At 64.9% G+C, this 113,490-nt stretch carries 119 protein-coding genes, 4 tRNA genes and 3 pseudogenes (1 of these 126 only partly in view); 96 read left to right on the top strand and 30 right to left on the bottom strand.

Annotation, left to right across the window (positions count from 1 at the left end):
• The 10 genes from MTX34_RS03890 to MTX34_RS03845 all read left to right on the top strand — a co-directional run.
• Positions 1 to 531 carry the 3' portion of a lipase family protein gene (locus MTX34_RS03890; RefSeq protein WP_243608526.1) on the top strand. The gene continues 678 nt to the left of window position 1, outside the view, so only the last 531 of its 1,209 coding nucleotides appear in the window; the start codon falls outside the window, past its left edge; its stop codon occupies positions 529 to 531.
• Positions 528 to 2,279, top strand: a complete 1,752-nt coding sequence (locus MTX34_RS03885; RefSeq protein WP_243608525.1) for a CocE/NonD family hydrolase — start codon at positions 528 to 530, stop codon at positions 2,277 to 2,279. Before MTX34_RS03890 ends, MTX34_RS03885 begins: the two co-directional genes overlap by 4 nt.
• A 62-nt stretch (positions 2,280 to 2,341) precedes the next feature.
• The gene (locus MTX34_RS03880) at positions 2,342 to 3,514 is read left to right on the top strand and encodes a lipase family protein (protein WP_374638882.1); all 1,173 of its coding nucleotides are present in this window, start codon (positions 2,342 to 2,344) and stop codon (positions 3,512 to 3,514) included.
• A gap of 139 nt (positions 3,515 to 3,653) precedes the next feature.
• The gene (locus tag MTX34_RS03875) at positions 3,654 to 4,220 is read left to right on the top strand and encodes a DUF3558 domain-containing protein (RefSeq protein ID WP_243608523.1); all 567 of its coding nucleotides are present in this window, start codon (positions 3,654 to 3,656) and stop codon (positions 4,218 to 4,220) included.
• Between the two features lie 15 nt (positions 4,221 to 4,235).
• On the top strand, positions 4,236 to 4,637 hold the full coding sequence (locus tag MTX34_RS03870; protein ID WP_243608522.1) for a hypothetical protein: 402 nt from the start codon (positions 4,236 to 4,238) through the stop codon (positions 4,635 to 4,637).
• A gap of 228 nt (positions 4,638 to 4,865) precedes the next feature.
• Complete coding sequence (locus MTX34_RS03865; RefSeq protein ID WP_243608713.1) at positions 4,866 to 6,008, top strand: low temperature requirement protein A; 1,143 nt, start codon at positions 4,866 to 4,868, stop codon at positions 6,006 to 6,008.
• Positions 6,005 to 6,760: a phosphoglyceromutase gene (locus tag MTX34_RS03860; protein ID WP_243596451.1), complete on the top strand. Its 756-nt coding sequence runs from the start codon at positions 6,005 to 6,007 to the stop codon at positions 6,758 to 6,760. Before MTX34_RS03865 ends, MTX34_RS03860 begins: the two co-directional genes overlap by 4 nt.
• Before the next feature lie 137 nt (positions 6,761 to 6,897).
• Positions 6,898 to 8,070 carry a cell wall metabolism sensor histidine kinase WalK gene (locus tag MTX34_RS03855; protein WP_243596450.1) on the top strand — a complete coding sequence of 391 codons (1,173 nt, stop codon included), beginning with the start codon at positions 6,898 to 6,900 and terminating at the stop codon, positions 8,068 to 8,070.
• Positions 8,067 to 8,756, top strand: a complete 690-nt coding sequence (locus tag MTX34_RS03850) for a response regulator transcription factor (RefSeq protein ID WP_243596449.1) — start codon at positions 8,067 to 8,069, stop codon at positions 8,754 to 8,756. Before MTX34_RS03855 ends, MTX34_RS03850 begins: the two co-directional genes overlap by 4 nt.
• Positions 8,757 to 8,830: 74 nt before the next feature.
• Positions 8,831 to 9,856, top strand: a complete 1,026-nt coding sequence (locus MTX34_RS03845) for an NAD(P)-dependent alcohol dehydrogenase (protein ID WP_243608521.1) — start codon at positions 8,831 to 8,833, stop codon at positions 9,854 to 9,856.
• A 69-nt stretch (positions 9,857 to 9,925) separates the two neighbouring features.
• Here MTX34_RS03845 and MTX34_RS03840 read toward each other — a convergent pair whose 3' ends face one another.
• On the bottom strand, positions 9,926 to 10,678 hold the full coding sequence (locus tag MTX34_RS03840) for a hypothetical protein (RefSeq protein WP_243596526.1): 753 nt from the start codon (positions 10,676 to 10,678) through the stop codon (positions 9,926 to 9,928).
• A gap of 111 nt (positions 10,679 to 10,789) precedes the next feature.
• Here MTX34_RS03840 and MTX34_RS03835 point away from each other — a divergent pair.
• From MTX34_RS03835 to MTX34_RS03790, 10 genes and pseudogenes are all read left to right on the top strand, one after another.
• Positions 10,790 to 11,131: pseudogene (locus tag MTX34_RS03835) on the top strand (hypothetical protein); the annotation flags it as partial.
• Positions 11,128 to 12,276, top strand: coding sequence for a hypothetical protein (locus MTX34_RS03830; RefSeq protein WP_243608520.1), 1,149 nt, complete (start codon positions 11,128 to 11,130; stop codon positions 12,274 to 12,276). The pseudogene MTX34_RS03835 and the gene MTX34_RS03830, both read left to right, overlap by 4 nt.
• A gap of 12 nt (positions 12,277 to 12,288) precedes the next feature.
• A complete protein-coding gene (locus MTX34_RS03825) occupies positions 12,289 to 13,131 on the top strand; it encodes a sugar phosphate isomerase/epimerase (protein WP_243608519.1) in 843 nt (280 codons plus the stop codon).
• Between the two features lie 22 nt (positions 13,132 to 13,153).
• The gene (locus tag MTX34_RS03820; protein WP_243608518.1) at positions 13,154 to 14,011 is read left to right on the top strand and encodes a thioesterase family protein; all 858 of its coding nucleotides are present in this window, start codon (positions 13,154 to 13,156) and stop codon (positions 14,009 to 14,011) included.
• Between the two features lie 18 nt (positions 14,012 to 14,029).
• Positions 14,030 to 14,845, top strand: a complete 816-nt coding sequence (gene proC / locus MTX34_RS03815; RefSeq protein WP_243596444.1) for a pyrroline-5-carboxylate reductase — start codon at positions 14,030 to 14,032, stop codon at positions 14,843 to 14,845.
• Between the two features lie 127 nt (positions 14,846 to 14,972).
• A complete protein-coding gene (locus tag MTX34_RS03810) occupies positions 14,973 to 15,209 on the top strand; it encodes a helix-turn-helix domain-containing protein (protein WP_008713658.1) in 237 nt (78 codons plus the stop codon).
• 204 nt (positions 15,210 to 15,413) lie between these two features.
• Positions 15,414 to 15,515 (top strand): 30S ribosomal protein bS22, encoded by a 102-nt coding sequence (locus tag MTX34_RS03805; RefSeq protein WP_003402602.1) that lies wholly within the window; start codon positions 15,414 to 15,416, stop codon positions 15,513 to 15,515.
• Between the two features lie 142 nt (positions 15,516 to 15,657).
• Positions 15,658 to 16,785 (top strand): NAD-dependent epimerase/dehydratase family protein, encoded by a 1,128-nt coding sequence (locus MTX34_RS03800; protein ID WP_243608517.1) that lies wholly within the window; start codon positions 15,658 to 15,660, stop codon positions 16,783 to 16,785.
• On the top strand, positions 16,782 to 17,831 hold the full coding sequence (locus MTX34_RS03795; RefSeq protein WP_243608516.1) for a lysophospholipid acyltransferase family protein: 1,050 nt from the start codon (positions 16,782 to 16,784) through the stop codon (positions 17,829 to 17,831). Before MTX34_RS03800 ends, MTX34_RS03795 begins: the two co-directional genes overlap by 4 nt.
• Before the next feature lie 26 nt (positions 17,832 to 17,857).
• Complete coding sequence (locus MTX34_RS03790; RefSeq protein ID WP_308198469.1) at positions 17,858 to 18,346, top strand: N-acetyltransferase family protein; 489 nt, start codon at positions 17,858 to 17,860, stop codon at positions 18,344 to 18,346.
• A 19-nt stretch (positions 18,347 to 18,365) separates the two neighbouring features.
• On the opposite strand, the gene MTX34_RS03785 is transcribed toward MTX34_RS03790, so the two are convergent.
• The gene (locus MTX34_RS03785) at positions 18,366 to 19,352 is read right to left on the bottom strand and encodes an HAD family hydrolase (protein ID WP_374638806.1); all 987 of its coding nucleotides are present in this window, start codon (positions 19,350 to 19,352) and stop codon (positions 18,366 to 18,368) included.
• 144 nt (positions 19,353 to 19,496) lie between these two features.
• Between MTX34_RS03785 and MTX34_RS03780 the strand changes: the two genes are divergently transcribed.
• From MTX34_RS03780 to MTX34_RS03700, 17 genes are all read left to right on the top strand, one after another.
• A complete protein-coding gene (locus MTX34_RS03780; RefSeq protein ID WP_243596440.1) occupies positions 19,497 to 19,778 on the top strand; it encodes a glutaredoxin family protein in 282 nt (93 codons plus the stop codon).
• 157 nt (positions 19,779 to 19,935) lie between these two features.
• Complete coding sequence (locus MTX34_RS03775; protein ID WP_243608514.1) at positions 19,936 to 20,775, top strand: redox-sensing transcriptional repressor Rex; 840 nt, start codon at positions 19,936 to 19,938, stop codon at positions 20,773 to 20,775.
• Positions 20,772 to 22,184, top strand: coding sequence for a glutamyl-tRNA reductase (locus MTX34_RS03770; protein ID WP_243596438.1), 1,413 nt, complete (start codon positions 20,772 to 20,774; stop codon positions 22,182 to 22,184). Before MTX34_RS03775 ends, MTX34_RS03770 begins: the two co-directional genes overlap by 4 nt.
• 5 nt (positions 22,185 to 22,189) lie before the next feature.
• The gene (gene hemC, locus MTX34_RS03765) at positions 22,190 to 23,158 is read left to right on the top strand and encodes a hydroxymethylbilane synthase (protein ID WP_243596524.1); all 969 of its coding nucleotides are present in this window, start codon (positions 22,190 to 22,192) and stop codon (positions 23,156 to 23,158) included.
• Entirely contained in the window at positions 23,151 to 23,321 is a 171-nt protein-coding gene (locus MTX34_RS03760; protein WP_155289207.1) for a hypothetical protein, read from the top strand. Before hemC ends, MTX34_RS03760 begins: the two co-directional genes overlap by 8 nt.
• On the top strand, positions 23,318 to 24,880 hold the full coding sequence (locus MTX34_RS03755) for a bifunctional uroporphyrinogen-III C-methyltransferase/uroporphyrinogen-III synthase (protein ID WP_243596437.1): 1,563 nt from the start codon (positions 23,318 to 23,320) through the stop codon (positions 24,878 to 24,880). Before MTX34_RS03760 ends, MTX34_RS03755 begins: the two co-directional genes overlap by 4 nt.
• Positions 24,881 to 24,929: 49 nt before the next feature.
• Entirely contained in the window at positions 24,930 to 25,904 is a 975-nt protein-coding gene (hemB, locus tag MTX34_RS03750; RefSeq protein WP_243608513.1) for a porphobilinogen synthase, read from the top strand.
• Entirely contained in the window at positions 25,901 to 26,539 is a 639-nt protein-coding gene (locus MTX34_RS03745) for a hypothetical protein (RefSeq protein ID WP_243608512.1), read from the top strand. The genes hemB and MTX34_RS03745 overlap by 4 nt, the downstream gene beginning before the upstream one ends.
• A 79-nt stretch (positions 26,540 to 26,618) precedes the next feature.
• The gene (locus MTX34_RS03740; protein WP_243596434.1) at positions 26,619 to 26,792 is read left to right on the top strand and encodes a hypothetical protein; all 174 of its coding nucleotides are present in this window, start codon (positions 26,619 to 26,621) and stop codon (positions 26,790 to 26,792) included.
• Between the two features lie 35 nt (positions 26,793 to 26,827).
• Positions 26,828 to 27,268, top strand: a complete 441-nt coding sequence (locus tag MTX34_RS03735) for a hypothetical protein (protein WP_243608511.1) — start codon at positions 26,828 to 26,830, stop codon at positions 27,266 to 27,268.
• A 52-nt stretch (positions 27,269 to 27,320) separates the two neighbouring features.
• Positions 27,321 to 27,746 (top strand): hypothetical protein, encoded by a 426-nt coding sequence (locus tag MTX34_RS03730; RefSeq protein ID WP_243596523.1) that lies wholly within the window; start codon positions 27,321 to 27,323, stop codon positions 27,744 to 27,746.
• Complete coding sequence (locus MTX34_RS03725; protein WP_243608510.1) at positions 27,743 to 27,994, top strand: hypothetical protein; 252 nt, start codon at positions 27,743 to 27,745, stop codon at positions 27,992 to 27,994. The genes MTX34_RS03730 and MTX34_RS03725 overlap by 4 nt, the downstream gene beginning before the upstream one ends.
• A gap of 16 nt (positions 27,995 to 28,010) precedes the next feature.
• Positions 28,011 to 28,292 (top strand): metal-sensitive transcriptional regulator, encoded by a 282-nt coding sequence (locus MTX34_RS03720; RefSeq protein ID WP_243608509.1) that lies wholly within the window; start codon positions 28,011 to 28,013, stop codon positions 28,290 to 28,292.
• A gap of 19 nt (positions 28,293 to 28,311) precedes the next feature.
• Complete coding sequence (locus MTX34_RS03715; RefSeq protein WP_243596430.1) at positions 28,312 to 28,515, top strand: heavy-metal-associated domain-containing protein; 204 nt, start codon at positions 28,312 to 28,314, stop codon at positions 28,513 to 28,515.
• A gap of 89 nt (positions 28,516 to 28,604) precedes the next feature.
• Positions 28,605 to 29,822 (top strand): sorbosone dehydrogenase family protein, encoded by a 1,218-nt coding sequence (locus MTX34_RS03710; RefSeq protein WP_243608508.1) that lies wholly within the window; start codon positions 28,605 to 28,607, stop codon positions 29,820 to 29,822.
• 121 nt (positions 29,823 to 29,943) lie between these two features.
• Positions 29,944 to 31,119: a sorbosone dehydrogenase family protein gene (locus MTX34_RS03705; RefSeq protein ID WP_243608507.1), complete on the top strand. Its 1,176-nt coding sequence runs from the start codon at positions 29,944 to 29,946 to the stop codon at positions 31,117 to 31,119.
• The gene (locus tag MTX34_RS03700) at positions 31,119 to 31,916 is read left to right on the top strand and encodes a cyclase family protein (protein ID WP_243608506.1); all 798 of its coding nucleotides are present in this window, start codon (positions 31,119 to 31,121) and stop codon (positions 31,914 to 31,916) included. The genes MTX34_RS03705 and MTX34_RS03700 overlap by 1 nt, the downstream gene beginning before the upstream one ends.
• Positions 31,917 to 31,929: 13 nt before the next feature.
• Here MTX34_RS03700 and MTX34_RS03695 read toward each other — a convergent pair whose 3' ends face one another.
• Genes MTX34_RS03695 through MTX34_RS03685 form a run of 3 tightly spaced genes read right to left on the bottom strand, consistent with a single transcriptional unit; the run spans position 31,930 to position 35,537 of the window.
• The gene (locus tag MTX34_RS03695) at positions 31,930 to 33,897 is read right to left on the bottom strand and encodes an acyl-CoA dehydrogenase (protein WP_243596426.1); all 1,968 of its coding nucleotides are present in this window, start codon (positions 33,895 to 33,897) and stop codon (positions 31,930 to 31,932) included.
• 43 nt (positions 33,898 to 33,940) lie between these two features.
• Positions 33,941 to 34,147 (bottom strand): inositol 2-dehydrogenase, encoded by a 207-nt coding sequence (locus tag MTX34_RS03690; protein WP_243596425.1) that lies wholly within the window; start codon positions 34,145 to 34,147, stop codon positions 33,941 to 33,943.
• 46 nt (positions 34,148 to 34,193) lie between these two features.
• Complete coding sequence (locus MTX34_RS03685) at positions 34,194 to 35,537, bottom strand: serine hydrolase (protein ID WP_243608505.1); 1,344 nt, start codon at positions 35,535 to 35,537, stop codon at positions 34,194 to 34,196.
• Between the two features lie 87 nt (positions 35,538 to 35,624).
• Here MTX34_RS03685 and MTX34_RS03680 point away from each other — a divergent pair, with 87 nt between their 5' ends.
• Genes MTX34_RS03680 through MTX34_RS03665 form a run of 4 tightly spaced genes read left to right on the top strand, consistent with a single transcriptional unit; the run spans position 35,625 to position 39,362 of the window.
• Complete coding sequence (locus MTX34_RS03680; RefSeq protein WP_279392878.1) at positions 35,625 to 36,896, top strand: adenosylmethionine--8-amino-7-oxononanoate transaminase; 1,272 nt, start codon at positions 35,625 to 35,627, stop codon at positions 36,894 to 36,896.
• 25 nt (positions 36,897 to 36,921) lie between these two features.
• Positions 36,922 to 38,040, top strand: coding sequence for an 8-amino-7-oxononanoate synthase (locus MTX34_RS03675; RefSeq protein WP_243608503.1), 1,119 nt, complete (start codon positions 36,922 to 36,924; stop codon positions 38,038 to 38,040).
• A complete protein-coding gene (gene bioD / locus MTX34_RS03670; RefSeq protein WP_243608502.1) occupies positions 38,037 to 38,735 on the top strand; it encodes a dethiobiotin synthase in 699 nt (232 codons plus the stop codon). Before MTX34_RS03675 ends, bioD begins: the two co-directional genes overlap by 4 nt.
• A gap of 42 nt (positions 38,736 to 38,777) precedes the next feature.
• Complete coding sequence (locus tag MTX34_RS03665; protein ID WP_243608501.1) at positions 38,778 to 39,362, top strand: hypothetical protein; 585 nt, start codon at positions 38,778 to 38,780, stop codon at positions 39,360 to 39,362.
• A gap of 123 nt (positions 39,363 to 39,485) precedes the next feature.
• Here MTX34_RS03665 and MTX34_RS03660 read toward each other — a convergent pair whose 3' ends face one another.
• Positions 39,486 to 40,004: a pyridoxamine 5'-phosphate oxidase family protein gene (locus tag MTX34_RS03660; RefSeq protein WP_243608500.1), complete on the bottom strand. Its 519-nt coding sequence runs from the start codon at positions 40,002 to 40,004 to the stop codon at positions 39,486 to 39,488.
• A gap of 76 nt (positions 40,005 to 40,080) precedes the next feature.
• Here MTX34_RS03660 and MTX34_RS03655 point away from each other — a divergent pair, with 76 nt between their 5' ends.
• The 8 genes from MTX34_RS03655 (at position 40,081) to MTX34_RS26120 (ending at position 48,397) form a co-directional block, all read left to right on the top strand.
• Positions 40,081 to 40,515: a DUF1707 domain-containing protein gene (locus MTX34_RS03655; RefSeq protein ID WP_243596418.1), complete on the top strand. Its 435-nt coding sequence runs from the start codon at positions 40,081 to 40,083 to the stop codon at positions 40,513 to 40,515.
• Positions 40,516 to 40,584: 69 nt separating this feature from the next.
• Entirely contained in the window at positions 40,585 to 41,904 is a 1,320-nt protein-coding gene (hemL, locus tag MTX34_RS03650) for a glutamate-1-semialdehyde 2,1-aminomutase (protein WP_243596417.1), read from the top strand.
• 52 nt (positions 41,905 to 41,956) lie between these two features.
• Positions 41,957 to 42,619, top strand: a complete 663-nt coding sequence (locus tag MTX34_RS03645) for a histidine phosphatase family protein (protein ID WP_243596416.1) — start codon at positions 41,957 to 41,959, stop codon at positions 42,617 to 42,619.
• Positions 42,612 to 43,199, top strand: a complete 588-nt coding sequence (locus MTX34_RS03640; RefSeq protein ID WP_243596415.1) for a TlpA disulfide reductase family protein — start codon at positions 42,612 to 42,614, stop codon at positions 43,197 to 43,199. Before MTX34_RS03645 ends, MTX34_RS03640 begins: the two co-directional genes overlap by 8 nt.
• Before the next feature lie 5 nt (positions 43,200 to 43,204).
• The gene (locus MTX34_RS03635; RefSeq protein ID WP_243608712.1) at positions 43,205 to 44,014 is read left to right on the top strand and encodes a cytochrome c biogenesis CcdA family protein; all 810 of its coding nucleotides are present in this window, start codon (positions 43,205 to 43,207) and stop codon (positions 44,012 to 44,014) included.
• Entirely contained in the window at positions 44,011 to 45,624 is a 1,614-nt protein-coding gene (locus MTX34_RS03630) for a cytochrome c biogenesis protein ResB (RefSeq protein ID WP_243608499.1), read from the top strand. Before MTX34_RS03635 ends, MTX34_RS03630 begins: the two co-directional genes overlap by 4 nt.
• A gap of 3 nt (positions 45,625 to 45,627) precedes the next feature.
• Entirely contained in the window at positions 45,628 to 46,593 is a 966-nt protein-coding gene (gene ccsB, locus MTX34_RS03625) for a c-type cytochrome biogenesis protein CcsB (protein WP_243596413.1), read from the top strand.
• Positions 46,594 to 47,338: 745 nt separating this feature from the next.
• On the top strand, positions 47,339 to 48,397 hold the full coding sequence (locus MTX34_RS26120; RefSeq protein WP_374638877.1) for a MinD/ParA family protein: 1,059 nt from the start codon (positions 47,339 to 47,341) through the stop codon (positions 48,395 to 48,397).
• A gap of 13 nt (positions 48,398 to 48,410) precedes the next feature.
• On the opposite strand, the gene MTX34_RS03615 is transcribed toward MTX34_RS26120, so the two are convergent.
• Positions 48,411 to 48,608: a hypothetical protein gene (locus MTX34_RS03615; RefSeq protein WP_243596412.1), complete on the bottom strand. Its 198-nt coding sequence runs from the start codon at positions 48,606 to 48,608 to the stop codon at positions 48,411 to 48,413.
• 137 nt (positions 48,609 to 48,745) lie between these two features.
• On the bottom strand, positions 48,746 to 48,961 hold the full coding sequence (locus MTX34_RS03610) for a BldC family transcriptional regulator (RefSeq protein ID WP_037187021.1): 216 nt from the start codon (positions 48,959 to 48,961) through the stop codon (positions 48,746 to 48,748).
• Positions 48,962 to 49,158: 197 nt separating this feature from the next.
• Between MTX34_RS03610 and MTX34_RS03605 the strand changes: the two genes are divergently transcribed.
• On the top strand, positions 49,159 to 49,512 hold the full coding sequence (locus MTX34_RS03605; RefSeq protein WP_243596411.1) for a DUF4229 domain-containing protein: 354 nt from the start codon (positions 49,159 to 49,161) through the stop codon (positions 49,510 to 49,512).
• Positions 49,509 to 50,591: a PLP-dependent cysteine synthase family protein gene (locus MTX34_RS03600; protein ID WP_243596410.1), complete on the top strand. Its 1,083-nt coding sequence runs from the start codon at positions 49,509 to 49,511 to the stop codon at positions 50,589 to 50,591. The genes MTX34_RS03605 and MTX34_RS03600 overlap by 4 nt, the downstream gene beginning before the upstream one ends.
• A gap of 3 nt (positions 50,592 to 50,594) precedes the next feature.
• Here MTX34_RS03600 and MTX34_RS03595 read toward each other — a convergent pair whose 3' ends face one another.
• The 3 genes from MTX34_RS03595 to MTX34_RS03585 are packed head-to-tail and all read right to left on the bottom strand — an operon-like array spanning position 50,595 to position 54,747.
• Complete coding sequence (locus MTX34_RS03595) at positions 50,595 to 50,906, bottom strand: hypothetical protein (RefSeq protein WP_243596409.1); 312 nt, start codon at positions 50,904 to 50,906, stop codon at positions 50,595 to 50,597.
• Positions 50,907 to 50,911: 5 nt separating this feature from the next.
• Positions 50,912 to 53,371, bottom strand: a complete 2,460-nt coding sequence (pepN, locus tag MTX34_RS03590; protein ID WP_243608497.1) for an aminopeptidase N — start codon at positions 53,369 to 53,371, stop codon at positions 50,912 to 50,914.
• A gap of 26 nt (positions 53,372 to 53,397) precedes the next feature.
• Positions 53,398 to 54,747, bottom strand: a complete 1,350-nt coding sequence (locus MTX34_RS03585; protein ID WP_243608496.1) for an HNH endonuclease signature motif containing protein — start codon at positions 54,745 to 54,747, stop codon at positions 53,398 to 53,400.
• Positions 54,748 to 55,082: 335 nt separating this feature from the next.
• On the opposite strand from MTX34_RS03585, the gene MTX34_RS03580 reads away from it, so the two are divergent.
• The 3 genes from MTX34_RS03580 to MTX34_RS03570 are packed head-to-tail and all read left to right on the top strand — an operon-like array spanning position 55,083 to position 56,188.
• Positions 55,083 to 55,424 carry a nitroreductase/quinone reductase family protein gene (locus tag MTX34_RS03580; RefSeq protein WP_243608495.1) on the top strand — a complete coding sequence of 114 codons (342 nt, stop codon included), beginning with the start codon at positions 55,083 to 55,085 and terminating at the stop codon, positions 55,422 to 55,424.
• A gap of 9 nt (positions 55,425 to 55,433) precedes the next feature.
• Positions 55,434 to 55,775, top strand: a complete 342-nt coding sequence (locus tag MTX34_RS03575) for a Clp protease N-terminal domain-containing protein (RefSeq protein ID WP_243608494.1) — start codon at positions 55,434 to 55,436, stop codon at positions 55,773 to 55,775.
• A gap of 32 nt (positions 55,776 to 55,807) precedes the next feature.
• A complete protein-coding gene (locus MTX34_RS03570; protein ID WP_032380413.1) occupies positions 55,808 to 56,188 on the top strand; it encodes a phage holin family protein in 381 nt (126 codons plus the stop codon).
• Here MTX34_RS03570 and MTX34_RS03565 read toward each other — a convergent pair.
• The 3 genes from MTX34_RS03565 to MTX34_RS03555 form a co-directional block, all read right to left on the bottom strand.
• The gene (locus MTX34_RS03565) at positions 56,185 to 57,054 is read right to left on the bottom strand and encodes a 1,4-dihydroxy-2-naphthoate polyprenyltransferase (protein WP_243608493.1); all 870 of its coding nucleotides are present in this window, start codon (positions 57,052 to 57,054) and stop codon (positions 56,185 to 56,187) included. The two genes, MTX34_RS03570 and MTX34_RS03565, sit on opposite strands and share 4 nt — an antisense overlap.
• Before the next feature lie 47 nt (positions 57,055 to 57,101).
• Positions 57,102 to 58,361: an Hsp70 family protein gene (locus tag MTX34_RS03560; RefSeq protein WP_243608492.1), complete on the bottom strand. Its 1,260-nt coding sequence runs from the start codon at positions 58,359 to 58,361 to the stop codon at positions 57,102 to 57,104.
• Positions 58,362 to 58,561: 200 nt separating this feature from the next.
• A complete protein-coding gene (locus MTX34_RS03555; protein WP_243608491.1) occupies positions 58,562 to 59,341 on the bottom strand; it encodes a PIG-L family deacetylase in 780 nt (259 codons plus the stop codon).
• A gap of 62 nt (positions 59,342 to 59,403) precedes the next feature.
• Between MTX34_RS03555 and MTX34_RS03550 the strand changes: the two genes are divergently transcribed.
• The gene (locus tag MTX34_RS03550; protein ID WP_243608490.1) at positions 59,404 to 61,080 is read left to right on the top strand and encodes an alpha/beta-hydrolase family protein; all 1,677 of its coding nucleotides are present in this window, start codon (positions 59,404 to 59,406) and stop codon (positions 61,078 to 61,080) included.
• Positions 61,081 to 61,194: 114 nt separating this feature from the next.
• Positions 61,195 to 61,572, top strand: coding sequence for a DUF4440 domain-containing protein (locus MTX34_RS03545; RefSeq protein WP_243596399.1), 378 nt, complete (start codon positions 61,195 to 61,197; stop codon positions 61,570 to 61,572).
• 167 nt (positions 61,573 to 61,739) lie between these two features.
• Here MTX34_RS03545 and menE read toward each other — a convergent pair whose 3' ends face one another.
• Positions 61,740 to 62,828 (bottom strand): o-succinylbenzoate--CoA ligase, encoded by a 1,089-nt coding sequence (gene menE, locus MTX34_RS03540; RefSeq protein WP_243608711.1) that lies wholly within the window; start codon positions 62,826 to 62,828, stop codon positions 61,740 to 61,742.
• Between the two features lie 147 nt (positions 62,829 to 62,975).
• Between menE and MTX34_RS03535 the strand changes: the two genes are divergently transcribed.
• Both MTX34_RS03535 and MTX34_RS03530 read left to right on the top strand, forming a co-directional pair.
• Positions 62,976 to 64,322 carry a hypothetical protein gene (locus MTX34_RS03535; RefSeq protein WP_243608489.1) on the top strand — a complete coding sequence of 449 codons (1,347 nt, stop codon included), beginning with the start codon at positions 62,976 to 62,978 and terminating at the stop codon, positions 64,320 to 64,322.
• A 105-nt stretch (positions 64,323 to 64,427) separates the two neighbouring features.
• Positions 64,428 to 65,699 carry an EAL domain-containing protein gene (locus MTX34_RS03530; protein ID WP_243608488.1) on the top strand — a complete coding sequence of 424 codons (1,272 nt, stop codon included), beginning with the start codon at positions 64,428 to 64,430 and terminating at the stop codon, positions 65,697 to 65,699.
• Here MTX34_RS03530 and MTX34_RS03525 read toward each other — a convergent pair.
• The 3 genes from MTX34_RS03525 to MTX34_RS03515 form a co-directional block, all read right to left on the bottom strand.
• Positions 65,696 to 66,076 (bottom strand): VOC family protein, encoded by a 381-nt coding sequence (locus MTX34_RS03525; protein WP_243596396.1) that lies wholly within the window; start codon positions 66,074 to 66,076, stop codon positions 65,696 to 65,698. The genes MTX34_RS03530 and MTX34_RS03525 overlap by 4 nt on opposite strands.
• A gap of 117 nt (positions 66,077 to 66,193) precedes the next feature.
• Positions 66,194 to 67,315 carry a diguanylate cyclase gene (locus tag MTX34_RS03520; protein WP_243608487.1) on the bottom strand — a complete coding sequence of 374 codons (1,122 nt, stop codon included), beginning with the start codon at positions 67,313 to 67,315 and terminating at the stop codon, positions 66,194 to 66,196.
• A gap of 7 nt (positions 67,316 to 67,322) precedes the next feature.
• Entirely contained in the window at positions 67,323 to 68,216 is an 894-nt protein-coding gene (locus tag MTX34_RS03515; RefSeq protein ID WP_243608486.1) for a 1,4-dihydroxy-2-naphthoyl-CoA synthase, read from the bottom strand.
• Between the two features lie 68 nt (positions 68,217 to 68,284).
• Here MTX34_RS03515 and MTX34_RS03510 point away from each other — a divergent pair, with 68 nt between their 5' ends.
• Genes MTX34_RS03510 through MTX34_RS03500 form a run of 3 tightly spaced genes read left to right on the top strand, consistent with a single transcriptional unit; the run spans position 68,285 to position 70,393 of the window.
• Complete coding sequence (locus MTX34_RS03510; protein WP_051047915.1) at positions 68,285 to 68,929, top strand: PaaI family thioesterase; 645 nt, start codon at positions 68,285 to 68,287, stop codon at positions 68,927 to 68,929.
• On the top strand, positions 68,926 to 69,897 hold the full coding sequence (locus tag MTX34_RS03505) for an o-succinylbenzoate synthase (protein WP_243608485.1): 972 nt from the start codon (positions 68,926 to 68,928) through the stop codon (positions 69,895 to 69,897). Before MTX34_RS03510 ends, MTX34_RS03505 begins: the two co-directional genes overlap by 4 nt.
• A gap of 52 nt (positions 69,898 to 69,949) precedes the next feature.
• The gene (locus MTX34_RS03500) at positions 69,950 to 70,393 is read left to right on the top strand and encodes a hypothetical protein (RefSeq protein WP_008713795.1); all 444 of its coding nucleotides are present in this window, start codon (positions 69,950 to 69,952) and stop codon (positions 70,391 to 70,393) included.
• A gap of 51 nt (positions 70,394 to 70,444) precedes the next feature.
• Here the strand turns inward: MTX34_RS03500 and MTX34_RS03495 are convergent, their stop codons facing one another.
• From MTX34_RS03495 to MTX34_RS03480, 4 genes are all read right to left on the bottom strand, one after another.
• Entirely contained in the window at positions 70,445 to 71,842 is a 1,398-nt protein-coding gene (locus MTX34_RS03495) for a DUF2252 domain-containing protein (RefSeq protein ID WP_243608484.1), read from the bottom strand.
• Positions 71,843 to 71,935: 93 nt separating this feature from the next.
• Positions 71,936 to 72,289 (bottom strand): siderophore-interacting protein, encoded by a 354-nt coding sequence (locus MTX34_RS03490; protein ID WP_243608483.1) that lies wholly within the window; start codon positions 72,287 to 72,289, stop codon positions 71,936 to 71,938.
• Between the two features lie 66 nt (positions 72,290 to 72,355).
• Positions 72,356 to 73,420, bottom strand: coding sequence for an AbrB family transcriptional regulator (locus tag MTX34_RS03485; RefSeq protein ID WP_243608482.1), 1,065 nt, complete (start codon positions 73,418 to 73,420; stop codon positions 72,356 to 72,358).
• Positions 73,417 to 74,004, bottom strand: coding sequence for a flavin reductase family protein (locus MTX34_RS03480; RefSeq protein ID WP_057475208.1), 588 nt, complete (start codon positions 74,002 to 74,004; stop codon positions 73,417 to 73,419). Before MTX34_RS03480 ends, MTX34_RS03485 begins: the two co-directional genes overlap by 4 nt.
• 62 nt (positions 74,005 to 74,066) lie before the next feature.
• Here MTX34_RS03480 and menD point away from each other — a divergent pair, with 62 nt between their 5' ends.
• Positions 74,067 to 75,677, top strand: a complete 1,611-nt coding sequence (menD, locus tag MTX34_RS03475) for a 2-succinyl-5-enolpyruvyl-6-hydroxy-3-cyclohexene-1-carboxylic-acid synthase (RefSeq protein WP_243608481.1) — start codon at positions 74,067 to 74,069, stop codon at positions 75,675 to 75,677.
• Here menD and MTX34_RS03470 read toward each other — a convergent pair.
• A complete protein-coding gene (locus MTX34_RS03470; RefSeq protein WP_057475210.1) occupies positions 75,674 to 76,177 on the bottom strand; it encodes a DUF2505 domain-containing protein in 504 nt (167 codons plus the stop codon). The genes menD and MTX34_RS03470 overlap by 4 nt on opposite strands.
• 54 nt (positions 76,178 to 76,231) lie before the next feature.
• Between MTX34_RS03470 and MTX34_RS03465 the strand changes: the two genes are divergently transcribed.
• The 4 genes from MTX34_RS03465 (at position 76,232) to MTX34_RS03450 (ending at position 79,024) form a co-directional block, all read left to right on the top strand.
• Positions 76,232 to 76,693 (top strand): DUF3592 domain-containing protein, encoded by a 462-nt coding sequence (locus MTX34_RS03465; RefSeq protein WP_243608480.1) that lies wholly within the window; start codon positions 76,232 to 76,234, stop codon positions 76,691 to 76,693.
• The gene (locus MTX34_RS03460; protein WP_243608479.1) at positions 76,686 to 77,111 is read left to right on the top strand and encodes a glutaredoxin domain-containing protein; all 426 of its coding nucleotides are present in this window, start codon (positions 76,686 to 76,688) and stop codon (positions 77,109 to 77,111) included. Before MTX34_RS03465 ends, MTX34_RS03460 begins: the two co-directional genes overlap by 8 nt.
• Before the next feature lie 63 nt (positions 77,112 to 77,174).
• Positions 77,175 to 78,314 (top strand): glycosyltransferase family 1 protein, encoded by a 1,140-nt coding sequence (locus MTX34_RS03455; RefSeq protein WP_200936474.1) that lies wholly within the window; start codon positions 77,175 to 77,177, stop codon positions 78,312 to 78,314.
• Positions 78,315 to 78,328: 14 nt separating this feature from the next.
• Positions 78,329 to 79,024 carry a demethylmenaquinone methyltransferase gene (locus MTX34_RS03450; RefSeq protein ID WP_243608478.1) on the top strand — a complete coding sequence of 232 codons (696 nt, stop codon included), beginning with the start codon at positions 78,329 to 78,331 and terminating at the stop codon, positions 79,022 to 79,024.
• Positions 79,025 to 79,069: 45 nt separating this feature from the next.
• Here the strand turns inward: MTX34_RS03450 and MTX34_RS03445 are convergent, their stop codons facing one another.
• Positions 79,070 to 80,317 carry a geranylgeranyl reductase family protein gene (locus MTX34_RS03445; RefSeq protein WP_243608477.1) on the bottom strand — a complete coding sequence of 416 codons (1,248 nt, stop codon included), beginning with the start codon at positions 80,315 to 80,317 and terminating at the stop codon, positions 79,070 to 79,072.
• 126 nt (positions 80,318 to 80,443) lie between these two features.
• Here MTX34_RS03445 and MTX34_RS03440 point away from each other — a divergent pair, with 126 nt between their 5' ends.
• From MTX34_RS03440 to htpX, 8 genes are all read left to right on the top strand, one after another.
• Positions 80,444 to 81,130: an HAD family hydrolase gene (locus MTX34_RS03440; protein ID WP_243608476.1), complete on the top strand. Its 687-nt coding sequence runs from the start codon at positions 80,444 to 80,446 to the stop codon at positions 81,128 to 81,130.
• Positions 81,127 to 82,140: a phosphate/phosphite/phosphonate ABC transporter substrate-binding protein gene (gene phnD / locus MTX34_RS03435; protein ID WP_243608475.1), complete on the top strand. Its 1,014-nt coding sequence runs from the start codon at positions 81,127 to 81,129 to the stop codon at positions 82,138 to 82,140. The genes MTX34_RS03440 and phnD overlap by 4 nt, the downstream gene beginning before the upstream one ends.
• A 5-nt stretch (positions 82,141 to 82,145) precedes the next feature.
• Positions 82,146 to 82,934, top strand: a complete 789-nt coding sequence (gene phnC, locus MTX34_RS03430; RefSeq protein ID WP_243608474.1) for a phosphonate ABC transporter ATP-binding protein — start codon at positions 82,146 to 82,148, stop codon at positions 82,932 to 82,934.
• Entirely contained in the window at positions 82,931 to 83,725 is a 795-nt protein-coding gene (gene phnE / locus MTX34_RS03425; protein WP_243608473.1) for a phosphonate ABC transporter, permease protein PhnE, read from the top strand. Before phnC ends, phnE (MTX34_RS03425) begins: the two co-directional genes overlap by 4 nt.
• Positions 83,722 to 84,558, top strand: coding sequence for a phosphonate ABC transporter, permease protein PhnE (phnE, locus tag MTX34_RS03420; protein ID WP_243608472.1), 837 nt, complete (start codon positions 83,722 to 83,724; stop codon positions 84,556 to 84,558). The genes phnE (MTX34_RS03425) and phnE (MTX34_RS03420) overlap by 4 nt, the downstream gene beginning before the upstream one ends.
• Before the next feature lie 7 nt (positions 84,559 to 84,565).
• Entirely contained in the window at positions 84,566 to 85,423 is an 858-nt protein-coding gene (locus MTX34_RS03415; protein WP_243608471.1) for a MurR/RpiR family transcriptional regulator, read from the top strand.
• Positions 85,424 to 85,549: 126 nt separating this feature from the next.
• Positions 85,550 to 86,569, top strand: a complete 1,020-nt coding sequence (locus MTX34_RS03410) for a polyprenyl synthetase family protein (protein ID WP_243608470.1) — start codon at positions 85,550 to 85,552, stop codon at positions 86,567 to 86,569.
• Positions 86,570 to 86,652: 83 nt separating this feature from the next.
• Positions 86,653 to 87,522, top strand: a complete 870-nt coding sequence (gene htpX, locus MTX34_RS03405) for a zinc metalloprotease HtpX (RefSeq protein ID WP_082520718.1) — start codon at positions 86,653 to 86,655, stop codon at positions 87,520 to 87,522.
• A 104-nt stretch (positions 87,523 to 87,626) separates the two neighbouring features.
• Here htpX and MTX34_RS03400 read toward each other — a convergent pair whose 3' ends face one another.
• Positions 87,627 to 88,127, bottom strand: a complete 501-nt coding sequence (locus MTX34_RS03400; protein ID WP_057475221.1) for a YajQ family cyclic di-GMP-binding protein — start codon at positions 88,125 to 88,127, stop codon at positions 87,627 to 87,629.
• Between the two features lie 176 nt (positions 88,128 to 88,303).
• Here MTX34_RS03400 and MTX34_RS03395 point away from each other — a divergent pair.
• From MTX34_RS03395 to rplA, 11 genes are all read left to right on the top strand, one after another.
• A tRNA-Tyr gene (locus MTX34_RS03395) sits at positions 88,304 to 88,386 on the top strand.
• Between the two features lie 148 nt (positions 88,387 to 88,534).
• Positions 88,535 to 88,607 (top strand) — tRNA-Thr (locus tag MTX34_RS03390).
• Positions 88,608 to 88,669: 62 nt separating this feature from the next.
• Positions 88,670 to 88,742: transfer RNA gene (locus MTX34_RS03385), tRNA-Met, on the top strand.
• A gap of 81 nt (positions 88,743 to 88,823) precedes the next feature.
• The gene (gene rpmG, locus MTX34_RS03380; protein ID WP_027498281.1) at positions 88,824 to 88,991 is read left to right on the top strand and encodes a 50S ribosomal protein L33; all 168 of its coding nucleotides are present in this window, start codon (positions 88,824 to 88,826) and stop codon (positions 88,989 to 88,991) included.
• 137 nt (positions 88,992 to 89,128) lie between these two features.
• Positions 89,129 to 89,641: a (3R)-hydroxyacyl-ACP dehydratase subunit HadA gene (gene hadA, locus MTX34_RS03375; RefSeq protein ID WP_057475222.1), complete on the top strand. Its 513-nt coding sequence runs from the start codon at positions 89,129 to 89,131 to the stop codon at positions 89,639 to 89,641.
• On the top strand, positions 89,628 to 90,053 hold the full coding sequence (gene hadB / locus MTX34_RS03370) for a (3R)-hydroxyacyl-ACP dehydratase subunit HadB (protein WP_057475223.1): 426 nt from the start codon (positions 89,628 to 89,630) through the stop codon (positions 90,051 to 90,053). The genes hadA and hadB overlap by 14 nt, the downstream gene beginning before the upstream one ends.
• Positions 90,054 to 90,242: 189 nt before the next feature.
• Positions 90,243 to 90,315 (top strand) — tRNA-Trp (locus MTX34_RS03365).
• A 30-nt stretch (positions 90,316 to 90,345) separates the two neighbouring features.
• Complete coding sequence (gene secE, locus MTX34_RS03360) at positions 90,346 to 90,816, top strand: preprotein translocase subunit SecE (RefSeq protein WP_243608469.1); 471 nt, start codon at positions 90,346 to 90,348, stop codon at positions 90,814 to 90,816.
• A 60-nt stretch (positions 90,817 to 90,876) separates the two neighbouring features.
• Positions 90,877 to 91,701: a transcription termination/antitermination protein NusG gene (gene nusG, locus MTX34_RS03355; protein WP_027498277.1), complete on the top strand. Its 825-nt coding sequence runs from the start codon at positions 90,877 to 90,879 to the stop codon at positions 91,699 to 91,701.
• A gap of 64 nt (positions 91,702 to 91,765) precedes the next feature.
• Entirely contained in the window at positions 91,766 to 92,200 is a 435-nt protein-coding gene (gene rplK, locus MTX34_RS03350; protein WP_008713829.1) for a 50S ribosomal protein L11, read from the top strand.
• An 89-nt stretch (positions 92,201 to 92,289) separates the two neighbouring features.
• Positions 92,290 to 93,009, top strand: coding sequence for a 50S ribosomal protein L1 (rplA, locus tag MTX34_RS03345; RefSeq protein ID WP_027498276.1), 720 nt, complete (start codon positions 92,290 to 92,292; stop codon positions 93,007 to 93,009).
• 70 nt (positions 93,010 to 93,079) lie between these two features.
• Here the strand turns inward: rplA and MTX34_RS03340 are convergent, their stop codons facing one another.
• Together MTX34_RS03340 and MTX34_RS03335 are read right to left on the bottom strand one after the other, a co-directional pair.
• Complete coding sequence (locus tag MTX34_RS03340; protein ID WP_057475224.1) at positions 93,080 to 93,991, bottom strand: alpha/beta fold hydrolase; 912 nt, start codon at positions 93,989 to 93,991, stop codon at positions 93,080 to 93,082.
• Positions 93,992 to 94,001: 10 nt separating this feature from the next.
• On the bottom strand, positions 94,002 to 95,948 hold the full coding sequence (locus tag MTX34_RS03335) for a CocE/NonD family hydrolase (protein ID WP_094665462.1): 1,947 nt from the start codon (positions 95,946 to 95,948) through the stop codon (positions 94,002 to 94,004).
• 173 nt (positions 95,949 to 96,121) lie between these two features.
• On the opposite strand from MTX34_RS03335, the pseudogene MTX34_RS03325 reads away from it, so the two are divergent.
• A pseudogene (locus MTX34_RS03325) lies at positions 96,122 to 97,804 on the top strand (Mu transposase C-terminal domain-containing protein).
• A 73-nt stretch (positions 97,805 to 97,877) separates the two neighbouring features.
• Positions 97,878 to 98,522 (top strand): hypothetical protein, encoded by a 645-nt coding sequence (locus MTX34_RS03320; RefSeq protein WP_243608468.1) that lies wholly within the window; start codon positions 97,878 to 97,880, stop codon positions 98,520 to 98,522.
• Positions 98,523 to 98,655: 133 nt separating this feature from the next.
• Here the strand turns inward: MTX34_RS03320 and MTX34_RS03315 are convergent, their stop codons facing one another.
• Both MTX34_RS03315 and MTX34_RS03310 read right to left on the bottom strand, forming a co-directional pair.
• Entirely contained in the window at positions 98,656 to 99,684 is a 1,029-nt protein-coding gene (locus MTX34_RS03315) for an AraC family transcriptional regulator (RefSeq protein WP_068046087.1), read from the bottom strand.
• A 199-nt stretch (positions 99,685 to 99,883) separates the two neighbouring features.
• The gene (locus MTX34_RS03310) at positions 99,884 to 100,546 is read right to left on the bottom strand and encodes a TetR family transcriptional regulator (RefSeq protein ID WP_045840684.1); all 663 of its coding nucleotides are present in this window, start codon (positions 100,544 to 100,546) and stop codon (positions 99,884 to 99,886) included.
• 654 nt (positions 100,547 to 101,200) lie between these two features.
• On the opposite strand from MTX34_RS03310, the gene MTX34_RS03305 reads away from it, so the two are divergent.
• Positions 101,201 to 101,605, top strand: a complete 405-nt coding sequence (locus tag MTX34_RS03305) for a hypothetical protein (RefSeq protein ID WP_147458399.1) — start codon at positions 101,201 to 101,203, stop codon at positions 101,603 to 101,605.
• A gap of 53 nt (positions 101,606 to 101,658) precedes the next feature.
• On the opposite strand, the gene MTX34_RS03300 is transcribed toward MTX34_RS03305, so the two are convergent.
• Complete coding sequence (locus tag MTX34_RS03300) at positions 101,659 to 102,912, bottom strand: CdaR family transcriptional regulator (protein ID WP_183130532.1); 1,254 nt, start codon at positions 102,910 to 102,912, stop codon at positions 101,659 to 101,661.
• 429 nt (positions 102,913 to 103,341) lie between these two features.
• Here MTX34_RS03300 and MTX34_RS03295 point away from each other — a divergent pair, with 429 nt between their 5' ends.
• From MTX34_RS03295 to MTX34_RS03260, 8 genes and pseudogenes are all read left to right on the top strand, one after another.
• Positions 103,342 to 105,093 (top strand): FAD-dependent oxidoreductase, encoded by a 1,752-nt coding sequence (locus MTX34_RS03295; protein ID WP_068046078.1) that lies wholly within the window; start codon positions 103,342 to 103,344, stop codon positions 105,091 to 105,093.
• A 225-nt stretch (positions 105,094 to 105,318) separates the two neighbouring features.
• Positions 105,319 to 105,639 (top strand): 2Fe-2S iron-sulfur cluster-binding protein, encoded by a 321-nt coding sequence (locus MTX34_RS03290; RefSeq protein WP_068046075.1) that lies wholly within the window; start codon positions 105,319 to 105,321, stop codon positions 105,637 to 105,639.
• Between the two features lie 24 nt (positions 105,640 to 105,663).
• Complete coding sequence (locus MTX34_RS03285) at positions 105,664 to 107,052, top strand: cytochrome P450 (protein WP_027498265.1); 1,389 nt, start codon at positions 105,664 to 105,666, stop codon at positions 107,050 to 107,052.
• On the top strand, positions 107,049 to 108,257 hold the full coding sequence (locus MTX34_RS03280) for an NAD(P)/FAD-dependent oxidoreductase (RefSeq protein ID WP_068046072.1): 1,209 nt from the start codon (positions 107,049 to 107,051) through the stop codon (positions 108,255 to 108,257). Before MTX34_RS03285 ends, MTX34_RS03280 begins: the two co-directional genes overlap by 4 nt.
• 69 nt (positions 108,258 to 108,326) lie before the next feature.
• On the top strand, positions 108,327 to 109,067 hold the full coding sequence (locus MTX34_RS03275; RefSeq protein WP_054186661.1) for a transglutaminase family protein: 741 nt from the start codon (positions 108,327 to 108,329) through the stop codon (positions 109,065 to 109,067).
• A gap of 389 nt (positions 109,068 to 109,456) precedes the next feature.
• Positions 109,457 to 110,293 carry an SDR family oxidoreductase gene (locus MTX34_RS03270; protein WP_068046070.1) on the top strand — a complete coding sequence of 279 codons (837 nt, stop codon included), beginning with the start codon at positions 109,457 to 109,459 and terminating at the stop codon, positions 110,291 to 110,293.
• Positions 110,294 to 110,339: 46 nt separating this feature from the next.
• Entirely contained in the window at positions 110,340 to 111,404 is a 1,065-nt protein-coding gene (locus MTX34_RS03265) for a BtrH N-terminal domain-containing protein (protein WP_027498261.1), read from the top strand.
• A gap of 440 nt (positions 111,405 to 111,844) precedes the next feature.
• Positions 111,845 to 113,040, top strand: a pseudogene (locus MTX34_RS03260) (IS110 family transposase).
• The last annotated feature ends 450 nt before the right edge of the window (positions 113,041 to 113,490 follow it).

Genomic DNA, 113,490 nt, shown 5'->3' with positions numbered 1-113,490 from the left:
CCGGCGGACCTGGACAACATCGCTCGCTCGCTCGGCTTCCAGCCGCACCAGGCATTCGGGCTCGCGTTTGCTGCCGCTCTCGGCCTCGAACGCGAATACCCCGATCGTCTGCCGATCACCGCGCAACTCAATCCCGCAGGCCTGGCGCTGAAGGATCAGGTCTCGAACGCGTGCACACCGGTGATCCTGGCGACCGGAGCCTTCAAGAGCGCCCTGGCGGTCTCCACCACGACGTCGCTGGTGGACAGTCCGGAGGCGCAGCAGATCATCGACGAGAACAGTTTGGTGCGGTATCCGGGTGTTCCCACCGCACCCACGCTTCTGTGGGGAAGCGACAACGACCCGCTCATTCCGATCACTGCATTGCGTGACACCGCGGCGAGGTACTGCGCCAGTGGGGCGACCCTGCAGTTCGACGTCGTACATGCTCCGCAGCACATTCAGGCCGCATTCGAGGGACTGCCGGCAGCTCTGACGTTCCTCGACAACAGGTTTCGGGGTGTCGCACCGCCGACGAACTGCATCCGATGAGACTGTTCGCACGTGCCGTGGTTGCTGCGACCACCGCTCTGGTCGTGTCCACCACGCCTGCTCATGCAGCGGAACTTCCGGTGCTGGCACCGCAGTCGCTCGGCGACTTCTCGGTGCAGACTCGCTACTTCGACGTCGCAGTGGGCCCCGAACGTGATCAGCACTGCACCGTCGTGGGTGACATCTACGTTCCGGCCGGGCTCGGACCGGAGCGCCGCGCCCCGGCCATCCTGACCAGCAACGGGTTCGGGGGGTCCAAGGACGACCAATCGGGTGCCGCGGCGAGATTCGCCACTCACGGCTACGTGGTTCTGTCCTACTCCGCATTGGGTTTCGGTGGCTCGACATGCAAGATCTACTTCGCGGATCCCGACTACGACGGCATGGCCGCGTCGGCGCTCATCGGCTACCTTGCCGGCGACAACGACGGCGTATTCACCGACGCTGCTCTAACTGCGGAAGCTCCCGCTCTCGATGTGGTTCGCCTCGATGCTCCGCAGGATCCCCGCGTCGGGTATCTCGGTGGGTCCTACGCCGGCGCAACAGGATTGGCGACCGCATCGATGGATCCGCGACTGGACACGGTGGCGTCGATGATCACCTGGAACGACCTGTCGCGTTCGCTGGCACCGGAGGCGACCGGCCGACGGCCGGTGGGGCCGATCAAGAGCGTGTTCGGGTCGGCCTTTCTGGCGGCCGGAGCGATCCTGACCGGTCCGCTCGGTTACGCCGCCGATCCGGCACGGGCGGCGGGGTGCCCGAACTATGCCGAGTGGGTGTGCGACGCGGCACTCGATTTTGCTGCGAACCGGCAGCCGGGCCCGGCAACTCTGGCGGCCATGCGTCATGTCTCACCCGTCGACTATCTCGATCGTGTCGACGTTCCGGTTCTGCTCGCCCAGGGGCAGAAGGATTCGTTGTTCGGCCTCGACGAAGCCGCCGCTACCTTCGAGGCGCTGCGGTCGCGCGGGGTGGAGACGTCGATGATCTGGCATTCGTGGGGACACAACGATCGCAAGGGCTATCCGGGCGAGTTCGACATCAAGGCACCCGACCCGTTCGCCCAGCACGAGGCGGCCCTCGTCGGCAACTGGCTGGACCGACACCTCAAAGATCGCGACGTCGACCCGGGCCCGGCATTCACCTATTTCCGGGACTGGGTGCCCTACACCGGCGTCGCGTCGCCGGCCTACGTCGAATCCGAGACATTACCCGTCGGTGCCCGCCGCGCGTTCCGATTGTCCAATGGAGTGCTGTCCGAGGGTGATTCGACGAATGATGCGTGGACGCAGACGATTCGGGGTGCAGGTGCGTCGATGCCCACCACGTTCGGACTCCCGAATCTCGCGGCCGAATTGCCTGTGCCGCGGGTCTCGCTACCCGGTTCTGCCGCGTCCTGGACAACCGCGCCGCTCACCGAACCCGTCGACGTGGTCGGCTCACCGGAGTTGTCCATCGGTCCCACGGTGTCCGGTCCCGCGACGGTCTTCGTCACCGTCCTCGACGTGGCACCGAACGGTGTGCGGAGCCCGATTCACGGACTCGTCGCACCGGCCGTACTCACCGGATCTGGGGACCCGGTGACGATCTCGCTGCCCAGCATCGTTCATCGATTCGACCGCGGTCATCGCGTCGGGGTCGAGATCACCGCGTCGGATCCGTCCTTCGCCGGTGGGCCGGGTCCAGCGGACGTGACCGTCTCCTCGGCGGATCCGATCAACCAATTCTCGTTGCCCACAGTGCCGTGACACTTCGATTCGATTTCTCCGAAAGGCTCGCCGTGATCCGAAAACTTCTTGCCCTTGGCTCCATTCTGGTGGCACTCTGCGCGTCCCTGTTCGCAACGGGCGCAACAGCTTCGGCGGCTCCCACGCCGACGATCCCCGATCCGGACATCTTCTACGCGGCACCGGCCGACATCGCCGATCACGCGCCGGGTGACATCCTGGCCAGCCGTCGGGCCGACGCATGGATGTATCCCAATACCGACATCTGGCAACTCAAGTACCGGTCGACCAATTCCGCAGGTGCCCCCGTCGCCGCCGTGACCACCGTGCTGATGCCCCGCGGTAGAGGTGCGGGAACGCCACTCGTGTCGTATCAGGCAGTGATCAATGCCCTGGGCGTCAAATGTGCACCGTCGCATGGTCTCTTCACGTACGAGATCGGCGAAGCCCCGAGCCTGTACCTCGGAATGGTGGCCCGCGGTTGGGCGGTTGCGGTGCCGGATTACCTCGGACCGACCGGTGCCTACGGCGCTGCCGAGTACGAAGGTCGGTTGACGCTCGACGGCGTTCGGGCCGTGCAGAACTTCGAGCAGTTACCGCTGAAGGACAGCCCCGTTGCACTGCTGGGTTACTCCGGAGGTGCACTGGCGACATCGTGGGCCGGTGCGATGGCACCCACATACGCCCCCGAGCTGAACATCGTGGCCAGCGTGCACGGTGGAACGCCCGCCGACTTGGGGTTGATCGCAAAGAACCTGGGCTACAGCGCGATTCCGCACCCGGCCTTCGGAATGGCGCTGGCGGCATCGCTCGGACTCGAACGTGAATACCCGACCGAGTTCCCCGTCTCGGAAAACCTCAATGCGGCGGGCCTGGCGCTGCGAGATCGCGTGAGCAACGAATGCCGGCGCCCCATCATCATCGGTGGAGCGTTCAAGAGCGCCCGGGACCTGTCGAACGTCGACATCGCCTCGCTGCCCTCGGCGCAGGCGGTATTGAAGAAGAACAGTCTCGTCGACTACGAGGGCGTGCCCTCGGCCCCGGTGTACATCTGGCACGGAATCAACGACTTCATCACCCCGTTCGCGCCGATGAAGGAGACGGTCGACCGATACTGCGCAGCCGGTGCCACGGTGCAGTTCAGGGCGTATCCACTCGCGGAGCACTTCAGCGGATCGCTCGTCGGACTGCCCGAGGCCTACGCCTACGTGGACGCCCGATTCCGAGGTGAGCCGGCACCGTCGAATTGCCGCTGACGCCTTTCGTCCGTCGTGACCTCACACCCTGTGTGCAGACCGCGCGCCCCTGCTCCGAAGTGAGCGGGGGCGCGCAGTCGGTAACAGGGGTGTGAGGTTGCCGTGGAACCCAGGCGATGTTCGCTGCGTCCAACCAGATGTGAGTGCAACGCGGTGGTGGGTGGCGGGTGTGGTCGGCGTGATGGTGTCGGTTGCTGGATGTGGCGGGGCGACGGAGGATGCGCCGGTCGCAGAGTCGGCAACGAGCTCGGTGGTTGCGACGCCGTTGGCAGCGAAGCCATGGGATCCCTGCACGATTCCGGACAGTGCAGTGGAGGCAGCGGGATTGGATGTGGGAAGCAAGAGTGCGAACCTGTTCGGAGAAGCGCCGATCTCGACCGACTGGATGACCTGCATCTGGACGGACCCCGACCCTGGGTCGTGGTACTTCCTGGGCATGTTCTCGGGCTTCCACTCACTGGACGATCTGCGAGGAAATGATCGATTCGGCCAGTTCTCGAAGGTCGACGACCTCGGCGGTTACCAGTTCTTGCGCGCGGACCGTCCGGCCGGACGAAGTTGTGGCATGGCATTCGAGGTGGAGAAGGGTCTGGTGTATTTCGTCCTCGACACAATGGGTTCCGAAGAACCGCAGGGTGACCCGTGCGTGGAGATCATGCGGATCGCAGGCTCTCTGCGTTCGTCGCTGCCTCCGGCAGCAAATTGACCGAAGGGGGGCTTGGTGGGAACCAACGTCGATAGTCTTGCAGCGTCGATGCAGCAGTGGCGCAACCTGTCCGAGCAGGCGGCCGCAGGAGCGCTCGAGATTCCGGAGGGCGTGGCGTTCCAATGCGACCAGGCGTGCGCCGAGTGCCTGAGACACCTGAATGGGATGTTGCAAAAGACCGAGTTTCTCGTCGATGTCGACGCATTCGGCACGCTTCCTTCAGCTCGACAGCTGGGGCGCAAGTTCAAGCGACTGGCCGATGGGGAAGAGCGGTCGGCGGCCGTCGCGATCAGGCAGCACATCGAGGTCATCGAACTGATGCGGTCGGTGTTCAAGCGCTATTTCGTCGACACCGAAGGGCTCGATCGGAGTGTGGGAGCTCGGATCGGCGGTATCGGGGCCGGCCTGGGGGAGTGAGTCTGCAACCTCACACCTTTTCTGCACACCTCACACCCCCGCTATGACGTGAACCCAGGCGCTCGGTCGGCACAAAGGGTGTGAGGTCCAGTAGATCAACGCGACGAAGCGTCGAACATTGTCCGAAATGTCCGTAATGCTAACCCCTGCAACACAATCGAGACAACATTCGCGAATCGGATGACTTAGTCTGCGATCGTGAATCTCTCCGCTGCCCGTCTGGTACAAATGCGACCGCGCGACCCGAAGGAACCGCATCGCTCCGCGAGCCCGCTCGAGTTGTTCTTCGACCTGGTGTTCGTGGTCGCCGTCAGCATCGCCGCGGTGCAACTCCATCACGCCCTCACCGAGAATCACGTGCGCGACGGCATCATCAGCTACCTACTGGTGTTCTTCGCGATCTGGTGGGCGTGGATGAACTTCACGTGGTTCGCCACCTCCTTCGACACCGACGACTGGCTCTATCGCACGCTGACCGTCGTACAGATGGTCGGAGTTCTGGTCCTGGCCGCTGGAGTCGACTCGGCGTTCAACGACAAGAACTTCACCATCGTCGTGATCGGTTACATCGTGATGCGCATCGCCATGGTGACCCAGTGGCTGAGGGCGTCGAGACACGACGAACTTCGCAAGACTGCGCTGACCTACGCGACAGGCATTGCGGGAGTGCAGGTTCTGTGGATTCTCTGGGTGCTGTTGCTCGACGGCACCACTGCCGTCGTGGTGTTCCTCGCCCTGGCCGCAGTCGAGATGTCGGTGCCCCTGATCGCCGAGCGCAAGGGAACCACCCCCTGGCATCCGCACCACATCACCGAGCGCTACGGACTGTTCACCCTGATCCTGCTCGGAGAGAGTTTGCTGGCCTCGGCCAACGCCATCATCGAACCGCTGCACGACAAAACTGCACTGGCACCGTTGATCTCGATCTCGATCCTCACCGTGATCGTCACCGCGAGCCTGTGGTGGATCTACTTCTGGCCCCCGCATCACCGGGCGATCGGAATGTTCGGCAACTCGGTGGTCTACGGCTACGCGCACTACTTCATCTTCGCGGCAGCGGGTGCGTTCTCGGCCGGCATCGAGGTCGAGATCGACGTGCTGACCGAGCACAGCGCGCTCGGCGACGTAGCCGCGTCGTTCACCGTCACAATCCCGATCGCGGTGTTCGTGCTCGGTGTCTGGCTGATCGCCATCCGCGCCCACGCGGACCGCGTCGTCAACGTCGCAGTTCCGGTCGGTGCTGTGCTCGTGTTGTTCGACCCGATCATCCCCATCCCGATCACCCTCACGGCAGTCGTCATGATCATCATGGTCGGCGTCCTCGTCGCACGCGGGCCAACCAGCGACGAGCATGAGAAACTGGCCACATGAGTATCGGAACATTGATCCTGCTTCGCCACGGCGAGAGCGAATGGAACGCCTCCAATCAGTTCACCGGTTGGGTGGACGTGCGACTGACCGAGAAGGGTGAGGCCGAGGGCAAGCGTGCCGGCCAGCTTCTGGCCGAGGCGGGCGTCCTGCCCGACCTGCTCTACACCTCGCTGCTGCGCCGCGCGATCAGCACCGCCAACCTCGCACTCGACGCGGCCGACCGGCACTGGATCCCGGTGGTCCGCGACTGGCGTCTGAACGAACGGCACTACGGCGCGCTCCAAGGTCTGAACAAGGCCGAGACCAAGGACAAGTACGGCAACGAGCAGTTCATGCTGTGGCGTCGTAGCTACGACACCCCGCCGCCCGCCATCGAGGTCGGCAGCGAGTTCAGTCAGGATGCCGATCCCCGCTACGCCGATCTGGACAGCGTTCCGCTGACCGAGTGCCTCGCAGACGTCGTCGAGCGGCTCATCCCGTACTTCGAGGAGACGATCGTCGCCGATCTGAAGGCAGGCAAGAACGTCCTCGTCGCTGCGCACGGCAACTCGCTTCGCGCGCTGGTGAAGTACCTCGACGAGATCTCCGACGCCGATATCGCCGAACTGAACATCCCCACCGGAATCCCGCTGCAGTACGACCTCACCGAATCGGGCGGCAAGTTGAAGCCCACCAACCCCGGCGGGACGTATCTCGACCCGGAAGCCGCGGCTGCAGGTGCAGCCGCCGTGGCAAACCAGGGCGGTAAGTAGCTTCACCTCCGACAAACCGACCTTTTGTCGTAACTGCAGGTGAACGATCGAAGAACACTGCCGACGAGGACTATGACGACCAGGGAAATGCCTGCACCCTGCGTATGTGAGCTGTCCATCGAACGTACGATTCCGGTGTGAGTGTTGCATCGGCCGTACTGCTGGCTATCGCCGCGGCCTTCGTGGGATACCTCGTCGGCGGTGTTCTGATTCCCTACCTCAATACTCGACACTCGGAGCGTCGTCGCGCCACGTCCGGTCTGACGATGTCGCAGGTACTGGACCTGATCGTCCTCGCGTCGGAGAGCGGTATCGCCGTTGTCGACCAGTTTCACGACGTGGTGCTGTTCAACCCACGCGCCGAGGAGTTGGGCCTGGTGCGTAACCGTCTGATCGACGACCGGGCCTGGGACGCCGCGCTCAAAGTCCTCGCCGACGGCAACCCCGTCGAAGTCGACCTCAGCTCGAAGAATCCGAGAACCGGCCGCGACAAGATCGCCGTCCGCGGAGTCGCGCGTCTGCTGAGCAAAGAAGACAAGCGCTTCGTGGTGCTGTTCGCCGACGACGACTCCGAGCAGGTCCGGATGGAGGCGACGCGTCGGGACTTCGTGGCCAACGTCAGCCACGAGCTCAAGACGCCCGTCGGCGCGATGAGTCTGCTGGCCGAGGCGCTTCTCGAATCGGCCGACGATCCCGATTCCGTCCGGCACTTCGGCGGCAAGGTCGTTGCCGAGTCCAAACGCCTCGGCAACATGGTCACCGAACTGATCGCACTCTCGCGATTGCAAGGGGCCGAGAAGCTGCCCGATCTCGAGGTCGTCGACGTCGACACGGTCGTCAACGAAGCGATGGACCGGTCGAAGCTCGCCGCCGAGAACGCCGGAATCTCCGTCACCACCGACCACCCGAGCGGTCTCGAAGTACTCGGCGATCAGGCGCTGCTGGTGACGGCCCTGGCCAACCTCATCCAGAACGCCATCGCCTACTCCTCGGACGGTGCGCCCGTGTCGGTGAGCCGAGCCCTACGCGGAGACAATGTGGCGTTCGCCGTCACCGATCGCGGCATCGGCATTGCCAAGGGAGACCAGGAACGCGTCTTCGAAAGATTCTTCCGCGTCGACAAAGCTCGGTCGCGGGCAACCGGCGGCACAGGCCTTGGCCTGGCCATCGCCAAACACGTCGCAGCCAACCACAACGGCAGCATTTCGCTGTGGAGCAAGCTGGGCACCGGATCCACCTTCACCCTCCAGATCCCTGCGTACTTCGAAGAAGAAGACGACGCCTCGGTTACAGAAAGAGAGAATCAGTGACCAACGTTCTGATCGTGGAAGACGAAGAGTCGTTGGCCGATCCGCTGGCCTTCCTGCTTCGCAAGGAAGGTTTCGAGGCCACCGTCGTCGGAGACGGACCCTCGGCACTCGCGGAATTCGATCGTGCAGGAGCCGACATCGTGTTGCTCGACCTCATGCTCCCCGGCATGAGCGGAACCGACGTGTGCAAGCAATTGCGTTCACGCTCAGGCGTTCCCGTCATCATGGTGACCGCACGCGACAGTGAGATCGACAAGGTCGTCGGCCTCGAACTCGGTGCCGACGACTACGTCACCAAGCCGTACTCGGCACGCGAACTCATCGCCCGCATCCGCGCGGTTCTGCGCCGCGGTTCCGATGCCGAGGTCGACGGTGGAGTCGACACCGGGGTGCTCGAAGCGGGCCCGGTGCGAATGGACGTCGAACGTCACGTGGTGATGGTCGGGTCGGACCAGATCACGTTGCCGCTCAAGGAGTTCGACCTGCTCGAATACCTGTTGCGCAACTCCGGCCGAGTGCTCACCCGCGGACAGCTGATCGACCGCGTGTGGGGAGCCGACTACGTGGGCGATACGAAGACACTCGACGTGCACGTCAAGCGACTGCGCTCGAAGATCGAGGCGGATCCGGCCAAGCCGGAGCACCTCGTCACCGTGCGCGGACTCGGTTACAAGCTCGAAGGGTAGCGATCTGGTCGACTTCCCCCGAAGTTTAAGATTCAAGTACTAACGACGAATCTTGTGACAAGGGAAGTGATTGCATGAAGGCCTTGCAGTATCGAACCATCGGCTCACGCCCGGAACTGGTCGAGATCGAGAAGCCGACGCCCGCAGCATCGGAAATCCTGCTGCGCGTGACGGCCGCAGGAGCCTGTCACTCGGACGAGTTCATCATGGGCGTCTCCGAGGAGGAGTACTTCTTCAAGCCGGTTCCGCTGACGTTGGGCCACGAGGTGGCGGGCGTCGTCGAAGCCATCGGTGCGGGCGTGACCGACGTCGAGATCGGCGAGTCGGTCCTCGTGTACGGACCGTGGGGCTGTGGCCGCTGCTACCACTGCGCCAAGGGTGACGAGATGAACTGCGAGAAGGGGATGCGCGCGCCCGGCATCTTCAGCGACGGTGGCATGGCCGAATACATGATCGTCGACGACGCCCGCCATCTGGTCCCGCTCGGCGACCTCGATCCCGTCACCAGTGTCTCGCTGACCGATGCAGGCTTGACGCCGTACCGGGCAGTCAAGTCGGCACTGGACAAACTCACCCCGGGCGCGACTGCCGTCGTCATCGGTGCAGGCGGACTGGGCCACGTGGCGATCCAGTTGCTCAAGGCACTGACCCAATCGACCGTCGTTGCCCTCGATCTCGGCGACAGGCAACTCGAATTCGCCACCGAAGTCGGTGCGGATCACGTCTACCGGTCCGAGCCCGGTGCAGCCGATTCGGTCAAAGGTCTGACTCGTGGACTCGGCGCAGACGTCGTGTTCGATTTCGTCGGTATTCAGCCCACCGCAGACCTCGCCGCGGCCATGGTGGCCACCGCAGGCCACGTTGTGGTGGTGGGGGTTGCCAGCGGCGCAGTCCAGATCGGCCAGCGCACGGTGCCTCTCGATGTGACAGGCCGTGCGATCAACTGGGGTTCGCGTGCCGAGTTGATCGAGGTGGTCGAACTCGCGAAGCGGGGTGCCATCGAGATTCACGTCGAGCGGTACAGCCTCGACGAGGCCACCGAGGCATACGACAAGTTGCACGCCGGAGAAATCAAGGGCCGCGCGGTCATCGTTCCCTGACACTAGGGTGATCGTGAGCGGAAATTCGTAGTGGGCTACGAATTTCCGTGCACGTGCGGCGCAGCCGCTCTATCGGCGCTGAGCTTCACGAGTGGCGGGATGTACGGCGATCAGACCGAGGCCGCGGCGACGCTTGCACAGCGACGCCAATTCGTCGTAGGCGGCTTTGCCGAGCAGTTCGGTCAATTCGGGCTTGTAGGACTCGAACACCTGCTTGGCACCGACGTGCGCGTCGGGCGAGCCCGAGCAGTACCAGTGCAGATCGAGTCCACCCTCGCCCCAGCCGCGTCGGTCGTATTCGCCGATGGTGGTCTTGAGGATCTCGGAGCCGTCGGGCCGCGTCACCCAATCCTGGGTGCGTCGGATCGGCAGCTGCCAGCACACGTCGGGCTTGACCTCGAGCGGTTCGATGCCCTTGCGCAGTGCCATCGAGTGCAAGGCGCACCCGATGCCACCCTCGAACCCGGGTCGGTTCTGGAAGATGCACGCACCCTTGTAGCGCCGGGTACGGAGGGACTGCTCGTCGTCGAGATCGTCGTATTCGACGTATCCCTTCTTGCCCAGACCCTTGTCCATGAGCTGCCAGTCCTGTGGGGTGAGCAACTTCACCGACTCGTCGAGCTTGCGTTTGTCGTCCTCGTCGGACAGGAATGCACCGTGGGAACAGCAGCCGTCGTCCGGCCGACCTTCGACGGTTCCCTGACAGGCCGGAGTGCCGAACACGCAGGTCCAGTTGGACAGCAACCACGTCAGATCCGCGGCGATGAGGTGTTCCGGATTGTCGGGGTCCGGAAACTCGACCCATTCTCGGGGAAAATCCATCTCGACCTCTGCAGCGAACGACTGCTGCTCACGACCTGATGTCACAAAGGACGACGGTAGACCCAGTACCGTGGGTCTGTGCGATTAGGGGTGCTCATGGAGGATGCCCACCGTGGCGTGGGAACCTCGACGAGGTGTTGTTCGTTGGCTCGCTCGACCGGTGCAGCGCCTTCCGGGGCCGGTCCGAGGGCGACGCGGGCACAGACCGCGAGCGGCTCGAGGCAACTCATGGCCTTCGGATCGCGGATGACGGCAGTCGACCGTGCAGAATTGGAAGGCGTCAGGGCTGACAGGTCACCACGACCGGTGGCCGTGGCTCCGGTAGCGGAGGCGAACATGCGGGCATCGACGGTGCAGTCGCTCGAGATCCGTCCGTGGGCGCTGAGGGAAGGTTTGATCGTGAGGAAGCTGGACACCGTAATCGACGGCGATGTGGTGGGGAGTTCGATATGAGCGACGCCAACCCGGAAGACACCGGACAGATCTCGGTTGCCGAGTTGCTGGCCCGAAACGGCCAGAAGACGAACCTGAGCGCAGGCGGACGCCGTCGCCGTGGCGTCACCGGCGGGATCTCCGTCGCCGAACTGACCGGTGAGATACCCGTCGTGCGCGACGAGCCCGGTAACCGCAGCGCCCCGGTGGTCGAGACGCCTGCGGTCGACGCCTCCGAGCCCGAGACACCCGACGTCGCACCGTCAGAGCCCCGGAACAGCGACGATGCATCCGCGGCTGTCTCCTCCCGCCCTCAACCGGCCCGGCCGCAGGGTGCACGCCCGACTCCGTTCCAACCCGCAGGCAGGCGCGAGAAGCAGCAGCCCGAGCCCGAATTGCTGTCCGGCTCCACCACGGTTGCCGGGGACCTGCTGAACCGCTCGCACGACGACACCGAACGCGGATTGCGGCCGGCTGCGCCCACGACGCCGGAACGGTTGCCGTACGGCTCGACGTCGGCCGAGCAGGGCCGGGCCCGCACGCCTGCAGGATTCGCGCCGCCGCGACAGGTCGAGGTGGCCGAGCCGAACACGGACGTCGCCCCGCGAGCCGCAGTGATCGACGTCGACGATCTGGCCAAGACGGCGGTGGCTCCGCGCATCAAGCGCGACGACGACCGAGCGAACTCGACCGACGAGAAGGCCGGGAGCACGCCCCCCGCCGTCACCGAGGCCGTCGACCTCGTCAAGCCGAAGACCGGCGTCAAGCCCGAGACCGGCGACAAGCCCGAGACCGGCGTCAAGCCCGTTACCGGCGACAAGACCGAGACCGAGACCGAGGCGAACGACACGAGTGCGGCAACTCGCTCCGGACGCCGCGCGTCGGCCGTCAAGAGCAAGGGCGGTGCCGTCCGACAGTGGCTGGCGCTCATCGGCCAGGCCGTGGTGTCCATCGTCGTCGGCGCATTGCTGTTCAAGGGCTTCGAGCAACTGTGGGACGTGTTGCCGTGGGTCGCACTGGTGCTCGCGGTACTGGTCATCGTCGGACTCGTCGCCGTGGTGAGAATTCTGCGGCGCACCGACGATCTGATATCCATCGTCATCGCGATCGCCGTGGGTGTGTTCGTCACTCTCGGTCCGCTCGCCTTCCAGCTCAGTACCGGCTGAGCTCGACCGACGATGGCCACCAAGCGAATACCGATCGGGCTGTCCACCGCCTCGGTGTACCCGCAGAACACCGAGGCGGCGTTTCGCTACGCCGCCGAACTCGGCTACGACGGCGTCGAACTGATGGTGTGGGCCGAGTCGGTCAGCCAGGACGTCGACGCAGTGGCTGCTCTGTCGCGGGAGTACTCCATGCCGGTGCAGGCGATTCACGCGCCGTGCCTGCTGATCTCGCAGCGGGTGTGGGGATCCGATCCGATCGCCAAATTGGCCCGCTCGGTCGAGGCGGCCGAGAAACTGGACTCGGCGACGGTCGTGGTGCATCCTCCGTTCCGCTGGCAACGCAAGTACAGCGACGGCTTCTCCGATCAGGTCGCCGAACTCGAATCGAACTCGCACGTGGTGGTCGCCGTCGAGAACATGTTCCCGATGCGGGCCGACCGCTTCTTCGGACGCAAGGAGAAATCCGCGCAGCGCCTCGAACGACGCGGAGGCCCCGGAGCGGCACTGTCGGCTTTCTCACCGTCCTACGACCCGACAGACGTCGGCCACGGTCATTACACGCTCGACCTCTCCCATACGGCCACCGCGGGCTCCGACGCGCTCGACATGCTCGACCGGATGGGTGAGGGCCTCGCGCACCTGCATCTGGCCGACGGCAGGGGAGCATCGGTCGACGAGCACCTGATCCCCGGCCACGGCAGCCAGCCGTGCGTGGAGGTGTGCACCGAACTGGTCCGCCGCGGCTTCGGGGGGCAGGCGGTGATCGAGATCAACACGCAGAATGCGCGAACGGTCCCCGAGCGGTCGTCGATGCTCGGGCAGGCACTGGAGTTCGCCCGCGCACACCTGTCCTGAGGCCGACGGTAAGTTGTCGGGAATGAGTTCTGCCAGCCCCTTCACAGCCGCTACCACCCTGACCGCGCTCGAGGTCGCCGCCGACACCGCGTCGTTCGCGGGCGCGATCGACTCCACCTGGACCATCGGTCCGAAAGTGCACGGAGGGGCCATGCTCGCCGTCTGCGCGGCGGCAGCGCGCAGGCACATCGTCTCGACCGACCAGGAGCAGGCCGAGATCCAGCCGCTCGCGGTGAGCGTCAGTTACCTGGCCGCTCCCGATCCCGGCGAGGTCGCGCTGACGACGATCGTGCGCAAACGGGGTCGCCAGGTCTCGCACGTCGACGTCGAGCTCACCCAGGCCGGACGCGTTGCCGTGCGAGCGGTGGTCACCCTGGGTCGACCGGATTCCGAGAACCCGCACCACGAGACACCGACGTCGCTGGCGCAGATGGCCGTCGAGCCTCCCGCCGACACGCTCGCGGTGGCAGGCGATCATCCGATGGCGTCGATCGTGCACGTCGCCAAGGGCTGCGAGATGCGAATCGACGCCACGTCGGCGTCGTTCCTGACCGGTCAGCAGGGTGAGGCGGAGATCCGGCTGTGGGTGCGTCCCTTCGCCGGAGACGAGGCCGACGTCGACACCGCAGTGTTGTTCGCACTGATGACCGGCGACATCTCGGCTCCGGTGACGATGAACCGCGGAATGTTCGGTTGGGCTCCGACCGTGCAGTTGACGACCTACCTGCGCCGCCGTCCGGCACCGGGGTGGCTGCGGGTGGCTGCGACCAGCACCGTCATCGGCAACACCTGGTTCGAGGAGGACCACGTGGTGGTGGATTCGACGGGTGCCGTGGTGGTGCAGAGCAGACAGTTGGCGATGGTGCCGCGCTCGAACTGACATGGCAGGCTTGGCCGCATGACAAGAATTGCAGTGATCGGCGGCGGACGGATCGGCGAGGCGTTGATTGCGGGACTCCTCGAGTCCGGGCACGCGGTACGCGATCTGGTGGTCGCCGAGAAGTCGGAGAACCGCGCCAAGGAGATCGCGAAGGAGTTCGGCGTCCTCACCACGACCGTCGGCGATGCGTCCGAGGGAGCCGACGTGATCGTGCTGGCGGTCAAGCCGGCCGACGTCGAAGGGGCACTGACCGAGATCACCAAGATCGAACTCGACGGCGACCGCGAACAACTCATCGTCTCGCTGGCCGCAGGCGTCCCCACCAACAAGTTCGAGCCCAAGCTCCCCGCCGGCTTCCCTGTCGTTCGGGTCATGCCCAACACTCCGATGCTCGTGGGGGAGGGTGTCAGCGTGTTGGCTCCGGGCAAGTACGCCCGCGCGGAGCATCTCGAGCTCGTCCGCTCGATCCTCTCGGCCGTCGGCAAGGTGGTGGTGGTCAAGGAGAACCAGCTCGACGCCGTGACGGCCGTGTCCGGGTCGGGTCCGGCCTATTTCTTCCTGGTGGCAGAGGCCATGATCGACGCGGGAGTGGGCCTTGGATTGAGCCGCGAGGTGGCGTCGGCGCTCGTGGTGCAGACGATGGTGGGCTCGGGAGCAATGCTCGATCGCTCCGACGAGACCGCGAGCGAGCTCCGATACGCAGTGACCTCTCCGGGTGGAACGACCGCTGCTGCCGTGCGTGAATTGGAACGAAACGGCCTCCGAGCAGCGTTTTTCGATGCACTCGGTGCCGCCAACACCCGATCCGTTGAGATGGGCATCACAGCAGAATAAAAAATCTTTTCCCCACACCCGTCGCAGTAACCCCATCTGTCCCTATAGGCTCGGGGGCAGCACGTGCGTGTCTGTTCGGCAGGAGGGGAAGCCTGCCGCATGAGACGTGCCGGAGGTATGTGGATTGATGGCGTCTATAAACAAGCCGTCCAAGGGTTCGTCCCCGGACGGTCAACCGGCTCTGGCCGGAACGCAGTTCCTCACGGTCGCCGAAGTGGCGACGCTGATGAGGGTTTCGAAAATGACCGTGTACCGACTGGTGCATGGCGGAGAATTGCCCGCTGTACGGGTGGGTCGATCTTTTCGTGTGCACGCCAAGGCGGTGCACGACTATCTCGAGACCTCGTACTTCGACGCAGGCTAATAGTGCACGCGGGGCCGGTTTCGTAACTACCGGTTCACACCGGTAGGATTGGCGATCGTCGTGCCAGCCAGCCGGTGTGTAGCCGTGGGCGAGTACGTGGCCCCAGCGCCAGCTCGGTGACCGAAGCCCCAGGGCTTGGTTGTCAGGTAGGCGTACGCAAACGGCGTGCGCGAAAACGCTAGAGAAGAACGTGAGGACACCCGCATGGGTTCAGTGATCAAGAAGCGTCGCAAGCGCATGTCGAAGAAGAAGCACCGCAAGTTGCTTCGTCGTACCCGCGTGCAGCGCAGGAAACTCGGCAAATAAGCCTGCCGTCATCTGCTTCACGGCGAAGCCCGTCACCCCTCGGTGGCGGGCTTCTTCCGTTCGAAGACGGCTTTGCTTCTCGCCGCGCGAACTCCTGCCGATCCAGTAGGCTTTGCGGCGGAACCGATGTTGGGGGTGCGCAATGAGTCCGAGCGATCGTGGCATGGCCGCGCCCCGAGTGGTTCTGGTGACCGGAGCGAGTCGATTCCTCGGCGGTTACCTCGTCACCAGGCTCGCCCAGAACCCGCAGATCGAACGGGTCATCGCCGTCGATGCGAAGTCTCCGAGCAAGGACCTGCTGCGTCGCATGGGTCGCGCAGAATTCGTCCGCGCCGACATCCGTAATCCGCTGATCGGCAAAGTGATCCGCAATGCGGGGGTCGACACCGTCGTACACGCCGCCACCGTGGCCAAGCCCCCGAAGTCCGGTGGTCGGGCCACGATGAAGGATCTCAACGTCATCGGCGCGATGCAGCTGTTCGCCGTCTGCCAGAAGTCGCCTACCGTCGAGAAAGTGGTTCTGCGTTCGTCGTCCTCGGTGTACGGCTGCAGCGCCAAGGATCCGGTGAAATTCACCGAGGAGATGAGTGCTCGACGCCCGCCGAGCGGTGCCTACGCACGGGACACCATCGACATCGAGGGATACATCCGCGGACTCGGCCGTCGACGACCGGACATCGCGGTGTCGATTCTGCGGATGGCTCCGCTGATCGGTCCACGACTGAACGGCACCATCTCGCGGTACATGACCTCGCCCCTGATCCCGAGCATCGTCGGCCGCGATGCGCGCATGCAGTTGCTGCACGAGGAAGACGCCCTCGCCGCGCTCGAACGCGCGACCATCGGCGGGTCGGCGGGCACGTTCAACATCGGAGCCGACGGCACGATCATGCTCTCCCAGGCAATTCGTCGTGCCGGCAGAGTTCAGGTCCCGGTGCCGTTCCCGCTGTTCAAGAGTGTCGGCCGCGCCCTCATGGGCGGCATGATGCGCGAGTTCACCACCGAGCAACTCGACTACTTCCACTTCGGCTGCGGACTCGACACCACCCGTATGCGGTCCGTCCTCGGCTTCGAGCCGCGGTGGACCACGGTTCAGGCGTTCGACGATTTCGTCAAAGGTGCCGCGCTGCGCCCGGTCCTCAGAACCGAGTGGGTCGACAGCGTGGAGGAACGTCTGGTCGCGGCCGTCGAAACCGGCGCGTCGACGGCGCGCGCACTGGCGTCGCTGCGTAGTCGGGAAACAGTGCCTGGTTCGGGAGGGGACGGGTGAGGGACGTGGCCAAAGTGATTCCACTGCACGGTGGCACCACCGGTCGCGCAGCCCGCGCAGCACAGGGCTCGCGTGAACGGCACCCCTCCGCGTACGCAGATCCTCGGGAGCCGACGCCGTTGCTCGACCCGGCCCCGGTCGACGCGGCGGCCGTAGCGGCTGCGACAGCGGCACCGTTGCTGTCGATGATCGACGACACCAAGACGACGATCGTCGACCAGATCTCCTCGGTCGCAGAGTTCGTGCGCAGGCGTGTTGCCGGTGACTACAGCGTCGACGAGTTCGGCTACGACCCGCATTTCGCCGACGCCGTCTGGCTGCCGTTGCTGCGACCGCTGTTCGACAAGTGGTTTCGCGTCGAGGTCAAAGGAATCGAGAACATCCCGTCCGACGGCGGCGCGCTCGTCGTCGCCAACCACGCCGGCGTCGTGCCTGTCGATGCGCTGATGGCCTCGGTCGCCGTGCGCGATCATCACCCGGCGCACCGCCCACTGCGAATGTTGGCCGCCGACATGGCATTCGAGATGCCAGGAGTCGGGACGATCGCGCGCAAGGCCGGGCACACCCTGGCGTGCAATCCCGATGCCGAGCGACTGCTGCGCACCGGCGAGGTGGCCGCGGTGTTCCCCGAGGGCTTCAAGGGGATCGGCAAGCCGTTCAGCGAGCGGTACAAGTTGCAGCGCTTCGGTCGCGGCGGTTTCGTCTCGGCTGCGCTGCGAACGGGCGCACCGATCATCCCGTGCTCCATCGTCGGGTCGGAGGAGATCTACCCCAAGATCGGCGACATCGCTCCGCTGGCACGACTGATGGGGATGCCGTACTTTCCGGTCACGCCGTTCTTTCCGCACCTCGGTCCGCTGGGGCTGATCCCGTTGCCGTCCAAGTGGTACATCGAGTTCGGCAAGCCGATCCACACCGACTCGTACGACTCCACCGCGTTCGAGGATCCGATGGTGCTGTTCGAGTTGACCGACCACGTCCGCGAAACCATTCAGCACACGCTCTACCGACTGCTTGCCAAGAGACGCAACGTCTTTCTGGGATAGCCGGCACGCCGGGTTATTGTGTGGCCGTGCTCATTCGCGATACCACCGTCGACGACCTGCCCGAGATTCTCGACATCCACAACGATGCGGTCGCCAACACCACGGCCATCTGGGACGAAGAACAGGTCGACCTCGCCGACCGCACAGCGTGGTTCGAGGGTCGCATCGCCGCGGGATACCCCGTCCTGACGGCCGAGGTCGACGGACAGGTGGCCGGATACGCGTCGTACGGGCAGTGGCGGGTCAAGAGCGGGTACCGGCACTCGGTGGAGCACTCGGTGTACATCCACCGAGATTTCTACCGGCGCGGCCTGGCCAGCGCCCTGCTGAGTGAATTGATCGCGCGCGCCGAGGCCGGCGAAGTGCACGTACTGGTGGGGTTCATCGAATCCGAGAACACCACGTCGATCGCACTGCACGAGAAGTTCGGGTTCGTCACGGTCGGACAGATGCCGCAGGTGGGCGTGAAATTCGGTCGGTGGCTGGACCTGACGCTGATGCAACTGACGTTGTGACCTACGAGCGCCGAGCGGATCACCCCTTGCGGCGGCCGATCACGGCGGCCAGCCCGCCGCCCACCGCGCCCAAGGCCAATGCAGTCGGGACACCGATCTTGGCGGCCTTGCGCCCGGTGCGGTAGTCGCGGATCTCCCAACCGCGATTCTTGGCCAGCTCACGCAGGTCGGTATCGGGATTGATCGCTACGGCAGTGCCGACGAGCGACAGCATCGGGACATCGTTGTGGCTGTCCGAGTACGCGGTGCAGCGCTTGAGATTGAGACCCTCCCGCACCGCGAGTGAGCGCACCGCGTGGGCTTTGCCGATGCCGTGCAGGATGTCGCCGACGAGACGACCGGTGAACACCCCGTCCTTGCTCTCGGCGACCGTTCCGAGCGCCCCGGTCAAGCCGAGGCGTTTGGCGATGATCTGAGCCAGCTCGAGGGGAGTGGCCGTCACCAGCCAGACCTGCTGACCGGCGTCCAGGTGCATCTGGGCGAGAGCTCGGGTACCGGCCCAGATCTTGTCCGCGATCACCTCGTCGTAGATCTCCTCGCCGAGACTGGACAGCTCCGAGGTGGGACGGCCGGTGATGAACGAGAGCGCCTTCTCTCGTCCGCTCGCCACGTCCTCGCTGTTCTCTTTCCCGCTGACCCTGAATTTGACCTGCTGCCAAGCGAATTGAGCCAGATCACCGCTGGTGAAGTATTTGCGGGCGGCCAACCCGCGAGCGAAGTGAATGATCGACGCGCCCTGCACCATCGTGTTGTCCACGTCGAAGAAAGCCGCAGCAGTCAGATCTCGCGGAACGGCACCCTCGGACTCGATCTGCAACGCCAGAGCGGCATCGGCACTGGCCTGACCTGCAACGTTGGCGCGGACCTCGGCGTCCGTCGGACCGAACGGATTGCGGATTCTGCGGATACGGCGCTTGAACTGCTTGTCTCCGCTCGGATCGTTCGTATCGACCGTGTCGATATCGGGCGTGTTCTCGATCGGCAGGTCTGTTCCCCCGTCACTCACGTCCGTCCTCCTCCCAGTCGAGTCGCTCGCCGCAAGCCTAGTCGGGGTTGCTCGGAAGGCAGGCGAAGGGCAGCACTCGACGCCCCCCGCCCGGACCGGGAACTGTGACCTTCGTCTCCGTTGCGGCCGTGTCACAGTGGACGTATGCAGACGACCCCCACCGGCGTGGCTCTTCTCACGCGCGCAGGCTGCCATTCCTGCACCCACGCGTTCGAGGTATTGAGCGAGGTGTGCCGCGAATTCGGCGTGGCCGTGACGGTCGTCGACGTCGACGAGGCGGCAGCGGAATCGCCTGACCTGCGTGCGGAGTACGGCGATCGAGTGCCCGTGGTGCTCCTCGACGGCATCGAACACAGTTACTGGGAGGTAGACGTGCCGCGATTGCGGGCCGATCTCACCCGGGCAGGGCACCCTAAGAACGTGTGATTGCTCTCGCGTGTGCAGGTGAAGGCCGGTGTGCGCAACTTTGTTCATTCGTTCACAAGCGGTTACCGTGGTGTGAACAGCGTCCGTGAACAAGACACGAACGCAGGATCAGCGTGAAGATCGGCCGTCGTTGCCGTTCGGACGAGGAGCCCCAGACGTGACCGAAGAGCGCCCGTCGCCCAGCGGCGTAGAGCGGGTCATCCCTCAGGCTACGGTCACCCGTCTGGCGACATACCTGCGGGTCCTCTCGATCCTCGCGGACGAGGGCGTTCTGATCGTCTCCAGCGAAGAGTTGGCCACCGCAGCAGGAGTCGGATCGGCCAAACTGCGCAAGGACCTCTCCTTCCTCGGCCCCAACGGCGTTCGCGGAGTCGGCTACGACGTCGCCCGCTTGCGCGCGAAGATCGACAGCGCACTCGGACTCGATCGCGGCCACCGCGTCGTCCTGGCGGGAGTCGGCAACCTGGGGCAGGCCCTGGCCGGTTACGGCGGATTCGCCCGACGCGGCTTCACGATGGTCGGCCTGTTCGACAGTGACCCGGCGCGTGTGGGCACCGAGATCGACGGCCTCACCGTCCGGCACGTCGACGAACTCGTCGTCGCCTGCCGCGAACTCGAAGCCACCATCGGCGTCATCGCCACCCCGGACGAGGCCGTGCACGGCGTCGCCGAGCAGCTCGTCGACGGTGGTGTCGAATGCATCCTGAGCTTCTCGCCGATGGTTCTCGACGTCCCGGACCACGTCGAGGTGCGGCGCGTCGACCTGGCCGTGGAGATGCAGGTGCTCTCCTTCAACAGCTCGCGCAACGTCTCCGGGCCTGCGGGTATCGCCGACCCGGCCATCGTCGTCGCGCCCCGGCCGGTCTCGCCGCCCCCACTGACGTCGTCACCGCTCACGTCCACGGCACGCCTCGGCCGCAGTCACGGCCCGCGTATCGCCGGTAACCCAAACCCAGTCAACAGTTCGACAAGAAACGGATCGGTGATTGCACCGTGAGTGTCCTTCTCGTCGGGATATCGCACCGTAGCGCTCCCGTCGCAGTCCTCGAGCGTGTCGCCATCACGGACACCGATCGCCCGAAACTGACCGATAAGCTGATGGCCAGCGGAAGCATTTCCGAGGTCATGGTGGTGTCCACGTGCAATCGCGTCGAGATCTACGCCGTTGTCGACGCCTTCCACGGCGCGCTGACCGCCGTCGGCGAGGTTCTCGGTGAACATTCCGGGCTGGAGATCGCGGACCTGACCAGGCACGCTTACGTCCGCTACAGCGAGGCGGCCGTCGAGCACCTCTTCGCCGTTGCCAGCGGCCTGGATTCGATGGTCATCGGCGAGCAGCAGATCCTCGGCCAGATCCGTTCGGCCTACGCCGCCTCGGACGGGCAGCAGGCCTCGGGCCGGGTGATGCACGAATTGGCTCAGCAGGCCCTCCGCGTCGGCAAGCGGGTACACAGCGAAACCGGAATCGACGCCGCCGGAGCCTCGGTGGTCTCGGTGGCCCTCGACCGCGCCGCCGACATGTTCGACGGTTCCCTCGCCGGCCGCAAGGCCGTGGTCCTCGGAGCGGGAGCGATGGGCGGACTCGCCGTCGCACATCTCGGCCGCGCAGGCATCGGTGCACTGACCGTCGTCAACCGCACTCGCGAGCGAGCCGACCACCTGGCCGAGAACGCCGTCTCCAACGGCATCCCCGCAACCTCGGTCGCCCTCGAAAGCCTGGCCGACGCAGTCGCCGAGGCCGACATCCTCCTCACCTGTACCGGAGCGGTGGGGGCCGTGGTCTCCATCGCCGACGCCCACCTCGCACTCGCTCGCCGCGGTTCCGAACGCCCGTTGGTGATCTGCGACCTCGGCCTGCCGCGTGACGTCGACGCCGCGGTCTCGGGTCTGCCGGGCATCACCGTCTTCGACATGGAGTCCCTGCAGCGCGATCCCGCTGCCGGTGCCGCGGCGAACGACGCGTCCGCCGCTCGCGAGATCGTGTCGAGTGAACTCTCGGGTTACCTTGCCGGACAACGACTTGCCGAGGTCACCCCCACCGTCACGGCACTGCGTCAACGTGCTGCCGAGGTGGTCGAGGGCGAGCTGCTGCGTCTCGAATCGCGGCTGCCCGGGCTCGACTCGCCGCAACGCGACGAGGTGGCCCGCACCGTGCGCCGCGTCGTGGACAAGCTGCTGCATTCGCCCACCGTGCGCGTCAAGCAACTCGCCAGCACCCCGGGCGGAGATTCCTACGCCGCTGCGCTGCGTGAACTGTTCGAGCTGAGCCCCGGCTCGGTCGACGCTGTTGCCACGCCGATGGAGATCGGCTCGCTGGAACTGGTGGACGATTTCACCGCCAGTCGCACCGATCCGCGCTCGGACTCCTACCCCGGCGGAACCACCGGTCAGGAGCGTGTCGAATGACCGACATCGTCAAGATCGGTACTCGCGGAAGCCTTCTCGCGACCACCCAGGCCAACACCGTCCGGGTGGCCCTCGCGGCAGCCGGAGTCGAAGCCGAGCTGGTGATCGTCAAGACTGCAGGCGATCTGTCCGCTGCGCCCGTGCAGACGATCGGCGTCGGAGTCTTCACCGCCGCGCTGCGTGAGGCGCTGGCCGACGGCACCTGCGACATCGCCGTGCACTCGTACAAGGACCTGCCGACGGCGGCCGACGATCGATTCACCATCGCCGCGATTCCCGCTCGCGAGGATCCGCGCGATGCCCTGGTCGCCCGTGACGGACTGGTGCTCGGCGAGTTGCCCGCCGAGGCGAAGGTCGGTACGTCCGCGCCCCGACGCATCGCTCAATTGCGTGCTCTCGGACAGGGATTGGACGTTCTGCCGTTGCGAGGCAACCTCGACACCAGGATCGGGAAGGTGGCGTCGGGTGAGCTCGACGCCGTCATCGTCGCTCGCGCCGGACTGGCCCGCATCGGCAGGTTGGATGTCGTCACCGAGGCCCTGGATCCGGTGCAGTTGCTCCCGGCACCGGCTCAGGGCGCGCTGGCCGTCGAATGTCGCGTCGAGGACACCGATCTCGCGGCGGCCATCGCCACTCTCGACGACGCCCACTCACGCGCCGCCGTGGCAGCAGAACGCGGACTGCTCGCCGAACTCGAAGCCGGCTGCACCGCGCCTGTCGGGGCGATCGCAGAGGTCGTCGAGTCCATCGACGAGGACGGCCGCATCTTCGACGAACTCTCGTTGCGTGGCTGCGTCGCTGCCATCGACGGCAGCGACACCATCCGGGCGTCGATCGTCGGATCACCCGACCGAGCCGAGGAGCTGGGCCGGGAACTTGCCCGCGAACTACTCGATCTCGGTGCGCGCGAACTCGTTTCAGTCACCGAACCAGCGCAGGCAGGTTCTCAGGTACAGGGTGGATCTCATGTCTAGGGCCATAACGGCACCCGTCCGCGGACGCGCCAAACGCACGGCGACCCGTCCGGTGGTGCGAAGAGAGTCGATCGCCACCGCTCGACTGATTCCGAAACGGGGCACCGCAACCCCGATAGAACTGCAGTACCCACACAAGACAGCACTGGAGAACAACCGATGAGCCCAGTCCGCAAGAACACCAACGGACGGATCCTGTTCGTGGGATCCGGGCCCGGTGACCCGGCTCTGCTCACGGTCCGGGCACGGGAAGTGCTCGGAGCGGCCGAGCTCGCATTCACCGATCCCGACGTCGACAAGGGCGTCACCGCTCTGGTCGGTGCCGACGTTGCGCGTGACCCGGAGACGGGCGAGAACGGTGTCGAGGTTCGGCCGGCACTCGGCGAGCCCGCCGAGGTCGCGAAAACGCTTCTCGCCGAAGCCAAGAACGGCCACGACGTGGTTCGCCTGGTCTCCGGTGATCCGCTCACCACCGACTCGGTGATCGCCGAGGTCAGCGCCGTCGCTCGCACGCACGTGCCGTTCGAGGTGCTCCCCGGCCTGCCGTCCGGATCCGCGGTGCCCAGCTACGCCGGAATGGCACTCGGCTCGGGTCACACCGAGGCCGACGTGCGCGGCGAGGTCGACTGGGCCGCACTCGCGGCTGCTCCGGGCCCGCTGGTACTGCACGCAACCTCGGGCCACCTGGCCGAAACCGCCAGTGCCCTCGTCGAACACGGACTCGCTCCGCAGACGCCCGCCGCCATCACCGTTCGTGGCACCACCCGCCAGCAGCGCACCGTCGAGGCCACCCTCGCCACCCTCAACGATGCCGGGTCCGAGCTCGTCGGATCCCTCGTCGTCACCGTGGGCAAGGTCGTCTCGGGCCGAAACAAGATGTCCTGGTGGGAGTCTCGCGCACTGTACGGCTGGACCGTGCTGGTGCCGCGCACCAAGGATCAGGCAGGGGAGATGAGCGATCGACTCGTCACCCACGGAGCCATCCCCATCGAGGTCCCGACCATCGCGGTCGAGCCTCCGCGCAGCCCGGCCCAGATGGAACGTTCCGTCAAGGGCCTGGTCGACGGCCGCTACCAGTGGGTCGTGTTCACCTCCACCAACGCGGTTCGCGCCGTATGGGAGAAGTTCGAGGAGTTCGGGCTGGACGCTCGTGCGTTCTCGGGCGTCAAGATCGCCTGCGTCGGCGAGGCCACCGCAGCGAAGGTGCGCTCGTTCGGGATCAACCCCGAGCTCGTGCCGTCGGGTGAGCAGAGCTCGCTGGGTCTGCTCGAGGACTTCCCGCCCTACGACGAGGTCTTCGACCCGGTCAACCGAGTTCTCCTGCCACGTGCCGACATCGCCACCGAAACTCTCGCCGAGGGTCTGCGCGAGCGGGGCTGGGAGATCGACGACGTCACCGCGTACCGCACCGTCCGGGCAGCACCGCCCCCCGCCGAGACCCGCGAGATGATCAAGACCGGCGGCTTCGACGCAGTGTGCTTCACGTCGAGTTCCACCGTCCGGAACCTGGTCGGCATCGCCGGAAAGCCACACGCCCGCACCCTCGTTGCGTGCATCGGCCCCAAGACCGCCGAGACGGCCGTCGAATTCGGTCTGCGCGTGGATGTGCAGCCCGAGTCGGCTCAGGTCGGACCGCTGGTCGAGGCTCTCGCCGAGCACGCGGCTCGCCTGCGGGCCGAGGGTGCACTGCCCCCGCCGCGAAAGAAGTCGCGCCGCCGGTAACCCGGTCGCGGATCTCACGATCGACACACCCGGTCCGTAAGGAGTTCGCTTGTTCCCCACCGACCGTCCCCGACGCCTACGCCGTACCCCGGCACTGCGTCGGCTCGTGGCCGAAACCTCCCTCGCGCCACGGCATCTGGTGTTGCCGATGTTCGTGGCCGACGGCATCTCCGAGCCGCGGGCGATCAGCTCGATGCCCGGGGTGTATCAGCACACGCTCGACTCGCTGAGTGCTGCGGCCGAGGAGGCCGTGACAGCCGGTGTCGGCGGCATCATGCTGTTCGGTGTCCCCAAGGTCGAGGACAAGGACGAGAACGGTTCGGGCGCAACGGATGCGGACGGAATTCTCAACCGGGGTCTGGCCCGTCTGAAAGCCGACCTCGGTGACTCGACGGTCATCATGGCCGACACCTGCCTGGACGAGTTCACCTCCCACGGACACTGCGGAGTCCTGGGGGAGAACGGTTCGATCGACAACGACGCCACCCTGCTGCGCTACGTCGACATGGCCGTCGCGCAGGCGGAGTCCGGTGCGCACCTGCTCGGACCGAGCGGAATGATGGACGGGCAGGTCGGTGCGATCCGCGCCGGACTCGACGCCGCCGGCCACGTCGAGGTCGGTCAGCTGGCGTACTCGGCGAAGTACGCCTCGGCGTTCTACGGTCCGTTCCGCGAAGCAGTGGGGTCCTCGCTGCAGGGCGATCGTCGCACGTATCAGCAGGACGCGGCCAACCGCCGCGAGGCGACGCACGAGGTGGAGCTCGACCTCGCCGAGGGAGCCGACATGGTGATGGTCAAGCCCGCGATGTCGTATCTCGATATTCTGCGCGATGTCGCGGAGATGTCACCGGTTCCGGTTGCGGCGTACCAGATATCCGGGGAATATGCCATGATCACCGCCGCCGCGCAGAACGGCTGGATCGATCGCGACGCAGCGGTACTGGAATCGCTCGTCGGGATTCGGCGAGCCGGTGCCGACGTCGTACTGACCTATTGGGCTACCGAAGTGGCGGGCTGGCTGTGAACGATCTCCCCCCGAACAACAACCCGGACGGCAACAACCCCGACAGCAACGTTCCGGGCAACCCGCCGCCGCAGCCCGACTGGCAGCGTTGGGAGATCGAGCACGGGTTTCCGCAGAGTGCCCCGGAATTCGAGCCGACGCCGCGTCCGGCACCCGTCGACGTCGAGACCGCCCGCCACCTGTGGTGGGGCGTGGCGCTGATCGGTGCGCTCTCGGCGCTGTTCTCGGTCTGGACGCTGTTCGGGGCGCGCGAGGAATTTGCGCAGTCCCTGCTCGACGATCTCGCAGCGCAGGACGCTGCCGCCGACATGACGGTGGAGTCCACGCAGTCGATGGTGACGGTGATGCTCGTCGTCACGGTGTTCGTCGTGCTCGGTTTCGGGGCGTTGTTCCTGTTCTGGGTCAAGCGGATGCGTGCGGGCAAACTGTGGGCGCGCATGCTGCTCACCGTCATCGGATCGTTCACCGTGTTCACCACGATTCTCGAGCTGTTCTCGATTGCGTCGAGCGCAGGCGCGATGAACGTCGTGATGAGTGTGCTCGGCATCGGCCAGGGTGTATTGGCCGCCGGGGCGATCTATCTGATGCACCGCCGGGAATCCAACGAATACTTCGTCGCCTCGCAAAAACGATAGTTTCGGGCGTGTTCTCGGCTGCAGCCCTGTCGTGTGACTAGCATCACTCTCGATATCTTCTCGAGTGATCGGACCCGATATGGCAGAGAGCACCCCTGCAGCAGCGAGCATCACGCAGCCGGCTGCTGCACCGGCAGTCGACCGCGAACCCTGTCCGGCCGAGAACGGTCGTCCCGGCTGGGCGCTGCTCGGATTACTGCTCGCCGTCTCTGCGGCCATCGCGATCATGGCGCTGGGGATTTCGGCCGGCTGAACGCCCGTCCCGCACTCGGTGGCAGGATGTCTGGCGTGAGCTCAGACACCGACGCACCGATCGCCCGGCCCCGAGTGGTTTCGGCCGCCTACTGGCTGTGGCTCGCCTCTGCGGTGCTGCTGATCGTCGTCTGCATGATCGCCCTCACGCTCCCCGCCGACCAGATCCGGGCGTCCTTCACCACCGGCGGCGCGACGGACGAGCAGGTCGACTCGTTCCTGACGGTCTTTCGCGGACTCGGCGTGATCTTCGGAGTGGTCGGCTTGGCCGTCGGCCTGATGTCGGGCCCGGTCCGCGGCGGAGACCGCAGGTTCCGACGGGCGCTGGTGGCTCTGTCCGGAGCCGTCGCACTGCTGCTGACGTTCGCCGCACTGGTGTTCCCGTTCGTGCTGCTGGTGATCACCGTCGCGCTGGTGGTTGCAGCGGTCCTGGTCTATCGGCCGTCGGCCCGTGAGTGGTTCCTCCGTGAACAGTGAGACCTCAGCCGACGATCCCGTGCTCTTCCACGAGCCCGGTGGTCGGTGGCGCATGCTGGCCTGGGGGCCGGTGTTCTGCCTCGTGGTGCTCGCGGTGGAGCTCGCATCCGGCCCGGTGATCCACTGGTTCGCCCTCGCGCTGTTCTCGCTCATCCTCGTCGGTCTCACGTACGTCCAGCTGCGGGCCGCAAGGATGCACGTCAGCGTCGAACTCACCACCCGGCAACTGCGTCAGGGCACCGAGACCGTCGACCTTGCCGAGATCGACGCCATACTGCCGCCGGCCGAGTACGCCGACGGGGACTACGAGCCGAAGAGGTGGGAGACCGCGCGGGTGCTCGGTGAACTGTCGGGTGTACCGCGCAAGCGGCACGGCATCGGGCTGCGTCTGGTGGGCGGGGGACTGGTGCAGGCGTGGGCCAAGGACGACGACGGGTTGCGCGCGGCTCTCGAAACGGCGAAGCAGGAGTACCTGTGAGGAAGTCCCTCGGGTGGGCGGAGCTGGTGCTGGCACTGCTCGCGGTGATCGGAGCCGTGGCGTGCTGGAACGCGGGCGTGCGCACCAGTGAGTTCCCCGCTGTCCCCGACGTGTCCCCGGCCTATTCGGGGACGTTCTACTCGGGGTCCTGGATCGCGTTGGCCAGTCTGTCGGCAATCGTGGCCGGACTGCTGATCCTCGACGGCATCCGCCGTATCCTGACGGGTCGTGCACCCCATACCGGGTAGGGGTATAGTTGGCGCTATGAGCAGCTACAGCGCCGAGCAGGAAGACCTGCTGAAGCGATTGCGTCGCATCGAGGGCCAAGTGGCCGGGATATCGAGGATGGTCGCCGACGATCGGTACTGCATCGACGTCCTCACCCAGGTGTCTGCGGTGACCAAGGCGCTGCAATCGGTCTCGTTGAAGCTGCTCGACGCCCACCTCGCTGGATGCGTCGTGGAGGCCGCGAGGCAAGGCGGGCCGGAAGCCGACGCGAAAGTGAAAGAGGCGTCCGAGGCCATCGCGCGCCTGGTGCGTTCCTGACTCGAGAAGGGAAAATCAGATGCAGACGACGTATTCGGTCGAGGGCATGACGTGCGGACATTGCGCAACGTCGGTGCGAGAAGAAGTATCGGAGATCGCAGGCGTCACCGGCGTCGACGTCGATGTGGATTCCGGTGCGGTCGTGGTGAGCAGCGATTCGACACTCGATACCGCGACGGTGGACGCAGCCGTGGCCGAAGCCGGGTATCGACTGGTGTCCTGACACACGACTGCGCTCCTTCGGTGGTTCGGAAGTCTCGAAAACGGTCATACCGGAAGAATGGGACTCACCGAACATCGTCAGGAGCGCTCGTGAAGAAACCGGTCACCGGCGCAGTGGTCATCGCCATGAGCATCGCCCTGGTAGCGGCCTGTTCGGCGGACACCTCCGAGCCGGGTAGTAGTGCAGAGCCGACCGAGTCGTCCGCGACCTCGTCGTCGCAGGGCTCTTCTTCCGACGCTGCTCCCTCCCCGGGCGCGCCTGCCGGACCGCTGCCGAACCTGTCGGTCACCACCGTGCTCGACGGTCTCGACAAACCATGGGACGTGGTGGCTGCTCCCGATGGCACGGTGCTGACCGGAGAGCGCTCGGGCCGGTTCGTCATCCGCGACTCGGCGGGAGTCCAGCGTGAACTGGACGCGGACCTCGGCGACCTCTACGCCGCCGGTGAGACCGGGCTCATGGGAATCGCACTGGCGGTGGATTTCGAGTCCTCTCGAACCGTGTTCACCTGCCAGGGGCGTCGAGGTAGCGGCGAGAACAGCATTGCCGTCGTGTCGTGGACCGTCGATCCGGGGTGGACGGCCCTCACGCGAACCGGAACCCTCGTCGACGACATTCCCGTTGCCGACGGCGGGCGTCACGGTGGCTGCCGCATCCTGGCTCACCCCGACGGCACGCTGTACATCGGCACCGGGGACACTGCGAGCCCGAGTGTGCCTCAGGATCGAAACTCGCTGGGCGGCAAGGTGTTACACGTCAACGCGGACGGCACTGCCGCAGCCGACGCGCCGGATCGCATCTTCACGCTCGGGCACCGCAATGTGCAGGGACTGGCGATCCGTCCCGGAACCGATCAAGTCTTCGAGGTCGAGCAGGGGACCAGCCGAGACGACGAGCTGAACCTGTTGGTGCCGGGCGGCAATTACGGTTACAGCCCCGATCGACGGTCGTCGGTCTACGACGAATCGGTCCCGATGACCGACCCCGATCGGGTTCCCGGTGCCCTGCCTGCAGTGTGGAGTTCGGGCGATCCGACCATCGCCACCCCCGACGTCACATTCACCGACGGTGAGCAGTGGGGCTCCTGGAACGGTGCCGCGGTGATCTCGAGTCAGCAGGGCGAGAAGCTCGTCTTCCTGGCATTGTCGGCGGACGGAACGGAGTTCGTCGCCGAGGCGGAGGCGCTGGACGGCACCTACGGCAGGCTGCGTTCGCTCACCCCCTTCGGAAGCGACGGCGGCTTCCTGCTCACCACCGACAACGGGTCCGACGATCAGGTACTGCTCGTCACGCCCGAGGTCGGCTGAACCGAGGTTGCCGACGGGCGACGAATCGCGTCGTGAGTCGGCGAGGCACCTCCGGAGTGTGTTTAAGATCATGTGATACCGGTCATATCGGGCCGGTCGCCGATCGTCGTCAGGAGTGTGGATGAACAAGCTGGTGTCCAGTTCCGGAGTACTCGCCGCCAGCGTCTTCCTGACGCTGGCCTCTTCGACAGCCGCAACGGCACAGCCCGATCCGCTCCCCGGTCTGACGGTCACCACGGTGCTCGACGGACTCGCGAAACCGTGGGATGCGGTGGTTGCTCCGGATGGAACGGTGCTGACCGGTGAGCGTGCCGGCCGGTTCGTGATCCGCGACGTCGACGGTGAGACACGCGAGCTCGCCGCGGACCTCGACGATCTGTACGCGTCCGGCGAGACCGGCCTGATGGGCATTGCCCTGGCGACGGATTTCGCCGCATCCAGAACCATCTACACATGCCAGGGCGTACAGGGTGGCGGAGGCGGCACCGGTAGCGCCGGGACCGGTAGTGCAGGCGGGGGCAGCGACAACCACATCGCCGTCCTCTCGTGGACCGTCGACCCGGAGTGGACCGCTCTGACGCGCACCGGCACCCTCGTCGACGACATTCCCGTCGCCGACGGCGGCCGTCACGGCGGCTGCCGAATTCTGGCCCACCCCGACGGCACCCTGTACGTCGGTACCGGAGACACTGCGTCGCCGACGGTTCCGCAGGATCGGGACTCGTTGGGCGGCAAGGTTCTGCACATCGACGCCGACGGTTCGGCAGCCGCGGGTTCGCCGGATCGCATCTTCACCCTGGGACATCGGAACGTGCAGGGCTTGGCGATTCGGCCCGGTACCGGCCAGATCTACGAGGTGGAGCAGGGAACCAGCCGGGACGACGAGCTGAACCTGCTGGTGCCCGGTGGCAACTACGGGTACCGCCCCGATCGTCTCCCGTTCATCTACGACGAGTCGGTACCGATGACCGATCCGACCCGCGTGCCCGGAGCGCTCGCCGCCGTGTGGAGCTCGGGTAGCCCCGCCATCGCAACGCCCGGCCTGACCTTCACGAACGGCCCGGGATGGGGTTCTTGGAACGGGGCCGCGGTGATATCGAGTCAGCAGGACGAGAAGCTCGTGTTTCTCAAGCTCTCCGAGGACGGGACGGAGTACGTCGACGAGGCGGACGCTCTGGTGGGCACCTACGGCCGACTGCGCTCGCTCACCAGCTTCGGCGACGCGGGCGCATTCCTGCTGACCACCGACAACGGATCCGACGACAAGGTTCTGCTCGTCACCCCCGCTGCCGACTGATGTGCGGGCCGGAAGTCATCGAGACGGTAAACCGCAGAATCGGCCGTAGGGCACTGTTCGGGTCGTTGGGAGCCGCGGCGTTGACCGTCGCGGCGACCGGAGCGGTTCGCGCCGAACCGATTGTCGCGTCGGCAATTCCGGCGGGCCGACTGATCGACCTGACCCACACCCTGAGCCCGACGTTTCCGGTGTGGCCGGGCAACGAACCGTTCTCGATGCATCCGGTCGCGGCCTACGAGTTGGGTGGCTTCCTGGTCAACAAGCTCTCGTACTGGGAGCACACCGGCACCCACATCGATGCCCCGGCGCACCGCGTTCGCGGCGGCGCGACAGCAGATATCCTGCCCCTCGATGACCTCATTGCCCCGCTGGTCGTGGTGGACATCTCGGCCAGGGCCGCCGCTGATCCCGACGCGGTGGTGACGACCGAGGACATCGCGCGGTGGGAACGCGAGCACGGCCGGATTCCGGACCGAGCGTTGGTGGTGATGCACAGTCGATGGCAGCACAGGCTTGCCGAGCGTGCTGGCCCCGGCTTCGGTGGCGACGCGGCGCAGATGTTGGTGCACGAGCGAAACGTCGTCGGAATCGGGGTCGACACGCTCAGCCTCGATCGAATGACCGACCGTGAATACCCGGCTCACACAGCCGTTCTCGGGGCAGGCCGATACGGACTCGAAGCGCTCGCGAATCTGGATGCGGTGCCCCCGGCAGGGGCGACGGTCGTCGTCGGCGCGCCGAAGCACGCGGGCGCGACCGGCGGTCCCTGCCGGGTCTTCGCGGTAGTTCCCGGCTGAACCCGGCTACGCGTCAGTGCGCGTGGCTGGGGTTCGAGGCGGGCTCTTCCTCGCTACCTGCACCGGGCTCACCGAGCATCGCAGCACCGACCAATGCGTCGGGAATTCCGAAGCCGTCGACGAGTAGTTCGGCGTGCGGACGCAGCGTCCGGCACCGCTCGTTGATGGCGCGGGTCACGGCCTTGGATCGCTCGGTGGACAGGTAGCGGTGCTCGATGAACCAGGCCTTGTCCGCCTCGATCACCGACAGCGCGTACAGGTCGCAGACCTCGTCGAGCAGGTCCTTGGTGGCGGGATCCTCGCACGATTCGATGCCGGCGATGAACGCCTCGAAGATGATGCGGTCGATGTGCGCGCTCGCGGCATGGAGCACGTGATCCTGCACCGCGTTGAACGCCTCGAACGGGCTGGTCTCCTTGGACTTGGACTGCAGCCGGCGTGCGACGGTGGAGAGCAGGTACTCCTCGCGATCCTCGAACATCTTGACCTGGGTACCGCGGTTGAACAGCGAACCCTCCTCCTCGTTGTCCTGGCGCCGATCGAGGATGGTCTGCATGATCGCTTGGGCCGCAGTGCGTTTGACGACGCGGTCGCCCACCATGTCGGCGGCGAACTTGACCCATTCGACCGGGCTCATGGACTTGACGTCGTCCGCGTACGCGGTGAGTAGCTCCTTGGCGACCAGCTGCGTCAGCACATGGTTGTCACCCTCGAACGTGGTGAACACATCCGTGTCGGCCTTGAGTGAGATCAGCCGGTTCTCGGCGAGATAGCCTGCGCCGCCGCATGCTTCGCGAGCCTCCTGGATGGCCGCGGTGGCGTGCCAGGTGTTCGCGGCCTTGAGACCTGCCGCCCTGGACTCGAGCTCGCGCTGCTCCTCGGCGTCCGGACTGTCCGCGGTCTGCAGCTCGTGCATCTTCGACACGAGCTCGTTCTGTGCGAACTGCAGCGCATAGGACTTGGCGATGAGCGGGAACAGTCGACGCTGATGCACCAGGTAGTCCATGATCAGGACCTCCTGATCGGAATCGGGTGCGGCGAACTGCCTGCGCTGCAACGCGTATCGCGTGGCGATGTCGAGGGCGACGCGGGCGGCCGCGGCGGCGCTGCCGCCCACTGTGACACGACCGCGAATCAACGTGCCGAGCATCGTGAAGAACCGTCGAGACTTGTTCTCGATGGGGGAGGAGTACGTACCGTCGTCGGACACGTCGGCGTACTTGTTGAGCAGGTTGTCTCGCGGGATGCGAACGTGATCGAACATCAGGCGGCCGTTGTCGACTCCGGGTAGACCGCCCTTGTACTGACAGTCCGAGGTGGTGACACCGGGTAGATCGTCACCGTTCTCGTCGCGGAGCGGAACGAAGAAGCAGTGCACGCCGTGGCCCTCTGGCTCCTCGCCCGGGCCCGCAGTGATGAGCTGGGCGAACACGGCGGCGACGGTCGCGGTTTCGGCAGCGCCGCCGATGTAGTCCTTGCGCGAGGACGGCGTGGGGGAGTTGATGACGAACTCGTCCGTCTTCGGGTCGTAGGTGGCGGTGGTCTCGAGCGACTGCACGTCGCTGCCGTGTCCGGTCTCGGTCATGGCGAAACACCCGAGCAGGTCGAGACTGATGATCTTGGGGACGTAGGCCTCGTGGTGACGTTCGGTGCCGAGATTCTCGATGGCACCGCCGAACAGTCCCCACTGAACGCCTGCCTTGACCATGAGAGACAGATCGCTCATCGCGAGCATCTCGATCATCGTCACCGCGGCACCGACGTCACCGGTTCCGCCGTGTTCCTTCTTGAAGCCGTTGTCGGCGGCACCGGCGGCAGCGAGCAACTTGAGCTGCTCCATCGCCTTGGTGCGAGCGATGACGGTGTTCGGCGTGTAGTGCGGGCGGAATTCGTCGCGGGCCAGTTGCCGACGCGCCTCGTTCTTCACATCTCGCCAGCGGCCGTCCAGAGTGTTCCGAAGGTGATCCGTTGTGGTTGCCATACTCGACGGTAACCTTTTGCGGCCGCTGGTGAAGGCCGGAAGGTCAGACCGGCCAGACGAATTCTCGGAACACTGCCCGGCAGGACCGCCAGAAGCCCGATTTCGCGTACGGACCGTCGTGGAACAGCGACGCGCAGTTGTCCTCCAGAGCCCTGTTCACCAGGGGGCTGAAGTCGGTGAACTCACCGACCAGGAACTCTTTGAAGCCCGCCGGCCACGCGTAGTGGGCTGGTTCGTGTTGTGCTTCCACGACCGCGAGTGTAATGCAGCAGTAACACCGATGTTACAAATCCCACTCACTTCAGCAGTGCGAAGGCTTCCTGGGCGATGAGAAATGCATAGCTCGACGGAATCAGATCGATGGCACCGTCGGCGCGGAACTGCTCGGTGACGATCCAGTCCTGACCGGAGGCGTCGGTGGCGAGGAACGCGCCGGCCAGATCGCCGGGCGCACTGCCACCCTTGAACCCCGAATACGGCCACAGCCCCGCGTCGAGCTGCACGCCCGGGTTCATCGCCAGGATGCGACGGTTCTCCTCCGCTGCCGGGCCGGTGGCCAGGTAACCCATCGCGGCACAGACGTCCTGCGCGTTGGCGAACCACTCCACGCCGTCGGCCGACGCCGGATTGTCGAGGAAATTCTCGAGGTCGATGTCCAGCTGCCGGGAATCGGCTTGCTCGAGGAGCTTCTCGCGTCCGTCGGGGTCCGCATCGGCCCATTCGGATCGAAGATTCGGATCGCCGAAACCGATGACGAAGAACTGTCGAGTGTCCATCATCGGGGTCATCACCGACGGATCGTGATGACCCATGACGGAGAGCTGACGCTCGACGCGTTCGCGGCCGAGGTGATCCATCAACAGATCGGTCGCGGTGTTGTCGGACAACGAGATCATCTTCTCGGCCGCGTCGCGGACCGACACCGTCGTGCCGTCGGGCAGATTCTGCAGCTCGCCGGAGGGCGCACTCTTGGTGGCGTCACGAACGGTGAGCTGTTCGTCCCATCGGACGGTGCCTGCCTCGATCTCGTCGGTGAGCGCGCCGAGGACGTACAGCTTGAACACCGACCCGAGGGGGAGCATCGAGTCCGCGTTGGTGGAATAGATCGATTCGCAGTCACCGCCGTTGAGCCGGGATGCGCTGTAGGAGTAGTTCGGAGCCACCTCGGACAGCGCAGCATCGAGATCGTCGAACGACGAGATCGTGGGGGTGTCCGGCCGGGCCAGGAAGCCGCCGAGTTTGCCGTCGGCATCGATCGACGTCGTGATCGTGGCCGGTATGCCGGCAGTGGTGAAGTGCAGGACGCCGGAATCCGGACCGGCCTCGAAACCCGTGGCGACATTCGGTGCACCGGCGCGCAACTGTTCGAGTGGTGTGACGAGTCCGCCCAGCGGTGCAACAGCCTCGGCGAGCTCGGGGCCGGTGACGGCCTCCACCTCGGCAGGGTCGGGCGCACCCTCGGCGTTGATCCACTGCAGGATGCGGTCGTTGAGCGCCCCGACGGGAGTCGAGGTGTCCACGACGAACGCCGGAGCGGTCGTGGTGGACACGGGCGCTGCGGACGTGCCTCCGCAGGCGGCGAGGGTCAGGGTTGCCGCCGCGGCTGCCCCTACGAGTCTCGTCATGGTGCGCGTCGTCATGTTGCGATGCTAATGGATTCGGACATTTCGCCTCTGGTCCAGTGTCGGGATCGGCTGTCGGGCGCTGTGGCAGTGTGCTGTGGCGTGCTGACTTCCGAAGACGTTCGCCGAATCGACTCCGATCATCTGTGGCACCCGTACAGCCGATTTCCGGCGACCACGACGCCACTGGTGGTCGAGCGTGCATCCGGGGTGCGGCTGACCTTGGCCGACGGCCGGGAACTGATAGACGGCATGAGCTCGTGGTGGGCGGCAGTGCACGGCTACGCGCATCCGGTGCTCGACGCCGCCGCGCACGATCAGCTGGGCCGAATGAGTCACGTCATGTTCGGCGGCTTGACGCACGCTCCGGCGGCCAGGCTGGCCGAGCTGTTGGTCGAGATCACCCCCGCGGGCCTCGACAAGGTGTTCCTCGCCGATTCGGGATCGGTCTCGGTGGAAGTCGCGGTGAAGATGGCGTTGCAGTACTGGCGCGGACGCGGCGAGAACGGTCGCACTCGGCTGCTGACCTGGCGCGGCGGCTATCACGGCGACACGTTCGCCCCGATGAGCGTGTGCGATCCGGACGGCGGGATGCACGCGCTGTGGACCGATGTACTGGCGAAACAGGTGTTCGCTCCGGCACCGCCCGCGGAGTTCGATGCCGGCTACATCGCCGAATTCGAGCGGATACTGAGCGCGCACGCGAGCGAACTGGCGGCGATCGTCGTCGAGCCGATCGTGCAGGGTGCCGGCGGGATGCGCTTCCACGACGCGCGCTGTCTGCGGGAACTGCGCCGCTTGGCCGACGAGTACGGCGTGCTGTTGATCTTCGACGAGATCGCGACCGGATTCGGTCGAACCGGGGAGTTGTTCGCGGCCGATCACGCCGGTGTCGCACCCGACATCATGTGCGTCGGCAAGGCGCTGACCGGTGGATATCTGACGTTGGCGGCAACGCTGTGCACCACCGAGGTCGCCGAAACGGTCTCGGGCGGCGAGGCCGGAGGCCTGATGCACGGGCCGACGTTCATGGGGAATCCACTGGCGTGCGCCGTCGCGATGGCCTCGGTGGAGCTGTTGCTGTCGCGGGACTGGCGCGGTGAGGTGGCAGGTCTCGCATCGGGGTTGGCGAGCGGCCTCGCGCCTGCCCGAGAGCTCGCGGGGGTCGCCGACGTTCGCGTTCTCGGCGGCATCGGCGTCATCGAGATGCATCGTCCGGTGGACATGACACGGGCCACGGCTACGGCCGTCGATGCGGGAGTGTGGCTGCGGCCGTTCGGGCGTCTGGTGTACGCGATGCCGCCATTCATCTGCACCGATGCCGAGGTGGCGACCATCGCCGTCGCCATGGTGGCGGTGGCGCGCGACCATACTTGAACAGTGTTCAAGTATGGTCGCTGCCATGACCGCTCTCGATTGGCTCGACGCCACCGCACACGCCCGACGCCAGGCCGGCCTCGAGCGGGTCGTCGTCGCCCGCGCGGCCGAGGAATCGATCCTCGATCTGGCATCGAACGACTACCTCGGCCTGTCCCGGCATCCGGCCGTCATCGACGGAGCCTGCGCCGCGGTGCGCCGGTGGGGCGGCGGATCCACGGGATCGCGGCTGGTGACCGGCACCACGACGGCGCACGAACGCCTCGAGGGCGACCTCGCGGAGTTCGTCGGAGCCGAGGCCGGGCTGGTGTTCTCCTCCGGCTACACCGCGAATCTCGGAACCGTGACGGCGCTGGCGGGCCGAGATTCGCTGGTGATCTCCGACGCCGCGTCGCACGCCTCGTTGATCGACGCCTGTCGCCTGTCCCGGGCACGAGTGGCCGTCGCTCGGCACTGCGATACCGACCATGTCGACGAGCTGTTGCGGGAGCGTCCCGAACAGCGGGCCCTGGTGGTGACAGATTCGGTGTTCAGTGCCGACGGCGATCTCGCGCCACTGGCCGAGCTGTACGCGGTGTGTCGAAGACGCAACGCCGTGCTCGTCGTCGACGAAGCGCACGGATTGGGCGTTCGCGGGAACGGCGGCCGGGGAGCCGTCCACGAGGCAGGTCTCGCCGGAGCACCCGACCTGGTGATCACCGCAACGTTGTCCAAGGCCCTCGGATCGCAGGGTGGCGTCGTGCTCGGGTCGGCAGCAGTTCGCGATCAGGTACTGCACGGTGCGCGCACTTTCGTGTTCGACACCGGCCTCGCGCCAGCCTCCGTCGGCGCAGCGGCGGCCGCGCTGACCGTCCTGCGCGGCGAACCCGACCGGGTGCATTCGATCGGGGTGCGAGCAACGCAACTGGCCGCCGCAGCGGGCGTCGAACCGACGACATCGGCGGTGGTTCCGGTGATTCTGGGCGATGCGCAGCGGGCGGTACGCGCGGCCGGTGACTGCCTCGGCCTCGGCATCCGCGTCGGGTGCTTTCGGCCGCCGTCGGTTCCGGCCGACGGGTCTCGACTGCGACTGACCGCGCGCGCCGATCTCACCGACTCCGACATCGACCGTGCCGCGTCGGTCCTGGCGCAGGTGCTGCGATGACGGTTCTGGTCGTGACCGGAACGTCCACCGGCGTCGGCAAGACCGTGGTGACGGCGGGGATCGCAGCGGCCGCGCGGGCAGGCGGGTGGACGGTGGCGGTGTGCAAGCCGGCGCAGACCGGCGTCGGAGGTGACTACCCGGACGAAGCCGATATTGATGTGGTGCGCCGCCTTTCGGGGGTGGTCGGAGTCGAGCTTGCGCGGTACCCGGAGCCGCTGGCTCCGGACGTCGCGGCCCGCCGATCGGGACTGCCGATGCTCGAACTCGGCACTGTCGTCGACGCGGTGCGCGACCTCGAAACAGACCACGACCTCGTTCTGGTCGAAGGTGCGGGCGGGGTTGCGGTGCGCCTGGGCGCCGACGGGTTCACCGTGCTCGACACAGCAGGCGCGGTCGAGGCACAGGTTCTGATCGTGACCGGCGCGGAGCTGGGGACGCTCAACCACAGCGCTCTGACGGTGTCCGCAGTACGGGCGGCGGGCATCGAGTGCGCAGGTCTGGTGGTCGGCTCGTGGCCCGCCGAACCGAGCCTGGCGGCACACGTCAACCTCGACGAGTTGCCGCTCGTGACGGGACTCGAGCTCGTGGCCTGCATTTCGGAGGGGGCGGGTGAACTGGCGTCGAGCGAGTTCGCGGACCTCGCTTGCGGAGCTCTCGGTGAGTTTGTCGACTCTTTACTCGGGTACCCGGCATAGATCTTCTGCCGGTTCGGCAGTCGAGAACATGGGAGTACGCCAATGAGCACCACCGTATGGATCATCGTTGCAGTAGTCGTCGTACTTGTGGTTGTTGCCCTCGCCGTCGTCGTGGCGCGTAAGGGCAAGGAACGTAAGAGGTTGGAAGCGAACGAGATTCGCGAGAAGGCAGCCGACGAGGCAGCACTCGTCGAGGAACGTGAGCTGCTGGCCAGGGAGAGCGAGGCCAAGGCGCGCCGAGCCCAGGCCGAAGCAGACGTCAAAGCGGCCGAGGCCGACAAGCTTGCGCAGCAGGCTCACTCCCATCAGGGTGTTGCGGCGCAGTCGCGTGATGATCTGGACGCCGAATTCGCTCGCGCTAACGAACTCGATCCGGACGTCGATCATCGATCTGGTGCCAAGGCCGCACACACGGACAACACCGGCCGGCTCGACGATCACGGGCAGGCGCACCGCAGCGGGGCAGACATCAACGAGACCTACCCCGGCCAGCACGACGCCGGGGCACGAAACACCGCTGCTCATGATGCCGCCGCGCACACGAGCACCGACCCGCGTAGCACCGGGGAAAAGGTTCGCGACACCGTCGACCCACGCAGGGACAACGGACACCACCGCGCGAACTGACGGCGAGACGCTGCTGCCGTCGGAGATAGCCCGGAGTTCGAATGTCGACCGGACCGAAGCAGGTGAACCGGCCGTGACCGGCAATCCGGACGTGCCCCCGACGGCAGCCCGGCACCAGCAGAACTAGTCGGTCGAAGTGTGCGGCAACTCGAGTTCGACGACCTCGTGCTCGCCGAGGTCCGGCCGCTCGTTGGTGATCTTTGCCTTGGCATAGGCCAACAGGTTCGACACCTTCGACCCAGGGGTGGACCAGTACTCGGCTCCCTCGGCGGCCACGTGGATCAAGGCGACCTCGCGCGAATCGGGGTTCTTCTCGAACCACGCGGCCGCTCGGGTGTTCCAGAGTTCTTCGGCCTTGGTGTCGTTCTCGACCACGGCCGCTATGCCGGACAACGACACCCAACCCTCACCGGATTGAAACGAGACGTTGACCGTCGGGTTCGCCGCGATATCGCGCACCTTGCGGGAGTCATGGGCGGCGAAGAACCACAGATCGCCGTCGAACTCGGCCTCCTGCAGCGCCATCGGACGCGAGATGAGATGGCCGTCTCGGCCGACGGTGGTGAACATGCAGAGTCCGGCTTCGGACATCAATTCGGCGACTTTGGTGACGCCGTCGGTGCCATGGTCTGTATTTGTCATCCAAACCGACTACCCGGTGTTCTGACTGCCGAACCTATAAACTGGCAAAACGGACTTCGTGGTGAGGAGCCTGCGGATGGCGAAGAATCTCGACAAGGACAACCGGCTGGACCTGCGTGTGAGTAACGACGAACGTGAGGTCGTCGTGGACACACTCGGACTGGCGATGGGCGAGGGCCGCCTGACGTTGGTCGAGTACGAACAACGCCTCGACGCGGTGTGGGCGTCCAGGACTCGCGGTGACTTGGCCGAGGTCGTTCGCGACTTGCCTGCCGCCGAGAAATCGACGGCAACGGACGTCTCCCAGACGACGAGCGAGTGGCGCGAGTACCTCGACGAATGGCGCTGGTGGTTCGGTGGTGCCGTCATCATGAACGGAATCTGGGCCGTTCAGTGGATCTCCGATGGCGAGCCGACTAATTACTGGCCTCTGTGGCCGCTCGGCATCTGGGGCGTCATCCTGATCGCGATGGTGTTCATGCCCGAGGACAAGAAAGCCGACGAGGACTGATGCCGTCGGGCGAGCCCATTATTACGCCCTGTAGTTGGTGATTTCGCCGAACCTGGGACACTGGACGATGTGACTGTTTCTCCCGGCGACGACGCCCCCGTATCGGCCCAGCTGTTCGCCCGTGCAAGCGAGGTGATCCCCGGCGGCGTGAACTCCCCGGTGCGTGCATTCGCGTCGGTCGGCGGAACGCCTCGATTCATCACCCGCGCCAGCGGATACACGATGACCGACGCCGACGGGAAGTCCTACGTAGACCTCATTTCGTCCTGGGGCCCGATGATCCACGGACACGCCCACCCGGCCATCGTCGAGGCCGTCCAGAAAGCGGCATCGACCGGTCTGTCGTTCGGTGCGCCCACCGAGCGTGAAATCGAACTGGCCGAGGAAATTGTGCGTCGAGTCGGCCCCGTCGACCAGGTTCGCCTTGTGAATTCGGGCACAGAGGCGACCATGAGCGCAGTGCGCCTGGCCCGCGGGTTCACCGGCCGCACGAAAATCCTCAAATTCTCCGGCTGCTACCACGGCCACGTCGACGCCCTCCTCGCCGACGCAGGCTCCGGGCTCGCGACGCTCGGGTTGCCGACCTCACCCGGAGTGACCGGCGCTCAGGCGTCGGACACCATCGTCGTTCCATACAACGACCTCGATGCCGTGACTGCTGCCTTCGCGGCCAACCCCGGCCAGATCGCATGCATCATCACCGAGGCAGCCGCGGGCAACATGGGCGCAATTCCGCCGGTCACCGGGTTCAACGAGGGCCTGCGCCGCCTCGCGACCGAGCAGGGCGCACTGCTGATCATGGACGAGGTGATGACCGGATTCCGCGTCAGCGCAGCCGGTTGGTACGGCATCGACGGCGTCGCAGGTGACCTCTACACGTTCGGCAAGGTCATGTCCGGCGGCCTTCCGGCCGCCGCATTCGGTGGTCGAGCGGACGTGATGGCCTACCTCGCGCCGGCCGGACCGGTGTACCAGGCGGGCACGCTCAGCGGTAACCCCGTCGCCGTCGCCGCCGGTTTGACGAGCCTGCAACTGGCCGACGCAGCCGTCTACGAGAAGCTGCAGAACAACTCGCAGCGACTCGGAACACTGCTCGGCGACGCCCTCACCGCCGAAGGCGTCACCCATCACGTCCAGTTCGCGGGCACTATGGTGAGTGTGTTCTTCGCCGATGGACCCGTCACCGACTACGCGCAGGCCAAGGCCGCGCAGACGTGGCGATACCCGGCGTTCTTCCACGCCTTCCTCTCCCGCGGCGTGTACCCGCCGCCGAGCGCATTCGAGGCCTGGTTCGTCTCCGCGGCCCTCGACGACCGCGCCTTCGAGATCATCGCCGACGCCGCCCCCGCCGCCGCGAAGGCTGCGGCAGCCGCCACGGCTCCCCAGTGACGTCCACCCAGAACTGATTCACCACCCGACTACCGAGAAACAGGACCCCGACGTGACCGAGGCCCCCGCAGCACATCCGCACTCGACGACGCGCACCATCGTGCACGTCCTCCGGCACGGCGAGGTGCACAACCCCAAGGGCATCCTCTACGGGCGGTTGCCGGGCTTCAAGCTGTCGGTGACCGGCCAGGCTCAGGCCAGGTCGGTCGCGGACGCTCTCGCCGGCCACGACATCACCCACGTCGTTGCATCGCCGCTCCTGCGCGCCCAGGAGACCGCCGGACCCATCGCCGCGGCTCACGGCCTGACCATCGCCGAGGACGAGAACCTCATCGAGGCAGGCAACGAATTCGAGGGGCTGCGCGTCGCCGTCGGTGACGGAGCGCTTCGCAGGCCCAGGCACTGGTGGAAGCTTCGCGATCCCTTCACCCCGTCGTGGGGCGAGCCGTACCTGCAGATCGCGCACCGCATGCTCGCCGCCGTCAACGCGGCCCGCGTCGAAGCCGTCGGGCACGAGGCCGTCTGCGTCAGCCACCAACTACCCGTGTGGACCCTGCGCCGTTTCCTGCAGGGCGACCGGCTCTGGCACGACCCGCGCAATCGTCAATGCGGTCTCGCGTCGCTGACCTCGTTGGTCTACGAGGGGGACCAGCTCGTCGACCTCGTCTACTCCGAGCCAGCGGGAGCGTCCGATCCGAGGATCTCCGGTGCGTAGGCTTCTGCTCGCGCTCTTCGCAGTGGCCCTGGTCGCGGGATGTTCGACCGGCACCGACGCGGTTGCTCAGGGTGGCACCTTCCAGTTCGTCTCGCCCGGTGGCAAGACCGACATCTTCTACGAGCCCGACGAGCGCGGCACCATCGGCGAGCTGTCCGGGCCCGACCTGATGACCGAGGGCAAGACGACCTCCCTGTCGGATTACGACGGTGACGTCGTAGTTCTCAACGTCTGGGGTCAGTGGTGCGGACCGTGCCGCGGTGAAGCCGACGACCTCGAAGAGGTCTACGAGGCCACCAAGTCCCTCGGCGTCGAGTTCCTCGGGATCAACGTGCGCGACGAGTCGCAGACCGCCGCCCAGGACTTCGTCGTCAGCAACAACGTGAGCTACTCCTCGATCTACGACCCGCCGATGCGCACCCTCAACGCGCTCGGTGGCGTCCCCACCTCCGTCATCCCGACGACCATCGTGCTCGACCGACAGCACCGCGTCGCTGCAGTGTTCCTGCGTGAGCTGCTCGCCGAGGACCTGCAGCCCGTCGTCGAACGCGTCGCAGCCGAGGAGCCAGTGCAGCCGTGAGCGAGATGTACCTAGCCGGGGTCGGCGCGAGTTTCCAGGAAGCTGCGGCCTCCGGGCCGCTGATCCTGGCCCTCGGAGCCTGCGTCCTGGCCGGGCTCGTCTCCTTCGCGTCGCCGTGCGTGGTGCCCCTGGTACCCGGATATCTCTCGTACCTCGCCGGCGTAGTCGGAGCGGACGCCCCGGCCGTCAGCGCCGACGAAGCAGCAGTCAAGACCAAGGTCGGCAGTGGCCGATTGCGGGTCGCCGGGGCGGCAGGACTGTTCGTCCTCGGCTTCACCGTCGTGTTCGTTCTCGCCACCGCATCGGTGTTCGGAGCGATCTCCGTCCTGGCGATCAACCGCGAACTGCTCATGCGGATCGGCGGCGTCGTCACCATCGCCATGGGCCTGGTGTTCGTGGGACTGATCCCGGCCCTACAACGCGACGTGCGCTTCGAGCCGAAGCAGATCGGCTCACTGGCCGGAGCGCCGCTGCTCGGCGGCGTGTTCGCACTCGGGTGGACCCCGTGTCTCGGGCCGACCCTCGCAGGTGTCATCTCACTGGCCGCAGGTACCGACGGCACGACGGCAGCGCGCGGCGTCGTCCTGATCGTGGCGTACTGCCTCGGCCTCGGCTTGCCGTTCGTGATCCTCGCGTTCGGTTCGGTCAGCGCGCTGCGAGGCGTCGGCTGGCTACGTACACATGCACGACAGATACAGGTGTTCGGCGGAATCATGTTGATAGCAGTAGGAATTGCACTGGTCACCGGTGCCTGGGATCAGTTCGTCGGCTGGGTGCGCGACGCCTTCGTCTCCGATGTGGTGTTGCCGATATGACAGCCGACCTCGAGGAGCGCACCGGGGCTCCCCGCAAGCAGTCTCCGCTCGGTCGGGGAGTCGCTCTGATCCGCAACACCTGGCGTGGTCTGACCAGCATGCGGACCGCGCTGGTGCTGCTGTTCCTGCTGGCCTTTGCCGCGGTACCCGGTGCCCTGGTGCCGCAGCGCAGCCTCAACGCGGGCAAGGTCGACGAGTACATCGCGAACCGCCCGACCCTCGGCCCCATCATGGACAAGCTGGAACTGTTCGACGTCTTCGGCAGCTTCTGGTTCACCGCGATCTACGCCCTGCTGTTCGTCTCGCTGATCGGCTGCATCCTGCCGCGCTGCATCGAGCACGCGAAGCAATTGCGCACCAAGCCCGTTCGCGCGCCCCGCAACCTCTCCCGCCTGCCGCACCACAGCCGCTACGAGGTCGACGGAACGCCGGAGGAGACGGCGGCGCAGGTACGCACCCAGTTGCGTGGCTGGCGCGTCGCCCAGCGGTCCGAGGACGGCGGAGCAGTGACGCTGTCGGCGGAGAAGGGCTACGTTCGCGAACTCGGAAATCTCGTGTTCCACCTCTCGCTCGTCGGACTGCTCGCCGCGATCGCCATGGGCAAGCTGCTCGGCTACGAGGGCAACCGGATCGTCATCGCCGACGACGGACCCGGATTCTGCACCTCGACCCCCGCCAACTACGACTCCTTCCGCGCGGGCAACCTCGTCGACGGCACCGACCTCGAACCACTGTGCGTACGCGTCGAGGACTTCACGGCCGACTACCTCGAGAACGGCCAGGCCGAGATGTTCACCTCCAACATCGAATACCAGGCAGGCGACGACCTGACCAACAACATCTGGCGCGACGATCAGCTGCAGGTCAACCACCCGCTACGCGTCGCAGGCGATCGCGTCTACCTGCAGGGCCACGGCTATGCGCCCACCTTCACCGTGACGTTCCCGAACGGTGAGACCCGTACCGACACCATCCAGTGGCAGCCGACCGACGCGACGACATTCCTCTCCAGCGGAGTGCTGCGCGTCGATCCGCCCGGCGGCCTCTATCCCGACCCGCTGGACCGACGGAAAAATCAGATCGCCATCGAGGGACTGTTCGCGCCGACCGCGTCGTTCCACGGCAGCCTGCTGTCGTCGAGCTTCCCGGCGATGAACGACCCCGCCGTCGCCATCGACATCTACAAGGGAGACACCGGCCTCGACACCGGACTGCCACAGTCGATCTTCTCGCTCGATCAGGAAATGATCGCCCAGGGCAGGCTCGTGAAGCAGGACCGCGTCAACCTGATGCCAGGAGAATCCGCGACGCTCAGCGATGGAACCGTCGTCACGTTCGACGGAGCGGAAGAATTCGTCAACCTGCAGGTCTCGCACGACCCGGCCCAGACCTGGGTCCTGGTGTTCGCGCTGACGATGATGGGCGGACTGCTCGTCTCACTGGTGATCAAGCGTCGCAGAATCTGGGTCCGGCTCACCGCCGATGCGCAGTCACGACGTACTGTAGTAGACCTCGGCGGACTTGCACGCACCGATCAGGCGGGGTGGGGCGAAGAGTTCGACCGCCTGTGCACCCGCCTGCTCGGCGACACCTCGAAACAGGAGAACTGACCGATGCCGATCAACGAGACCCTCTCGCAGTACAGCGACTGGTCCTTCGAATCAGCGTTCACCATCTACGTGCTCGCATTCGTCCTGCTCATCGCCCAGTACGCCTCCGCCAAGGCGACGGCCGTCCAGGCCAAGGAACTCGTCGGCGCCGGAGCCCCGGTTGCCGACAGCCGGCCGGGCCGCGTCGTCGAAACGCCGAAGCGACCGCTCTCCGATCGACTCGCAGGCATGGGTTTCGCGTTGCTCGCCCCTGCCCTCGCGCTGCATATCGCCTCGGTCGTCCTCCGCGGATTCGCCACCCACCGATTCCCGCTCGGCAACATGTACGAGTTCGTGACCATGGCCACCGCAGCCGCGGCTCTGACCTCGGTGATCGCGCTGCGCAAGAAGACGATGCGCCCGATGCTGGTGTTCGTCCTGGCTCCGATCATCGTGCTCATGTTCTTCGCCGCCACCAAGCTCTACGCCGACGCCGCTCCGGTCGTCCCCGCGTTGCGCTCGTACTGGCTGCCCATCCACGTCACCATCGTCAGCGTCGGCAGCGGCATCCTCCTTGTCTCCGGCGTGGCAAGCCTGCTGTTCCTGCTGCGCATCAAGCAGCCCCTCGGCGAGGAAAGCCTGGGATTCTGGGGCAAATTCGCCTCCAAGCTGCCCGACGCCCAGGCCCTCGACCGGCTTGCCTACAAGACGACCATCGTCGCCTTCCCGCTCTTCGGGGCCGGCGTCATTCTCGGCGCGATCTGGGCCGAAGCCGCGTGGGGACGTTTCTGGGGCTGGGACCCCAAAGAGACGATGTCGTTCATCACCTGGATCATCTACGCCGCTTACCTGCACGCCCGGGCCACCTCGGGATGGCGCAACACTCGCGCGGCCTGGATCAACATCGCCGGATTCACCGCCATGCTCTTCAACCTCTTCATCATCAACATGGTGGTCTCGGGACTGCACAGCTACGCGGGTCTGAACTAGTTTTCGGCAGCTGCGCAGGCTCCGCACGGGACTGCCAGCTGGTAGCGTCCGATCCGGCTCGATGGGGGAGACATCCGAGCTCGGATCTTCGATGTGGGACGCAAACTGGGGGGAATCGGTCATGGCCGATCGGCACGAGAACAACTGGCAACCCGTCCGGCCCTTGGACGACGATGTGCCGGAAGAACATGTCGCTTCGCCCGACGGACCCGAGCCGGTCGTCGTCGCAACGGCGGTGGTGGCCGAGCCGGAACCGCCGCGGGAGCCCTTTCGCTCGACCCCCATCACGATGCCGCCCGAGAGCGTCGACATCCCGACGGTATTGCCGCCCGAGGCCACGGCTCCCGCGGCGCGAGCCGCCGAGTCCCCGTCAGAAACAGGGTCCGTACCTGCCGACGGTGAAGACAACGATGGCACGGCCGTCCCGACCCCTGCGGGGATGGTCGACACCGCAACGAATCCTGCGGTGTCGACGGTAGAACGCAGTCCAGGTCCTCCGCCGCTCGAGGCGAAACCGACTCAGGGCACCCCTGTCGGAGCTGGACCACTACCGGTTCAGAACTGGGCACCACAGAACTGGGGACCGCAGAGCTCGGCACCGCAGAACTGGGGACCGCAGAACCCGTGGGTACCGCAGAATCAGGGCGCACCGCGCGGGCAGATGGCCCCTCCGGAGCAATGGCGTCCGCAAAGTCAATGGGCACCGCAGCCAGGCCAGTGGCCTCAGCCGCCGCAGCAGAACCAGATGCATCCGAATCGGCCACCGATGATCGGGCAGGGCCCCGGCGATGCACCTGTCGCGCCCGGAGCGGTGCCGGCCGACGGTGCGGGCGGGGCGGGTCTTCAACCTGCCCCACAGACGGTGTCTTCGTTCGATCTCGGTAGTTCGTTGCTCGTGCGGTCGGGGAGTGTGCCGCCGATGAGCGGGTGGCGTCGGGCGCTGTACCTGATGTCAGGCGGTCGCATCGATGTGGGCAACAGTGCAGCCCAGCAGCGGCGTCTGGCGCTGACCGCGCAGGTGGGTCGGCCTCTCGTCGGGTGCTATCGCGTCGCGGTGCTCTCCTTGAAGGGGGGTGTGGGTAAGACGACGACGACTGCGACGCTCGGCTCGACCTTCGCCGAGCTTCGAGGTGACCGGGTGATCGCGATCGACGCCAACCCCGATCGTGGAACCCTGGGGCAGAAGGTTCCCTCCGAAACCACCGCCACTGTCCGAAACCTGTTGCGCGACATGCATTCTCTGGACCGCTACAGCGATGTCCGGGCCTACACGTCGCAGAACGCCCACCGACTGGAGGTGTTGGCGTCGGATTCGGATCCGGCGACGTCCGAGGCATTCAGCGGCGAGGATTACGACCGCGCGGTCGCACTGTTGGAGAAGTTCTACAGCATCGTCATCACAGATTGCGGCACCGGACTGATGCACTCGGCCATGGAAAGCATCCTCGAGGGGGCCGACACTCTCGTCGTCGTCAGCTCGAGCTCGGTGGATGGCGTACGGAGCGCGTCGGCGACGTTGGATTGGCTCGATGCACACGGCTACCTAGAGCTGGTGGCAAGGTCGGTGGCGGTGGTCAACGGGGTACGGCCGAGGGCGGGGAAAGTCGACCTGCAGAAAGTCGTCGAGCATTTCGAGCAGCGGTGCGCTCACGTCCGCACGATTCCATTCGATCCGCATCTCGAAGAAGGTGCGGAAATCGAACTGGATCGTCTTCGTGGTCGCACGCGAAAGGCGCTGTTGGAAGTAGCGGCGACGGTGGCGGCAGGTTTCCCTGATGCGCCCACCGCTCACCGCCGCGACTGAGAACTCCCGGACCCTATTCGCTGGGTTCGGTGCCGGCCTCGGTTCCGTCTTTTCCGCCGCGGCGAGCTTCACGGTTGAGTCGCCACAGGAAATCCGGATCGTCATCGGGTCCGACAGTGCGGGTGGGTGCAGCTTGCGCGCTGGGTCCGAATGCCTTCCAGAACAGAACGATCACTGCCACCAAGCCGATCAACGCCAATAGATAAATCACGACGCACCTCCTACTACGAGGGTAGCCGCGATGCAATGGCCTCCGCACCCGTCGAGCGTCGAAGATTCCTGAGAATGTTCGATGAGTTCGTACGGGGCGCGGATTCCGCCGATGAATCGTTGTTCGGGACTCCCGAATCAGTGGTGTGCGCCGGCTTCCGTCGTCAGAGAGGTCAGCAACTGCATGACCTCGGTCTCACGGAATCGACGGTGGCCGCCCGGAGTGCGGAGCGATCCGAGGCGTCCGGCATGTGCCCAGCGTGTCACTGTCTTGGGATCGACGTGAAAAAGCGCGGCTACCTGACCCGGAGTGAGAAGTGAGTCCTGAGCCTTGTGAAAAGTGGGTGCGCTCATCTGTCGTGTCCTCCTACGATGCGGTTCGGCGCATGTGCGTCGAACCGGAGATATCGGTCTGCTGCGTTCGGACCCCATGGTTGCACTCGAACCCCCAGGTACTCGACTGATACAAGGTTGGTAAAGGGGAGGTAATGGACAAATCGGTCACCCGGGGGTGGGTCGGAACGCTGGCCGCGCCCGGTAGATTGGGACCCGTGAGTGACGCGACGAACGCCGACAGCAACGATCCGACCAGCGAAAATGCCGCGACAGGCAGGTCGGCGAAGAAGTCCCTCGCCGTCAACCTCGGCGTCTACACCTTCGCCAGACTTGCGCTCGTCGTCGTGATCGCGGCCGTCATCGTCGGCGTCGGTTTACTGTTCGGTGTCGAGGTCCCGGTGCTCGTGGCGGCAATCTTCTCGGTGCTGATCTCGCTACCGCTGTCGCTGCTCCTGTTCAAGAACATGCGCATCCGCGTCAACGAGTCCATCGCGGCAGTCGACGAGGGTAGACGCGCCGCGCGCGCGGACCTGCAGTCGAAGCTGCGCGGTGAAGACGGCAAGAAATGACCAGGTCGGTCGACCACTCCGGATCGCGGGCGTGGGTCGACAACGCCGTTCGCTTGATCGAGGCGGATTCCCAGCGCAGCGCCGACACGCACTTGCTGCGGTACCCGCTCCCCGCGGCCTGGGGTATCTCGCTGTACCTGAAAGACGAGTCCACTCACATCACCGGCAGCCTCAAGCACCGGCTGGCTCGGTCGTTGTTTCTGTACGCAATCTGCAACGGCTGGGTCACCGAGCGTACGACGGTCATCGAGGCCTCGTCGGGCTCCACCGCCGTCAGTGAAGCGTATTTCGCCGGACTGCTCGGATTGAAGTTCGTCGCGGTGATGCCCCGGAGTACCAGCTCGGCCAAGGTCGCACTCATCGAGTCCCACGGCGGGAGATGTCACTTCGTCGATCAGCCCGGGGAGATGTACACCGAAGCACATCGACTGGCGGCCGAGCCCGACTGCCACTACATGGATCAGTTCACGCACGCCGAGCGAGCCACCGACTGGCGCGGAAACAACAACATTGCCGAGTCCATCTTCGACCAGCTTCGGCTCGAAGAATGCCCCATTCCCGACTGGGTGGTGGTGGGTGCAGGGACCGGAGGGACCAGCGCCACCATCGGTCGCTATATTCGATACCGCAGGCATGCAACGCAATTGGCTGTTGTGGACCCCGAGAATTCGGCGTTCATCGGCGGTTACGAGACCGGAGATGCCGGCTTCGAAACTGGCCTGTCGTCTCGCATCGAGGGCATCGGCCGACCGCGAGTGGAACCGTCGTTCGTCGGCCAGGTGATCGACCGCATGATCGCGGTGCCCGACGCAGCCTCGGTTGCTGCCGCCCGATTCACCTCGGAGGCACTCGGAAAACGGGTGGGCGGATCGACCGGCACCAACATCTGGGGAGCCTTCGGATTGATCGCGGAGATGATCGCCGCAGGCCGGAGCGGGAGCGTGGTCACACTGCTGTGCGACGGCGGAGATCGGTACTCGCAGACCTACTTCGACGACGCCTGGGTCGCGAGCCAAGGGATGGATCTCGAGGAACCGACAGCAGCTCTCGACGGGTTCATCCGTACCGGGGTGCTCTGAGGCCTACGTGGCCACCGCCATCGATGCCGCTGCAGTTGCAGCGGACACCGCGGCAACCGCCGGCCAGGCACCGATCTTCTTGGCGAGCGGGTGCGAGGCACCGAACGCGACGAGGTACGTTCCCAGCAGTACACCGGCGCGGGCCGAACCGGAAGACTTCTGCCACCGCGTAGTGCATGCCACGCCGACAGCTGCGAGTACCGCCCCGCCGAGCTGACGATTGTGTGACTGCCGGGCAACGGCGAAGCCCCCGAGCAGACCGCCTGCAGCGAGTGCGGAGGTGGCGAGCGCGTGACGAGAATCGGTGGTGGGCATGATCGTCACCCTAGCCGCGCCTGAACCTGCAGGCTCCGTGCCAGGTGGTCTCGTTGCTCGATAACCAAGCGCCGCAAGGCAGCCGGTGCCCACTCGTGCTCGGCGAGCCAGCTGTCCGCGGACTCCGTCGACGACTGCTGCGGACAAAGTCGGACCACGATTCGCCTGGCGATCTCGATGCTGCGGGAGGTCCACAGCGAGGAGATGGCTTCGAAATACCGATTGTCGTACGGCTGAGTCAGCTCCGGTCGGTGCCCGGCCCCGAAGCCGGTGATGAACGCGTCGAGGACGTCGTTCGATGCGTCGTCGCGTTCGGTGATGGCAGTCCACGCCCTCGCCTTGACCTCGGCATCCGGTATCGCCGTCGACGCCGCGGTGTGCGCGGTGCGCCCCGACGAGGTGTCGTCGGAGGCCAGTTCTGCATCGAGGTCGACCGCGGTCGCGTGTCCGGTGGCGGCGAGAGCCAACCAGAACGACCACCGCTGATCGGGGTCGAGACGTAGGCCCGTCACGGTCGCCGTGCCGTCGAGAAGTGCGCGCAGGTCGGCTGCGCGCGACCCGTCGAGTTGGGCCGCAGCCGCGGTGGCGCGCGCCCACACCAGCTGGGTATCGCTCCCCGGTTCGCTCGAGTTCAGTTGCGTCCACGCGACCTCGAGCCACCGCCGGCTGGGTTCTCCCCGTCGGTCCTCCGGCAGGTAGTGCTCGAGGGCGTACCCCACGTTGGCCGTCACTGCCGAGAGTAGGCCGATCTTGGGCTCGTTCGGTGCGAATCTGGTTGCGATGTCGATGTATTCGAGTGCCGACATTTCGGCGTCGCGGGTGGAGTTCCACAGTGCGGACCACACCAGGCCCCGGGCGAGGGGATCCACGATGCGATCGAGGTAAGCCTGCACGGTGGTCTTCGAGCGCTCGTCGAATCGGATCTTGGCGTACGTCAGGTCGTCGTCGTTGAGCAGAACCAGCGCGGCATCGGGAAGGTCTACCGGAGTTCGTGCGTCGGTGATGTCGAGTTCGCGGCGGTGGGTTCTCGTCAGATTCCCCGCCTCGTCGAGATCGTAGAGTCCGATGGCAATGCGGTGCGGTTTCCGATTTGTCTGCTCGACGGCATCGCCGGAGTAGCTGAGCGTCGAGACGCCGGTGGTCTGGAGCCATGCTGCGGCCCAGGTGTCGAGGTCGCGTCCGCTCGCGGTGGACATCTCGCTCAGCAGGTCCGTCAGTGTGGTGTTGCCGAATGCATGGGTGCGAAAGTAGTTGCGGGACGCCGCGAAGAAGGCGTCGGCACCCACGAACGCGCCGAGTTGTTTGAGGACGCTCGCCCCTTTGGCGTAGGTGATGCCGTCGAAGTTGAGCTTGGCGGCCTCGAGGTCGGTGATGTCGGCGACGATCGGGTGGGTGGTCGGAAGCTGATCCTGCAGATATGCCCACGCTTTACGTCGGTTGGCGAAGCTGACCCAGGCATCGGTGAATCGGGTCGCCTCGGCCGACGCGTACGCGCCCATGAAGTCGGCGAACGATTCCTTGAGCCACAGGTCATCCCACCACTGCATCGTGACGAGGTCGCCGAACCACATGTGCGCCATCTCGTGCAGAATCGTATTGGCGCGGGCCTCGTACTGAGCTTCGGTTGCTGCAGAACGGAATACGTACGATTCCGTGAATGTGACGAGGCCCGGATTCTCCATTGCACCGAGGTTGTATTCGGGAACGAAGATCTGGTCGTACTTCCCGAATGGGTACGGGTACTCGAACTTGTCGTGAAAGAAGTCCAAGCCCCGCTTCGTGGTGTCGAAGATGTCCTCGGCATCGAAGTACTCGGCAAGGGAGGCTCGGCAGTATGCGCCGAGGGGGACGGTGAGTTCTCCTCGCGTCCAGGACGATTGGACGCGGTGATACGGACCGGCCGCAACCGCGGTGATGTAGGTCGAGATCGGCAGAGTCGGCGCGAAGGTGGTGACCGTGTCGTCGGTGACACCCTCACGGTTGGACAACACGGTCCACGTCGGCGGAGCTGTGACCGTCAGAGTGAAGGGGGCCTTGAGGTCCGGTTGCTCGAAATTCGCGAATACCCGTCGTGCATCGGCCGGTTCGTACTGCGTGTAGAGATAGACGTTGTCATCGACGGGATCGACGAACCGATGTAGTCCTTCACCCGACCGGCTGTACTTTCCGTGCGCGCGAATCCGGACGATGTTGTGCTCGGTGAGTCCGACCAATTGAATGCGTGAGCCGTCGTAGTCGATCGGTGTGTCAACACCGTTGACGGTGACCTCGTCGACTGCGGCACCGATGAAGTCCACCCACGTCGCAGCCGTGCTTGCATCGAATTCGATGGTCGTGACCGTCTCGAAAGTGTCGACGTCGGAGTCCTCTGCGTGCAGAAGATCAAGGTGGACGCGATAGTTCACGCCGGCGATGTGGCGCGACCTCCGGCGAGTTTCGGTACGGGTCAGATTTGCGGTGCTCACCGAACCAACCCTATGCGATCGAGACGTCACAGGGTCGGCGCAGTGAAGTAGTGGCGTCCGAGTGGATCGACGGTGTGCATCACCCCTTCGGGTAGCAGTTCGGTGCGCCAGAGTTTGCGCGTTTTGAGGTTGTGGTGAAGCCGACAGCGCGGGCCGATGTTCGTCGGGATCGTCCAGCCCCCTCGCTCCGGATTCTGTCGATCGAACTCGACGATGTGGTCGAGGTCGCACCGGTCCGATGGCACGTCGCATCCAGGATGGAGGCAATACGGATGGTCGGCGCGCACTCGTGCCGCGAGTGACCTACTGGGTTTGTAGGACAGCGCCCCCGGCGGCGGGAGCGTCGTGCCTCCGTGTCCGTCGGGGTGTAGGGCGTGCACACCGAGAGGATTGCGCTCGACGATGCCCCGCCAGCGCTCGATCAGCGTCCCTCCTCCCGGTCGCGATCGCGCCGGTGGCTCGTCGGGTGGTGGTGTGTCCTCGGGTGGTTCCGTGGCCGGTGGCGGTTGCCTGGTCGGCCGAACCGGCCCCTGCGGCTCGGATTCCGAACTCGCGGTGGATGTCTCGTCCGCTGTGGCTGCGCCATTATTCGGCCGGGCGGTCGTGCTGGGCGGCTGCGGTGTCTCGGCCTCGGGAGCCTCGACGTCACCACGAGCGGTCAGGCACGCCGCGCACTGGCAGGCCACTGTCTCCCCGCGCATCAGTGCATTGTGCGCTTCGCCTCGTTGTTGATCGGGGGATCGAGGGTCCTCCGGGTGTAGGCGCGCGATCTCGGCGTCGATCCGTGAAATCTGTTCGTCGGCTTCGCCATCGGTCATCACGACGGTGAGGCTGGACAGCCCCCGCGCTCGTCTCCGAACCCGGATTCGCTTCTCCGTGCGCGCGGCACGGTCGCGCACGTTCCGGTCCCAATCCGGATCGGCTTCGGTGAGCAGCCGATCGATTTCGCGACCCAGAGCGCCCGGAGCCATTTCTGCGGCGGCCTTGAGAACCTCGGCTTCGATGTCGACGATCGTATCCGGCCTGGCATGGAGTAGGTGATCGTGAATCGTCCTGACCCGCTCCAAATCGAGTGAACCATCAACGAACCGACGCTTCACCAGGGGCCGCGATCGGCGCCACATCTGTACCTTGTTGTTGACGGCTGCGAAGGTGGACGACAGAGCCGCGGCCAATTCGCAGATCGCCGAGCTGTAGAGGTCTTTCTCGGTTGCTCCCGTGTCCCACGGCGACGCGCACGCCGTTCGCCCGCGAACGTAGTCGTCCATGAGCGCCAGCTCCGATGCGACAGCGGCGTTGATCCTGCGGCGCGCGCCGAGAACCTCGGCGAGTGCAGAGTGATCGTCGGCCATCCACGTCGACTCGCGTAGTCCCATGTCACCCCCCAGCGACGAAGGGTGGAACACGTATTCAACCCCATTGCCGAGAAGTGTAGAACCGACCACCGACAAGTTCTGCCGCCCTGGTCGAGGCACTCAGTCTGAGTGAACAGCCAATGCGACATCGAGAGCCAGCAGGTGGTGATCGATGTCGATCTCCGCTCACGGAACGATGTTCGACGCACTGGGCACATGGCGGGAACGCATCCTCGGGACGTTGCGCGTACTGGCCGAGTCGATGGAGGACGGTGTGTCATCGCAGTGACGACTCCGGCGAGCGGCAACGGCGCTAGGCTCGGCATCACGTGCAGGGCAACCCCGGAGGCGGCACAGTGAACACCTTCCAGAAATCGGCGGCGGCGTTCAACAGGGTTTTCATGGTCGTCATGAAGGCACCGGTGCTAGACCGTGCGCTCGGGCGGTCGATGGGAATCGTGACCTACACCGGACGAAAGTCCGGCAAGGAGTTCTCTCTTCCGGTGGCATACAGGCGAACGGGCAATCACGTGAAAGTTGCTGTGGCTGTGCCGGACAAGAAGAGCTGGTGGAGAAATTTCGAGAACGACGGTGGTCGAGTCGACCTCGATCTCGGCGGCGTCCACCACTCCGGGCATGCCGTGGCCACTCGTGACGACCGTGGGCGGGTCACCGTGGACATTGTTTTGACCCGTTGAACACGCATCATGTCAACCCGTGTTGACAAAAGGGCAGCCGGATTCACCGTCGACGGGGTTCTTGCGGACGTCCGATCACAAGACGAGCGTGCACTGAAGTTACTCGGAATCGATCTGGACACCATCGTGTCGACGATCGACTCCGCGCTCGGCCCGTTCGCAGCATCGGCCAAGGAAGTGCTGAAGCTGTCCCTCGAGGAAGCCGTCGAACGACGGGACCGCGAGATAGGCGTCGAGCATGTCCTTCTCGGTCTCGTCCGCGGTGCCGATCCGACGTTCACCGAACTGGTGCAGCAGCATTGTTCGCTGCAGCAGTTGCGATCGATGGTCTCACTCGTTCGGACGTCGTAGCCCTCAGCCGTCCACGACCCTACGATGGCGCCATGAACTTTTTGATTCGGCTCGTGATCAACGCCGTTGCCATCTGGGTCGCCAAGGAATTCGTCGATGGCATCACCGTCACCAGCTCGGGGCGCGGCGACGGCTGGGACATCGTGGTTCTGCTCGGTATCGCGGCGGTGTTGACGATCGTCAATGCGTTCATCAAGCCGATGGTGAAGCTGCTGTCGCTGCCGTTGCTGATTCTGACTCTCGGCTTGTTCACTCTCGTGATCAATGCGCTGATGCTCTTGTTGACGGGCTGGCTGTCGTCGCAGACCGGTTACGGCCTCGAGATCGTGGGGTTCGCCGCCGCATTCTGGGGCGCGATCATCATCTCGATCGTGAACTTTCTGCTCGGAGCGTTCGTTCCCGACAAGCGTTAGGCGAAGGCCAACGCCAGTCCGGTACTCGCTCCCCAGACGAGCATCGCCAAGCCCGAATCGCGCAGTGCGGGAATCAGTTCGAAGCCGTGGGCTCCCTTGCGTACCGGGGAGTTCGCGCGGGCGGCGAAGGGAAGTGCGAGCAGTCCGACGAGCGCCCATGGGGTGCGAGCGATCAGAACGACGGTCATCGCGAACGGCACCACCAGTAGCGCGAGATGCAGGTAGCGCGTGCGGGTATCGCCCAATCGTACTGCGAGCGTGAGCTTTCCGGATTCGGTGTCGGTGGGGATGTCGCGCAGATTGTTGGCTACAAGCACCGCGCTCGAGAACGATCCGACGGCTACCGCTGCCAGCACGCCTGCCCAGTCGATCTCCCCGGCCTGCACGAACTGAGTGCCGAGAACTGCCACGAGACCGAAGAACACGAACACGGCGATCTCGCCGAAACCGCTGTACCCGTAAGGCTTCGAGCCGCCGGTGTAGTACCACGCACCGGCGATGCACACGAGTCCGACGACAACCAACCACCAGGCGCTGGTTGCGGCCAGTACCAGCCCCGCCACGGCACCGACGGCAAGGCATGCGATGGCGGCCTTCTTGACTGCGCCGGCGGAGGCGGCCTTGGAGCCGACCAGTCTCAGGGGTCCGACTCGATCGTCGTCGGTGCCGCGGATTCCGTCGGAGTAGTCGTTGGCGAAATTCACGCCGACGATCAGGGCCAACGAGACGATCAACGCCAGCAGTGCCTTCCACCACACGCCTGCGTCCAGCGACACGGCCGCACCGGTGCCGACGAGGACGGGGGCGATCGCATTCGGGAGCGTGCGCGGTCGCGCACCTTCGATCCATTGCGCAGTGGTGGCCATGAGCGACGATCTTTCCGTATCTGTCCGACGGGTGAGAACGCGGCCGGTCAGAACGGCAGGCGTGGCAACACCGGCAACGGTATGACGGGCATCTGGACACCGGGAATCTGTGGCAGTGGCACGGTGGGCGGCGGCGGCGGAGGGGGCGGCGGGTAGTAGTGCGGCTGCTGGTACTGCACATAGGGCACCGAATCGGCGACAGCGGGTGCAGGCGCGGTGGTCGTCGGCGGGGGCGGTGGGATATCGGGTAAGGGTGACACCGTCGCAGTAGTAGTGCTGGTGGTGGCAGGTGTCATGGTCGACGGCGCAGCCTCACCGACGTTGGCAGGAGTGCTGGAGGGTTGGTTCGCGTCGCTGGATCCGAGGGCGGTGAACAGCCCGATGGCGGCGATGACCCCTGCGATCGGCAGCGCGATCATGCCCAACCGCGCCAACGCCGGACGGTGCGACACGAGAGGCGGCACGCGCGTCGCATCGATGTGAGTGGCATGCACCGCGGCACCACCGGCGACGACGAGTTCGGGCTTGTCCGGGACGATGACCGGCAGTTGCAGGAAACGTTCGAGGGTGGACCGGACCAACGGGATGTTGGACGTGCCTCCGATGGCGACGACCGCGTCGGGATAGAACTCGGCCTCCAGGCCCAGTCGGCGCACCGTCTCGGCGGCTTCCTCCGTGGAGCGCGCGATGGACAACTCGAAGATGTGTCGCTCGAGGAGGATGTGCTCGCCATCGGGTGTGCTGGTGGTCAGGTGAGAGGAGAGCGCTTCCTTTATTCCTCGGCAGAAGGCGGTGAGCGCAGAGTCTTCGTCCCGTGATTGAGGCGCTCGCACGATGCCGAGACCGAGTATGTGCTCGCGGACCACCACGTCGAACGCGGCACCGCTCATGGCGGTGGTCCGCGTCGAACCGTAGGAGCGACCGGATTCGACGTCCACGATGTTCACGTCCACCCCGGAATCGCCCGCGTCGAACACTGCGATCGTCTTGAGGTGTGACGGCAGCCCAGGGCGGAGATATGCCAGTGCCGCGCCGGTCTCGTCGATGAGGTGGACGTCGGAGACGTACTCCTCGGCGAGCGCGTCGGAGATTTCGGTACGTTCTTCGGGGGAGCGGCAGGCGACGCCGAGTGACTCGGGTGCGTCCGGAGTGTCGACGATGCCCCGAACGACCCGCGCTACGTCCTGCGCGGTGGGGGAGAGTTGCCAGTCGTCGAACCGGGGGCCGTCGGTCCATGCTCCGTCTTCGGTGGTCCGCGCCGTGCGAATGCCGCACGTACCCAGAGACAGACCCACTGACGAACGCATCGCTTCTCCGGCCTCTCCATGTCGGTGACGGTGTTCAGGTCCACGGAACACGCCCTGCAAGGACGGGCGACGTGATCACTGTACCGTCTCATGGTTTGCTTAGAGGCTCAAAACAATCTGATGGTCAGTTCGATGAATCGAATCGACAGCCATCCCGCTCCGACCGCGTGCACGACGCGTGCGTCCGCTGTCGTACCAGGTCAGAGTGGGAGCGAAGTCTCCGTCAGGCCGACGCCACCGGTACCGCGCAACTTCCTGAACCATTCGGTTCCGAAGGCGGTGGTGAGTTGATCGATGGGCATCTTCAGAAACGGTCCGAAATCGCCGACCTGAGTTTCGTGCGCTTCCATCGCCGCCCGCTTCGCAGCGATGACGCTCGACACGTCGACCACCGTCGTGATCTCGGTTTCCGGCAGTCCGAACGTCTCCATGTCCGGCGGTGATGCCTCTTCGCCCCAGTGGGGGTTTGCCTCCATCAGTCGGCGCATGTGATCGCGATTGGTCGTGGTCTCGTACACGAAACGAGTCTCGGCGATCTCGGTGGCGCGCTTGCCGACGGCGTGGACCTGGATGTGGTCCGGATGTCCGTAGCCGCCGTTCGGGTCGTAGATGGTCACGACATCGGCCCGCTCCTCGAGCAACACGTCGGCCAGGCGTTGCGCTGCGGTGTCGACGTCGACGTTGCAGAACGCGTCCGGGTTGGAGTTCTCCGGAGTGCCCGCCATGCCGGAATCGGCGTAGTGCAACCGAACGATGCGGGAGACCCCGAGAGCGGCGGCCGAACGATCCAGCTCGACGCGTCGGCGCTGGGCCAACGATTCGTCGTCGGTGAGAATTCCGTCGGGGTACTCGCCGAGAGCGCCGTCGGTGGCGGTGACCAGGACGACGCGATGGCCGGCATCTGCGGCGAGGCGCATCACTCCACCGGTGCCGAACACTTCGTCGTCGGGATGTGCGTGGAAGCAGACCAGAACACTCATGCGTTGAATGCTTGCACGTCGAAGTGGGTGCGGCGCAGTCGGCGGGCCAATACGATCTGCGAGTGACCACACAGCGGTCGGCCTCGGTTCGTTCGTATTGGCAGGGTTCACGAGCGGATCGGTACTGCCGCGCATTGCATCCGGTCGGGCTGTTGTTCGCCGTGGTGTTCTTCGCACTGTCGATGACCCCGTCCCTGTTGCCCCGCGTCTGGTATCTGCAGGCGGTCGCCACCGGAATCAGCGTTGCGATCGGATACGGCGTCGGATGTCTCGTTGCGTGGGTGATTCGACTCTGCGGGGTGTCGCCGGACTGGTCCGAGCAGTGGCGTCGACGCGGATGGTGGGCGTTGGCCGTCGTGGCGGCAGTGGTGATTCCGCTGTTTCTGATCCTGGGATCGTGGTGGCAGCAGATCGTGCGCAAACTCGTCGGCGTCGAGGATCCGGGTCGACCCCTCTACGTCGCTGTGTTGGTGGTCTCGATCGTGGTTGCGGTGGCCGTCCTCGCACTGGCCCGTCTGCTGCGGAAGGCGACTCGGGCATTGACGAGATGGGGCAAGCAGTACGTTCCCCGGCCGGTCGCACGGATCGCCAGCGTGATCGTCGTAGCCCTCCTGGTGGTGTTCGCCGTCAACGGCGCTCTGATTCGCGGCATCGTGGCGGTCGCGGAGACGTCGGCCTCGACCGCCGACCGTGGCAATCACGAGGGCGTCGAGAAGCCCACCGCAGCCGAACTGTCGGGTTCGGACGCCTCGAACGAGGAATGGGAATCGCTGGGGCAGGAGGGGCGACGCTTCGTCGTCTCCGGAGCATCGCCCGACGAGATCAGTGACTTCACGGGAAGGCCCGCGGTGCAACCGATCCGCGCGTATGCCGGCGTCGAGTCCGCTGAGACCGTCGAGGCTGTGGCCGAGCGGGTGGTGGCCGAACTCGACCGCACCGGCGCATTCTCCCGCGCGGTACTCGGCGTCGCGACCACCACCGGACGGGGGTGGGTGAACGAGAACGTCGCTCGCCCCTTGGAATACCTGTACGACGGGAATTCGGCCATCGCGTCGATGCAGTACTCGTTCCTGCCGAGCCCGATGGCGTTTCTGGCCGACCGTCAGACTCCGCAGGATGCCGGTCGGGCCCTGTTCGAGGCGGTGTACGAGGTGTGGAGCGAACTCCCGGAGGACTCCCGGCCGAAGCTGGTGTTGTTCGGCGAAAGTCTCGGAGCCTACGGCGGGCAGGACGCGTTCAGCGGAGCGCAGGACATGATCGCGCGCATCGACGGTGCTCTGTGGGTCGGCAACCCGAATTTCACGCCTCAGTGGGCGCGCATCACTGCCGGACGCGACGCCGGTTCTCGCGAGATCCTGCCCGTGGTCGACGGCGGAGAGCACGTTCGCTTCGCGAGTTCGTCCGGCGACCTCGACATCGGCGGGCCTTGGGAAGCGCCGCGGATCGTGTACTGGCAGCACGCATCCGACCCGATCGTGTGGTGGTCACCGGACCTGGTGCTCAATCGCCCCGACTGGCTACGTGAACCCCGAGGGGCCGATGTCGATCCAGGAGTGCAGTGGTTCCCGTTCGTGACCTTCTGGCAGTTGACGTTCGATCAGGTCTTCTCCACTAACGTCGACGACGGCCACGGCCACAGCTACGGAGCCGACGCGGTGAACCTGTGGGCCGACATCCTCGAGCCGCCGGGCTGGACAGACGCGGACGTGGAACGGTTGTACGAGAAGATGGCGGGCTGAGGCGATCCCGATCTGCCGCAAACGCGCGCGCGTTTGCCAAAGCGGCGCGACCTCGCCACCTATTCCGCTCGTGTCTGACGAATGCGCGCGCGTTTGTTCGTGAGACGGTGAGCTATGGGAACTTCCTCGGCCGGTCGTCGACTCGAAGAAGACAGTGATCTGGCAACTGTTCTCGAGCTCGAGCGGGAAATGCAAACGTCGGATTGTCGACGCGACAACGAGAGACTCGCAGGCTTGCTCGCCGACGACTTCGCCGAAGTCGGAGCCTCGGGCGCGGTGTGGGACAAGCCGTCGATACTCGACCTGCTCGGCCGCGAAAAATCCATGGAGATCGAGGTACTAGAGCTCGATGGACGATGGCTCAGCTCGGAGTTTGTTCTGGTGCAGTGGACTTCGAGAACTGTGGACATCCTGGCCCGTCGAACATCGCTGTGGCGTCGCATCGAATCGGGATGGGAACTGGTGCACCATCAAGGCACGCCGCTGAGGTGACCGTCCGCAAACGCGCGCGCGTTTGCCAAAGAGGCGCGACCTCGCTATCTATTCCGCTCGCGTCTGACGAATGCGCGCGCGTTTGCGCCGAACCGACGGGGACCGCAGCGCCGAACCGACGGGGACCGCAGCGCCGAACCAGGTCCGCAGCGCCGAACGGGCACCGCTCAGCGCTTCCCCAGTAGCGCCCGCAATTGCGCTCGATCAAGTTTTCCCGGACCTCGGGTGGGGAGGGAGTCGAGTAGGAACAGCTCTCGGGGTGCCGCCGTGATGTCCAGCGAGGCCGCAACGTGGGTGCGCAACTCCGCCAACGTCACCGGAGTCGAGGCGACAACGGCGACCACCACCTTCTGCCCCAGTCGCTCGTCGGGCAATCCCACGACGGCGCACTCACGGACTGCGGGGTGCGTTGCCAGCGCAGCTTCGACAACCTGCGGTACGACGGTCAGTCCGCCGGTCGAGATGGCCTCGTCGAGTCGTCCCGAAATGCTCAGCACCCCGTCGACGACGGCTCCGGCGTCGTCGGTGCGGAACCAGCCCGGCTCGGCGAATGCCGGGTGGTCGGGCAGCCCGCGGTATCCCGAGGCCAGGGTTCTGCCGCCCAACACGACCCGGCCGTCGTCGATGCGAATTACCGTGTCGCGCAGTGGAACTCCGTCGTACACGCAGCCGCCGGCCGTTTCGCTCATCCCGTACGTTCGCACCAACCGGATTCCCGCGTCCTGTGCCTTCTCTCGCAACGGAATCGGCGTCGCGGCCCCGCCGAGCAACACTGCGTCCAGTGAGGCCAGGGCAGCGACCGCCTCGGGGATCTCGAATGCCTTCACCAACTGCCCGGGTACCAATGACGTGTAGCGCAGGGGGCCGGACATCGTGTCCACCGCGTCGATCAGAGCGATGGGGTCGAAGCCGTCGGACACGTCCATGACGACGGGCGAGGTTCCGGCGAGCACACTGCGCAGCAGCACCTGCATCCCGGCGATGTGGTGCGCGGGCAACGCCAGCAGCCACGACCCGGGTCCACCGAGTCGCTCCTCGGTGCCCGTCGCAGACGCCACCAGCGCAGGCGCGGAGAGCATGGCACCTTTGGGGACACCCGTCGTTCCGGAGGTCGCGACCACCAGGGCGATGCCGTCGTCGATCGGGGTTCCCGGTGCCAAGGCGTCGTGCAGGCGCTCGGTCTCGCGCGGATCGTTCGCGGGCACGGGCAGCAGAGCCGGGCCGTCGCCGGCGAGCATGCGGCTCAGCCGCGGCATGATGTCTGCCGCGGCGGGTCCCGGTGGAATGGATACGCTCTCGAGCACGGACTCGAGGCTAGTCCCCGGGCTGGATCGCGGACCGGTGGACCTACTGCGCCCGCGGTCGTCACCCGAGATCGAGTCACTGTGGAACAGTGGAACATCGTGAAGGGATCGGGAATGGACGACGCGGTGTGGGCAGCTCTGTCGTACTTCGATTCCGTCGATCCCGCGCTCGCCGCCGACGCGCGTCTGGGGTGGGACGGTCTGGTCGAGGTGTCTCCGCGCGCGGGCCCGACCCAACATTCTGTGCAGACCTACCTCTGGGTACATCTGCGCCACGTCGCCGAGGGGCCCGATCGCGCGGTCGACATCGCCCGTGCACTCGGCGAACTACTCGAACGGCTCGGACGCGTCGGATACGCGGAGATCGCTCGAAGCGCCGTCACCGCGGAACTTCTACGGATACCGGACGACGCCGCGTGGCTGCAGCACTATCGCGCCGCTACCGAAGAATCGGGCATCGGTGCCGTCGACACCGAGCTCGTCACCTGGCAGGACGCCCCGACCGGGGTCGAGCGCGCCATCGTCGAAAAGATCGGCGAGACACTGGAAGTGGCGACCATCGCCGGCGAGTTCGAGCCGTCGAAGCCCGGTGGTCGCCCGCTCGGTGTCAACGCGCAGGCCATGCGTCGACGCGGCGTCACCGACGCGGTTCTGACATCCGATAGAGGCAGGGACGACTCGGAAGCAGTGCTGCTCGAACAGCTTCTCGACCACCGCATCTTATTGTGGAGCGGCTACAGCAGTCCGCGGGCCGAGCTCTACCTGGGGCTACGCGAGGCGTTGCACGAGGCCGTGAATCCCGTGTACGGCTGCGTGCGCAGACTCGAGAGCTTCATCGGATGCATCGGGGACGGTGTCACGTTGACCGATGCCGGGTACCTACCGGACGAGCTGGTGGCGAGTATCGCCAACACGGTCTTTCCCCCGGCCGAGCGTCCCTCGTATGTCGGTCGCGAACTCGACGCCGAGAAGATACTGACTGTCCGACGCCTCCTGATGAGAGTGCGTCTGCTGCGCCGTTCCGCCGGGCGGTTGGTGCCGACCACCCGAACTCGGCAACTCAGCTCCGACGGGCTCTGGCGAGTGCTCACCGGAAGCATCGTCGGGACCGAATATCACCCCGACACGATTGCGGCGGAGGTGGTTCTGGCCCGCATGATCGTCGGTCACGATGTCGCCGACGTGGAATCGACGGCCGACGACCTGGCGCGGCTGCTGCGGGCCGAAGGATGGACCCATGCCGGAGAGGAGCCTGCGCCCGAGCACGCCGAGCCGTTGGCCCGGACGCTGGTGGCCGAGCTGAGCGCGCTCGGAGCGTTCGAGTCGGAACCGAACCGCGCGTCGGCGACGGAGGTGTCCGGTGCCGTTGCGACCGAGGAGGGCAAGCGGCTCGCCGCTGCGGTGCTGCGGCATCGGCTTCTGCACACGCGCTATCCGTCGGTATGACCGCGCCGAGACGTGCTATCGGTCGAAACCGAGGATCCGGCACGGTTAAGCTCACCTGGAACCGGTTCCAGTACGGGCCCGGCCGTTCGTGGCGAGGAGATACAGGTGGACGGTGAGGTCGTGGACACCGCGCGCTCCCAGTCTCGCCGTCAGAGTGACTCCGCTCGTCGATACCTCGATGTCGAGGCGACCACGCCTGCCCTGCGCTCCACGGTCGAATTCGCCGCCCGCAGTGTCGGATTCGCCATCGCCCAACTCAACGTGCTCGACGAGGACACCCAGTACACGCTGGTCAACGTCGGTGGGCCGCCGGTGTCCACCGTCGTGCGAGCCGACACCCTGTGCGACGACGTGGTGCGCTCCGGTGAGCCCGCGGTCGTGGCGCACGGTCGCATCCGCGCCACCACTCGGCAGCGTGCCATGCTCGACGACAACGGCATCGCGTCGTACGCGTCGGTTCCGCTGCGCGGGCGAGAGGGGCTGGTCATCGGCACCCTGTGCCTACTCGATCGCACGCCCCGCCCACTCTCGGGCGAGCAGATGCAGGAACTCGAACAGTTCGCGTCCGTTCTCGAGGAGCAACTCGACCTGCATCGCCGCGTCGGATCTGGCGTCACCAGGCTGGGCAGCGACAACGACATCGCCGACTCCATCGCCGACGGTCACATCGTGCCCTGGTTCCAGTCCATCGTGGATCTGCGGACCGAGGAGATCGTCGGCTTCGAGGCACTGGCGCGTTGGCACCACCCCACCCGCGGGATGGTGGTGCCGGCGGACTTCGTCCCGTTCGCCGAAGCCAGCGAACTGATCATCGACGTCGACCTCAGTGTGCTCGCGCAGGCCGCGGCCGAAATGAAGAAGTGGCACATCCATCGTCCGGAGCTGCGGCTGACCGTCAACATTTCGGGACGCCACCTCGCGCATCCCGACGGCGTCAGTCAGCTCCAGCGTGCCATCGCGTCCTCCGGGGTGTCGCCGTCGTCGATCTCGCTGGAGCTCACCGAAACCACTGCTGTGACGCCGGGTCCGCTGCTGCGTCGGCACATCGACGACGTGCACCGGCTGGGCTTTCGGGTCTTGCTGGACGACTTCGGTTCGGGCTGGTCCTCACTCGAACGACTGGTGACACTGCAGCCCGACGGCATCAAGATCGACGGGCATCTGACCCGGTTCATCGACACCGTCGCCGGACGGGCGATGATCAGGTCGCTGGCCGGAGTGGCGAAGGACCTCGATCTGACGATGATCGTCGAAGGCATCGAGAACCGCGAACAAGCCGACGCTGCGCTCGAGCTGGGCTGCACCCTTGCACAGGGCTACCTGTGGTCGCGTCCTCAGTCGGCGACAGCGGTGCTACGCACGATCGCCGACAGCTAGCGGTTGTCCCGTCGCAGCGGATGATCCTGCGGGATCTGCACCAGCACGATGGGAATCGAATCCGGATCCTCGATCCACATCTCGATCAGACCCCACGGCTCCGTCCTGGCCTCGCGCACGATTCCGATGCCGGCGGCCGTCAATTCTTCGGTAGCAGAATCGATGTCGCGCACCTGCAACCACAGTGCACCGGAGAACGAACCCGGCCCGTCGCCGCGATGGTGCGCCGCGACCTCCAGCAGACCCTGGCCCGCGAAGAACACCGTGCCGCCGGGATACTCCCGGCACACCGCGAGCGAGAGACCGTCACGATAGAACGCAAGAGTCTTCTCGTAGTCGGCCGGGCGGAGAATCGTCCTGGAAGCGAGGATGTCCACCCCGCATGGATACCACGCTGCCGAAGGGTAGTTTCGCAGGCTCCACGCTGCCGAAGGGTCGTTCCGCAGGCTCCACGCTGCCGATGGGTCGTTCCGCAGGCTCCACTCCTGCACCTCTCACAGTTCGGTCGTCGCGATTCGGTTACCGCCCGCGGCCTTCGCCTCGTACATCATCGAGTCCGCCACTCGTGTTGCTCGCGTGACGAGGTCGATGTCGGTGTTCTCGGCCCACGCCGGTGAATCCGCGAGCACGATCGCAGCTCCCACACTGACCGTCACCGCGACGGTGTCCTCGGGATCACGCAACGCTCGTCGTACCCCGTGCACCAGCGCATCGATGTGCAGTCGTGAGGTGGACACCACGGCTACATACTCTTCTCCGCCGGTGCGGCCGATCACCCCGTACTGGCCCATGTGCGTGCGAAGACGGTCGGCGACACGTCGGATCACCGCGTCGCCTTCCTCGTGCCCGTAGAGATCGTTGACGGATTTGAAGCGATCGATGTCGATCATCACCGCCGCCGAGCATCGATCTTTCTCTCGTCCCCGAGGCCATACGTCGCCGATGGCCGCGTCGAGACCGCGCCGATTGAGCAGGCCGGTGAGTGGATCGAGGAAGGAGCTGCGGGCATCGTCGGTCAGCAGGGTGATCAGCAGGTGCGAGACGAGTGGAACTCCGGCGATCGCGAGCAGCACGACGTTCGTCCGGAAGATCACCGATGCGGTGTCCACCCCGCCGCTGGAGTACGTGGCCGCCGCGGCAACGACAGTGCAGGCCACCGCGAACACCAGGTGCGCCACCAGCCAGCGCGGACTGACGCAGAACGTGCAGAACGTCCCGATCATGGCAAACAGCGCGCACGTCAGGAGTGCGTCGACGAGCGGGTTTATCAGCAGAGACGATGCCGTGCCCAGGTCTGCGAAGACGGCGAATGCCACCACACCGAGGCGGCCGGGAAACGGTCTCGTGATCCATGCCGCGCTGACGGCCACGACCGAGACGACCAGGCAGGCTTTCCAGGCGACAGCGACCGGACTGCGTGAGGCATCCGCAGACAACAGCGACACCACAGCCAGCACGCCGTAATTGAGCGTCAGGCAGGCCATCACCCACCGGATGAGTTTTCCGGCGGGACGGGAGTTCAGGAAGTCCGCCATCCAGCGGTAGTCGAAGGGCTCGGTGAACCAGGCCCGCATCGCACCCACGGAACCGCCGGTGCGATGCGACGTCGAATTCACCTGTGGATCAGAAGTATCGGGGGAACGGCGACCAGTCGGGCTCGCGCTTGTCGAGGAACGCGTCGCGCCCCTCCACGGCCTCGTCGGTCATGTACGCCAACCGGGTCGCTTCGCCGGCGAACAGCTGCTGGCCCACCAGGCCGTCGTCCTGCAGGTTGAAGGCGTACTTCAGCATTCGTTGTGCCTGAGGCGATTTCGCGTTGATCTTCGCAGCCCACTCGATGGCCGTGTTCTCCAGCTCCGCGTGATCGACCACCTTGTTCACTGCGCCCATGCGGTGCATCTCCTCGGCAGAGTAGGTCTCGCCGAGGAAGAATATCTCGCGGGCGAACTTCTGACCGACCATCTTCGCCAGATACGCACTGCCGTATCCACCGTCGAAGCTGCCGACGTCTGCATCGGTCTGCTTGAACCGCGCATGCTCGCGACTGGCGAGCGTCAGATCGCACACCACGTGCAGGCTGTGGCCGCCGCCCGCTGCCCAGCCGTTGACGAGGCAGATGACGACCTTCGGCATGAACCGAATGAGTCGTTGCACCTCGAGGATGTGCAGGCGGCCTGCGCGGGCCTTGTCGACGGTGTCGGCCGTTTCACCCTCTGCGTACTGGTAGCCGCTGCGTCCGCGAATGCGCTGATCGCCGCCGGAGCAGAAGGCCCAGCCGCCGTCCTTGCTGCTCGGTCCGTTTCCGGTGAGCAGCACCGTGCCCACGTCGGAGCTCACCCGCGCGTGCTCGAGGGCGCGGTAGAGCTCGTCGACGGTGTGCGGCCGAAAAGCATTGCGAATCTCGGGACGATCGAACGCAACTCGCACGGTCGCGTCGGACACGTGACGGTGATAGGTGATGTCGGTCAGATCCTCGAAGCCGGGAACGGGACGCCACAGTGCAGGAGTGAAGGTCACGTACGCCACCTTAACGGTGGCGAGGGCTGGATCAGTGGCGGCCGGTCGGTACGGCTAGCGTGCAGGTCATGACCGATCCGATGCAGCTCGACCGCGAATCCGACCCCGATTACGACCACCACGGCGGCTTCCCGCGTTTCGTGCCGGCGAAGGTGGGGCCGGAGTACGGACAGTTGCTCGAGGCATTGCGCACCGTGCAGGATCTCGCCGTGTCGACCTCGTTGCCCGCCGACGTCACCGAGGCAGCCGTGAGCAAGACTCGGGAATTGATCGAGTTGTTGGAGCCGCACGTGGTCGCGGAGGGGAAGCAGACCGCCGGACGACTTCCGCGGCTACCCGGTCGGGGTTCACTGTTGTTACTGCCGTGGGTCATCGAGAAGATCGACGCCGAGGGCGTGCGAAGCAGAGGCGTGTTCCGCCGCTTTCACCTCGGTGGAAACTCCGCCGCACACGGCGGCACGCTGCCGCTGCTGTTCGACGACCTCTTCGGCCTGATCCAGCACGCGTACGGCAGGCCCATCAGCCGGACGGCATACCTGCACATCAACTACCGCAAGGTGACGCCGCTGAACACCGAGCTGATCGTCGAGGGCGCGGTGGATCGGGTCGAGGGACGCAAGACGTTCATCAACGCTCGGCTCACGGATCTGGACGGCAACCTGTTGGCCGACTGCGAGGCGTTGATGGTGCAGTTGCTCCCGGGGCAGCAATGATCCCCGCGATCGACGACATCCTGGACGGTGCGCATGTGCTCTCGATGCCGATGCGGACCAGGTTTCGCGGGATCACCACCCGTGAGGTGATGCTCGTTCGCGGACCGGCCGGATGGGGTGAGTTCTCACCGTTTCCCGAGTACGACGACGTCGAGTCGGCCCCGTGGCTGGCGTCGGCGATCGAGGCCGCGTGGGACGGCCCGCCCAGTCCGCAGCGTCGACGCATCCCGGTGAACGCGACCGTTCCCGCCGTGGCCGCCTCGGAGGTGGCATCGGTGTTGAGCCGGTCTCCCGGTGCCGAGACCGCCAAGGTGAAGGTGGCAGAGAAAGGGCAGAGCCTGGCCGACGACGTCGCTCGCGTCCGCGCGGTTCGCGAGCTTGTGCCGCGGGTCCGAATAGACGCCAACGGCGGCTGGAGCGTCGACGAGGCGGTGGCGGCGCTGGCGGCCCTGACTGCCGACGGCCCCCTCGAATACGCGGAGCAGCCGTGCGCCTCGGTGCCGGAGTTGGTGGAAGTTCGGCGGCGGGTGCCCGGGGTGCGGATCGCTGCCGACGAGAGCATTCGCCGGGCCGAGGATCCTATGAAGGTCGTCCGGGCCGGCGGAGCGGATATCGCGGTGCTCAAGGTGGCCCCGCTCGGCGGGATGCGGGCGGTACTCGAGCTGGCAGGCGAGCTGGGCGAGTACGGCGTCCCGGTGGTGGTGTCGAGTGCTCTGGACTCGGCGGTCGGCATCTCGTCGGGGCTGGCCGCAGCTGCTGCGCTGCCGCATCTCGAATTCGCCTGCGGTCTCGGAACGGGCGCACTGTTCGTTCGAGACGTCGCACCCTCGCCCGAGGTGATCGACGGGACATACCCGGTCGACACCCTCGAACCCGATGCGCAAGCGCTGATCGAGCTCGATGCCGACGCCGATCGCACACAGTGGTGGATCGAACGAGTTCGGCGTTGCCACGCCCTTCTGCGGTAGTCTTGCGCCCGGTCCGCGTGGGGCCGCTGACATATCTGGGAGGAAACTCGAAGTGGTTGCTGCACTCAAGGATTCGCTGCTCGACGAGTCGAAGGCCGACGCTCTGCGCGTCGATGTTCTGGCTCTGATCGACGCCGAGGTCGCGGACAAGAAGGGCGCGAGCGGACTCGCGGTCAAGGGGGGATACGGCGCGGTGAAGAAGGTCGGACCGTCGTACATCGACAATGCGGTCTCGGCTCTGTGGCCCGATTTCGTCGACAAGCTCGACCCGTTCTGGCAGTCGTACAACGCTGCTCCTCAGGGCACGTTCGGTGACTACCTCGTCGCCAACGGTGACGCCGCGTCCGACGCGTTGCTCTCGGTCACCGATGCTCGCATCGAGGAGACCGACAAGTCCGTCGTCAAGAAGTTCTACGGCAGCCTGCGTGGTTCGGCGAAGAAGAACGTCACCGAGGCACTGCCGCGCGTCGGCGATCTGGTCGCCAAGCACGCCTGAGCGGCTTCGCCGCATGTGCGCGGAAGTTCGTAGCCTGCTACGAATTTCCGCTCACATGCGCGTAGCGCTCAATCGCTCCCAGTCGGCTTCCGTCTGATCCGCGTACAACTGCGCGAACCGGCACAGTGCCACCTCGAGGGCATCGGAATCGCCGGTGTATCCCGAGATCATCGACGCGCCACTGGTTCGCGCGTGTCCCTTGGCCAGGAGTCGGCCCACCACGCGTGCGTAGTCCACCAGAGCAGCCGCATTGATCGACGAGAGGTCGATCGTCCCCTTCATGTTGCGGAACTGGCGCACGTAGTACTGCCGTCCGTCGATGGTGGTCCAGCCCAGCAGCGGATCGCTCACGGTTTGCAGATCCTGCTGATACTCGACGACGCGTTGTCCCTGATGGTCGTGCCACGCGGATTCGCCGTGCACGTACGGCGCGAGTACCGATCGTCTGGCCTGCTTGAGCTGCAGAAACACCACATCGTCCTCGCTGGTGCCCTCGAGTAGTGCCACGTACGCCCGAAGCCCGACACTGCCGACCCCGACGACACGGTGTGCCACGTCGATCAGGGTGTAGCCGCCGAGCACTCGACGCCAGTGCGGAGTGAGGGTGAGCAGGTACTCGTCCAGTCCGACGGCGAGAAGGTCCTCGTCCTCGGCCGAGATACGCGTGGTGATCGGCGGTTCCTCGACGATCCTGCGCTTGCCCTCGTGCTTCTCGGTGAATCGCGGTAGAACGCGGTCACTGGTGCGTCGACGCGCCTTCTTGGTGGCGCGTTTGATCTCCTTGCGCAGCGAGCCCTCGGTGGCGTCACGCTGCAGCTTCTCGGCCGTCAGTCGCTGGAACGACCGGGACATCAGCGGCTCGTCGGCAAGTCTGGCCACCTCGATGCGATAGGCGGACACACAGGCAGTGACGGCATCGCGACACTGATCCTCGCTGCGGCCGTTCTGCCGTCCCGCCACCCAGATACTCGCGGCGAGGCGTCGGAGATCCCATTCCCAGGCCCCCGGGTGTGCCTCGTCGAAGTCGTTCAGGTCGATGACGAGGTCGCGTTCGGGGGAGGCGTAGAACCCGAAATTGCCCAGGTGGGCGTCGCCGCTGATCACCGGATTGATACCGGTCGACGGCAGCATCGCCACATCCCGAGCCATGACGATGGCGGTGCCGCGCAGGAATCCGTACGGGGACTCGATCATGCGCTCGAGGCGCGTCGGAATCAGCCATTCGATGCGGCCCTGGTGCGAGTACTCGATCTGCTTGACCGGGTCGGGTCGATCCGGCGGCGGCGTCCACTCGCCCAGTGAGGCGAGCGGGACCTTGTCGCGCAGGCGTCGACCCAGTTCGTAGCGTTCGGCGCGGGGGAGAGGGCGGGCGCGCAGGGAGGCGAATGCCGCCCCGTCGACCTCGACCGAGTCGGTGACGACCGTGTGACCTTTTCCGAAGCCGGGCATGTGAGATGACACTAATCGAGCGTTACGGGGCGGCTTTACCGAACTTCCAGTATCCGGTGAAGCAGATCTGCGACTTGGGTACCGAACGCTCGTTCACCAGGTATCTACGCAGGCCCGTCGCCAGTCCCTGATTGGCCGCACAATCCAGTTCAGCTCGACGCCTGCGTGCATGTTCTGCTTCTGGATGTCGGCCTCGGTCGGGACTTCGATGAAGGCCCTGACTCGAACGTCCTCCGGTGACGACCGCAGAATGCCGAGTATGGCCGGGGCCGCGCTCTCGTCGCCGACCAGCAACTGCCAGCTCGGTCGTCCGTCGAACGTGTAGATGCGCCCTTCGTCGAAGATCGCGACGCGGTCGCCTGGAACCGCCCGAGCAGCCCACGCCGACGCCGGACCACTGTGACCAGGCGCTCCACCGGCTCCACTCCCATGCACGACGAAGTCCACATCCAGCTCCGGGCCGTCCCCGTACGTGCCTTGTCCCCAGAGTGGCTGTGGGGTCGCGTCGTTTTCTCACTCGGACCTACCGCGTCGATAGCGCTGGACCAGCTTGGCTCCGACGGGTACTGCGAACAACATCATGAACACTCGGATCACCTGTGCGGCCACGACGAAGGTGACGTTCGCGCCGGTCGACGCCGCGATGGCCAGCACCGCGTAGACCCCGCCGGGAGTGGTCGCGAGGTAGCCCTCGTAGCCGCTCGTCCCCGTCGCGGACGCCAACCACAATCCGAGCATCGCGCAGCCGACCGTGACGGCGACGATCAACATCAGTGACGCAGGCAGCACGCGCGAGATCGACTTCAAGCTGGCGACGGTGAAGCGCAGACCGGCCTGCCAGCCGATGACGATGTAGGCCGCCCACAGCAGCAGGGTCGGTACGGACGCGTCGAACGACCACCCGAGCACGTCGGCGAGCGTGGCAATGATCAGCGGGCCGAGCAGGGCGGGGGCGGGCAGTCGGATCACCTTCGCCAGCATCACCCCGATGACGCCGCAGATCAGGACGAAGGCGAGATCTATCCAGAGCGCCTCGTGCACATCGGCGGTGACCGGCGATTGTCCGGGCTGCGCTTGGAACACCAGGGTCGCAACCAGTGGCAACGTGGTGGTCACCAGCACGACGCGGAGGTACTGCACCACCGCCACCACGCGTTCGTCGCCGCCGAGCTCCTGCGTGATCGCCACCAGTCCCGACGCTCCGCCTGCCACGAGGGCGAGGGAGCCGGTCAGTGAATCGATGTCTTTGCGTAGCCCGAGCAGCGCGCCGGCCGCGATCGACAGCAGCAGGGTTCCGATGCACGCCAGCAGTACCGGCAGCCAGGTATCGCCGAGTGAGCTCAGGGTCTCGCGCTGCACCAGCGTCCCGATCTCGACGCCGAGTATCGCCTGAGCCGCCATCCCGAGTCGGCGTGGCAGCGGCGCTCTTTCGGTGCCCGTCGTCGGAGCCCACCCGGCGAGCGCGAACACGATGGCCACCAACAGCGCAACGAACAGTGCAGCAGACGGCACCCCGAGCGCGTCGGCTCCGACGGTCAGTCCGACCGTGACGGCTATCAGCAGCAGCCAGCGAATCAAGAAGGTCGCTCGATCTCACGAACCTCGGGCGGCAATCCCCACTCGGTGCGGCCTAGGCGACTGAGCGGGGCAATGGTCTCGAACTCGGGGAGTCCGTCCTCGGCGAGGAATTCGGGGCGTACCGACAGCGCGACGACGGTGCCCATGACGACGAAACAGTTTCCCACCTCGACGACGCGATGCAGCGTCGCTTCGATGGCGATCGGTGCGGCCGCCACACGCGGCGGCGTCACGATCGCACTGGGTTCGCTCTCGATGCCGACCGCCTCGAACTCGCTGACGCCGTGATCGAAGCTCGCCGAGCTGTCGTTGACCTGATCGACCAACGGCGCCGTCGCCAGATTGACGACGAACTCGCCGGTGGCCTCGATGTTGCGCAGACTGTCCTTGCGGCTCACCGACGTGAACTGCACGACCGGTGGCTCCACCGAGGAGACCGTGAAGAAGCTGTAGGGCGCGAGGTTCGCCACACCGTCGGCGGAGACGGTGGACACCCACGCGATGGGCCTGGGCACTACCGACGCAGTCAGCAGCTGGTAGAAGCGACGTGGGGTGACCTCTTCGGGTCGAAAGACTGTACGCACCTCTCAATACTGTCAAAGCCCGGTTGCGGCGGCCGACCGGAGCATCTGACACTCTGGAAACTGTGAATCCGTCCACCGCTCAGGCCACTGCTGTCGTCGACGAACTGGCGCGCAGCGGCATCGAAGACGTCGTGCTGTGCCCCGGCTCGCGCAACGCCCCGTTGGCGTTCGCTTTGCAGGAAGCCGACGCGGCCGGACGTCTGCGATTGCACATGCGGATCGACGAACGGACCGCCGGATTTCTGGCCATCGGACTGAGCCTGGGTAGCGGCCAACCCGTACCGGTGGTGATGACGTCGGGAACGGCGGTGGCAAACCTCGGGCCCGCCGTACTCGAAGCGAACTACGCCCGCATCCCGCTGATCGTCATCAGTGCCAACCGGCCCTACGAGATGCTCGGCACCGGAGCCAACCAGACCATCGAGCAGCTCGGCCTCTTCGGATCCCAGGTTCGCGCAACCATCAGCCTCGGGCTGGCCGAAGAGGAGCCGAAACAGAACAGTCAGTGGCGCAGCGCGGTCTCGCGAGTCATCGCTGCTGCGCGCGGCGCGCGCTCGGGCAACGCCGGACCCGTGCACTTCGATATTCCACTGCGTGAACCCCTGGTTCCTGCCCTCGGCGATCCGGGGGCGCGGCCCGAAGGGCGTCCGGACGGAATGCCGTGGACGACGACCACCCAGGCGACGTTGGACGTGCCGGTCGAGCTCGATCTCTCGGTTGACACCGTGGTCGTCTCCGGACACGGCGGCGGCGTCCGTCCGGAGCTCGCCGGCTTGCCGACCGTCGCCGAGCCGACCGCGCCGCTGCACGGAATTGCGTTGCACCCCTTGGCTCTGGCGCAGCTGAAACCGCGTCAGGCCGTCATCACCGGTCGTCCGACATTGCACCGTCAGGTCTCGGCGCTGCTGGCCGACCCCGCCGTCGATGTCATCGCGCTCACCACCGGGCCGCGTTGGCCCGACGTCTCTGGCAACGTACTGGCGACAGGAACCCGCGCCATCACCACCGGTGCGCCCGATCCCGCCTGGATCGCCCGCTGCGCTGCGCTGTCCGAGCGCGCTGAAAAGGCTGTGCACGAACAACTTCGAGAGCATCCCAAGCCTACGGGTCTGCACGTGGCCGACGTCGTGATGTCCGCGCTGCAGCCCGGCGATCAGCTGGTGCTCGGAGCCTCCAACCCTGTGCGCGACGCGGCCCTGGTCTCGACTCCGATCCCTGGGGTGAAGGTTCTGTCCAACCGCGGCGTTGCCGGCATCGACGGCACCGTCTCGACGGCGATCGGTGCCGCGATGGCCGGAAAGCGGCGCACCATAGCGCTTCTCGGTGATCTGACGTTCCTGCACGACGCGGCGGGCATGCTCATCGGAACCGGCGAGCCGCGCCCCGACGATCTGACGATCGTCGTCGCCAACGACGACGGCGGTGGCATCTTCGAGCTGCTCGAGCAGGGGGATCCGCAGTATGCCGGCGTGTTCGAGCGAGTCTTCGGCACACCACACGGAATGGATCTCGGAGCGCTGTGCGGGGCCTATCGCGTCGAGCATCGGTTGGTCGAATTGTCCGAGCTGGCAACCGAACTCACCGCACATGCCGTGGGAATCAGAGTGTTGGAAGTGACCACGGAGCGATCGGGATTGCGGGATCTGCACGCGGCGATCCGCGCCCGGCTCTAGCTCTGTTGCGCTGCAACCCATTCGAGAGTTTCGCCGGTTTCCTGATCGATCATGTCCTTGATCATCTTGTTGATCAGGTCCTCGATCTTGCCGCCGACGAGTGGGATCTTGACCGTCGATTCACCCACGATGATCAACTTCGCGCCGGTGCCGTCGGGCTGCAGTGACAACGTGCCGGTGATCTTCGCCGGAAGGCCGGTGGTGCTACCGGTCAGCGTTCCCTCGGCGTGGTCGCCCTCGAGCGGACCCCAGTAATCGGTGCGGGAGACGATCAGCTTGCCCTTGATGACCTTGGTGACGAATCCGGGGAGCTCGTTGGTGCCGACCTCTTCGGAGATGTCGACCGTCAGGCCGCCGTCGTCGTGCTTGGTCAGCTCGTACCCGTCTGTCTTCTTCGCCTTGGCGAAGCGCGCCATCCACTGGTCCTCACTGGTCAGTGCTGCGTGCACTTCAGCGGGAGGATTGGACGCGCGGAGTGTGTGTTCGAAGCTGCGAGACATGAGAGCAGACGCTACCCGAGCCGAGCCCGATCGGCTGCGAAGTAATCTGTCGAAGTGACCGACACAGCCCGAGGCAGCCGAACCCTGCGCAGGACCCGGCTGATCGTGCTCGTGGTCGCTACCGCGATCTCGGTGTTGGCGGTGTTGCTGGTGGTCGGAGCGTGGCGAAACGACGTCACCATCGATTCCGACAAGGGCACCGCCACCGCCGAGGTGCTGTCGGCGGGCAAGTTGCGGTCGGCCGTCAGCTTCATCACTCCGGACGGCGTGACGCACAACCCGGCGCTCGGCGTCCTGTATCCCACCAACCTCGTCGCGGGCCAGCGCATCGAGGTGGAGTACTACAAGGCCGAACCCGACGACGTCGAGCTGCTGGTGCGGGTCGCCGGCCGTGACGCCACCGTCGCCATCGTCCCGGCAGGATCGGTCATCGTCGTTACCTGGCTCATCGCGGGGCCCGTATTGTTCTGGCTCCGTCGCAAGGAGACACAGCGCAAGGAGGCCGAATATGCGTAATGCCAAGCAGTGGGTCATCGCCGCTCTCGCCGCAGTGGCCGGGTTCGCGTTGGTGAACTTCGGCAACATCGCGTCCTCGATCGTCGTGATGGTGCTTGTCGTGGTGTTCCTGCTCGTTCTGACGACTCCGGTGCTGTATCCGCGTTCTCTGTCCGACGATGCTTCACGAGTGCTCGCCGCGGACCGGTCCGTTCCGTTGATCTACTGGCGGCCGGGATGCATCTTCTGCCTGCGGCTGCGGGTGGCCCTGTTGCTGCGCGGGAAGAAAGCAGTGTGGACGAGCATCCGTCAGGATCCGGCAGCGGCAGCGCGGGTCCGGTCGGTCAACTACGGCAACGAGACGGTCCCGACGGTGTTCGCCCCGTCCGAGCACCGCACCAACCCCGATCCGTCGTGGGTGATCACGCAATTCGTGTGACGTTGGCCCACACGTAACGTTGTCCATACCTGGTCGACGGCGAGGCCGCCCACACTGAGGACCGTGCGAGTAGCCATCGTTGCGGAATCGTTCTTACCCAACATGAACGGCGTCACCCACTCGGTGATCCGTGTCCTCGAACACCTCGACAGGACCGGGCACGATGCCATCGTCATCGCCCCGGACAATCCGTCCGGCCCGAAGGCCGAAACGTGGCACGACAACGTTCCGGTGTATCGGGTGCCGTCCGTGATGGTTCCGAAGGTGAGCTCGTTGCCCGTCGGGGTGCCCGGACTCGGGATGGTGTCGGCCTTGCGCGAATTCGCCCCCGACGTCGTACATCTGGCCTCGCCGTTCCTGCTCGGAGCCGGCGGCCTGGCCGCCGCCAACCGGTTGGACGTGCCCGCAGTTGCCGTCTACCAGACCGATGTCGCCGGTTTCGCCGCCAGTTATGGCCTGGGCCTGACCTCGAAGGCGGCGTGGCGCTGGACCAGGAGACTGCACCGCGGCGCGGCCCGCACCCTGGCACCGTCCACCTCCGCCGTCGACGCCTTGGAGCTGCACGGCATCCCGCGCGTCCATCGGTGGGCCAGGGGAGTGGACGCGGTCCGCTTCGCACCCTCTGCCAAGTCGCAGACGCTCAGAACCCAGTGGGGAGCCGGAGACAAACTGATCGTCGGCTTCGTCGGCAGGCTCGCCCCCGAGAAGCACGTCGAGCGGCTTGCCGTCCTGGCCACGGATCCGTCGATCCAGCTGGTGATCGTCGGCGGCGGACCCGACACGGCAACCTTGCAGGCGCTGATGCCGAACGCCATCTTCACCGGCCAACTCGGCGGAGCCGAACTCGCACAGGCCTATGCCAGCTTCGACATCTTCGTGCATCCAGGCGAACACGAAACCTTCTGCCAGGCAGTGCAGGAAGCACTTGCCAGCGGAGTGCCCGTCATCGGACCGGACGCCGGCGGCCCGCGCGATCTGATCTCGCACTGCCGCAACGGCTATCTGCTGCCGGTCGACAAGTTCACCGAATTGCTGCCGAGCGCAGTCGGAGCCCTCGCCGAGCCCGTCACCCGCGCCCGTTTCGGCGACGCCGCCCGCAAGTCGGTTCTACACCGCACCTGGCCGGCCATCTGCGACGAGCTGATCTCCCATTACTACGACGTGCAAGGCATCACAGCACCGCGGATACAAAAGATTGCTTGAGTAGTCTGGACCTCGTGGCCCAGACATCACGCGCAACCCTGGCAAAAGAGCCCCACGAGGTGGCGTCGATGTTCGACGGCGTCGCTCGGCGATACGACATCACCAACACGGTTCTGTCGTTCGGGCAGGATCGTAGTTGGCGCAAGCTGACGCGGCGAGCCCTGGACCTGAAACCGGGTGAGCGAGTACTGGACCTTGCCGCGGGCACCGGCGTCTCGACGGTCGAACTCGGCCTCAGCGGAGCCTGGTGCGTGGCCACCGACTTCTCCAAGGGCATGCTGCAAGCCGGGCTGCAACGCGGCGTGCCGATGGTTGCCGGTGATGCCATGGCACTGCCCTACGCCGACGCGAGCTTCGATGCCGCCACCATCTCGTTCGGCCTCCGCAACGTCTCGGATTTCGATGCCGGGCTGCGCGAGATCGCCCGCGTCACCAAGCCGGGTGGACGCCTCGTGGTGTCGGAATTCTCCACTCCGGTGTTCGGCCCGTTCCGCACCGTGTACATGGAGTACCTGATGAAGGCGTTGCCGAAAGTCGCTCGCACCGTGAGCAGTAACCCCGATGCCTACGTCTACCTCGCGGAGTCGATCCGGGCCTGGCCGACGCAAGAGCAATTGGCCCAGCGCATCGCCGACGCCGGCTGGACCGACGTACAATGGCGCAACCTTACCGGCGGAATCGTGGCGCTGCACAAGGCAATTCGACCGTAGAACGGTTCACGGAAAAGGCGCGAGCGGAGCCCGCGGAGCGAGCAATCACGAAAACGGCGGCCGGGAATCGATTTTCAGTGACCCGGTTCCCGATGCCCGCCAGGTGCGGGCCACGAGGTCGCTGTCGGCTTCGGTGATCAGGTTGCCCATGCAGCGAACGGCAACCTTCATCAGTGCCCGCGAGCGCATGCCCACCGGTCCCGCTGCGGGCAGGAATCTCGGCACTGTCAACAGGCCGGCGAGTCGTCGCGCGATGGAGAACGCCTGTCCGTAGTGCTCGCGCAGCAGGGTGGGCCAGGCTTCTGTGAGGTCGGGGTGATCGAGCAGGTCGACGACCATGCGGCCACCTTCGAGTCCGTAGTCGATGCCTTCGCCGTTGAGTGGGTTCACGCACGCTGCGGCGTCGCCGATGATGGCCCAGTTGGTACCCGCGACGCCGGAGACCGCTCCGCCCATCGGTAGCAGCGCCGACGCCACCGCGCGCAGCTCGCCTGTCAACGCCCATTCTGGACGCCGCTGCTCGGTGTAGAGGTCGAGCAGCGGCCGCAACGCGCCGGTTGCCGGTCTCGTGGCGGTGGCGAGCGTGCCGACGCCGATGTTGATGTTCCCGTCGTTCAGCGGGAAGACCCAGCCGTAACCGGGCTGCAGAGTGCCTGCGGCGTCACGCAATTCGAGGTGCGAGCTGATCCACTCGTCGTCGCTGCGTCCCGAGGTGATGTATGCGCGAGCCGCGACGCCGAACGCGGTGTCCCGATGCCACTGCCGGCCGAGTTGTTTGCCCAGGGTGGAGCGGACGCCGTCGGCGACGATCAGTGTGCGGCAGGAGATTTCGTGTGTTCCCGTAACGGTCTGCAGAGTCACCGATCGGACGGCGTTGCCCTCACGGGCGACGGCAACGGCCTTCGACCCCTCGGCCATGACCGCCCCGGATTCGACGGCGACAGTGCGAATGCGATCGTCCAATTCGGTTCGGGGTACGGCACTTCCGACGGTCGGCAGGGATTTGCTCGGCCACTCGAGCTGCAGTTCCTGGCCGAATCCGCTCAACCGCAGACCGCGATTTCGCGCTTTACCGCGCACCCATTCGCCGAGGCCGAGCTGATCGAGTTCGGCGACGGCGCGAGGCGTCAGGCCATCGCCGCAGGTCTTGTCGCGAGGAAAGACCGCTGCGTCGACGAGGACGACGTCGCGGCCGGATCGCGCTGCCCACGCCGCTGCGGACGATCCTGCTGGGCCCGCACCCACGACCAGGACGTCGGTCGAGGTGGGAGGGGACTGCGGGGGAGTGCTCACACACTCCAGTATCCCGATTTTGCGCAGGCGTGCGGCGAGGGCCTCCGGTTAACGCCGTGTGAACGCTTGTTTCATAGATTCAAAATCTATGGACGGATCGTTCATGGCGGGTCTAGCGTCTCCCACGTGCACCGACCGATCCTCCTTCTCGACTTCGACGGCACCGTCTGCCTCGGAGACGACCCAGTGTGGGCGTACGCCGACGCTGTTGCCGACTCTCTCGACGCGGCCTCTGCCGACACGCTGCGCGCCGGGTTGACGGCTTTCTTGGAAACCGGAGCGGGGGAGTTCGTGGATGGCTACTCCGCCGTTCAGCAGCTGTCGGTGGGCGTCGATGCTGCCGCCCTCGCCGCTGCGTACGCACACTCCCGTGAACGCCTGGCGACGGGAGAGCTCGAAGTATGGGCTCCCGCCGGCCTCGAGGACTTCCTCGGTCGTGTCTCGGCCGAGGTGGTCCTGGCCACCAATGCCCCACAGCGTGGCGTGGTGGAAACCCTCGAGCGTCTCGGCCTGATCGGGCGCATGGACCGTGTGTTCACCGATGCAGGTAAGCCCGAGAAGATGCCCGAGCTGGTGGGCTCATTGCTGGACACGCGGTCACCGCATGAACTGGCCAGCGTCGGCGACATCTGGCGCAACGATCTCGACGCCGCGCATCGTCGCGGTGCCGTCACCGCCTACATCGACCGTCACGGTCATCCTCGGCCCGAGGCGACATTCTGCGCCTCGACGTTTCCGGTCATGTACGACGCACTCCTCGAATGGTCCACCGATCCAGCAGCATTCGCACTCACTCACGAAGGACAGTCATGAGAATTCGTACACCCTTGCTCGCGGTGGTAGCCACCGGACTGCTCACCGCCTCGTTGGCCGGATGCGGTGCCCGCGACGAGTCCACCACCGAGTCCTCGGCTGCGTCGCCCTGCACCGGGTCCAGTGCTGCAGATGCGGCCGACCCGTCCGAGCTGACGCTGGCCCTCGTTCCCTCGGGTGACGCGAACAAGCTCGTCGAGACCGTCAAGCCGTTGCAGGACGCGCTGACCGAGCGCCTCGACATCCCCGTCCGCGGCGTCATCACCCAGGACTACCAGGCAGCGGTGGAGGCCATCGGTGCGAACCAGGCGCAGATCGGCATGCTGCCGCCGCTGCAGATGGTGCAGGCCTGCAACAAGTACGGCGCCGAGCCGGCTCTGCAGACCGTCCGCAAGGGCAAGACCACGTATGCGGCGCAGTTCTACACCAACAACCCCGACAAGTACTGCGACGACGCTCCCGTCACCGGAGCCAACGGCTTGCTGTATTGCAACGGCACCGAAGGTGGCACGGGCCCAGCAGGACTCGACTCGCTGAGCAAGATGAAGGACGCAAAAACCGTCATGCTGCAGTCCGCGTCCTCGGCCGGATTCGTCTTCCCCTCCGCCGCCCTGAAGGCTGCGGGCATCGACTCGACCACCGACCTCGACCTGACGCAGGTCACCTCGCACCCGGCGGCAGTGCTGTCGGTGAACAATGGCGACGACGAGGTGGGTGTGTCGTTCTGGGACGCCCGCGAGACCGTCGTGAAGGACACCCCCGATGTGGCGAAGAATCTGGTGGTCTTCGCGCTGACCAACGAGATCCCCAACGACGGTGTCTCGATCAGCAGTTCGCTCAGCCCTGATCTGCAGCAGCGCATCTCGGACGCGATGGAGGATTACGCGTCCACCCCCGAGGGTGTCGATGCCCTGACGGCGATCTATCAGATCACCGGGCTCGACAAGGCCGATCCCGCCGCGCTGCAGCAGGCGCAGACCGAGGCGGACTCCATCGGCCTGGGGAACTGACTCGGATGAGCGGCGACAGCATCGCATTCGACAACGTCTCGGTCACCTATGCGGGCGGCCATGCCGCGCTCGACGGCGTGACGCTGGAGATTCCAGCGGGCCAGATGGTTGCCGTCGTCGGATTGTCGGGCGCAGGAAAGTCCACACTGATTCGCACCATCAACGGCCTCGTTCCGGTCACCTCCGGCACTGTGACGGTCGGTGATCGCGCTGTGAACAACCTCAGCAGCAAGGGGTTACGGGATCTGCGCGGCGACATCGGAATGATCTTTCAGGGCTTCAACCTCGCCAAGCGCACCAGCGTGTTGAACAACGTGATGATGGGACGACTGCACAGCTCGCCGATGTGGCGAACGCTGCTCGGTGCGTGGTCGGCCGAGGACACCGAGCTGGGAATGCAGGCCCTCGAACGTGTCGAGATCGTCGGCAAGGCCTACGAGAAGGCGTCGTCGCTCTCCGGTGGTCAGCAGCAGCGGGTCGCCATCGCGCGAGCATTGGCGCAAGGGCCGCGGGTGATCCTCGCGGACGAACCGGTGGCCTCGCTCGATCCGCCGACCTCGCACGTCGTCATGCGGGATCTGCAACGCATCAACGCCGATCTCGGCATCACGGTCGTCGTCAATCTGCACTTTCTCGATCTTGCCAGACGCTACGGCGACCGGCTGATCGGGCTGCGGGACGGGAAGGTCGTGTTCGACGGCCATGGCCGCGACGCCGACGAATCGGTGTTCGAGAGTATCTACGGACGCTCGCTCACCGCCGAGGACGTCCTGGAAGCCAAGGCAGAGCTGTGATCACGCCGCTCGCAACCAGGCCGGCGAAACCGCGTTCGGCCTGGAAAACCGTTGTTGTCCTTGCCGTCATCGCCGTCATCACGATCTGGGCCGGGATCGGCATCGGTGTCGACCTGGGCGACATCATCGACAACTGGGGCAATGCGACCGGCAAGCTCGTTCAGCTGATGCAACCCGACTACTGGTTTTTCCCCGAGACCGTCGATGCGATCCTCGAGACGCTGCAGATGGCTGTCATCGCGACGGCGATCGGAGCCGCGATCTCCCTCCCGCTCAGTTTTGCGGCCTCGCATGTCACCAACCCGAATCGACCGTTGCTGATGGCCGTGCGCGGAATCATGAATGTCGTACGCGCAGTGCCGGATCTGCTGTACGCGGCGGTGTTGGTCGCGGTGGTCGGCACCGGAGCGCTGTCGGGAATTCTGGCGCTGATCCTGTTCAACGTCGGCATCATCGTCAAGCTCGTCTCCGAGGCACTGGACTCCGTCGATCGTGGTCCGCAGGAAGCGGCCCTCGCTGCCGGCGGCACCTGGATCGCGGCCGATCGGAGTGCTGTTGCGCCGCAGATCTTTCCGGCGTTCGTCTCGCAGAGTCTCTACACGTTGGAGCTGAACGTCCGCGCCTCGGCGGTCATCGGGCTCGTCGGTGCAGGAGGCCTCGGCATGCTCATCGACAACGTCCGCACCTTCTACAAGTATCACCAACTCAGCCTCATCATCCTCGAGATTCTCGTCATCGTCCTGGTGCTGGAACTGATCTCGTCCTGGGCCCGTCGAAAGTTGGTCGGATGAGCGTCATCGACCGCACCGCACGCGTCACCCCGGCTCGGCCGCGGAAACCGCGCAACCCCCTGCGCACCGCGGTGTGGGCCGGCATCGTCGCACTGTTCGCACTGTCGTTGTACGGCATCGAGATTCGCTGGGACAGGCTGCTGGAGCTACCGCAGAACCTGGTGCGCTACGCAGGGCTGATGTTCGTGCCGCCCGACGTCTCCGCGCTGGGCAAGGCCGTCTCGGCCACCATCGAATCGGTGCAGATGGCGTGGTTCGGAACGGTGCTCGGCATCATCGTGTCGTTTCCGCTCAGCTTCCTCGCGGCCGCGAACATCGGGCCGCTCTGGCTGCGGTGGCCGCTGCGTGTGGTGTTCGCCGTCATCAGGGCGGTGCCGGAGGTCGTCATCGCGATTCTCATCCTGTCGGTCACCGGGCTCACCGCGTTCACCGGAGCGCTCGCCATCGCCATCGGCTCGGTGGGCACCCTCGGCAAGTGGGGATACGAGGCCATCGAAGGTGCCGAGAAGGGGCCGATCGAAGCGGCCCGGGCCGCTGGAGGTTCTACGGCGCAGATCGTGCGGTGGGGACTGTGGACCGACGTCGCCCCCGAGGTGTTCGCGTTCTGGCTCTATCGCTTCGAGATCAACGTTCGGGCGTCGGCCATCCTGGGTCTGATCGGTGCAGGCGGAATCGGCAGCATGCTGGTCGACAACGTGCAGTACCGGCAGTGGGGTGCGGTGGGCATGCTGCTGATCGTCGTCGTGGTCATCACTGTGATCATCGATCAGATCTCCGGGCGGGTGCGTCGCCGCATCATCGACGGACACTGGGGCCGGCACAGAACGATATGAGCAAGATATGAGCATGGATCTCGCGCCGGGTGGAGTCGTCCCGCACATCAGATCGATCATTCCCTCGTTGCTGCCGGCCGAGCGGGCCGTCGCCGAAGTCTTTCTCGAACGTCCCGCCGACATCGTCGAGATGTCCTCGCAGCAGGTGGCCGATGCAGCAGGCGCATCGCGGGCGTCGGTGGTCCGCACCTGCCAGAGTCTCGGCTTCGGCGGGTATCAGCAACTCCGGGTGCTGCTCGCGCGCGACGCGGCGCGCGCCCTGCCCACCCAGGAACGTTCGGCTGACGGCCCGTTCGCGATCGTCACCGAGACCTTCGCCCACGTCGGAGAGTCCATCGCGGCGATGACGGCTCTACTCACCAACGAGGACGTCACGCGCGCCGTGTCCACCCTCGCCGGTGCCGAGTCGATCGTGGTCATCGGAAACGGGCTCTCGGCTGCGCTGGCCGCCGATACCGATTCCCGGATGCGGTCTCTGGGTCTGCGCTCGCACGCACCCACCGACTCCATTGCCCAACAGGTTGCCGTTCGGCTTCTCACCGACCGTGACGTCGCCCTGATCATCAGCGGATCGGGCGCGACGAGCGCGTCGACCAAGGCCGCGCAGGCCGCTCGGGAGCGCGGGGCCACCGTGGTGTCGGTGACGTCGTTCGCCCGGTCGACTCTGGCGGCCGCGTCGGACATAGCCCTGGTGGTGGGCATGCGAGATCTCAGTTTCCAGCGTGAACTCGCCGTCACCAGCCGGATTCCGCACGTGATCCTGCTGGAGGGACTGATGGCGGCGCTGACCGACGCATTGGGGGACAAGGCGTCGGCGGCGATGGCCGCGACCCTCGAAGTCATTTCCGGCAACCTGGGTGAGTGAAGCGTCACCTGTGGTCGGTGACACCGTCGCACCTGTGTGCACGCTAGGTTCACTACGGTAGAAGGCGAGCAGTAGCGCAGTTGCTGCTCCCGCCGGCATGTCGACGACAGGACAGGGACCAACATCGTGAGTACAGACGACGCTGCCGTAGCAACGGTCGTTGCCGGAGTCGACCTGGGTGACCCTGAGCTCGCGCGATCCGTCGCCGACGGCCTCGCACGCGTCGAAGAGCTGATGATCAGCGAACTCTCCGATGGAGAAGAGTTCCTGACCGAGGCCGCGCTGCACCTGGCCAAGGCCGGCGGAAAACGCTTCCGGCCCCTGTTCACGGTGCTCACCGGCCAGCTCGGGCCGTCGCCGACCGATCCTGCGATCGTCACCGCCGCCACGGTCGTCGAACTGGTTCACCTCGCCACGCTCTATCACGACGACGTCATGGACGAGGCGTCGATGCGCCGAGGTGCGGAGAGCGCGAACTCACGCTGGGGCAACAGTGTGGCGATTCTCGCGGGCGACTACCTGTTCGCGCACGCGTCGAGGCTGGTGTCCACCCTCGGTCCCGACGCCGTTCGGATCATCGCCGAGACGTTCGCCGAGCTGGTCACCGGTCAGATGCGCGAGACGATCGGAGCCAAGGGCACCGAGGATCCCGTCGCGCACTACCTGAAGGTCGTGTGGGAGAAGACCGGATCGCTCATCGCCTCGTGTGGACGCTTCGGTGGAACGTTCAGTGGGGGCGACGCCGAGCACGTGGGACGCCTCGAGCGCCTCGGTGACGCCGTCGGCACCGCGTTCCAGATCTCCGACGACATCATCGACATCTCCTCGGCCACCGAGCAGTCCGGCAAGACCCCCGGCACCGACCTTCGCGAGGGTGTACACACTCTGCCGGTGCTGTTCGCGCTCCGCGAAGAAGGTGCCGACGGCGATCGGCTGCGCGAGATCCTGGCCGGCCCGGTCACCGAGGACGCGCTCGTCACCGAGGCCCTCGAGCTGTTGCAGCGCTCGCCGGGAATGGTCTCGGCCAAGAAGACGCTCGGCGAATTCGCAGCTCGGGCTCATGCAGAGCTCGCGCAGCTGCCGCAGGGACCGGCCAACGATGCGCTCGGACGGTTGGTGAACTACACCGTCGAACGCGTCGGCTAGCGACCCTCCAGGCGGGAACTGCAGGTCCTGGTGTTTTCGTTGAATCGGGTAGGAACACCCGGTACGAGGAGGCACCAGTAACAGTGAACAGTTACGCGAACGGCGCGAAGACTTTCGGCCTGCTGGTCGGGATGTCCGCACTCATCGTTTTCATCGGCTCGTTGTTCGGCAATTCGATGATTCTGATCGGGTCCGTCGTCTTGGCCGTGGGCGTGAACGGCTACGCGTATTTCAACAGCGCGAAGATGGCCTTGCGGTCGATGCATGCGGTGCCGGTGACCGAGCTCGAGCAGCCGGCGATGTATCGCATCGTGCGCGAGTTGGCTACGGCCGCTCATCAGCCGATGCCCGCGCTGTACGTGAGCCCCACCAACAATCCCAACGCTTTCGCCACCGGGCGAAACCCACGCAACGCAGCCGTGTGCTGCACCGAGGGCATTCTGCGAATCCTCGACGAGCGGGAACTGCGCGCGGTGCTCGGCCACGAGCTGTCGCACGTCTACAACCGCGACATCCTGATCTCGTCGGTTGCGGGTGCGATGGCGTCGGTCATCTCGGGTCTGGCCAACCTGGCGTTCTTCGCCAATGTCTTCGGCGGACGCGGCAACGGGGGACCGAACCCGCTCGCGCTGCTGCTGGTGTCGATGCTGGGACCCATTGCGGCCAGCCTGGTTCGCCTCGCGGTCTCCCGCTCGCGTGAGTACCAAGCCGACCAGTCCGGGGCCGAGCTGACCGGCGATCCGTTGGCGCTGGCCTCGGCGCTCCGCAAGCTCGAGCAGGGAGTGCAGCTGGCACCGCTGCCACCGGAGCCGCGGCTGGCGGCAGAGTCACATCTGATGATCGCCAATCCGTTCCGGCTCGGCGACAAGGCGGGTGCGCTCTTCGCCACCCACCCGCCGATGGCCGACCGCATCGAGCGACTCGAACGGATGGCCGGCCACCGGCCGTATTGAGCGGCTGCGCCGCACGTGAACGAAACTTCGACCCCTGCTACGAAGTTGTACTCACGTGCGGCGCAGGAGTGGAGCCTGCGGAACGACCCAGGTGAGGAGCCGCTCTATCGGTAGTTGACGAACTGCAAGGCGATTCCGAAGTCCTCGCTCTTGAGCAACTGTTGGATCGCCTGGAGGTCGTCGCGCTTCTTGCTGCTCACGCGCAGCTCGTCGCCCTGGATCTGCGCTTTGACGCCCTTGGGGCCGTCGTCGCGGATCTTCTTCGAGATCTTCTTGGCGTTCTCGGTGCTGATGCCCTGGACGAGCTTGCCGGTGACCTTGTAGACCTTGCCCGACGCGGCAGGATCGTTGGTCTCGAACGCCTTGAGCGAGACGTCGCGGCGGATCAGCTTTTCCTTGAACACGTCCAGGGCCGCTTTGACCTTCTCCTCGGATTCGGACGTGATGACGATGGTCTCCGCCTCGCCGCTACCGGACCATTCGATGCTGGTGTCGGATCCGCGGAAGTCGAAGCGGGTCGCCAGCTCCTTCGCGGCCTGTCCCAGAGCGTTGTCCACTTCCTGGCGGTCGACTTTGCTCACTACGTCGAAGGACGAATCAGCCACTTCTCACACTCTCCAGTCGAATCGAAATATTTGATGTGGCGATGGTGTCGGACCACATCCTGCAGGGACTTTATCGGCCCGCTACCGACCGTATCCACCCGGTTTGCGTTCCGGGGGGACGTTCGTTGTATTCTTCTCACCGCGCCGAAGAGCAGTACGAGCTTCGATCGCAGCACGGCAGATTGCCCGAGCGGCCAATGGGAGCGGACTGTAAATCCGTCGGCTTATGCCTACGTAGGTTCGAATCCTACATCTGCCACACCTGGAACCCCGGCGAGTGTTTCTCTCGCTGGGGTTTCCATGTGAAGAGGACATGCATGGGCCGCTGACCACGTAATTTGGTACTGGGCGCTCGGAATGTGTAACCTCTTGGAGGCTTCAGCGCACGGCATGCGAGTGCTGATCCCGCCCCCTTAGCTCAGTCGGTAGAGCGTTTCCATGGTAAGGAAAAGGTCAACGGTTCGATTCCGTTAGGGGGCTCGCTGGATTGGATTGCTCGACGTCGAGTTCCTCACGTGGGATGGTAGACGATGAGCACCTGAGGCGGTGTAGCTCAGTTGGTAGAGCAAACGACTCATAATCGTTGCGTCGCCGGTTCAAGTCCGGTCACCGCTACACAGTAGGCAAGCACGACCAGTAGCACCCATGAACAGTCCTGATTGACCCAGATCAGATTTACCCGAAAGTAGGCGTCCAGTGGCCTCCTCCACCGATGTGCGGCCCAAGATCACCTTGGCCTGCGAGGTTTGCAAGCACCGCAACTACATCACCAAGAAGAACCGTCGGAACGACCCCGACCGCATCGAGCTGAAGAAGTTCTGCTCCAACTGCGGAACGCACCGGGCTCACCGCGAATCTCGCTAGATTGCACGGCTCGCTGGTTCGCAGTTCCGATCTCTAGTCGGCGCCCGGCGTTAGGTCACATTTTCTCCCCCTAACGGCTCTTGCGTCCAGGGTAGAAAAGGTTTTCCGTGTCACAAGCTCCACACGATGTCCCGACCATGGATGCATCCGCACACGCGGCGTCCATGGTCGGTTCTCATTTCCGCGTCGACGACTTCTACGAGGTCGGCCGCGAGAAGGTTCGTGAATACGCGCGTGCCGTCCAGGATTTTCATCCCGCGCATCACGACGAGGACGCAGCGAAGGGCCTCGGTTACGACGGTCTCCTCGCGCCCTTGACCTTCATTTCCCTGCTCGGAATCAGTGCGCAGACCCGGATGCTGCAAGAGGTCATCACCGGTTACGACCCGAGCCAGATTCTGCAGACCGACCAACGACTGGAATTCCATCGCCCGATTCAGGTCGGCGATCGAATCTTCTGCGACGTGTACCTCGAGTCCTTCCGGCAGATGAGCGGCAGCGACATCATGACCACGAAGAACATCATCACCGACCAGAACGGTGATCTCGTACAGACCACGTGGACGACCATCGTGGCGCGGACCGGCGGGGAGATCGACGAGAACATCGCCCATGCGGTCAAGGAAGTGATCAGGCATGGCGCTTCGTAGTTTCGACGACGTGTCCGTCGGCGAGGAGCTGCCCGAGCGAGTCGTGTCCTTGACCCGCGGCGACCTGGTGAACTACGCAGGTGTGTCCGGCGATCCCAACCCGATCCACTGGAGTGACGAGGTTGTCGCGCTGGCCGGATTGGACAACGTGATCGCGCACGGCATGCTGACGATGGGCCTCGGTGCCGGTTTCGTCACGTCATGGCTCGGCGATCCGGGTGCGGTCACCGAGTACAACGTGCGCTTCACCAGCTCGGTGTTCGTCCCGGCGGATTCGGCGGCGCAGGTCGAGTTCACCGGCAAGATCAAGACGATGGACGCCGAGGAGCGAACTGCCGTGATTGCCATCGTGGCGAAGTTCGAGGGCAAGAAGATTTTCGGGCGAGCTACCGCAACGGTACGTTTGGCCTGAGCATGTCGATCCGGCAGAAGCAGTTCGTGGCCGGGACGACGGGATTTATCTGTTCCGAAGAGTGTGCAGTACACTGAGATTTCTGGGGTAATCCGGCGCTCTGCGCTGCCCGCGTCCTCTTCCCGAGGTTACGTGGGTTCGTGCGTGTGAGTCGGATGGACACCAGAGCGGCTGAGAAGTTTCGGCCGAAGGGGCGTAGCTCAATTGGTAGAGCAACGGTCTCCAAAACCGTAGGTTGCAGGTTCAAGTCCTGTCGCCCCTGCCCAAGGTGTCAGCAACTGAGAGGAACGACGTGAGCGAGGAGCGCGGTAAGCGCGACGGTCGATCGGGGGAGTTCGAGGACTCTTCGGCCCCAGACGACGTCGTACCTGGCTCCGAGGGCCGTCTCTCCGATGCTGATACGTCTGCCGGTGGATCTTCTGCGGAGGCTGTCGTACCCACTGGTAAGCGATCGTCGAGCAGGTCACGCAGCACCGGTGCTGCCTCGGTGTCGATGACGAAGACTGCGAGCGCGTCCACGAAAGCCACGTCCGGCAAGGGACGTTCGGGCAAGGCCAAGGCAGACAAGCGGCCCAACGTTTTTCTGCGGCTGCTGCAGTTCTTCCGCGAGGTTGTTGCCGAACTGCGCAAGGTCATCTGGCCGAACAAGAAGCAGATGGTCACCTACACCACCGTCGTGCTCGTCTTCCTGACGTTCATGGTCGCGTACATCAGCGGTCTCGACGTGTTGTTCATCAAGGGCGTCGGCTGGCTGTTCGGCTGACCGAGACGGCCGACTTTTCGACGATCGAACCGAGCAGGAAACTAGAGAAAGGGTGCTGACGTGAGCACGCCGCACAACGACGCCACCGAAGTGGCCGCATTCGACGCCGATGTCGAGGCGACCAAGCAGGGCCTCGAAGCGGAGCAGGCCGCTCAGGACCGCGAGACCGACGAAGCAATCAAGGCCGACGTGGCCGCTGCCGCCGGGGACGACGTTGCCGCCGAAGGCGACGAGGCCGCTGACGCCGACGTCACGGCAGAGCCCGAGGATCCCGTCGCCGAGATGAAGGCGGCTCTGCGTCGCGCTCCCGGCGACTGGTACGTCATCCACTCGTACGCCGGATACGAGAACAAGGTCAAGGCCAACCTCGAGACCCGTGTGCAGAACCTCGACGTCGGCGACTACATCTTCCAGGTGGAAGTTCCCACCGAAGAGGTCACCGAGATCAAGAACGGCCAGCGCAAGCAGGTCAACCGCAAGGTTCTGCCCGGCTACATCCTGGTCCGCATGGAACTCAACGACGAGTCCTGGGGCGCGGTGCGCAACACCCCCGGCGTCACCGGATTCGTCGGTGCGACGTCGCGTCCGTCACCGTTGACCATCAACGAAGTCGTCAAGTTCCTCATGCCGCAGGAAGGTGCCAAGAAGGACGCGAAAGCGACCGCAGGCGCAAGCGACCAGAGCGGCGACACCACGTCGAAGCCGACCATCGAGGTCGACTTCGAGGTCGGCGAGTCGGTCACCGTCATGGACGGCCCGTTCGCGACTCTCCCCGCCAGCATCAGCGAGGTCAACGCAGAGCAGCAGAAGCTCAAGGTGTTGGTATCGATCTTCGGCCGTGAAACCCCGGTCGAGCTCGGCTTCACCCAGGTCTCCAAGATCTAGAAGCCGCGCGCACAGACTTGCAGTAGCAACCGCAAGAAACCCGAGCGAATACAAGGAAAAAGAAATGCCCCCGAAGAAGAAGAAGCTAGCCGGGATCATCAAGCTTCAGATCCAGGCCGGTGCCGCCAACCCGGCACCGCCCGTCGGCCCCGCATTGGGCCAGCACGGCGTCAACATCATGGAGTTCTGCAAGGCGTACAACGCCGCGACCGAGTCGCAGCGCGGCAACGTCGTACCGGTCGAGATCTCGGTCTACGAAGACCGCACGTTCGACTTCAAGCTCAAGACTCCTCCCGCTGCCAAGCTGCTGCTCAAGGCTGCAGGCGTGGCAAAGGGCTCCGGCGAGCCGCACAAGACCAAGGTCGCCAAGGTGACCATGGATCAGGTGCGCGAGATCGCCAAGACCAAGCAGGAAGACCTCAACGCCAACGACATCGATCAGGCCGCGAAGATCATCGCCGGCACTGCTCGCTCGATGGGCATCACGGTCGAAGGCTGATTACCAGCTCTCTGCAGTAACCGAAGTACACGTGGGAGAGCCGGCCAGGCTCGTCAACCACACTGAACTCGAACGAAGGACAGCAAGACATGGCAAAGCGCAGCAAGGCCTACCTCGAGCAGGCCGCAAAGATCGACCAGGACAATCTCTACTCTCCTCTCGAAGCCGCCAAGTTGGCCAAGGAGACCGCGTCGAGCAAGTTCGACCCCACCGTCGAGGTTGCAGTGCGACTCGGCGTCGATCCCCGCAAGGCGGATCAGATGGTGCGCGGCACCGTCAACCTTCCCCACGGCACCGGCAAGACCGCTCGGGTTATTGTTTTCGCCGCTGGTGAGAAGGCTGCAGAGGCCGAGGCAGCAGGAGCCGACGTCGTCGGAGCAGAAGATCTGATCGAGCGCATCCAGGGCGGTTTCCTGGACTTCGACGCCGCGATCGCCACCCCCGATCAGATGGCCAAGGTCGGCCGCATTGCCCGTGTCCTCGGACCGCGTGGCCTGATGCCGAACCCGAAGACGGGCACGGTCACCAACGATGTGACCAAGGCCGTCAACGACATCAAGGGCGGCAAGATCAACTTCCGCGTCGACAAGCAGGCCAACCTGCACTTCGTCATCGGTAAGGCCTCGTTCGACGAGACCAAGCTGGTGGAGAACTACGGCGCAGCGCTGGACGAGATCCTGCGTGCGAAGCCGTCGTCGGCCAAGGGTCGTTACGTCAAGAAGGTCACCGTCTCGACCACCACCGGACCCGGCGTCCAGGTCGATCCGAACCGCACGCGCAACCTCCTCGAGGACGACGCGAACGCGTAATTTCGTATCTGCGAACGAAGGCCGGTCTCCCCAGGGAGGCCGGCCTTCGTCGTAGGGTCTTGCCGAGGATCTAGGCCGCGTTCGCGCGAGCGAAGTTGGCCAGGACGATGCCGCTGATGCGGTCGAGCAACGCGGCGGGTAGGTCGTGGGCCATGCCGTCTATCAGCGTCAGCTCGGCACCGGGAACGGCGCGGGCGATGGCCTTGCCGCACGACGGTCGGACCAGTCTGTCGGCGGTCCCGTGAATGACGGTCGTCGGCGCGGTGATCTTCTTCGCGTACGGCCGCAGGCTGCCGGTGCCGGTGATCGCAGCCATCTGCCGCACGACGCCCGAGGGGTTGTAGTTCCGCTCGTACATCACCTGCGCGATCTCCAGTTGTTCCTCGAGCGGAGTGCGGAAGCCGGGAGAGCCGATGGTGGACAACGTCTTTGCCGAATGCGCGATGATTTCCTCTTTCGTGGCGTCCTTCCCGACGCCACCGAGCAGGGGCAGCAGGGCGCGTGGGTCCGGCGGAGGCAGGAACGGCTCGTTGGTGCTCGAGAAGAGAATGCCCACCGATTCGGTTCGTTCGGGGTAACTACCGGCGAAGACCTGAGTGATCATGCCTCCCATCGATGCACCGACGACGTGCACGGTATCGATGCCGAGGTGATCGAGTACTCCTACGGCGTCGGCGGCCATGTCGACGATCGTGTAGGGCACGTCGGAAGACATCCCGAGCTCGTGTCGGATCATTCGGAGGATCTGGGATCCCCGCACCTTTTGCCCGGTCATCTTCGTGGACAGTCCGATGTCGCGGTTGTCGATGCGGATCACTCGGTATCCCGCATCGACGAGGCGGGTACAGAAATCCATGGGCCACAACGTCAATTGCGCGGACAGGCCCATGATCAGCAGGACCGCAGGGTCATCGACCGAACCCATGTCCTCGTACGCGATCTCGACGGAGTTCGCCGGCGCGATGCCTTGTTCGATTCTCATGATGTCGTTCCTACCAGCCCGGCTCACCGAGTATGGGCACCACCAGGTAGCTCGGGCTTTCCGGGTCGATGCTGATGTCCTGTTTGCGTAGTCGAGTGCGCAGTAGGTCCGGCAAGATCGGGATGAACCGTGGTGTGTCGGTGGCGAATACGTCGACCCGGAGTCGGTGGCCAGTGGCGATGACGGCCTCGGTGGTGAGAATGTCGATATCGAGAACGATGGGTTCGCCGATGGGTACCGGAAGCAGCGCCGCTTCGGTGAGCGGGTGGTAGGGCCGGGTGTAGTCGCCGTTCGGCGCGAACAAGGAACGTTCGTCGTCCACGGCTCGACGCGAGGCCAGAAGAGCGCCGTTGCTGAGCACCGTCGAGGTCCCGTCGGGAGCGACGTCGCAGATCATGATGGCCCACAACGCTTCCCGTGCGTGGCAGACCACTCGAAGATGCAGATTCATCGGACCGGACAGAACGGCGTCCGACTCGGCCGGACCGGTGGTGAAGGTGACTGCGGCACCTTCGGCGAACCGGTTGTCGTAGGTGAATCCGCCCCCCAACACTGCCGTCACGCCGGCGAGTACCTGGGTGGTGTCACGCGAGACGACGGCCCGCAACGAGGGCCGCACCGTCAGGATGTCGCGGGACGTGGCCGGTTCGGTCGTGAGGCTGCCGTCGGCTACGGCGTGGGCTGCCGTTCCTGAGGGCGTCGCCGACAGGTACAGCCTGCGTGGTTGCGCCCGCGGAGCCGGAAAGCGGCCGTGCGCAGTCCAATTGCCGCCCTGTTGACGCAACGTGACGGGGCCGTAGTTCTCGATTCCGTTGTCGATGTCGCGTAGCCACTTGTCGAACCAGGCTCGCTCGAGCATATCGAGACGCGGTGGAAAGCCCGGTTCGCCGAACCCGATTCCGGGGTTGCCGTGGTACCCGTCACCGACGAGCAACTGCTTCGATCCGCGTTCGAGGGACAGCCGGTTGTAGATGTCGGGGGCGGAGCCGCCGAAGATGTCGTGCCAGCAGCCGTACAAGAATGTCGGCACCGCGATGTCCTCGATGGCGGCGTCGATGGTGTCGTAGTACTCGTCGTCGTAGATTCGTGAATCTCGTCCTGTGACAAAGCCTTTGGCCAGATCGAACAGGTTGGTGGCGGGGGACAGGGTGCGATCGCGGAGCCAGGTGAACGTGTCGATGCCGCCGATGGCCGGTGCCCACTTCAATGCGTTGACGGCGGTGAGCCACAGCGGGATGAACGCCGAGGTGGCCCCTCCGGTTGCGAAGATCTCGCGGACGATGTCCACCGAGCCCTCGACGGCGAAGATCGCGTCGAGCCCGGCGGGTTGCTTGGCTGCGGCCTGCAGCGCATTGATCGCCGAGTACGAGATGCCGGCCATTCCCACCCTGCCGTTGCACCAGTACTGGCGTCGGGCCCAGTCGATCACCTCGAGGGAATCGAGTTGTTCGCGGGTGCCCAGCACGTCCCAGGTGCCCGAGGAACTGCCGGTGCCGCGGACATCGACGATCATCTGAACGTACCCGCTGCGGACGAGGTGCCGGTTGACCGACAGCAGGTCCGCCGCCCCGCCTGCAACCACTCGGGTGATCTCGGTGATGCCGTCGAAACGGGTTCCGGTGAGGTCGAACGCGGACGAGAAGGCTCTGATCGCACGACCGAGAACAGGGGTCTCGAGGATCGTGTCGATGCTCTTGATCAGCAGCTTGTTGTACGGCGTCAGATTCAGGACGGTGGGAAAACTCCCCGTCACCGCCTTACCCGATGCGTCGGCGGGGCGGACGACGTACGCGCGCAGCGCTGTGCCGTCGCTCATCGGGATACGAACGTTCGCCGATACCGACACTCGCGGATACCGCGGTTCCTCGCGCACGATCGCCGCCCACGCCGCTGCCGCGTCGCCGCCGCTGGGGTCGCGTACGGGTTGCAGTAGGGGGTGGGGCTGCACGGCAGTCATGAACGTCGACTAGACCGTCGAACGACCCTGTTTGTCCCGAGGTGTCAACTTCAGAAGACGGCTGCACTCTTTGCAGGCGTTTCGAGGGTGAGTGCACGTGTCTTCTGACATTCTGATGTCAGAAGTGCGGTGCACGGTCGCACGTTCGGCTCTCGGTGACAGGGAGGCTTGTGGTGGACCCCGACAAGCTCGACGTCGTGGAGACCGGTGTGCTGACAGCGTCGGGGGAGCGGTGGTCCCAGGCCGAGGCCCGTTTCGCTGTCCTGGCTCCCTTGCTGGAGATGCATTCGGTGCGTTCGGAAGCGGTCGACGATGCCGCGCAACGGTTGGGATTGTCCAGGCGGCAGGTCTACACGTTGGTCGGCAGGCTCAGGAACGGGACGGGGACAGTCACCGATCTTCTGACGAAGGTCTCGTCGGGAGGGCGTGGCCGCAGCCGAGTAGCGGCTGAGGTCGAGGAAGTGATCGGCGATCATCTCACCCGCTATTTTCTTCACCGCCAGAAGCTGAGTGTCGCTGCGCTGCACCGACGTATAGCACTGGCGTGTCATCGCGCGGGTTTGCCGGTGCCGGCCAGAAATACCGTCACTGCGCGTATCGCCGCGCTCCCTCCGGCATCGGTGGCCAGGTCAGGCGGAGGACCCGATGCCGCCCGCCCACGTCAGTCCGCCGGCGACGTTCCACCGACGGTTTCGGGGATTCTCGATCAGGTCCAGATCGACCACACCGTCGTCGATCTGATGGTCGTTGACGAGTAAGAGCGGTAACCGATCGGCCGCCCCTACCTGACGATCGCCGTTGATGTCTTCAGCCGTTCCGTACTCGGGTTCGTCGTCACTCTGGAGCCGCCGTCGTCGATATCGGTCGGGTTGTGCCTGGGCCGCGTGTGCTGCGGGAAGCAGACGTGGCTGGAGGCATGCGAGCTGGCGGAGCAGGTGCAGTGGCCGATGGCGGGGAAGCCGAAGCAGTTGTATCTCGACAACGCCTCCGAGTTCAAAAGCGAAGCGCTGCGCCGCGGATGCGCCCAGCACGCCATCACCCTCGAGTACCGTCCTCCGGGCCGACCGCACTACGGCGGGATCGTCGAACGCATCATCGGAACGGCGATGACGGCGGTGCACGAGCTGCCTGGGACCACCTTCTCGAACCCAGCGGACCGAGGAAGTTACGACTCGGACAAGCACGCGGCGTTGACATTGCGTGAGTTGGAGCGTTGGCTGGTCCTGGCTATAGCCTCGTATCACGCGAGCGTTCACGCAGGGATCGGGAACACTCCGGCCGCCGTGTGGGCCGGTGGGGTCGCCGCAGTTGGTCATGCCCCTCGTGTGGTGCTCGGCGAAACCGCGTTCTTGGTGGACTTTCTTCCCGTCATCCGGCGACGTCTGACGCGGACGGGCTTCGTTCTCGATCACGTGCACTACTTCTCGAACGCGCTCAAACCGTGGGTTGCGCGGCGAGAGGATTTGGGGCGGTTCGTGATACGACGTGACCCACGCGATTTGAGCAGAATCTGGGTCCTCGAACCAGACGGTGCCGGCTATGTCGAGGTGCCGTACCGGACGATGTCACATCCCGCGGTGACACTGTGGGAGCACCGAGCTGCTATCGCCCGTCTCCGCGAACAAGGTCGGTCGAACGTCGATGAGAGCGCTCTGTTTTCGATGATCGAGCAGATGCGCGAGGTCACCGACCGCTCGCAGAAAGCCACCCGCAAAGCCCGGCGCAACCGTGCCCGCCGCATGCATCTCACCGGTGCCGCCGCGTGTGCACCGATCCCGGCGATCCACCCGCCGGTGGAGCCTCGAGCGGACGGCGGCACCGCCACGCCGGTCTTCAGCGACATCGAGGAATGGTGAGGCGATGACCGCATAGACAGGAAGTGGCGAAGAACCCGCCGAGTCGTCCATTGAGGATTTGGGGCACCTGCGGATGCCGTACACGCAGATCGCGGCCCTGCGGGCATGCGATGTCACCGCCGATGCGGGTCTCGACGCCTTTCGCGTCGAGACAGGCCGCGGCGTTCGTACCCTCACCTCCCTCGCGCTGGCGGGGACGGGCATTCCTCCGCGCACGGTGTTCCAGCGCTGGTGTGAGGTGCTCGGCCATCAGACCCGGTATGCGAGCACCCGAATGCTCGCCGACGCTCTCGATGCCGTGGACGGTACCGGGCTCGGCGGATACGACCGGTATTTCGATCCGGCCGATCGACAGCCGCTGTCGACTCCTATCGACCGGTGGGGCCACACCCCGTTGGCTGCGACCCCGCTGACCGCCCGTGCGGTAGCGGGCATCGTGCGAATGCACCTGGACGGACGGGCACCCACCCACCTGCAGCCCACTGCGCGGTCACAACATCCGGAGCAGATCGCGGCACCGGATCCAGTACCGCGGGTCCTACTCGACCCCGGCTACTACGAACGCGGAACGCTTGCGCGTAGACACGCCCACGGTCTTCTCGACGAAGTGGACTCCGTCCTCGCCGATGTCGAAACCCGCGCGGACAGCCTGTTGGAAGCTCTCGTCGACTTTCTCGAATCGGAGACCGCACGCGTGCCGGCCGACACCGTCGAGTGACAAGTGGTTGGTACTCGGGTTTGCACACACTCTTCTTCTCACGGCAGGGAGGCGGTGACGTCTCCGACATCTCCGAGATGAAGATCGACCAGGCCGCGAACGAACGAGGCATCGATCTGACCCCGTCTGTGGTCTACGTCGAATCCGGGTCGTCCGAGAGTCGTGGGTTTCGGAAATCTTTCGGAGAGCGCCCGGTCCAGCGTTTGAAGGCATGAGAGAAGTTGGCGAGGTCGCTGTATCCGAGTTCGGAAGCGATCTCGCTGACCGAAACCGAGCGATCGAGGAGCCGTAGCATCGCGCGTTCGTACAGCAGCGTGTGGCGGACCTTGCTGTAGGTGGTTCCTTCTTCGGCAAGCCGCCGTTTCAACGTGCTGCTCGACATCGACAATGCTTGTGCAACATCATGGTTGGTTCGCTGTCCGAGGTCCTTTTCCAACAGTTGCCTCACCTTCTCGGCGGATGACATGGACCCACTCCGCTGGGCGAGTGTCCGCTGCAGATCAGTGATAGCGAGTCGATATGCGAGAGGGTCCGAGAACCGACAAGCCTTGTTTAGTGTGTCCTCGGGTACGTGGACGAAGGAAATCGGAGCGTCGAAGAACCGGCGATTCGCCCCCGGACCTTTGTCGTGGCTCACCTCGGTCGGCTCCGGCCAGCTCAGATGGAGTGTCACCGGCGATATGTCACCGGCGAGCATGTCCAGCAGTCGTAATAACGCCGACCCGCCGTAGGTGATGACCAAGCAGTCCAGTGCGGAATCGCCTGTGTGCGCAGTGAGCCCGACGATCAGACCGTAGTCGCCAGTGTGGAACTGCGATTTCAACGCCGTGGAGATCAATGGCAGGTATGTCAGGAGATCGACGATCTCGGCGACCGAACCAGCGCTGATCAAAGGTGAACTCAGGGGCCCGAACGATGTCAACTGGGCCTGCTCGGCAAACGCAAGTCCGAGTCGAGTGGCGTGGGCGATATCGAGTTCGGGATAGACCTCCCGAAACCACCGTATCGGTGCCTGGACGTCATGCTGAATGAGCGTCGCTTCACTGGTTCCTTCGCGGTGCATGATTGCACGAAGGCGCGCGGCGGCGTCAGGGTCGAGTGCGCGGCGTTCGAGCAGTTGCACGAACGCAAGCGGTGGCACGCCCTCGTCGCTCAGCTTCACGGTGATTCCTTTGACCCGAATTCACAAGTTTATGACTCCACCGAACATAGCCGTCACCCACGTTTGCGACGACACTTTCGTCGATCACGCCAGGAACTGAGGTGGTGGCAAGCTGGACGGATTCTTGTCCGGAAGTTCGTTTGTCTTGAGAATGGGAATATTGCGTGACACCGACGCTAGCGGCGCTACACCGCTGTCGCTACGGTCGACCGAATCGAGTCGTCTTGCTCAACTCTGGATTGGCTTGAAAATCTTGGAACCCCTCGATGTACGGAGCGAGTAGGTCTGCGATATCGGTGGCGGTCTGGGCTGCGTCAGTCGGGGGCCGTGAGACATACGCCAAGGCCATCTGAACGATGGACGTGCTCAGGATATCGGCTTGGCGTTTCGGGGCTTGCACCCAGCATCGCTGAAATGTGGCAGAGAGGTGATCTGCGGCTCGCTCGACAAGCTGGGTGCTGTGAACAGTAATGAGCCGCAGGAGGTCTGCGGATGCGTCTTCTTCTCGTAGCGATCTGACCAATGGGTCACGTTCGGAGACGGCGAAAAACGCAGCCAAGCCTCGGCCGAGCGCCAATCTGATATCACCAACGCAAGTGTAGAGGCCATCGTCCACCACACTGACCAGCTGATCGGTCAGTCGTATCGCGTAGCTCTCCGCCACACCGCGCCGGGACCCGAACTCGTTATAGATGGTCTGTCGAGACAAACCGGCTTCCTTCGCGACCTCGGACATGGTCACGGACTTCCAGCTCTGCCGCAGCAGGAGAGCGCTCAATGCGTCTAACGCGGTCGCACGAAGGAGAGTGCTTGCCGCTGTCCGGTAGCCACCATCAGGGCGCGCAGTGTGGACGGAACTCATGAATAGAAGTCTAGGCGCGTTCGGACATTGGTGGTGGGAGATGATGTCGCTGTCGCCAGCGCGTCGATGCTGCCAGCGATGCGACCATTGGCGTTATCTGCGGGCGAACGAACCAGGCGCAGCGGTGAGCCGAACACCTACGAAGAACTCATCTGTTCTTTCGGTAGGTTTCCCGAGCGGCGTGCAGCGAACGCAGAGCATGCAATTCGGCACAACTGCCGGCGTGTGGCGTCAGAAAAGCTCTCCATTGCAGAGGTCGGCTACGCACACCCCTCGTCTGCGTAGCTCGACCTACATCTGGCTGATTTTCACGTCGCGAATATTTCGGCGTTCGATCCGACTCGCGCACCGTGGTAGGTCAACGGATTCCACGAGGGTGCCAACATGAACAGTAGGAGCGGTGTCAATGTGAAGAATGCAAAATCCAGCACGATACCTCGATTTCCACTGCAGCCATGGAGGCCTGAAGGGGCCGTCGTCGTGGTGTCGATCGTACTGGATCGGCACCGTTCTGTGATATGTCCAAGTTGGCCAAAGTCGCAAGGAGTCCTTGTTCTTTATGCACAAATCATCCTTCCCTCTTTGACACATGAGGAATAGCTATCGTACAACTAGGTCGTATCGAGTTCGCTCCCGTACTTAAAGGAATCAACCTTGAATCGAGCATTGGACCGTCTCGCAGTTCGTGGTCGGGTGCTGGTCACACCCTGCCAGGGGGAGCCCGAACTGTGGGACTACGAATCCGATCCACCCTACGAGACGGTTGCTCAGCGAGCTGCGCGTCATAAAACTGCAGCAGACTCTTGCATGAAATGTCATATACTGACCGACTGCGAGCAGTATCTTGCTACTGATCCTTCGCCAGTCGGAGTGTGGGCCGGTCGAATCTTGGAGACGTCCGAAGGATCTGTCGAATCAAATGCGGCGAACATTGCGACAGGTGAAGGAATCGAGGGCAAAGAAATGGATATGAATGACCGAATCAAGTCGCTTTCACCGAATGCGGCATTCGATATTCTGATAGCAACAATCGTGAATCAGCATGGCAATGGAGTCTGACGAACGTGACGCTGGAAACCTGGAAGGTTTGAGCCGGGTCGCAGCCACCCTGCTCAAACCGTCAACCGTGCGTCTGCTGAGCCGAGCGGTATGGGTAACTTGAGTACTGTGCTGGGTGTCCACCACGCGGCATCCAGCGCAATCCTGAGGTTCATGAGGATGCCGGCATCGTCCAGCTTGCAACCGCACTCTTTCGCTGCTTGTCGGATGCGGTATTTGACCGTGTTTCGATGGATCGTCATATCGTGAGCGGTCGCGGTAACGCTACAGTTGTTTGCTAGGTAGACTCGTAAGGTCTCGCGGAGCCTGCGGTTCCGCGCACTGTCCAGAAGCAAGCCTCCGAGTGAGTCTTCCGCTAGATCCCTTAGGATTTCCGGATCTTCGAGCAGAAGAGTGATGGCTGCAACTTCCTCGAAAGTTACCACCGGACTGATGTCGACCTTGCCGTCCGAAACTACGCGGGCCGCGCGCTCTGCCTGCCTGGCTGTCTTCCGAAAACCATTTTCACCACTCTGCACGGTTCCAATTGCTGCTCGAATTCGGCCGTACTTCTGAAGAACGTCTGTAACGCTTTCAAGGCAAATCCTTCCGGCGTGAATTATCGGAAACCAAACCAGGGATCGGGCATCGCCTTTACTGTTGACTTGCGGTCGACCGATCGTACCGAGTCTGACGCCAACGGTATCTACGAGCTGGTGCCAGGACTTTCTCGGGAATGGTTCCCGGTCATTCGTCCAAAACTCAATGGCAATATGGTTTCCTGTGAGATTGTAATATGAATCGATTTTGTATGCGCCCAAAGAATCTGTGCATGATGTCGACATTGCGCGTTCGAGTTCCGTGTTTACAGAACTATTTTCTTCACGTATCTTCGATTTCTCCGCTTCGTATTCTGAACATGCGTCCTGACACACGCGGTCTATGAAGACGGCAGACCTGCTGACCAGATGCGCAAGTTGATTCGCGGCCAACGTGTGCGTAGCACGCGAGAGCGAGAACAGGACATGCTCAAGAAATCTCGATTGGCCCAGGTGATAAGCGCGCGCGAGCGCCGTCAGCGGGACATGCGTGTGTGCGAGAACGCGAGCATGGCACAGGGCGGCATGCGGAGCTCGCAAGTTGTCGTGCTCAGTCCTGTCGGCCAGGAAGTCGATAGCCGCATTGATGTTGGCTTTCACGCTGGTGTGTAGAAGTCCGGTTGCGTCTGCATTGCCGTTCATTTCATGGATTGATGCACTTATGAATGAAGAGATATTCTCCGTCAACTCTGCCTTTCTGTCCTCCATCTCGTCCACAAGTGTTTCCATCAAATGAGTCGATATCATTTTAGTGTCATACCTATCCTGGTAGTTCAATTCTGGAGCGGCGCGCCATTTCGGTGACGATCGCTGCGGATCTACCTTGTCGATCTCGGGGCTTGCCCCGCCGCCTGTGCACCTCGGCTTCTCGTCAGAGCCCTCCTTGCTGGCTTCTGACGCACCGGCTCCTTTCGGTTCGGCTCGCCGGTGACGGAAGCGTCAGCGGCTTGTGGTTAATGAGCTGCACCACTAGTATCTGTACACGCAGGCTGCATCTGTCAATTAATTGGACAAAAAGTCATCGTCTGTATAGTAGTGTGCCCGGGTAGGCAGGCGGTCGGCTTTGGTCTCACCGTCGAGGGGGCGCACTCTCGCGCTGGGTCCCGGCCCCTGGGGCGAGGAGCAGTTATCCGGTTTGAAGAACCAGAAGGAGACGCCATGGCGACGCCACCGAGCAGTTCAATCGATTACGACGTCTTGATCGTCGGTTCGGGCTTCGGCGGAAGTGTCACCGCGCTGCGGCTGGTGGAGAAGGGGTACCGCGTCGGGATCCTCGAGGCCGGGCAACGCTTCGAGGACAAGGACTTCGCGAAGAACAGCTGGGATCTCAAGCGTTTCCTGTGGGCACCGAAGCTGGGTCTGTACGGAATCCAGCGTGTGCACCTGCTGCGCGATTGCCTCATCCTCGCCGGTGCCGGAGTGGGCGGTGGATCCCTGAATTACGCCAATACTCTCTACAAGCCGCAGGCACCGTTCTTCGAGGACAAGCAGTGGGCGCACATCACCGACTGGAGCAGTGAGCTCTCTCCGTTCTACGACCAGGCCACCCGCATGCTGGGCGTGGTGCGCAACCCACACATGACCCCGGCCGACGAGGTCATGAAGTCGGTGGCCGAGGACATGGGCGTCGCCGACACCTTCATTCAGACGCCGGTGGGAGTGTTCTTCGGAGACGAGCCCGGCAAGACCGTCCCGGACCCGTACTTCGGCGGTGCAGGTCCCGAGCGCACCGGATGCATCGAATGCGGTGAGTGCATGACCGGTTGCCGCCACGGAGCCAAGAACACCCTGCTGAAGAACTACCTCGGCCTGGCCGAGCGCGCGGGAGCCGAGATCGTGCCGATGACGACCGTGACCGGTCTCGTTCCGCGATCCGACGGCACCTGGGACGTCGACACCGAGCGCACCGGCGCTCGGCTCCGCAAGGGCAAGAAGACGTACAGCGCAGCCAATGTCGTGTTGGCCGCGGGCACCTGGGGCACCCAGAATTTGCTGCACAAGATGAAAGACACGGGCGCGCTGCCCAAGCTGTCGGACACACTCGGCGAACTGACTCGCACCAACTCCGAGTCGATCGTCGGAGCGGCCAAGCTTGCGGTCGATCCGAACATGGACCTCACGCGCGGAGTGGCCATCACGTCCTCGTTCCACCCCAGCCCCAACACGCACATCGAACCGTGCCGCTACGGCAAGGGCTCGAACGCGATGGGAATGCTGCAGACCCTGATGACCGACGGCGGCGGAAAGATCCCGCGTTGGCTCAAGTTCGTGTTCGCGTTGATCGCACACCCGGTTCAGTTCGTTCGCGTCGTCAATGTCCGGCACTGGAGCGAGCGCACCATCATCGCGCTGGTGATGCAGAACCTCGACAACTCGATCACCACATTCACCAAGCGTGGGCCGTTCGGCCGCAAGATTTCCAGCAGGCAGGGCCACGGCGAGCCGAATCCGACGTGGATCCCCGAGGGCAACGACGCCACCCGGCGCATCGCCAAGAAGATCGGCGGCGTCGCTGGAGGCACCTGGGGAGAGCTGTTCAACATCCCGCTCACCGCGCACTTCCTCGGCGGCTGCGCCATTGCCTCGGATTCGGCGCACGGCGTCATCGATCCGTACCACCGCGTCCACGGATACCCGACGCTGAGCGTGGTGGACGGGGCGGCTGTGTCGGCGAACCTCGGGGTCAATCCGTCGCTGACCATCAGCGCGCAGGCCGAGCGGTCCGCCGCATTGTGGCCGAACAAGGGCGAGCTCGATCTTCGTCCGGCACAGGGGCTTCCGTATCAGCGGCTCGATCCCATCGCCCCCAACTCGCCCGTTGTTCCGGTGGACGCTCCGGGTGGGCTGAGATTGCCTATCGTCGAGATCCGAAATGGCCATCTGGTCGCCGGTGAGACGGCTTCGCGGTGAAAGAAGTACTTGGTGAGCGCGCATTTCGAAACAGGAGCCCAGCCGCTCGATGCCTTCGTGCGGAGCGCAGAGTTGTCGCACTCCACATCTGGAGTGGACTCAGGTCGGATCTCTGGGGCGAACCGTCTGACCCGAATTCACAAGTTTTTGACTCTACGGAACATGGCCGCCATTCACGTTTGCGGCGACACTGTTATCAATCGCGAAGAAAATTGAGGAGTTGACATGGCAGTTGTAACTTTCGTCGCCCACGATGGTGGGAAGCACGAGGCGGGCTTGGTCGAAGGTCGATCGTTGATGCAGATTGCAACCGACAATGCTGTGCCGGGGATCGATGGAGACTGTGGGGGCGAAACGGCCTGTGGCACCTGCCATGTGATCGTCGACCCGCAGTGGTCAGGAGAGGTGGGTCTGTCCGGTGCCAACGAGGAGGAGATGCTGGCTATGAACCCCGAGCGTGAACCCACGTCTCGGTTGTCGTGCCAGATGGTGGCCTCAAAAGCGTGGGATGGCCTGATCGTTCGAACACCTGAATTCCAATTGTGATGTGTGAAAGGCAGGCACGACAGCATGAAAGTTTCTGAGTCGATCACCGACAAGGTCCAGTCGACCATCCCTATAGGGCTGCAGATCCAGGGCGCTCATCTGTACGACAAGACCCGACGGTGGGTGACTGGCACGAATGGCAAGAAGATCTTCGTCGAAAGTCCCATCCCACCGGTCGAGGATGTCGAGCTCGCCGACATCGACCTCAGTAACCCCTTTCTCTACAGACAAGGGCGGTGGCAGTCGTACTTCGAGCGCGTGCGGAACGAGGCACCGGTTCATTACCAACCCAACAGTCCGTTCGGCCCGTTCTGGTCGGTCACGCGCCATGCCGATATCGTGGCCGTCGACAAGAACCACGCTGTGTTCTCGGCCGAACCGTTCATCGTCATCGGCGTCCCGCCCCGGTTTCTCGATATCGAGATGTTCATCGCGATGGACCCGCCACGCCACGACAAGCAGCGCGCTGCCGTCCAGGGGGTTGTCGCACCGAAGAACCTCCGGGAGATGGAGGGACTGATCCGATCGCGGGTACGGGAGGTATTGGACGACCTCCCCTTGAACGAGCCGTTCGACTGGGTGCAGAATGTCTCGATCGAGTTGACAGCTCGGATGCTCGCAACTCTTCTGGATTTCCCCTACGAACAACGCCGCAAACTCGTCTACTGGTCCGATTTGGCAACCTCGATGGAGCAAGCCAACGGTGGGCCCTCGGACAACGACGAGGTGTTCGAGGGCATGCGTGACATGGCCCGTGGCCTCAGCGCTCTCTGGCATGACAAAGCAGCCAGGAGGTCTGCAGGGGAAGAGTCCGGTTTCGATCTGATCACCATGTTGCAGAGCAACGAGGACACCAAGGATCTGATCGATCGTCCGATGGAATTTCTGGGCAACCTCGTCCTGCTGATCGTCGGTGGGAACGACACGACGCGTAACTCGATGAGCGGTGGCGTTCTTGCGTTGAACCAATTCCCCGACCAGTTCGAGAAATTGAAGGCCAATCCCGATTTGATCCCCAACATGAACTCGGAAATCATCCGATGGCAAACACCCTTGGCGTACATGCGCCGAATTGCCAAAGCCGACACCGTTCTGAACGGACAATTCATCCGCAAGGGTGACAAATTGGTGATGTGGTATGCCTCGGGTAACCGCGACGAACGCGTTTTCGAGAATCCTGATGATTTCATCATCGATCGTGCCAATGCGCGCAATCACATCGCGTTCGGATTCGGTGTACACCGGTGTATGGGCAATCGGCTGGCCGAAATGCAGCTGCGGATTCTGTGGGAGGAGTTGCTTCCCCGCTTCGAGAACATCGAGGTCGTCGGCGACCCCGAGTATGTTCAGTCGAATTTCGTGCGGGGCATCAGCAAGATGATGGTGCGCCTGACGCCTACTTCCAGCGCATGACATCGCAACGGGCGATCATCGTCGGCGCAAGCCATGCTGGGGCACAACTGGCAGCTAGTTTGCGCCAAGAAGGTTGGACAGGCGAGATCGTCCTCATCGGTAACGAGTCTGCCACTCCCTATCAACGCCCCCCGCTGTCGAAGGCATACCTGGCGGGCAAATGCGTACTCGACGATATCGCCATTCGCAGCACGGACTTCTACTCCAAGCAAGGTATTCAGCTCCTGAACGCGCAGGTGGAGGCCATCGTTCGGTCGGAAGGCAACGTCGTTCTCGACACCGGGGAGAAGCTGGCTTACGACAAGCTCGCGCTGTGCACGGGAGCCCGCCCTCGTCGGCTCACCGTTCCCGGGGCCGATCTCCACGGGGTCTACTACCTACGTACCGCAGCGGACGTCGAGAGGATCCGTATGGCCACCGGCCCTGGCCGGCGGGTGGTGATCGTCGGAGGCGGCTACATCGGACTCGAGACAGCGGCATCGCTGCGCGCACTGGGCGTGCAGGTCACAGTTCTCGAGGCAACTGGGCGTGTGCTCGAGCGGGTCACTGCTCCCGAGGTTTCGACGTTCTTCGAGCGGATACATCGCGAGCAGGGAGTCGACATCAGAACGAACGCGATGGTCGAAGGCCTGTCCGGTGACCGTGAGGTTCGTGAAGTCAGTTTGGCCAGCGGGGAATCGATCCTCGCAGATCTGGTCATCGTCGGTGTCGGCGTCGAGCCGAACACCGACCTCGCCGCCGACGCGGGTCTTGTCATCGACAACGGCATCGTGATCGACGATCACACTCGGACCAACGACCCCGACATCATGGCGGCGGGGGACTGCGCGAGCCACGACATGGCCCGTTACGGCCGTCGACTACGGTTGGAGTCCGTCTCGAGCGCAGGAGAGCAGGCCAAAGTCGCTGCCTCGACCGCCTGCGGGAAGTCCAGAAAAATCGAAGCGTTGCCGTGGTTCTGGTCAGATCAGTATCACTTCAAGCTGCAGATCGCCGGCCTCAACACTGGATACGACGAAGTGGTTCTCAGTGGTGATCCCACCCGTGACAGTGATTTCAGTTGCTTCTATCTCCAGGCCGGTGAGCTCATTGCCGCCGACTGCATAGGTCGCCCGCGCGAGTTCATGTACAGCAAACGGGTGATCGCCCAGCGACTCTCCGTCCAACGCGAAGACCTGATGCTCGGCGGACTCGCGCGCAACTGACCGATCCTTCGGTCGTTGTGCACACAACAGCAACCGGTTTGCTCAGAGAAGGGAACATCGGCGATGACCATGACAGACCGCCCGCCCGGGGCACATACGACGCAGCCACCGCACGCGTATCTGGGAGCAACGGACTTCCTCGACATCGAGCACGAATCCGTGCGGGCGTTCACCGCCGCGGCAATCGGGGATGCGAGCAGCGACCGTGACAAGGCCAGACGCCTCTTCGCCGCCGTCCGCGACCGGATCTGGTACGACCCGTACACCGTGTCGGACGATCCTGCCCACTATCGAGCGAGCTTCGTCCTCGAGACCGGGCGCGCTTACTGCGTCCCGAAGGCGGTGCTGTTGACCGCAGTGTGCCGGGCGGCGGGTATCCCGGCACTGCTCGGTTTCGCCGACGTCCGAAATCACCTGCAGACCGAGACGTTGCGCGCGCTGATGGGCGGCACCGATCTGTTCGTCTACCACGGCTACAGTCGCCTCTACATCGAGGGCCGGTGGTTGAAGGCCACGCCGGCATTCAATGTCGAGTTGTGCGCTCGTTTCGGCGTGCCGCCAGTGGAATTCGACGGCGATCGCGATGCTCTCATGCATGCCTTCACCGCAGACGGAGCTCAGCACATGGAGTATGTCCGCGAGCGAGGAGTCTTCGATGACCTACCCTTGAACGCGATCTTGACGGTGCTTCGGCACGCCTACGGCCCCACGATCTTCACGGGCGCTCACCCACTCGATGATGTTTTCACCGGCCGCACCCGGCCGGGCGAAACTCCCGGGGATCGAAACTCGCCGCGGGAGTCTCGATGAACACAAGCGGTGAGAACATACGCGCCGAACCCCGTATCGCGGCCGACTGCCGATCGGTCGGAGCTCTCTCCGCGAACAATCGCGATCGTGAACACTCGGACCGCCTCGGACACCTTCGAATCGGGTGAGCCGACACCTGCTGGCAGAGCTGTGCCACATGACTGTCTCGTCGGCGCGGCCGTGTTGAGGCCGGGCACCGGAAGTTGCACCGAACAGACGAGACCCGTTCTGCCGCTGGGGTTGCGGCCGATGAACGACCGATCCGAACGCCTCCCCGGGCACGAGACGCCGCGCGATACCCATATCCCTCTCCTGTGTGCGCAGCCGCTACCGCGAGAGCGGCCCGAACGGCGTCTACCGATGTCTCTTATCTATGCAAGGAGCGCAGCATGATGAACAACGCACCTCACACCCCCGCCAGGACCGTGGCGATCACAGGTGGAGCTCGCGGCATCGGCTATCAGACAGCGAAGGAGTTGATTCGACGAGGCCACCGGGTCGCCATCGGCGACATCGACGAGGCACGTGCGAAGGAGGCCGCCGCCGAACTCGGGGTGAAGGTCGTCACCCGACTCGACGTCACCGAACCTGACTCGTTCACAACGTTTCTGGACCTGGTCGAACGTGAACTCGGACCCCTCGACATCCTGATCAACAACGCGGGCATCATGCCTACCGGCCACGCCCACGAAGAGGACGATGCAGTAACCCGGCGGCAAGTCGAGATCAATGTCCTGGGGGTCATCTTCGGGACCAAACTGGCTCTTCAGCGCATGCTGCCGCGCCGCACCGGACACATCATCAACACTGCGTCATTGGCCGGCGAGCTCGCGGTACCTGGTTTGGCGACCTACTGCGCTACCAAGTTCGCAGTCATCGGATTCACAGAGGCCGCACGACTGGAGTACCGCAAGTCAGGGGTTCGACTGTCCACAGTCCGCCCGACGTTCACCAACACCGAACTCGTCGCCGGAACCGCCGGCGCAAAGGGATTACGCAACGCCGAGCCGGAGGAGATCGCCCGCGCGACAGCAGATCTGATCGAGAATCCACGCCCCTTCGTCCGCGTCACCCGTCTCGCCGGCGCAATGGTCGCGGCGGTGAAATTCGTCCCCCGGCGTCTGGCGACCGGACTGGGTGCGGCCCTGAACACAGATTCGGTGTTCCTCGCGGACGTCGACATGGCTGCTCGCCGAACGTATCTCGACAGAATCCGGAACAGCTGAGCGTGCCGACACGCGCGCTCGACCATCCACCCGAAAGGCAGCCACAGTGACCCACACGACTCTGATCGAGAACTATCCCCACCGGATGGGAGGGCACTGCGGGTCAGGTGCAATGCGAGACCTTCTCCAGTGGCATGGTCTGGGATGGGACGGACCACCCGACGAGGGGTTGGTGTTCGCACTGGGTGGTGATCTGGGTTTGTCCTACCTGCGATCGGACGACCTGGTCCCACCGATGTACCTGGTCGGCCGCGGTGCCGACTTCGAGATCGACTTACCGCGCAGGCTCGGCGGACAAGTCGAGGTTCTCACGACCGACGATCCCGCTGAGGGATGGTCATGGGTTCGCGACGACATCGATGCGGGACGACCCAGTCTGGTCTGGGCCGATATCGCTGAGCTGCCCTACCTACGGGTGAAACTGCAGATGAGTCGTCACGACATCGTGGTGATCGGCTACGACGAGATCGGGGGGACTGCCTCGGTCGTCGACAACGATCGGGCCGATGTGCAGGAGATCCCGCTCGACGCGCTCGCTCGGGCGCGATCTTCCACCTCGTTCCCGCAACCGACACGTCACTGCACGTACCGAATCACATGGCCGCAGACACTGCCGCCCGTGTCTACTGCCGCGGCCGCGGCCTTTGCCCGATCCGCCGCCAGCATGCGCGCCCCATCGACACCGGGAATAGCCGACCACGTACCAGCGGCCGGTGCCGAAGGATTGGCCGCGGTCGACCAGCTGGCAACCGACGTCAAGAGCTGGGTCGACCTTCCGCCCGATGACCTCGAGACGTTGCTGTTCAGTCTCGGTATCTTCATCGAAAAGGCCGGAACCGGAGGCGGGCTCTTTCGTCGGCTTCTCGCCGACGGCTGTACCGAGATTGCACGTCTGACCGGGGATCCCGCTACCGCAGACCTCGCGGTGGCCGCCGATCACTGCGCCCAGGCCTGGACCGAAACTGCCCGCGCCGGAACACAACGCGGTCTCGATGTGCGAACACGCGCAGCTGCGGTGGCCGTGTCGGCTGCCGAACTGCCTGCACTCGAGCTGATCCTGGTGGAGTCCCTGGAGTCTGCTTCACGCTCGCTGTCCGCCATCACGAGATGATGCCCATCGTCGTTCGACGGCGCGCGGTAGACGGTGCATCGCACTGTGCTGCAGCCTCTCGTGCCGGATCGCCGCAGGCGTGCGGAGGCACCGAACGACCGAAGAGTTGCCGGACGGAACAGTCGAACGCCTCTCGGTGGACGCTGCATCGATGCCGTGTCGTTGCTCGGCAACAGACCCTGATCTCTGCCCCGCGCCGACAACAATTCAGCCGCCGACGGAAGCCTTCGATGTTCGCGGTCACCGTTTTCGGCTCGACGGCCGCGTCGTGTGCGCTATCGGGCCAGGCCCGTTATCTTCTAGCTGATACTTGAAACCGAGGGCTACGGTAGCCAGACCCGGTATGACTTCTCGCCCCTGTCATCGATGATCCGGGGGGGGGGTGGGGGGCTGTCGCCGGGTGTTGACGTCGGATCGGTGACCGGACGAAGGACTGCTTCATGGCCACGAGCTACGCCGTGTTTTGCGGCATCGACGTGGGAAAATCCGAACATCACGCCGTCGGTCTCGCCGTCGACGGAACCCGTCTGTACGGCAAAGCCCTACCCAATGACGAGGCCCGCCTGCGCACAGTGTTCGACCGCCTCGCCACGCGCGGGCCGCTGTTGATCGTCGTCGATCAGCCTAATACGATCGGCGACGCCCTGCCGGTCACCGTCTCCCGATCCTGCGAGCACCAGTTCGCGTCCCTACCGGGTCTGTCGATGCGCCGCATCGCAGATCTGTATCCAGGGCAAGCCAAAACTGATGCGCGGGCCTGCGTTCACATCGCCGACACGGCCCGGACCATGCCCCACACGCTGCGACGAGTCGATACCGGTGATGACACACTCGCCGAGCTCGGTGTGCTGATCGGTTTCGATGACGATCTCGCCGGTGAAGCAACCCGCGTCAGCAACCGAATCCGCGGACTGCTGACCGGCATTCACCCCGCGCTCGAACGAGTCCTCGGACCGCGTGTGACACACCCGGCAGTGCTCGAGATCCTGTCCCGCTGCGGTAGCCCCGGCGGCATCCGCGCTGCTGGTAAGCGGAAACTGACCGCTTCGCCGCCAAAAACGCGCTCAGGATGGGGGCAAGACTGGTTGCGGAGATCTACGCCGCACTCGAGGCTCAGACGGTAGTAGTGCCCGGGTCTGCGGCTGCCGAGACTGTTCTACCCAAACTGGCGGACTCGCTCAAAGAGACACTGCAGCAACGCAACACAGTTGGCTCGGACGTCGAGAGGATGCTCGGTGCCCACCCTCTTTCCTCGCTCCTGATCTCGATGCCAGGCGTCGGAGTCAGGACTGCCGCACGCATCCTTCTCGAAGTCGGTGACGGATCGGCATTCAAATCAGCAGGACACCTGGCCGCCTACGCCGGCATCGCACCCGTGACCCACCGATCCGGCACCTCGATCCGAGGTGAGCATTTAGCGTGATCAGGAAACCGCAAACTCAAACGCGCGTTGTTCCTTTCGGCCTTCGCCGCGCTGCACGACCCCACCAGTCGCGCCTACTACGACCGCAAGCGAGCCGAAGGCAGGAAACACAACGCCGCGCTCATCTGCCTCGCTCGACGCCGATGCGACGTCCTGTACGCCATGCTCAAGAACAAGACCCTGTACCAACCGCCCGCAGCTCACGCAGCTTGACAGAAACCATAGGGACACGTTATTGAGGCGTGAGGTTCACCCCAACGGTACCAACGGCAGCGGTTGTACCCGCGTTCGCCGACGATCACGGTCGGATGCCGTGCGTGGGGTTGATCTGCCGCGAGGATTTCCGACACTGGAGATGACTATTCTGAAGCCGCGTTTGCGGACTGCCCGTAACTGTAGTGGACAGCGTTCGGGGTTCGGTACCCGAGCGCCGAATGGCGGTGTTGTGAACTGTAGAAGCCGTCGATGTATCTGACGATGTCTTGTCGTGCTTTGCTTTTGGTGGAGTAGATCGTTCGGTAGACGCATTCGTTCTTTGTCGGCGGCCATGAAAAACTGACCACAGGCGGCCATGAATATGCCCACTGACGGCCGATAAGAACTGACCACTCGCGGCCACGAATGTGACCGCCTGTGGCCACGAATCTGCCCAGACCACACCCA

Origin of the sequence: Rhodococcus sp. ARC_M5, from assembly GCF_022810405.1 — a bacterium.
GTDB lineage: Bacteria > Actinomycetota > Actinomycetes > Mycobacteriales > Mycobacteriaceae > Rhodococcoides > Rhodococcoides navarretei.
This window is presented reverse-complemented; position numbering and strand designations above follow the sequence as displayed.

Bases quoted from the DNA above. Each gene is read 5' to 3' on its own strand.
- MTX34_RS03885 (WP_243608525.1), top strand. From the start codon at position 528: ATGAGACTGTTCGCACGTGCCGTGGTTGCTGCGACCACCGCTCTGGTC.
- phnE (WP_243608472.1), top strand. From the start codon at position 83,722: ATGAGCGTCATCGACCGCACCGCACGCGTCACCCCGGCTCGGCCGCGG.
- MTX34_RS03575 (WP_243608494.1), top strand. From the start codon at position 55,434: ATGTCAACCCGTGTTGACAAAAGGGCAGCCGGATTCACCGTCGACGGG.
- MTX34_RS03295 (WP_068046078.1), top strand. From the start codon at position 103,342: ATGGCGACGCCACCGAGCAGTTCAATCGATTACGACGTCTTGATCGTC.
- MTX34_RS03740 (WP_243596434.1), top strand. From the start codon at position 26,619: ATGGCAGAGAGCACCCCTGCAGCAGCGAGCATCACGCAGCCGGCTGCT.
- MTX34_RS03300 (WP_183130532.1), bottom strand. From the start codon at position 102,912: ATGGAAACACTTGTGGACGAGATGGAGGACAGAAAGGCAGAGTTGACG.
- MTX34_RS03460 (WP_243608479.1), top strand. From the start codon at position 76,686: ATGCGTAATGCCAAGCAGTGGGTCATCGCCGCTCTCGCCGCAGTGGCC.
- MTX34_RS03660 (WP_243608500.1), bottom strand. From the start codon at position 40,004: ATGACAAATACAGACCATGGCACCGACGGCGTCACCAAAGTCGCCGAA.
- MTX34_RS03830 (WP_243608520.1), top strand. From the start codon at position 11,128: ATGAGCGACGCCAACCCGGAAGACACCGGACAGATCTCGGTTGCCGAG.
- MTX34_RS03695 (WP_243596426.1), bottom strand. From the start codon at position 33,897: ATGGCAACCACAACGGATCACCTTCGGAACACTCTGGACGGCCGCTGG.
- MTX34_RS03810 (WP_008713658.1), top strand. From the start codon at position 14,973: ATGGCGTCTATAAACAAGCCGTCCAAGGGTTCGTCCCCGGACGGTCAA.
- MTX34_RS03545 (WP_243596399.1), top strand. From the start codon at position 61,195: ATGGGAACTTCCTCGGCCGGTCGTCGACTCGAAGAAGACAGTGATCTG.
- MTX34_RS03595 (WP_243596409.1), bottom strand. From the start codon at position 50,906: ATGCCCACCACCGATTCTCGTCACGCGCTCGCCACCTCCGCACTCGCT.
- MTX34_RS03635 (WP_243608712.1), top strand. From the start codon at position 43,205: ATGTACCTAGCCGGGGTCGGCGCGAGTTTCCAGGAAGCTGCGGCCTCC.
- MTX34_RS03720 (WP_243608509.1), top strand. From the start codon at position 28,011: ATGAGCAGCTACAGCGCCGAGCAGGAAGACCTGCTGAAGCGATTGCGT.
- MTX34_RS03700 (WP_243608506.1), top strand. From the start codon at position 31,119: ATGTGCGGGCCGGAAGTCATCGAGACGGTAAACCGCAGAATCGGCCGT.
- MTX34_RS03565 (WP_243608493.1), bottom strand. From the start codon at position 57,054: ATGGCCACCACTGCGCAATGGATCGAAGGTGCGCGACCGCGCACGCTC.
- MTX34_RS03865 (WP_243608713.1), top strand. From the start codon at position 4,866: ATGCGACCGCGCGACCCGAAGGAACCGCATCGCTCCGCGAGCCCGCTC.
- MTX34_RS03730 (WP_243596523.1), top strand. From the start codon at position 27,321: ATGCTGGCCTGGGGGCCGGTGTTCTGCCTCGTGGTGCTCGCGGTGGAG.
- MTX34_RS03675 (WP_243608503.1), top strand. From the start codon at position 36,922: ATGACCGCTCTCGATTGGCTCGACGCCACCGCACACGCCCGACGCCAG.
- MTX34_RS03755 (WP_243596437.1), top strand. From the start codon at position 23,318: ATGAGCCCAGTCCGCAAGAACACCAACGGACGGATCCTGTTCGTGGGA.
- MTX34_RS03335 (WP_094665462.1), bottom strand. From the start codon at position 95,948: ATGACTGCCGTGCAGCCCCACCCCCTACTGCAACCCGTACGCGACCCC.
- MTX34_RS03280 (WP_068046072.1), top strand. From the start codon at position 107,049: ATGACATCGCAACGGGCGATCATCGTCGGCGCAAGCCATGCTGGGGCA.
- MTX34_RS03630 (WP_243608499.1), top strand. From the start codon at position 44,011: ATGACAGCCGACCTCGAGGAGCGCACCGGGGCTCCCCGCAAGCAGTCT.
- MTX34_RS03470 (WP_057475210.1), bottom strand. From the start codon at position 76,177: ATGTCTCGCAGCTTCGAACACACACTCCGCGCGTCCAATCCTCCCGCT.
- MTX34_RS03820 (WP_243608518.1), top strand. From the start codon at position 13,154: ATGAGTTCTGCCAGCCCCTTCACAGCCGCTACCACCCTGACCGCGCTC.
- hadA (WP_057475222.1), top strand. From the start codon at position 89,129: ATGGATGCATCCGCACACGCGGCGTCCATGGTCGGTTCTCATTTCCGC.
- MTX34_RS03655 (WP_243596418.1), top strand. From the start codon at position 40,081: ATGGCGAAGAATCTCGACAAGGACAACCGGCTGGACCTGCGTGTGAGT.
- MTX34_RS03665 (WP_243608501.1), top strand. From the start codon at position 38,778: ATGAGCACCACCGTATGGATCATCGTTGCAGTAGTCGTCGTACTTGTG.
- bioD (WP_243608502.1), top strand. From the start codon at position 38,037: ATGACGGTTCTGGTCGTGACCGGAACGTCCACCGGCGTCGGCAAGACC.
- MTX34_RS03560 (WP_243608492.1), bottom strand. From the start codon at position 58,361: ATGCGTTCGTCAGTGGGTCTGTCTCTGGGTACGTGCGGCATTCGCACG.
- MTX34_RS03310 (WP_045840684.1), bottom strand. From the start codon at position 100,546: ATGAGTTCCGTCCACACTGCGCGCCCTGATGGTGGCTACCGGACAGCG.
- phnC (WP_243608474.1), top strand. From the start codon at position 82,146: ATGAGCGGCGACAGCATCGCATTCGACAACGTCTCGGTCACCTATGCG.
- MTX34_RS03320 (WP_243608468.1), top strand. From the start codon at position 97,878: ATGCCGTACACGCAGATCGCGGCCCTGCGGGCATGCGATGTCACCGCC.
- MTX34_RS03840 (WP_243596526.1), bottom strand. From the start codon at position 10,678: ATGGATTTTCCCCGAGAATGGGTCGAGTTTCCGGACCCCGACAATCCG.
- MTX34_RS26120 (WP_374638877.1), top strand. From the start codon at position 47,339: ATGCATCCGAATCGGCCACCGATGATCGGGCAGGGCCCCGGCGATGCA.
- MTX34_RS03705 (WP_243608507.1), top strand. From the start codon at position 29,944: ATGAACAAGCTGGTGTCCAGTTCCGGAGTACTCGCCGCCAGCGTCTTC.
- rplA (WP_027498276.1), top strand. From the start codon at position 92,290: ATGGCAAAGCGCAGCAAGGCCTACCTCGAGCAGGCCGCAAAGATCGAC.
- phnD (WP_243608475.1), top strand. From the start codon at position 81,127: ATGAGAATTCGTACACCCTTGCTCGCGGTGGTAGCCACCGGACTGCTC.
- MTX34_RS03585 (WP_243608496.1), bottom strand. From the start codon at position 54,747: ATGGGACTACGCGAGTCGACGTGGATGGCCGACGATCACTCTGCACTC.
- MTX34_RS03415 (WP_243608471.1), top strand. From the start codon at position 84,566: ATGAGCATGGATCTCGCGCCGGGTGGAGTCGTCCCGCACATCAGATCG.
- MTX34_RS03800 (WP_243608517.1), top strand. From the start codon at position 15,658: ATGAGTCCGAGCGATCGTGGCATGGCCGCGCCCCGAGTGGTTCTGGTG.
- MTX34_RS03495 (WP_243608484.1), bottom strand. From the start codon at position 71,842: ATGCCCGGCTTCGGAAAAGGTCACACGGTCGTCACCGACTCGGTCGAG.
- MTX34_RS03715 (WP_243596430.1), top strand. From the start codon at position 28,312: ATGCAGACGACGTATTCGGTCGAGGGCATGACGTGCGGACATTGCGCA.
- MTX34_RS03610 (WP_037187021.1), bottom strand. From the start codon at position 48,961: ATGAGCGCACCCACTTTTCACAAGGCTCAGGACTCACTTCTCACTCCG.
- MTX34_RS03860 (WP_243596451.1), top strand. From the start codon at position 6,005: ATGAGTATCGGAACATTGATCCTGCTTCGCCACGGCGAGAGCGAATGG.
- MTX34_RS03510 (WP_051047915.1), top strand. From the start codon at position 68,285: ATGACCGATCCGATGCAGCTCGACCGCGAATCCGACCCCGATTACGAC.
- ccsB (WP_243596413.1), top strand. From the start codon at position 45,628: ATGCCGATCAACGAGACCCTCTCGCAGTACAGCGACTGGTCCTTCGAA.
- MTX34_RS03285 (WP_027498265.1), top strand. From the start codon at position 105,664: ATGAAAGTTTCTGAGTCGATCACCGACAAGGTCCAGTCGACCATCCCT.
- MTX34_RS03275 (WP_054186661.1), top strand. From the start codon at position 108,327: ATGACAGACCGCCCGCCCGGGGCACATACGACGCAGCCACCGCACGCG.
- MTX34_RS03825 (WP_243608519.1), top strand. From the start codon at position 12,289: ATGGCCACCAAGCGAATACCGATCGGGCTGTCCACCGCCTCGGTGTAC.
- rplK (WP_008713829.1), top strand. From the start codon at position 91,766: ATGCCCCCGAAGAAGAAGAAGCTAGCCGGGATCATCAAGCTTCAGATC.
- proC (WP_243596444.1), top strand. From the start codon at position 14,030: ATGACAAGAATTGCAGTGATCGGCGGCGGACGGATCGGCGAGGCGTTG.
- MTX34_RS03685 (WP_243608505.1), bottom strand. From the start codon at position 35,537: ATGACGACGCGCACCATGACGAGACTCGTAGGGGCAGCCGCGGCGGCA.
- MTX34_RS03555 (WP_243608491.1), bottom strand. From the start codon at position 59,341: ATGAGTGTTCTGGTCTGCTTCCACGCACATCCCGACGACGAAGTGTTC.
- MTX34_RS03505 (WP_243608485.1), top strand. From the start codon at position 68,926: ATGATCCCCGCGATCGACGACATCCTGGACGGTGCGCATGTGCTCTCG.
- MTX34_RS03805 (WP_003402602.1), top strand. From the start codon at position 15,414: ATGGGTTCAGTGATCAAGAAGCGTCGCAAGCGCATGTCGAAGAAGAAG.
- MTX34_RS03600 (WP_243596410.1), top strand. From the start codon at position 49,509: ATGACCAGGTCGGTCGACCACTCCGGATCGCGGGCGTGGGTCGACAAC.
- MTX34_RS03270 (WP_068046070.1), top strand. From the start codon at position 109,457: ATGATGAACAACGCACCTCACACCCCCGCCAGGACCGTGGCGATCACA.
- MTX34_RS03340 (WP_057475224.1), bottom strand. From the start codon at position 93,991: ATGAGAATCGAACAAGGCATCGCGCCGGCGAACTCCGTCGAGATCGCG.
- MTX34_RS03570 (WP_032380413.1), top strand. From the start codon at position 55,808: ATGAACTTTTTGATTCGGCTCGTGATCAACGCCGTTGCCATCTGGGTC.
- hadB (WP_057475223.1), top strand. From the start codon at position 89,628: ATGGCGCTTCGTAGTTTCGACGACGTGTCCGTCGGCGAGGAGCTGCCC.
- MTX34_RS03760 (WP_155289207.1), top strand. From the start codon at position 23,151: ATGTCTAGGGCCATAACGGCACCCGTCCGCGGACGCGCCAAACGCACG.
- MTX34_RS03290 (WP_068046075.1), top strand. From the start codon at position 105,319: ATGGCAGTTGTAACTTTCGTCGCCCACGATGGTGGGAAGCACGAGGCG.
- menE (WP_243608711.1), bottom strand. From the start codon at position 62,828: ATGCCGCGGCTGAGCCGCATGCTCGCCGGCGACGGCCCGGCTCTGCTG.
- MTX34_RS03780 (WP_243596440.1), top strand. From the start codon at position 19,497: ATGCAGACGACCCCCACCGGCGTGGCTCTTCTCACGCGCGCAGGCTGC.
- MTX34_RS03845 (WP_243608521.1), top strand. From the start codon at position 8,831: ATGAAGGCCTTGCAGTATCGAACCATCGGCTCACGCCCGGAACTGGTC.